This is a genomic window from Candidatus Pantoea edessiphila, from assembly GCF_002933315.1.
Classification (GTDB): domain Bacteria; phylum Pseudomonadota; class Gammaproteobacteria; order Enterobacterales; family Enterobacteriaceae; genus Pantoea_C.
Genome location: NZ_PDKT01000001.1, coordinates 115,343 through 230,685, shown reverse-complemented (window position 1 = coordinate 230,685; position 115,343 = coordinate 115,343). Strand labels below are relative to the sequence as shown.

Annotated in this window: 90 protein-coding genes, 2 tRNA genes and 2 pseudogenes (2 of these 94 running past the window's edge); 38 read left to right on the top strand and 56 right to left on the bottom strand. The window is 26.4% G+C overall.

Annotated features, from left to right (window positions below; genetic code table 11):
* Positions 1-487: the 5' portion of a trifunctional transcriptional regulator/proline dehydrogenase/L-glutamate gamma-semialdehyde dehydrogenase gene (putA, locus tag CRV12_RS01105; RefSeq protein WP_136130808.1), read on the bottom strand. 3,467 nt of this gene lie to the left of the window's left edge; only the first 487 of its 3,954 coding nucleotides appear in the window; the start codon lies at positions 485-487; its stop codon lies off the left edge, out of view.
* Between the two features lie 488 nt (positions 488-975).
* Here putA and putP point away from each other — a divergent pair, with 488 nt between their 5' ends.
* On the top strand, positions 976-2,460 hold the full coding sequence (gene putP, locus CRV12_RS01100) for a sodium/proline symporter PutP (RefSeq protein WP_136130807.1): 1,485 nt from the start codon (positions 976-978) through the stop codon (positions 2,458-2,460).
* Between the two features lie 76 nt (positions 2,461-2,536).
* Here putP and CRV12_RS01095 read toward each other — a convergent pair.
* The 5 genes from CRV12_RS01095 to cmoA all read right to left on the bottom strand — a co-directional run bounded on the left by CRV12_RS01095 (position 2,537) and on the right by cmoA (position 7,720).
* A tRNA-Ser gene (locus tag CRV12_RS01095) sits at positions 2,537-2,623 on the bottom strand.
* A gap of 149 nt (positions 2,624-2,772) precedes the next feature.
* The gene (gene argS, locus CRV12_RS01090) at positions 2,773-4,512 is read right to left on the bottom strand and encodes an arginine--tRNA ligase (RefSeq protein ID WP_136130806.1); all 1,740 of its coding nucleotides are present in this window, start codon (positions 4,510-4,512) and stop codon (positions 2,773-2,775) included.
* Positions 4,513-4,702: 190 nt separating this feature from the next.
* Positions 4,703-5,845, bottom strand: a complete 1,143-nt coding sequence (locus CRV12_RS01085) for a MalY/PatB family protein (RefSeq protein WP_136130805.1) — start codon at positions 5,843-5,845, stop codon at positions 4,703-4,705.
* A 181-nt stretch (positions 5,846-6,026) separates the two neighbouring features.
* Positions 6,027-6,995 (bottom strand): tRNA 5-methoxyuridine(34)/uridine 5-oxyacetic acid(34) synthase CmoB, encoded by a 969-nt coding sequence (cmoB, locus tag CRV12_RS01080; RefSeq protein WP_136130804.1) that lies wholly within the window; start codon positions 6,993-6,995, stop codon positions 6,027-6,029.
* Positions 6,992-7,720, bottom strand: coding sequence for a carboxy-S-adenosyl-L-methionine synthase CmoA (gene cmoA / locus CRV12_RS01075; RefSeq protein WP_136130803.1), 729 nt, complete (start codon positions 7,718-7,720; stop codon positions 6,992-6,994). The genes cmoB and cmoA overlap by 4 nt, the downstream gene beginning before the upstream one ends.
* Before the next feature lie 361 nt (positions 7,721-8,081).
* Here cmoA and aspS point away from each other — a divergent pair, with 361 nt between their 5' ends.
* From aspS to ruvB, 4 genes are all read left to right on the top strand, one after another.
* The gene (gene aspS / locus CRV12_RS01070) at positions 8,082-9,851 is read left to right on the top strand and encodes an aspartate--tRNA ligase (RefSeq protein ID WP_136130802.1); all 1,770 of its coding nucleotides are present in this window, start codon (positions 8,082-8,084) and stop codon (positions 9,849-9,851) included.
* 240 nt (positions 9,852-10,091) lie between these two features.
* Positions 10,092-10,556, top strand: coding sequence for a crossover junction endodeoxyribonuclease RuvC (gene ruvC, locus CRV12_RS01065; protein WP_136130801.1), 465 nt, complete (start codon positions 10,092-10,094; stop codon positions 10,554-10,556).
* A 110-nt stretch (positions 10,557-10,666) separates the two neighbouring features.
* Positions 10,667-11,281, top strand: coding sequence for a Holliday junction branch migration protein RuvA (gene ruvA / locus CRV12_RS01060; protein ID WP_136130800.1), 615 nt, complete (start codon positions 10,667-10,669; stop codon positions 11,279-11,281).
* 8 nt (positions 11,282-11,289) lie between these two features.
* Complete coding sequence (gene ruvB / locus CRV12_RS01055; RefSeq protein ID WP_136130799.1) at positions 11,290-12,300, top strand: Holliday junction branch migration DNA helicase RuvB; 1,011 nt, start codon at positions 11,290-11,292, stop codon at positions 12,298-12,300.
* 5 nt (positions 12,301-12,305) lie between these two features.
* On the opposite strand, the gene znuB is transcribed toward ruvB, so the two are convergent.
* The gene (gene znuB / locus CRV12_RS01050; RefSeq protein WP_136130798.1) at positions 12,306-13,088 is read right to left on the bottom strand and encodes a zinc ABC transporter permease subunit ZnuB; all 783 of its coding nucleotides are present in this window, start codon (positions 13,086-13,088) and stop codon (positions 12,306-12,308) included.
* Complete coding sequence (gene znuC / locus CRV12_RS01045) at positions 13,081-13,833, bottom strand: zinc ABC transporter ATP-binding protein ZnuC (protein ID WP_136130797.1); 753 nt, start codon at positions 13,831-13,833, stop codon at positions 13,081-13,083. Before znuC ends, znuB begins: the two co-directional genes overlap by 8 nt.
* A gap of 82 nt (positions 13,834-13,915) precedes the next feature.
* Between znuC and znuA the strand changes: the two genes are divergently transcribed.
* Entirely contained in the window at positions 13,916-14,860 is a 945-nt protein-coding gene (gene znuA, locus CRV12_RS01040) for a zinc ABC transporter substrate-binding protein ZnuA (protein ID WP_136130796.1), read from the top strand.
* 466 nt (positions 14,861-15,326) lie between these two features.
* Positions 15,327-15,695, top strand: a pseudogene (locus CRV12_RS03780) (peptidoglycan DD-metalloendopeptidase family protein); the annotation flags it as partial.
* Positions 15,696-15,817: 122 nt separating this feature from the next.
* Here CRV12_RS03780 and pyk read toward each other — a convergent pair.
* Positions 15,818-17,260 carry a pyruvate kinase gene (pyk, locus tag CRV12_RS01030; protein ID WP_136130794.1) on the bottom strand — a complete coding sequence of 481 codons (1,443 nt, stop codon included), beginning with the start codon at positions 17,258-17,260 and terminating at the stop codon, positions 15,818-15,820.
* 293 nt (positions 17,261-17,553) lie between these two features.
* Between pyk and CRV12_RS01025 the strand changes: the two genes are divergently transcribed.
* Positions 17,554-19,602, top strand: a complete 2,049-nt coding sequence (locus CRV12_RS01025) for a S9 family peptidase (protein WP_136130793.1) — start codon at positions 17,554-17,556, stop codon at positions 19,600-19,602.
* Positions 19,603-20,092: 490 nt separating this feature from the next.
* Positions 20,093-21,010 carry a protease HtpX gene (gene htpX, locus CRV12_RS01020; RefSeq protein WP_136130792.1) on the top strand — a complete coding sequence of 306 codons (918 nt, stop codon included), beginning with the start codon at positions 20,093-20,095 and terminating at the stop codon, positions 21,008-21,010.
* A 70-nt stretch (positions 21,011-21,080) separates the two neighbouring features.
* Here htpX and CRV12_RS01015 read toward each other — a convergent pair whose 3' ends face one another.
* The 3 genes from CRV12_RS01015 to manX are packed head-to-tail and all read right to left on the bottom strand — an operon-like array spanning position 21,081 to position 23,766.
* A complete protein-coding gene (locus CRV12_RS01015) occupies positions 21,081-21,926 on the bottom strand; it encodes a PTS mannose transporter subunit IID (RefSeq protein ID WP_136130791.1) in 846 nt (281 codons plus the stop codon).
* A 21-nt stretch (positions 21,927-21,947) separates the two neighbouring features.
* On the bottom strand, positions 21,948-22,754 hold the full coding sequence (locus CRV12_RS01010) for a PTS mannose/fructose/sorbose transporter subunit IIC (protein WP_136130790.1): 807 nt from the start codon (positions 22,752-22,754) through the stop codon (positions 21,948-21,950).
* 52 nt (positions 22,755-22,806) lie between these two features.
* On the bottom strand, positions 22,807-23,766 hold the full coding sequence (manX, locus tag CRV12_RS01005) for a PTS mannose transporter subunit IIAB (RefSeq protein ID WP_136130789.1): 960 nt from the start codon (positions 23,764-23,766) through the stop codon (positions 22,807-22,809).
* A 299-nt stretch (positions 23,767-24,065) separates the two neighbouring features.
* Here manX and CRV12_RS01000 point away from each other — a divergent pair, with 299 nt between their 5' ends.
* Together CRV12_RS01000 and tsaB are read left to right on the top strand one after the other, a co-directional pair.
* Positions 24,066-25,361: a TerC family protein gene (locus CRV12_RS01000; RefSeq protein ID WP_136130788.1), complete on the top strand. Its 1,296-nt coding sequence runs from the start codon at positions 24,066-24,068 to the stop codon at positions 25,359-25,361.
* Between the two features lie 153 nt (positions 25,362-25,514).
* Entirely contained in the window at positions 25,515-26,195 is a 681-nt protein-coding gene (gene tsaB, locus CRV12_RS00995; RefSeq protein ID WP_136130787.1) for a tRNA (adenosine(37)-N6)-threonylcarbamoyltransferase complex dimerization subunit type 1 TsaB, read from the top strand.
* Positions 26,196-26,259: 64 nt separating this feature from the next.
* On the opposite strand, the gene minE is transcribed toward tsaB, so the two are convergent.
* The 4 genes from minE to nhaB form a co-directional block, all read right to left on the bottom strand.
* Complete coding sequence (gene minE / locus CRV12_RS00990) at positions 26,260-26,526, bottom strand: cell division topological specificity factor MinE (protein WP_136130786.1); 267 nt, start codon at positions 26,524-26,526, stop codon at positions 26,260-26,262.
* A gap of 3 nt (positions 26,527-26,529) precedes the next feature.
* Entirely contained in the window at positions 26,530-27,342 is an 813-nt protein-coding gene (minD, locus tag CRV12_RS00985) for a septum site-determining protein MinD (protein WP_136130785.1), read from the bottom strand.
* Between the two features lie 13 nt (positions 27,343-27,355).
* Positions 27,356-28,057: a septum site-determining protein MinC gene (minC, locus tag CRV12_RS00980; RefSeq protein WP_136130784.1), complete on the bottom strand. Its 702-nt coding sequence runs from the start codon at positions 28,055-28,057 to the stop codon at positions 27,356-27,358.
* Between the two features lie 228 nt (positions 28,058-28,285).
* Positions 28,286-29,815 carry a sodium/proton antiporter NhaB gene (gene nhaB, locus CRV12_RS00975; RefSeq protein ID WP_136130783.1) on the bottom strand — a complete coding sequence of 510 codons (1,530 nt, stop codon included), beginning with the start codon at positions 29,813-29,815 and terminating at the stop codon, positions 28,286-28,288.
* 298 nt (positions 29,816-30,113) lie between these two features.
* On the opposite strand from nhaB, the gene alr reads away from it, so the two are divergent.
* Positions 30,114-31,184 (top strand): alanine racemase, encoded by a 1,071-nt coding sequence (gene alr, locus CRV12_RS00970; RefSeq protein WP_136130782.1) that lies wholly within the window; start codon positions 30,114-30,116, stop codon positions 31,182-31,184.
* 67 nt (positions 31,185-31,251) lie between these two features.
* Here the strand turns inward: alr and gap are convergent, their stop codons facing one another.
* From gap to CRV12_RS00915, 11 genes and pseudogenes are all read right to left on the bottom strand, one after another.
* Positions 31,252-32,253 (bottom strand): type I glyceraldehyde-3-phosphate dehydrogenase, encoded by a 1,002-nt coding sequence (gap, locus tag CRV12_RS00965; RefSeq protein ID WP_136130781.1) that lies wholly within the window; start codon positions 32,251-32,253, stop codon positions 31,252-31,254.
* Between the two features lie 289 nt (positions 32,254-32,542).
* Positions 32,543-34,408, bottom strand: a complete 1,866-nt coding sequence (gene sppA, locus CRV12_RS00960; RefSeq protein ID WP_136130780.1) for a signal peptide peptidase SppA — start codon at positions 34,406-34,408, stop codon at positions 32,543-32,545.
* Between the two features lie 205 nt (positions 34,409-34,613).
* Entirely contained in the window at positions 34,614-35,429 is an 816-nt protein-coding gene (gene xthA / locus CRV12_RS00955) for an exodeoxyribonuclease III (protein ID WP_136130779.1), read from the bottom strand.
* Positions 35,430-35,875: 446 nt separating this feature from the next.
* Positions 35,876-37,335: pseudogene (gene cls, locus CRV12_RS00950) on the bottom strand (cardiolipin synthase).
* Positions 37,336-37,835: 500 nt separating this feature from the next.
* Positions 37,836-38,582, bottom strand: coding sequence for a YciC family protein (locus tag CRV12_RS00945; protein ID WP_136130778.1), 747 nt, complete (start codon positions 38,580-38,582; stop codon positions 37,836-37,838).
* Positions 38,583-38,639: 57 nt separating this feature from the next.
* Positions 38,640-39,452: a tryptophan synthase subunit alpha gene (gene trpA / locus CRV12_RS00940; protein WP_136130777.1), complete on the bottom strand. Its 813-nt coding sequence runs from the start codon at positions 39,450-39,452 to the stop codon at positions 38,640-38,642.
* Positions 39,452-40,642 carry a tryptophan synthase subunit beta gene (gene trpB, locus CRV12_RS00935; RefSeq protein ID WP_136130776.1) on the bottom strand — a complete coding sequence of 397 codons (1,191 nt, stop codon included), beginning with the start codon at positions 40,640-40,642 and terminating at the stop codon, positions 39,452-39,454. Before trpB ends, trpA begins: the two co-directional genes overlap by 1 nt.
* 43 nt (positions 40,643-40,685) lie before the next feature.
* Positions 40,686-42,044 carry a bifunctional indole-3-glycerol-phosphate synthase TrpC/phosphoribosylanthranilate isomerase TrpF gene (trpCF, locus tag CRV12_RS00930; RefSeq protein WP_136130775.1) on the bottom strand — a complete coding sequence of 453 codons (1,359 nt, stop codon included), beginning with the start codon at positions 42,042-42,044 and terminating at the stop codon, positions 40,686-40,688.
* A gap of 2 nt (positions 42,045-42,046) precedes the next feature.
* Positions 42,047-43,045, bottom strand: coding sequence for an anthranilate phosphoribosyltransferase (gene trpD / locus CRV12_RS03890; RefSeq protein WP_136130774.1), 999 nt, complete (start codon positions 43,043-43,045; stop codon positions 42,047-42,049).
* A gap of 14 nt (positions 43,046-43,059) precedes the next feature.
* Entirely contained in the window at positions 43,060-43,641 is a 582-nt protein-coding gene (locus CRV12_RS03885) for a glutamine amidotransferase-related protein (RefSeq protein WP_136130773.1), read from the bottom strand.
* Positions 43,641-45,209, bottom strand: coding sequence for an anthranilate synthase component 1 (locus CRV12_RS00915; protein ID WP_136130772.1), 1,569 nt, complete (start codon positions 45,207-45,209; stop codon positions 43,641-43,643). The genes CRV12_RS03885 and CRV12_RS00915 overlap by 1 nt, the downstream gene beginning before the upstream one ends.
* Positions 45,210-46,139: 930 nt before the next feature.
* Between CRV12_RS00915 and sohB the strand changes: the two genes are divergently transcribed.
* The 4 genes from sohB (at position 46,140) to acnA (ending at position 54,430) form a co-directional block, all read left to right on the top strand.
* Positions 46,140-47,180: a protease SohB gene (gene sohB, locus CRV12_RS00910; RefSeq protein WP_136130771.1), complete on the top strand. Its 1,041-nt coding sequence runs from the start codon at positions 46,140-46,142 to the stop codon at positions 47,178-47,180.
* A 438-nt stretch (positions 47,181-47,618) separates the two neighbouring features.
* Positions 47,619-50,207, top strand: a complete 2,589-nt coding sequence (topA, locus tag CRV12_RS00905) for a type I DNA topoisomerase (RefSeq protein WP_136130770.1) — start codon at positions 47,619-47,621, stop codon at positions 50,205-50,207.
* Between the two features lie 219 nt (positions 50,208-50,426).
* Positions 50,427-51,401: an HTH-type transcriptional regulator CysB gene (cysB, locus tag CRV12_RS00900; protein WP_136130769.1), complete on the top strand. Its 975-nt coding sequence runs from the start codon at positions 50,427-50,429 to the stop codon at positions 51,399-51,401.
* 350 nt (positions 51,402-51,751) lie between these two features.
* Positions 51,752-54,430 (top strand): aconitate hydratase AcnA, encoded by a 2,679-nt coding sequence (gene acnA, locus CRV12_RS00895; RefSeq protein ID WP_136130768.1) that lies wholly within the window; start codon positions 51,752-51,754, stop codon positions 54,428-54,430.
* A 6-nt stretch (positions 54,431-54,436) separates the two neighbouring features.
* On the opposite strand, the gene ribA is transcribed toward acnA, so the two are convergent.
* Complete coding sequence (ribA, locus tag CRV12_RS00890; RefSeq protein ID WP_136130767.1) at positions 54,437-55,030, bottom strand: GTP cyclohydrolase II; 594 nt, start codon at positions 55,028-55,030, stop codon at positions 54,437-54,439.
* A gap of 210 nt (positions 55,031-55,240) precedes the next feature.
* Here ribA and CRV12_RS00885 point away from each other — a divergent pair, with 210 nt between their 5' ends.
* Complete coding sequence (locus tag CRV12_RS00885; protein ID WP_136130766.1) at positions 55,241-55,963, top strand: phosphatase PAP2 family protein; 723 nt, start codon at positions 55,241-55,243, stop codon at positions 55,961-55,963.
* Between the two features lie 282 nt (positions 55,964-56,245).
* Here the strand turns inward: CRV12_RS00885 and CRV12_RS00880 are convergent, their stop codons facing one another.
* From CRV12_RS00880 to CRV12_RS00870, 3 genes are all read right to left on the bottom strand, one after another.
* Positions 56,246-58,177, bottom strand: a complete 1,932-nt coding sequence (locus CRV12_RS00880; protein WP_136130765.1) for an exoribonuclease II — start codon at positions 58,175-58,177, stop codon at positions 56,246-56,248.
* A gap of 94 nt (positions 58,178-58,271) precedes the next feature.
* Positions 58,272-60,551, bottom strand: a complete 2,280-nt coding sequence (locus tag CRV12_RS00875) for an FdhF/YdeP family oxidoreductase (RefSeq protein WP_136130764.1) — start codon at positions 60,549-60,551, stop codon at positions 58,272-58,274.
* Positions 60,552-60,695: 144 nt separating this feature from the next.
* Positions 60,696-61,478, bottom strand: coding sequence for an SDR family oxidoreductase (locus tag CRV12_RS00870; protein WP_136130763.1), 783 nt, complete (start codon positions 61,476-61,478; stop codon positions 60,696-60,698).
* A gap of 724 nt (positions 61,479-62,202) precedes the next feature.
* Here CRV12_RS00870 and CRV12_RS00865 point away from each other — a divergent pair.
* Entirely contained in the window at positions 62,203-63,729 is a 1,527-nt protein-coding gene (locus tag CRV12_RS00865; RefSeq protein WP_136130762.1) for a Re/Si-specific NAD(P)(+) transhydrogenase subunit alpha, read from the top strand.
* Between the two features lie 3 nt (positions 63,730-63,732).
* Positions 63,733-65,124: a Re/Si-specific NAD(P)(+) transhydrogenase subunit beta gene (pntB, locus tag CRV12_RS00860; RefSeq protein WP_136130761.1), complete on the top strand. Its 1,392-nt coding sequence runs from the start codon at positions 63,733-63,735 to the stop codon at positions 65,122-65,124.
* Between the two features lie 101 nt (positions 65,125-65,225).
* Here pntB and fumC read toward each other — a convergent pair whose 3' ends face one another.
* Entirely contained in the window at positions 65,226-66,617 is a 1,392-nt protein-coding gene (gene fumC / locus CRV12_RS00855; RefSeq protein ID WP_136130760.1) for a class II fumarate hydratase, read from the bottom strand.
* 129 nt (positions 66,618-66,746) lie between these two features.
* On the opposite strand from fumC, the gene manA reads away from it, so the two are divergent.
* The 3 genes from manA to nth all read left to right on the top strand — a co-directional run bounded on the left by manA (position 66,747) and on the right by nth (position 69,086).
* The gene (gene manA, locus CRV12_RS00850) at positions 66,747-67,925 is read left to right on the top strand and encodes a mannose-6-phosphate isomerase, class I (protein ID WP_241973749.1); all 1,179 of its coding nucleotides are present in this window, start codon (positions 66,747-66,749) and stop codon (positions 67,923-67,925) included.
* A gap of 156 nt (positions 67,926-68,081) precedes the next feature.
* Complete coding sequence (locus CRV12_RS00845; protein ID WP_337250215.1) at positions 68,082-68,420, top strand: RnfABCDGE type electron transport complex subunit B; 339 nt, start codon at positions 68,082-68,084, stop codon at positions 68,418-68,420.
* Between the two features lie 33 nt (positions 68,421-68,453).
* Positions 68,454-69,086: an endonuclease III gene (gene nth / locus CRV12_RS00840; RefSeq protein WP_136130758.1), complete on the top strand. Its 633-nt coding sequence runs from the start codon at positions 68,454-68,456 to the stop codon at positions 69,084-69,086.
* A 40-nt stretch (positions 69,087-69,126) separates the two neighbouring features.
* On the opposite strand, the gene tyrS is transcribed toward nth, so the two are convergent.
* On the bottom strand, positions 69,127-70,401 hold the full coding sequence (gene tyrS / locus CRV12_RS00835) for a tyrosine--tRNA ligase (RefSeq protein ID WP_136130757.1): 1,275 nt from the start codon (positions 70,399-70,401) through the stop codon (positions 69,127-69,129).
* Between the two features lie 46 nt (positions 70,402-70,447).
* On the bottom strand, positions 70,448-71,104 hold the full coding sequence (gene pdxH, locus CRV12_RS00830; protein WP_136130756.1) for a pyridoxamine 5'-phosphate oxidase: 657 nt from the start codon (positions 71,102-71,104) through the stop codon (positions 70,448-70,450).
* A gap of 753 nt (positions 71,105-71,857) precedes the next feature.
* Between pdxH and rnt the strand changes: the two genes are divergently transcribed.
* On the top strand, positions 71,858-72,520 hold the full coding sequence (rnt, locus tag CRV12_RS00825; protein ID WP_136130755.1) for a ribonuclease T: 663 nt from the start codon (positions 71,858-71,860) through the stop codon (positions 72,518-72,520).
* A gap of 49 nt (positions 72,521-72,569) precedes the next feature.
* On the opposite strand, the gene grxD is transcribed toward rnt, so the two are convergent.
* Entirely contained in the window at positions 72,570-72,905 is a 336-nt protein-coding gene (grxD, locus tag CRV12_RS00820; RefSeq protein WP_136130754.1) for a Grx4 family monothiol glutaredoxin, read from the bottom strand.
* A gap of 349 nt (positions 72,906-73,254) precedes the next feature.
* The gene (locus tag CRV12_RS00815; RefSeq protein WP_136130753.1) at positions 73,255-73,875 is read right to left on the bottom strand and encodes a riboflavin synthase subunit alpha; all 621 of its coding nucleotides are present in this window, start codon (positions 73,873-73,875) and stop codon (positions 73,255-73,257) included.
* Between the two features lie 105 nt (positions 73,876-73,980).
* Between CRV12_RS00815 and CRV12_RS00810 the strand changes: the two genes are divergently transcribed.
* Positions 73,981-74,053 (top strand) — tRNA-Val (locus CRV12_RS00810).
* Positions 74,054-74,069: 16 nt separating this feature from the next.
* Here CRV12_RS00810 and sufE read toward each other — a convergent pair.
* The 14 genes from sufE to thrS form a co-directional block, all read right to left on the bottom strand.
* Positions 74,070-74,492 carry a cysteine desulfuration protein SufE gene (sufE, locus tag CRV12_RS00805; protein ID WP_136130752.1) on the bottom strand — a complete coding sequence of 141 codons (423 nt, stop codon included), beginning with the start codon at positions 74,490-74,492 and terminating at the stop codon, positions 74,070-74,072.
* A gap of 35 nt (positions 74,493-74,527) precedes the next feature.
* Positions 74,528-75,748 (bottom strand): cysteine desulfurase SufS, encoded by a 1,221-nt coding sequence (sufS, locus tag CRV12_RS00800; protein WP_241973759.1) that lies wholly within the window; start codon positions 75,746-75,748, stop codon positions 74,528-74,530.
* 1 nt (position 75,749) lies between these two features.
* Positions 75,750-77,027, bottom strand: coding sequence for a Fe-S cluster assembly protein SufD (sufD, locus tag CRV12_RS00795; protein WP_136130750.1), 1,278 nt, complete (start codon positions 77,025-77,027; stop codon positions 75,750-75,752).
* Entirely contained in the window at positions 77,005-77,748 is a 744-nt protein-coding gene (gene sufC, locus CRV12_RS00790) for a Fe-S cluster assembly ATPase SufC (protein WP_136130749.1), read from the bottom strand. Before sufC ends, sufD begins: the two co-directional genes overlap by 23 nt.
* Before the next feature lie 48 nt (positions 77,749-77,796).
* Positions 77,797-79,287: a Fe-S cluster assembly protein SufB gene (sufB, locus tag CRV12_RS00785; protein ID WP_136130748.1), complete on the bottom strand. Its 1,491-nt coding sequence runs from the start codon at positions 79,285-79,287 to the stop codon at positions 77,797-77,799.
* A gap of 8 nt (positions 79,288-79,295) precedes the next feature.
* The gene (gene sufA / locus CRV12_RS00780) at positions 79,296-79,673 is read right to left on the bottom strand and encodes a Fe-S cluster assembly scaffold SufA (protein WP_136130747.1); all 378 of its coding nucleotides are present in this window, start codon (positions 79,671-79,673) and stop codon (positions 79,296-79,298) included.
* A gap of 613 nt (positions 79,674-80,286) precedes the next feature.
* Positions 80,287-82,668: a phosphoenolpyruvate synthase gene (gene ppsA, locus CRV12_RS00775; RefSeq protein ID WP_136130746.1), complete on the bottom strand. Its 2,382-nt coding sequence runs from the start codon at positions 82,666-82,668 to the stop codon at positions 80,287-80,289.
* A gap of 429 nt (positions 82,669-83,097) precedes the next feature.
* Positions 83,098-83,400: an integration host factor subunit alpha gene (gene ihfA / locus CRV12_RS00770; protein ID WP_136130745.1), complete on the bottom strand. Its 303-nt coding sequence runs from the start codon at positions 83,398-83,400 to the stop codon at positions 83,098-83,100.
* Between the two features lie 4 nt (positions 83,401-83,404).
* The gene (gene pheT, locus CRV12_RS00765) at positions 83,405-85,792 is read right to left on the bottom strand and encodes a phenylalanine--tRNA ligase subunit beta (protein ID WP_136130744.1); all 2,388 of its coding nucleotides are present in this window, start codon (positions 85,790-85,792) and stop codon (positions 83,405-83,407) included.
* 14 nt (positions 85,793-85,806) lie between these two features.
* Positions 85,807-86,790 carry a phenylalanine--tRNA ligase subunit alpha gene (gene pheS / locus CRV12_RS00760; protein WP_136130743.1) on the bottom strand — a complete coding sequence of 328 codons (984 nt, stop codon included), beginning with the start codon at positions 86,788-86,790 and terminating at the stop codon, positions 85,807-85,809.
* Between the two features lie 263 nt (positions 86,791-87,053).
* Positions 87,054-87,410 carry a 50S ribosomal protein L20 gene (gene rplT / locus CRV12_RS00755; protein WP_136130742.1) on the bottom strand — a complete coding sequence of 119 codons (357 nt, stop codon included), beginning with the start codon at positions 87,408-87,410 and terminating at the stop codon, positions 87,054-87,056.
* A gap of 35 nt (positions 87,411-87,445) precedes the next feature.
* On the bottom strand, positions 87,446-87,643 hold the full coding sequence (gene rpmI, locus CRV12_RS00750) for a 50S ribosomal protein L35 (RefSeq protein ID WP_136130741.1): 198 nt from the start codon (positions 87,641-87,643) through the stop codon (positions 87,446-87,448).
* 52 nt (positions 87,644-87,695) lie between these two features.
* On the bottom strand, positions 87,696-88,244 hold the full coding sequence (gene infC, locus CRV12_RS00745; RefSeq protein WP_136130740.1) for a translation initiation factor IF-3: 549 nt from the start codon (positions 88,242-88,244) through the stop codon (positions 87,696-87,698).
* Positions 88,245-88,247: 3 nt separating this feature from the next.
* A complete protein-coding gene (gene thrS / locus CRV12_RS00740; protein WP_136130739.1) occupies positions 88,248-90,176 on the bottom strand; it encodes a threonine--tRNA ligase in 1,929 nt (642 codons plus the stop codon).
* 751 nt (positions 90,177-90,927) lie between these two features.
* Here thrS and hxpB point away from each other — a divergent pair.
* From hxpB to nadE, 3 genes are all read left to right on the top strand, one after another.
* On the top strand, positions 90,928-91,596 hold the full coding sequence (gene hxpB / locus CRV12_RS00735) for a hexitol phosphatase HxpB (protein WP_136130738.1): 669 nt from the start codon (positions 90,928-90,930) through the stop codon (positions 91,594-91,596).
* A gap of 250 nt (positions 91,597-91,846) precedes the next feature.
* Entirely contained in the window at positions 91,847-92,389 is a 543-nt protein-coding gene (locus tag CRV12_RS00730; protein ID WP_136130737.1) for a metal-dependent hydrolase, read from the top strand.
* Between the two features lie 163 nt (positions 92,390-92,552).
* On the top strand, positions 92,553-93,377 hold the full coding sequence (gene nadE, locus CRV12_RS00725; protein ID WP_136130736.1) for an ammonia-dependent NAD(+) synthetase: 825 nt from the start codon (positions 92,553-92,555) through the stop codon (positions 93,375-93,377).
* Between the two features lie 30 nt (positions 93,378-93,407).
* On the opposite strand, the gene CRV12_RS00720 is transcribed toward nadE, so the two are convergent.
* The 5 genes from CRV12_RS00720 to hemA form a co-directional block, all read right to left on the bottom strand.
* Positions 93,408-94,622 carry a bifunctional succinylornithine transaminase/acetylornithine transaminase gene (locus tag CRV12_RS00720; RefSeq protein ID WP_136130735.1) on the bottom strand — a complete coding sequence of 405 codons (1,215 nt, stop codon included), beginning with the start codon at positions 94,620-94,622 and terminating at the stop codon, positions 93,408-93,410.
* A gap of 402 nt (positions 94,623-95,024) precedes the next feature.
* Positions 95,025-95,828 carry an invasion regulator SirB1 gene (gene sirB1 / locus CRV12_RS00715; protein ID WP_277870465.1) on the bottom strand — a complete coding sequence of 268 codons (804 nt, stop codon included), beginning with the start codon at positions 95,826-95,828 and terminating at the stop codon, positions 95,025-95,027.
* Positions 95,829-96,012: 184 nt separating this feature from the next.
* Positions 96,013-96,846 carry a peptide chain release factor N(5)-glutamine methyltransferase gene (gene prmC, locus CRV12_RS00710; protein WP_136130734.1) on the bottom strand — a complete coding sequence of 278 codons (834 nt, stop codon included), beginning with the start codon at positions 96,844-96,846 and terminating at the stop codon, positions 96,013-96,015.
* Positions 96,843-97,928, bottom strand: a complete 1,086-nt coding sequence (prfA, locus tag CRV12_RS00705; protein ID WP_136130733.1) for a peptide chain release factor 1 — start codon at positions 97,926-97,928, stop codon at positions 96,843-96,845. The genes prmC and prfA overlap by 4 nt, the downstream gene beginning before the upstream one ends.
* Before the next feature lie 38 nt (positions 97,929-97,966).
* Positions 97,967-99,223, bottom strand: a complete 1,257-nt coding sequence (hemA, locus tag CRV12_RS00700; RefSeq protein WP_136130732.1) for a glutamyl-tRNA reductase — start codon at positions 99,221-99,223, stop codon at positions 97,967-97,969.
* A gap of 541 nt (positions 99,224-99,764) precedes the next feature.
* Between hemA and ispE the strand changes: the two genes are divergently transcribed.
* The 4 genes from ispE to ychF all read left to right on the top strand — a co-directional run bounded on the left by ispE (position 99,765) and on the right by ychF (position 103,500).
* Positions 99,765-100,631 (top strand): 4-(cytidine 5'-diphospho)-2-C-methyl-D-erythritol kinase, encoded by an 867-nt coding sequence (gene ispE / locus CRV12_RS00695; protein WP_136130731.1) that lies wholly within the window; start codon positions 99,765-99,767, stop codon positions 100,629-100,631.
* A 127-nt stretch (positions 100,632-100,758) separates the two neighbouring features.
* Positions 100,759-101,706, top strand: coding sequence for a ribose-phosphate pyrophosphokinase (locus CRV12_RS00690; protein WP_136130730.1), 948 nt, complete (start codon positions 100,759-100,761; stop codon positions 101,704-101,706).
* Positions 101,707-101,816: 110 nt separating this feature from the next.
* Positions 101,817-102,395, top strand: a complete 579-nt coding sequence (gene pth, locus CRV12_RS00685; RefSeq protein WP_136130729.1) for an aminoacyl-tRNA hydrolase — start codon at positions 101,817-101,819, stop codon at positions 102,393-102,395.
* Between the two features lie 25 nt (positions 102,396-102,420).
* Positions 102,421-103,500 carry a redox-regulated ATPase YchF gene (ychF, locus tag CRV12_RS00680; protein ID WP_136130728.1) on the top strand — a complete coding sequence of 360 codons (1,080 nt, stop codon included), beginning with the start codon at positions 102,421-102,423 and terminating at the stop codon, positions 103,498-103,500.
* 130 nt (positions 103,501-103,630) lie between these two features.
* On the opposite strand, the gene icd is transcribed toward ychF, so the two are convergent.
* On the bottom strand, positions 103,631-104,884 hold the full coding sequence (gene icd / locus CRV12_RS00675; RefSeq protein ID WP_136130727.1) for an NADP-dependent isocitrate dehydrogenase: 1,254 nt from the start codon (positions 104,882-104,884) through the stop codon (positions 103,631-103,633).
* 481 nt (positions 104,885-105,365) lie between these two features.
* Between icd and mnmA the strand changes: the two genes are divergently transcribed.
* The 7 genes from mnmA to mfd form a co-directional block, all read left to right on the top strand.
* Complete coding sequence (gene mnmA, locus CRV12_RS00670; RefSeq protein WP_136130726.1) at positions 105,366-106,469, top strand: tRNA 2-thiouridine(34) synthase MnmA; 1,104 nt, start codon at positions 105,366-105,368, stop codon at positions 106,467-106,469.
* Positions 106,470-106,588: 119 nt separating this feature from the next.
* The gene (purB, locus tag CRV12_RS00665; protein ID WP_136130725.1) at positions 106,589-107,962 is read left to right on the top strand and encodes an adenylosuccinate lyase; all 1,374 of its coding nucleotides are present in this window, start codon (positions 106,589-106,591) and stop codon (positions 107,960-107,962) included.
* 547 nt (positions 107,963-108,509) lie between these two features.
* Positions 108,510-109,622, top strand: coding sequence for a spermidine/putrescine ABC transporter ATP-binding protein PotA (gene potA, locus CRV12_RS00660; protein ID WP_136130724.1), 1,113 nt, complete (start codon positions 108,510-108,512; stop codon positions 109,620-109,622).
* Complete coding sequence (gene potB, locus CRV12_RS00655; RefSeq protein ID WP_136130723.1) at positions 109,606-110,451, top strand: spermidine/putrescine ABC transporter permease PotB; 846 nt, start codon at positions 109,606-109,608, stop codon at positions 110,449-110,451. Before potA ends, potB begins: the two co-directional genes overlap by 17 nt.
* A 14-nt stretch (positions 110,452-110,465) precedes the next feature.
* A complete protein-coding gene (gene potC / locus CRV12_RS00650; protein WP_136130722.1) occupies positions 110,466-111,233 on the top strand; it encodes a spermidine/putrescine ABC transporter permease PotC in 768 nt (255 codons plus the stop codon).
* A gap of 12 nt (positions 111,234-111,245) precedes the next feature.
* A complete protein-coding gene (potD, locus tag CRV12_RS00645; protein ID WP_136130721.1) occupies positions 111,246-112,292 on the top strand; it encodes a spermidine/putrescine ABC transporter substrate-binding protein PotD in 1,047 nt (348 codons plus the stop codon).
* Positions 112,293-112,635: 343 nt separating this feature from the next.
* Positions 112,636-115,343: the 5' portion of a transcription-repair coupling factor gene (mfd, locus tag CRV12_RS00640; RefSeq protein WP_136130720.1), read on the top strand. Its footprint extends 742 nt past the window's final position; only the first 2,708 of its 3,450 coding nucleotides appear in the window; its start codon is at positions 112,636-112,638; its stop codon lies beyond the right edge, outside the window.

Genomic DNA, 115,343 nt, shown 5'->3' with positions numbered 1-115,343 from the left:
AACACATCAAAGAAATACCTTCATAAGATGATAAAGGGAACTCTTGTAGTAAGCTTTGTACTATTCCAGAATATTTATTTATAGTTTGAGTGTTATTTCTTAATTTATTAGAAAGTATTAATGCCAAGTTGTAAATTTTTGTATTGATATTTTTATCAAATCTTGCTTGTTCTAATAAAGACGGTATCAGTTTTATTTCAGGACTAAACCATTTTGATGTGATAAGAGATCTAATTGAAGATCTCTGAAAAATGTGCTCTGATAATTCCAAAAAAGGTTGATATATTATTGTATTTGCATTTATTTCTTCATTAGTTTTTAAAATAATATCATTATTTAATTTATTTTCTTCTTCAATTTTATCTAAATAACTAAAAATAGCTTGTTTTATTAGCCAATGAGGTGTTTTATTAATGCTTTGTGCTGCGACTTTGATGCGCTTATGAATAGCATTATCTAGGCTTACACCCATTGTGGTTATACCCATGATTCTAATGCTCCTTAAGATTGTTTTAATTCTCCGTAATTTATAAAAATCATTGAACTTTGTTTTTTTATCTTTCTATTGATAAAATTTTTTATATTGTTATGTGTTATATTTTTTACTATCCTTTAAAATAAAACTTTTTATAAAAATACTAAAAAATATAGAAATTTAAATTATCTAATTGCAAATATTGTATTGAACATAAATTTAATTAAACTATCAAATACAATGGACAAGCATTTTATTCCTAGCAATTTATTTTATTCCTAGCAATTTAATAAAAATTAATTAGTGTATATGTTTAATATATCATATTATGGCATGATTTTCCGGCTAGATTTACACTTTAAGTAATTAAAATCTATCCTTTTGAAGATAAAAAATTATCTTTATTATCTCTTCCCTTAATTGCTTAAGCAAAAGCTGCTTAAACATAAATTATAAATAATTTTTTATGGAGAAATAAAATATCAAGTTGGAGAGTATATATGACTGTAAATGTACCAATGATAACTACCTTTGTGGTTTATATTGTCGGAATGTTGACAATAGGCTTGGTTGGTTATAATTCAACTAAAAATTTTGATGATTACATTTTAGGTGGACGAAGTTTAGGTAGTTTAGTAACTGCACTATCAGCTGGAGCATCAGATATGAGTGGGTGGTTATTAATGGGATTACCTGGAGCTATTTATGTTTCAGGCATTTCTGAAATTTGGATTGCTATTGGTTTAATAATTGGTGCTTGGTTTAATTGGAAGATAGTTGCTGGTCGCCTGCGTTTGCAAACTGAATATCATAGTAATGCATTAACATTACCAGATTTTTTTACTCATCGCTTTGAAGATAACAGCAAAATATTAAGAGTTATATCTGCTATTATTATTTTAATTTTTTTTACAATTTACTGTGCTTCTGGCATTGTAGCTGGTGCAAGATTATTTGAAAGTACTTTTAATATTGGATATGGTACTGCTTTAATGGCAGGTGCAATTACTACTATTATTTATACTTTAATAGGAGGATTTCTTGCAGTTAGCTGGACTGATACTGTACAAGCAAGCTTAATGATCTTTGCATTAATATTAACTCCAGTAGTAGTGATTATTGCATCAGGTGGAATATCTAATTCAATATCAATAATTGAAGCTAGAGGCTTATCAGATCTTAATATCACTAAAGATCTTAATTTTATTCAAATAATTTCTCTTTTAGGATGGGGTTTAGGTTATTTCGGACAACCACATATTTTAACACGTTTTATGGCATCCGAATCTCATCTTTCAATTGTTATGGCACGTAAAATTAGCATTGCATGGATGATATTATGTTTATTAGGTGCAATATTAGTTGGTTTTTTTGGTATTGCTTATTTTGAAAGTAATCCAGATAATTCAACTGGGGTTATTGAAAATAGTGAATGTGTATTCGTTGATTTAGCTCGTATGTTATTTAATCCATGGATTGGTGGTGTCCTGTTATCTGCAATTCTTGCTGCTATCATGTCAACACTAAGTTGTCAATTATTAGTATGTTCAAGTGCTTTAACTGAAGATTTGTATAAAAATTTCTTCCGTAAAAATGCCAATCAAAAAGAATTAATATGGGTTGGGCGTTTAATGGTATTATTAATCGCAATAATTGCAATTATTTTAGCATTAAACCCGAATAATCTTATACTGAATTTAGTAAGTTATGCATGGGCTGGTTTTGGTGCAGCATTTGGTCCAGTAGTTCTCTTTAGTGTATGTTGGAGACGCATGAATCGTAATGGTGCATTAGCAGGTATGCTAGTAGGTGCTATTACTGTATTGTTCTGGAAAAAATATGGTTTTATTGATATATACGAAATTATTCCTGGATTTTTATTTGCCAGTATATCGATTGTAATTTTTAGTTTTACAGGAAAGCAGCCTTCTAACGAAGTACTCAAACGTTTTGATTCAGCAATAGCCAAATTTCATACAAAATAATTTGTAAATAATTTATTGATATTTTTTACAGAGTCTGCTTTTTTCAAAAAAAAGCAGACTTTAAAAATTTATTTATCGGTGAGAGAGGGATTCGAACCCTCGATACGTATTTACGTATACACATTTTCCAGACGTGCTCCTTAAACCACTCGGACATCTCACCATTATTTGTTATGGTAGCATCATGTATTTATTAATATATATTACATAATCTATTTTATATAATATTTTATTAGACATGAACTATAATTTAGATATATTGAGAATATTGCTTGTAATCTATTGTTTGTAATTGATATATTTTAAAGATTATTACATGTTTTTTAATACCTTTATACCTAATATATTAAAACCTTGACTTAATACTCTAGAAGTTAAATAACATAATTGTAGACGACTATTTTTAATTGATATATTTTCTGCATTTAAAACAGAACAATTTTCATAAAAATTAGAGAATTTACTGGTTAATTGATATAGATAATTACAAATGATATGAGGAGTACCATTATTTGCAACTTGAGTAATTGCCTCTTCAAATTGTAATAAACACATGACTAATATTTCTTCTTGATAATTAGTAATTATTATTTTTGCATCTAAAAGATGCATATCAATTCCTGATTTGTGAAATATTGAAATTAAACGTGTATAGGCATATTGCATATAAGGAGCAGTATTACCTTCAAACGCTAACATTTGATCCCAATTGAAAATATAATCAGTAGTTCTATTTTTTGATAACTCTGAATACTTAATAGCACTAATGCCAATTGTTTCTGCTAAATTTTTAGCTTTATCTTGATTAATATTCGGATTTTTATTTTTTACTAATTTATATGCTCTTCTAAATGATTCATCCAATAATTCAGATAATTTTATAGTATCACCAGATCTTGTTTTAAATGGATTATTATTTTTATCTAAGATCATACCAAATGCATGATGTTCAAACACAACAGAGTTAGGAACATATCTTGCTTTTCTTACAATAGACCAAACTTGCAATAAATGTTGATTTTGACGTGAATCAGTATAGTATATAATGCGGTTTGCTTTTAATTTTTCATATCTATATTTAGCACAAGCAATATCAATAGTAGAATATAAGTATCCTCCATCTTTTTTTTGAATAATTACTCCCATTGATTTTCCTGTTTTATTTTTAAATTCATTTAAAAAAACAACAGTAGCACCTTGACTTTTTACTGCTAGACCTTTTGATATTAAATCATCAACAATTTCAGGTAACATATTTTTATATAAACTTTCGCCCATAATATCTTTATGCGTTAATGTTACATTTAAACGATCATATATTTTTTGATTTTGATTAATGCTTAGATTAACTATTTTTTTCCATATCATCAGACATTTTTGATCACCTTTTTGTAATTTTAAAACATATTTTCTTGTGATATCAGCAAAACTTGGATCTGTTTCATACATATATTTTGCTTGACGATAACATTCTTCTAGATCTTTTATTGATAAATTCATATCAATATGACTTATATTTTTTTTGCCTTCAATGAAAGCAATTAACATACCAAACTGTGTACCCCAATCTCCAATATGATTAGCACGAATAACATTATGACCAATAAATTCAAATGTATGTGCCATAGCATCACCTATAATTGTTGAACGTAGATGACCTACGTGCATTTCTTTAGCTATATTTGGTGAGGAATAATCTAAAATAATAGTTTGTGGTTTAATTGGAGTACAACCTAAATTTGGTAGTATCAACATATTTTTTGCTTGCTTTTCCATCCATCTTATATCAATAAATATATTAATAAAACCTATTCCTGCAATTTCTACTTTACTAGCTATATCTGTTATATCAAGATTTTGAATTATTTCTTTAGATAAAGATATTGGTGATTTTTTTAGTTTTTTAGCTAAAAATATAATACCATTTACTTGGTAATTACCAAATTGTAGTTTAGATGTTTGACGAACTTGGGGATTACAATCTGCTTTGGATATACCAGATAAGATCATGGCTTCAATAATTCTCTCTGAAATTAAAACTTTAATATTCAAATAATTCACCTTATTTTTAAATAAATTATTTACAGTTAAATATAATTAATAAAAAACTTTTCATATTATTTCAATAATTAAATTTTTAATTATAGTTAAACATTTAAAATGTACTGTTTTTTATTAATTAATGACAAAATTAAATGTATTAATATTAATTTCGTTATCAATTGTTTTTTTATATAATATATTAAAAATTTTTCAATGCATGTTTAAGTCTTTTTATAGCTTTTTCTAGAGTAATACGAGTACAGCCAAAATTAAATCTGACAAAATTTTTATTACCGAAATCGATTCCTGGTGAAAAACCCAATCCGTATTGTTCAAAATAAAATATTGGATCATCAATATCTAAATTGCTAGTATCTATCCAACCTAAGTATGTTGCTTCTGGTGATACCATTTTTAATTTTTTCATTGAATTTATTTCTGACACTAATATATCTCGGTTTTTACGTAAATAATTAATCAAACCCTGCAGCCATTGATTTCCTTCAAGCCATGCAGCTTTAGCAGCTACAAGAGCAATAATATTAACTTCTGGAACAATACCTTGTCTGGCATATATAAAATTTTTTCTTAATAAGTTGTTAGGAATAATTGCTACAGCAGCACCTAATCCAGCAATATTAAAAGATTTTGATGGAGACATAAATGTTATACTACGCTGGGCAGCATCATCACTTAAAGAAGCAAATGGAATATGTTTTATATTAGGCTCAAGAACTAAATCACAATGAATTTCATCTGAGCAAACTATTAAATTATTTTGTTGTGCAAAAATCAATATTTCACTTAGTTCACTATACTGATAAACAGTTCCTCCAGGATTTTGTGGATTACATAACATAAATAATTTTTCTTTATGTGTTATTTTATTTTTAGCAAAATCAAGATCTAATACCCAACGTTTATTTTGTAATATTAATGGTATATTTAATTGATTTCGATTAGCTAATTTTGCAGCATTAATAAATGGTGGATAAATTGGAATGGGTGTAATAACTTTTTCGTTTTTACAAGTAAAAACACGTACAGTTAAATTTAAACCACTTACTACGCCTGGTAAAACAACAACCCAATCAGGTTTTAATTTCCATTTAAATTTATTATTTACATAATCAACAAATGTTTCAATTAATACAGTTGGTTTGTTAGCATAACCAAAAATACCATGTGATACTCTATTTTTAATTGCGGATATAATACATTCAGGTGATTTAAAATCTGTATCAGCTACCCATAAAGGTATAATATCTTTATTTTCATATTTTTTCCATTTTATACTATCAGTATAACGACGTTCTATTTGCTGATCAAAATTAAATATCATGTTTTAGTTCCTACTATAGTTATAAATATATTTATTTTCCTGGTGTTTAAAATTTTTGTTTGATTTTGATATAAGTAACTTTATATATTGCAATCATAAAGTTAATAAAAAAAATATGTTATTGTTGTTAATCAATATCATTGTTACTACGGGTAAATTAAAAATACGTTCTTGGGAAAAATTAAGGTTTTGTTGCTATTAATATTGCACGTACTGGAGCTGGATATCCTTCAATTGTTTTTGTAAAATCATAAGGATCTAGAAATGTATTAAGAGATTTATTAGTCATCCATTTAGTACTGCGCTGTTCTTCACAAGTAGTAGTTGTGCAATTAACAATACGTATATTTATAAAATCAATCTGTTCTAACCAATTTTTTAATAAGATAGTTGTGGGAATAAAGTACGTATTTTTCATTTGTGCATACCTTTCTTTAGGTATTAATAATTTATTTGCATGATCATTAATGACTATTGTTTCTAAAATTAGTTCACCACCGCTCTTTAATTGATTTTTTAGTTGTAAAATATGCTTAATAGGAAAACGTCTATGATAAAGTACTCCCATTGAAAAAACTGTATCAAATGCCTTTAACGAAGGTAAATGTTCAATACTTAAGGGTAATACATGTAATTTACGGTTATTATTTAATAATTTGCGTATTGATTCAAATTGACATAAAAACAATTGTGTAGGATCTATGCCTATGATCAGATGAGTATCATGTGCAAGCATTCTCCACATGTAATATCCATTGCCACATCCAACATCTAAAATTATTTTATTTTTTAAAGAAGTAATATGTGGTAACAATCTTTCCCATTTCCAGTCTGAACGCCATTCGCTGTTGATATCTATTCCATATAGAGAATAAGGACCTTTACGCCACGGCACAAGATTATATAATAATTGTTTAATTCCTTGGCGTTGACTGTTACTCAAGTTTTTAGAATCTGCTGTAATACCAGAAATTAAATCTATTTTTTGTGGATTCAATAAAGGAAGGTGTTCTACTGATTTAAACCACTCATAAAAATTTCCATGTAATTTTTTATTTTGCCAATCATTAAGTTGTATCTTTAACAAAGATAACCAATGTGACAAAGGGCTTGATGCAATTTGTGTATAAAAATTTTCAAAATTTATCATTTTAATGCTATTAAAGAACAAAAATTAAAGCATTGAAACCAAACTTCTACATGAGAAAAACCAGCTTGTTTTAACCTGTTTTTATGAGTTTTTATACTATCAGTAAACATAACATTTTCTAACATTTTGTTTTTTTGATGAATTTGTAGAGTACTATAATCATTAGCAATTTTGAAATTATAATGCATATTTGATATTAATTCATTAATTTTATTATCTTTAAAATTTATTTTTTCTGATAAAATTAATATTCCACATGGATTCAATCCTTGCCAGATTTTTTTTATTAATTTCAAACGAGTTGATGGTTTAAGAAATTGTAGAGTAAAATTTAATACTACCATAGATGCATTTTCAATATTGACATCTAAAATATCAGCTTCCATGACAATTATAGTATTTTTAGATTTAATACTATCTATATGACTCTGACAATTTTTTATCATATCTGAAGATTTATCTACTGCAATAATAGTGCAATTAGATGCAATAATATTATAACAAACGGATAAGGTAACTGCTCCTAGAGAACAACCCAAATCATATATATTGCTATTAGATGTGACGAAACTTTTTGATAAAGTACCGATCATAGAAATGATGATAGAATATCCAGGTATTGAACGTTGGATCATATCAGGAAATACTTTTGCTATTTTTTCATCAAATACCCAGTCACCTATTTTTTCAATGGGTGTTGAATATAGAGTATCTCGATTGCTCATGTTTATAACCAAAAATTGATATTATTTATATTATTTTAATAACAATTAAAAATTACCTCAACAATGAAATGATCGCATTGAAAGATATGATTAATAACTAAATATACAACTTAAATATAAATATGTTTAAATTTCACTTCAATAATATTGAATAATATAAAAATACTAATTTACAAATATTTTAACCATATATTATATAGATTGATAAAATAATTTATGATATAAAAATTTAAAATATATTTATGATCATTATTTTTTAAATATTAAAAATTTTTGATAAAAATTAATGTTATTTTTAATATAAAGTTATTAAAAAATCATGATTTTAATGCTAATTTTAATCGAAGGATAAATATCTATTATGCGTACGATATATTGTGGCCAAATAAACTCAGTTCATATAGGTCAAGAAGTAACTATTTGTGGTTGGGTAAGTAGTTTTCGTAATTTTGGTAGTATGATTTTTATGGAAATGAGAGATCGTGAAGGTATCGTACAAGTTTTTTTTAATTGTCATACTGATAACAATACCTTTAAATTAGCTTCTAAAATAAGAAATGAATTTTGTATTCAAATTACAGGCATTGTGCAAGCACGTGAAGCAAAAAATATAAATCCTAAAATGGAAACAGGGAATATAGAAATTGTAGGTAATCTTTTAAAAGTTATTAATAGATCTGATCCGTTACCGTTAGATTTTAATAAAAACAGTAAAGAAGACACCTGCTTGAAATATAGATATTTAGATTTACGTCGTCCAGAGATAACTAAAAGATTAATATCTCGCTCTAAAATTACTAACTTCATTCGTTGTTTTATGCATAAAGAGGGATTTCTTGATATCGAAACTCCAGTTTTAACAAAAACAACTCCAGAAGGTGCTCGTGATTATGTAGTACCTAGTAGAATACATAAAGGTAAATTTTATTCTTTACCGCAATCTCCTCAATTGTTTAAACAACTTCTGATGATTGCTGGATTCGATAGATATTATCAGATAGTTAAATGTTTTCGAGATGAAGACTTACGATCTGATCGTCAACAAGAATTTACTCAAATTGATATTGAAGCTTCTTTTGTTAATGCATATCAAATACGTAATATTATGGAATGTTTAATTAGAAATCTTTGGATACATATAAAAGGGATTGATCTTGGTCCATTCCCACAGATAACTTTTAAAGAAGCCATACGAATTTATGGATCAGATAAACCTGATTTACGCAATCCAATGCAAATAATAGATATTGATGATCTATTCAATGATACGAATGTGGATTTATTCGAAATGAATTCACATAATTTTAAAAAACGCATTGCTGCATTACGTATACCGAATGGTGCAAAAATTAGTAGAAAAAAAATTAACGAATATAGTAATTTTATCAGTAATTATGGTGTTAAAAAACTAATTTGTATTAAAATAAATAGTTGTTCAAATGGCATTAAAGGTATTCAAGGTTCAATAGTAAAATTTTTTGATCAAAAAATAGCTGAAAATTTCATTAAAAGAACTAAAGCTCTTGATGGAGATTTAATAATAATTATTGCTGATAGTTTTAAAGTAACAACAGATGCGCTTGGTGCATTGCGTATTAAGTTGGGCCAAGATTTAAATATTTTTGATGATAATACCTTTGCTCCTCTTTGGGTTGTTGATTTTCCAATGTTTACTATGGATAAAAATGGATTTTTATCTGCAACACATCATCCATTTACTGCACCGCAAGTTACTTGTGAAGAACTAATAAATATTAATCCTACTGATGTAATAGCTAATGCATATGATATGGTAATTAATGGTTGTGAAATTGGAAGTGGTTCAGTTCGTATAGACAATATTAAAATGCAACAAACTGTATTTGATATACTTGGTATTTCAAAAAATGAACAAAAAAATAAGTTTGGTTTTTTACTAGAAGCATTGAAATTTGGTACACCACCTCATGCTGGTATTGCTTTTGGTTTAGATCGTTTAACAATGCTATTAACAGATACAAACAATATACGTGATGTTATTGCATTTCCAAAAACTACTTCTGCTTCTTGTTTAATGACAAATTCTCCTAGTGAAATAAATTCAAAATTTTTATTAGAATTAGGTCTTCAAATAATAAAAATTAATAATTAACATAAATAACATGATAATATATGCAATAATTTAATTGTTTTATATAATTAGGTGAATAAGATTCAGTGTTTAAAATCAATTTTTTAATTTATAAAATTGATTTATTGTGTTATTTTATCGTTATTAATTGTAATAATATATTATATATGTATCTTTTAGCTAATTATTATGATTAATAAAATTTATAAAAAATTAAACAATATTATTGTAACATCAATTTCTTAAAGTTAGAGATTTATGATGTCTATCATCTTAGGTATTGATCCAGGATCCCGTTGTACTGGTTATGGGCTTATTAGTAGAAACAATAGTAAAATTTATTATATAAATAGCGGTTATATTTTTACAAACACAACTGAATTATCTATTAGTTTAAAGTTAATTTATAATGGCTTAAGTAAAATTATTAAAGATTTTTCACCAGACTGTTTCGCTATTGAGCGGATTTTTATGTCTAAAAATGCACACTCAGCATTGAAACTGGGACATGCAAGAGGTGCAGCAATAGCTGCTGCTGTTAATATACCTATGTTTGAATATACAGCTAATCAGGTAAAAAAAACTGTCGTTGGTATTGGACATGCAAAAAAAAACCAAGTGCAATATATGGTTAAAATGTTATTAAAATTATCTGCAAATCCATCAGTTGATGCTTCTGATGCATTAGCAATTGCTATTACTCATCATTTTTTTAATAAACAGTAAAATATTTTTTAATAAAAATAAATAATTTTTTATATTTCAATAAAAATAAGCAATAAAAACCCAATATAAATAATATTTTATATTATCTAATTTTTAAGGAATTAATTTTAGTGATTGGTCAATTAACAGGCAATATTCTAGAAAAACATCCCCCTATGGTTTTACTTGAAGTTTATGGAGTAGGTTATGAAATTAACATGCCAATGACTTGTTTTTATAAACTACCTGAACTAAACAAAAAAACAACAATTTTTATTCATTTCATAGTAAGAAAAGATATTCAATTATTATTTGGATTTAATAGTAAACAAGAACGTATATTATTTCGGGAATTAATTAAAGTAACCGGAATCGGTCCCAAACTAGCTTTATCTATACTATCTAGTATGTCAGCTAAACAATTTATAATTTCTATAGAACAAGAAGAAATAAATACATTAATTAAATTACCTGGTGTAGGGAAAAAAACTGCCAGACATTTAATTATTGAAATGAAAGATGTTTTTAAAAAGATGTATAATGGTTTATGTGAAAATAATGCAGAATTTACTATTATAAATTCATCAATATCAAGTATTACTGATGTAGAAGCCGAGGCAATTGCAGCTTTAATCGCTTTAGGTTATAAATCTAAAGAAGCTCAAAAAATGATAATTGGATTAGATAAATCAAATGAAAAGAATTGTGAAAATTTAATTAAAATAGCATTGCGTAAGATTGTTTGAGGTAAATTATGATAGAACATGATAGTTTAATTGTTGATTCCTTTATAAATAAAAAAGAAAATGAAAATATTAATAGGAATATTCGTCCTAAATTACTTAAAGAATATATTGGTCAAGAACAAGTAAGTAATCAAATGAAAATTTTTATAAAGGCAGCAAAATTGCGTGGTCATGCTCTGGATCATTTATTAATTTTTGGTCCACCCGGTTTAGGAAAAACAACATTAGCAAATGTTATTGCGAATGAAATGAATACTAATTTATCAATTACTTCAGGACCAGCACTAGAAAAAGCTGGAGATTTAGCAGCTATGTTAACTAATCTTGAACCTCATGGTATTCTTTTTATTGATGAAATTCATCGTTTATCTTCAATTCTAGAAGAAATGTTATACCCTGCTATGGAAGATTATAGATTAGACATTATAATTGGCGAAGGTCCTGCAGCTCGTTCTATCAAACTTGAATTACCACCTTTTACTCTTATTGGAGCAACTACTCGTGCTGGATCTTTGACTTCACCTTTACATGACCGTTTCGGTATAATTCAACGTTTGGAATTTTACAATACAAAAGACCTACAAAATATTATTATTAGGAGTGCTAATTACTTAGGTTTAACTATTAGTGAAGAAAGTGCATTAGAAATAGCATGTCGTGCACGTGGTACTCCACGTATTGCAAACCGTTTATTGCGTCGCGTTAGAGATTTTGCTGATGTTTGTGCTAATGGTAATTTAAGTAAAGAAGTTTCAACTGAAGCTCTTAGAATGTTAGATATTGATAAAGAAGGTTTTGATTATATTGATCGTAAATTTCTTTTGATTCTCATAGACAAATTTATGGGTGGACCAGTAGGGTTGGATAATCTTGCATCAGCTATTGGTGAAAAACGTGAGATGATTGAAGATGTAATTGAACCATTTTTAATTTATAAAGGTTTTATTCAAAGAACACCTAGAGGTCGTATAGCAACAAGATATGCTTACAATCATTTCGATAAACATGATAATCATTAAAAATACTAATTCCTGTTGTATATTATACCAATTATAAACATAAAAGTTGAACATAATACTACAGAAGGAGCAGCCGGCGTATCATAATAAGCTGATATAATTAGACCACCAGTAACCGATATAATTCCTACTATAGTTGCTAAAATAGCCATTTGTTCTGGAGATTTAGAAAAATATCTTGCTGTAGAAGCTGGAATAATAAGTAATGAGGTAATAATTAAAGCTCCTACAAATTTTATTGATATGCTTATTAACACAGCTGTTAAAAACATCAAAATTAAACGGGTATGTTTAACATTTATACCGTCAATTATTGCAATTTCTTTATTTATCGATATTAGTAAAAAAGCACTCCATTTCCAAATTAATACTATTAAAACTATAATCGTAGTAATTATTATTATCCATAAGTCGTTAAAATTGATTGATAATAAATCTCCAAATAAATATGAGATTAAATCTAATCTAACGTTAGATATTAAACCAACAATTACTAAACCAAGTGAAAGTGCACTATGTGCTAAGATGCCCAAAAAAGTATCCATACTTAATTGCGGACGATTTTCAATAATTGTTAAACTTAAAGTTATACATATTATCAAAATAATTAAAGTGTAATGAGGATTGATATTAAATAATATACCCAGTGCAATACCAAGTATTGAAGAATGTGCTAAAGTATCACCAAAGCATGACAACTTATGCCAGACAACAAAACAACCTAAAGGACCAGCTGCTAATACTAATATAATACCACCTAACCAAGCTGGTAATAAAATATCAATCATAATAATCCTTGTTTTTTTTAATAATATCTTTGTGAAGAGAACAATAATTTCCATGATGACGATATATTGCTAATTGTTTTATATTTTTTAAACCAAACATAGATATAAATTCTGGATGTCTTGATACTGATTCTGAACTGCCAGAACAACAAATATGATGGTTAAGACAAACAACTTCGTCAGTTTTTGCCATTACTAAATGTAAATCATGAGAAACCATTAATACTCCACAATGTAATTCATGTCGCAATCTATCTATTAAATCATATATTGCAATTTGACCCTGTATATCCATACCTTGAGTAGGTTCATCTAACACTAATAATTGTGGTTGCTTAAGTATTGCTCTAGATATTAAAACTCTTTGCATTTCTCCTCCTGATAATTTTTGCAATGATGAATGTAATAAATAGCTAGCATGGACTCTTTTAAGAGCTGCTAAAATTTGATCATTGTTGCTACCAGGAGATAATTCCATAAATCTATTAACTGTAATAGGCAAAGTTTGATCAATATGCAATTTTTGTGGAACGTATCCAATTTTTAATCCTGAGATTCTATTGATCTTACCAGATGATGGTTTTAACAAACCTAATATTACATGCACTAAAGTGGATTTTCCAGCACCATTAGGACCTATTAATGTTAATATATGATTTGATTTTAGCGAAATACTAATATTATTTACTACAGATTGACTATCATATATTACCGATATGTTTTCAAGTGTCACTAGTGTATTCATGTTATTTTATATTAACTAAAATTTTTTAAATATAGTACAATAATAGAATTATATATCTTAAACATTTATAGAATGATTTACTATGTATCATAAGAAAAAAATTATTAATCTATTAATGACCTTAATTTTATCTAATTTATTTGCATTTTGTATAAATGCAAATATAGTTGTATCTATTAAACCTATTGGATTTATTGCATCAGCTATTTCTGATGGTATTATGCCAATTGATGTTATGGTTCCAGATGGTGCATCTGAACATAATTATATCTTACGTCTATCTGATGAAAAAAAATTAAAGAAAACAGATTTACTTATTTGGAGTGGATCTGAAATAGAACCTTTTATGGCTAAATCAGTATTAAATATCCCAGCGTATAAAACTCTTATACTTACAGAAATAGAAGGAGTAAAAAAATCTTTAATCAAAATTAACGGAGATTATTGTAAATCATATTCAAAAAATGAATGCAAGAAAAATCTTAACATACATTTAAATACTAAAAAATATAATATGCATATTTGGACTTCTCCTGATATAGCAAAAAATATAGCTGTTGGAATTCATAAAAAATTATTAGAATTAATGCCACAACAGAAAGAAAAACTTAATAAAAATTTAAAAGAATTTCAACAATTATTAAAAAATGTAGATAAAAAAATTATGATTCAGCTTGCACCAGTTAAATATAAAAGATATTTTGTTTTTCATGATGCTTATCTATATTTTGAAAAACATTATGGGTTATCTTCAATGGGATACTTTGTTATAAATCCTGAAATTCAACCTGGTGTAAAACATTTGTATAAAATAAGAAAACAAATTAAAGAAAGCAATGTTGTTTGTGTTTTTTCAGAACCTCAATTTAAACCTGCAGTTATTGATACAATAACAAGAGGTATAAAAATAAACAAGGGTGTTCTAGATCCATTAGGTAGTAATATTAAATTATCAAAAGATAGTTATTTAAAATTTCTTTTACAATTATCTAATCAGTATCAAGCGTGTTTAACACAAAAAATATAGGAATAAACACAAATATATGCAAAAGAAAATTACCCAATCTGTTGTCAATAAAATTGATCATTTATTATTTATAATATATGCTATAATTGGAATAATGTTTATTATTTTTTCAAAAATTAAAATAGACTATTTAAGCAATATATATAAAATATCAAATATTAATGATCAAACAAACTCAAAAAATCATTTAAGTACAACATCTAAATTGTGTAATAAAAATATTACGTGTTTTTTTATTAAAAAATTTTATATAGTTAAACTAATTGATAGTCTGAAAAGTCAAGATATTAATAAAAACTGTAATACATTAGGGTATTCAAGTAATATCATCAATGATGATGAGTTATTAATATCAGATTATCATATCCAAAATGTAGGCTATTCTTCTTTGAAGAAAAGTATTCAATCATATACAAACGATACTTCTATTTTATTAAATAGTTTTGTTAGTTTTTTAACAACCAAAAAAAGATTAAGAATATCTTCTAATTTTAGCTTAAATAGATTAAATCCAATCACTGGAAATATGAGTCCACATAGAGGTGTAGATCTTGCTTTGCCTATAGGAACTCCAATACTTGCAGTAAGTAAAGGTAAAGTTATTGTTGCCCAAAGAGGAAATCTTGCAGGTAATTATGTAGCTATTCTTCATAATCATGGATATATAACACGTTATATGCATATGAATAAAATTTTAGTTAAGTTAGGACAAAAAATAAAAAATGGTGATAAAATAGGTCTATCTGGTAATACTGGGCGTTCTACTGGTCCTCATTTACATTTTGAGCTTTGGATTAATAATCATGCAGTTGATCCATTAACAGTTTATCTTCCTATTAAGTCAATAAAATTAAGTTAATAAAAATAGGATAAATTTTCAATATATATGCTTTATTTAATGCATATAAACTTGAAATTATTGGATAATGCATTATTCAAGTTAAAATTATCTAAAATTTAACTAACACGTAAAATACGGTTCGTATTTGTTGCTCCTATAGTATCCATTACATCACCTTGTGTGATAATTACAATATCGCCTGAAACAAGATATTTTTTTTCTTTTAATAAATTTATAGCATCGTATGCAGCAGCTACTCCTTCATTACCACTACTAAAAAATACTGGTGTAACTCCACGATATAAAGCAGTTAAATTTAAAGTACTTTTATGCCGGGATAAAGCAAAAATTGGTAATCCAGATGTAATACGTGAAGTTATTAGAGGAGTACGACCAGATTCTGTCATAGTAATAATTGCTGTTACACCTTGTAAATGATTGGCTGCATACATAGCAGACATAGCAATTGCTTCTTCTATATTATCAAATTTTATATCTAATCTATGTTTTGATACATTGACACTAGGAACTTTTTCAGCTCCTAAGCATACTTTCGCCATTATAGAAACAGTTTCTTCAGGATAGTTACCAATTGCAGTTTCAGCTGAAAGCATTACAGCATCAGTACCATCAAGAACTGCATTAGCAACATCCATAACTTCTGCTCTAGTAGGCATAGGATTATTCACCATTGATTCCATCATTTGAGTTGCAGTAATAATGATTCGGTTTAATTGACGTGCACGTCTTATTAAAGTTTTTTGAATTCCCACTAATTCTGGATCACCAATTTCTACCCCTAAATCACCACGTGCAATCATTACTGCATCTGAAGCTAATATTATATCATCTATGTTTTTTTGAGTTGTCACTATTTCTGCTCTTTCAACTTTAGCAACTAGTTTAGCATTACATCCTATTTTACGTGCTAAATAGCGAGCATATTGTATATCTTGTCCACAACGTGGAAAAGAAACAGCTAAGTAATCTACATCAATTTTAGCAGCAGTTATAATATCTAATTTATCTTTTTTAGTTAAAGTTTCTGCTGATAACCCCCCATGTAATTTATTAATGCCTTTATTATTAGATAGATAACCTCCAATTAGTATTTCAGTAAATATTTTCATATTATCAACTTTAATTACTTTTAACTGAATTCTTCCATCATCTAGTAAGAGAATATCATCAGGAACTACATCATTAGGTAAAAGTTTATAATCTATGCCAACTTGTTTAGAATCTCCTTTTTCTACATTTAAATTAGCATCTAATAAAAAACTATCTCCTGTTTTTAGAAATACTTTATTTTCTTTAAATGTTGATATTCTAATTTTAGGTCCTTGTAAATCGCCTAAAATTGCTACTTGATATCCAAGTTTATCTGCGATTTTACGTACTTTTTCAGCTCGTAATTGATGATTTTGCGCATTACCGTGAGAAAAATTTAATCTCATTACGTTAGCTCCTGCTATAATAATTTTTTCTAAATTATTTTGATGATCAGTAGCTGGACCAAGTGTTACCACAATCTTAGTTCTTCTTAAACGTTTTAACATTAAAAATTTCCTTTATTTTAATAATTTATAATTAAAAAAAGATTTAATATTTTTTATATTATCATGTAGATTTTATATTAGGTATTATATAATATAAATATCTTTTTAAGATTTTTTGATGAATGCAAATTGTATAATTATTTATCATAAAATATGTATAAAAAATAATATGTAATATTTATATATTGAATGTAATTCATATAACTACTTATAATGATATTGTATTTAGATGGTTTGATTTGATATAATAAAATATGTTAGAAGTATTTTTTAATGTATAAAACTGGAAATATATGAAAGAACCTTTTGCTAAAAAAATACCACACAAAATATTTTTGCATGGTGAACAAATTGTTGATAATTATTACTGGTTAAGAGATAATAGACGTAATAATACACATGTAATCAAACACTTAAAAGATGAGAATAACTATACAAATGCTATTTTAACATCACAAAATGATTTAAAAAATCTAATATTAAAAGAAATTACAGATCATTTATCTTATTATGATTGTTCTATTCCTTATATTAAGGATAGTTATTGCTATCAAAGTAGATATGAAAACGGAAGTGAATATCCTAAATATTATCGTAAATTATTTATTGCAGAAGATGATAAATGGACTTTAATACTTGATACTAATAAACGTGCATTACACAGTAACTTTTATTCTATAGGTGCATTTGTTGTTAGTCCAAATAATTGTTTATTTGCTTTAGCTGAAGATTTGGTCTCTCGTTTTCAATATAATATTCAGTTCTTTAATATAAAAAATAATTTTTGGTATTCAGAAACATTGTTTAATACTTCTGCGAGTATAGTGTGGGATAAAAATTCAAAAATGATTTTTTACGTTAAAAATCATCCACAAACTCTAAGATCTTATCAAGTATGGTGCCATGAATTAGGTACGTTACAATCAAAAGACAAAAAAATATACGAAGAATTAGATGATTCATATTATTTAAACATATGTACAACAACATCAGAGAAATTTATATTAATCTTAATTAGTAATACTATTTCTACTGAAATCAGAATGATTGATATGGATTTAACTGATAAAACACCACAAATATTTTTAGCTAGACGTAATAATCATAAATATACTCTAGATCATTATAATAATAAATTTATTATTTGTTCTAACCGTGATAGAGATAATTTTAATCTCTATTATTCAAATAATATAGATGAACTTGGTTGGAAATCCTTAATAAGGATACATGAAGATGCAATTTTAGAAAATTTTCAATTATTTCATAATTGGATTGTCATAGAAGAAAAGCGCAACGGATTAACTAATTTACGTCAAATTAATTGGCAACAAAGTGTAGAAAAAAACATTCAAATAACATTTGATGACCCTATTTATAGGGTTTGGTTGGAATATAATTCTAATCCTTTGAATAATATATTACTTTATGGATATACTTCAATGACTACACCTAGTACTATATTTGAATTAAACATGGATACAGGTAAGAGTTGTATATTGAAACAAACTACCATAAAAAATTTTGATTCAAGTAATTATAAAAGCGAATACCGTCTCATTGATGTTAAAGATGGTACTAAAGTTCCAGTATCGTTTATATATAATCGAAAATATCCAAATCTGAATAAAAATCCAGCTATTATTTATGGTTATGGTGCATACGGCAATAACGTTGATCCATATTTTTGTATAGGTCGTTTAAGTTTTTTAGATAGAGGGTTTATTTATGTAATCGTGCATGTACGTGGGGGTGGAGAATTAGGTCAAAAATGGCATGATTCTGGAAGATTATTCAATAAAATGAATAGTTTTACAGATTTCATTGATGTTACTAATGCCCTAGTCAATTGCGGCATAGGTCATCCTAATAAATTATACGCAATAGGAGGTAGTGCTGGAGGATTATTGATAGGAACAGTAATAAATCTAGCACCTAAATTATTTAATGGAGTGGTAGCTCATGTACCATTTGTTGATGTTATAAACACTATGTTAGACAAATCTATTCCTCTTACTACTAGTGAATATGATGAGTGGGGTAATCCTGAAAATATTGATGCATACAATTATATGAAAAAATATAGTCCATATGATAATGTTGGACCTAAAAATTATCCTCATATCTTTGTAACTTCTGGTTTTTATGATTCTCAAGTACAATATTGGGAACCTGCAAAATGGGTAGCAAAATTAAGAGAACTGAAAACTAATAAAAATTTAGTATTATTATATACAGATATGAATTCTGGTCATTCGGGAAAAACGGGAAGATATAAACAATACGAAATAACAGCATTAGAAATAACTTTCATAATTTCACTAGAAAAAAATATTATCTGAAAATAAAGTGAATTTTTTATTTAATTAATTATTATGAAATAGAAAATAAGTTATTCATCTAAAATTTTTATTATAATATAACATCGTAATTTCAATTTCTTTATAATGTTATTTGCAATAATTTAATTATCTTTGAATTTTATATTATTATAAAATTTTATCTTATTATAAATTGATTACCATAATAACCGTATCTATATAAAGAATATATAACTCCTTTATTCTAATAGAAGATAAATATTATATAAAAGTATTTTTTATGTATTGATATTATTTATTTTAAGAAAAATATATATCATTTTTATATAAAGTAATTTCAAATTAAAAAACTATTGATATAAGCAAATATATTATATGTAATCTTACAGATTTACATTGTTTATTACTTATATTTAAAGACAATCATAGATTAGTACATAAGAATAAATTATACCTATATAATAATTTTCCGATTCATTTACTTTAAAACCAAGCAATAGGAAAAAACATTATGATGCGTGCTACTCTTTTAATAATTACCAACTTTTCAGTGATGATATTAATCGGATTCCTACTTATGTTTACAGGAATCTATCCACATAATGTTATAAAAATGATGGTTACTGCATGTGTTGTTGGTTTTGGTGGTGCTTTCACTTCACTTTTTTTATCAAAGTGGATTGCTATACGTTCTATTCATGCTAAAGTCATTGAAAGACCAAGTAATGAAATGGAATATTGGTTAATAAATGTAGTTAAATATCAGTCTTATAAAGTTGGTATTGAAATGCCAACAGTTGCTATTTATCCAGCATATGATATAAACGCATTTGCTACAGGCGCCAAAAGAAATGAATCTTTAGTAGCTATTTCAAGTGGTTTATTACATAACATGAATCGTAATGAAGTAGAAGCAGTATTAGCTCATGAAATATCACATATTGATAATGGTGATATGGTGACAATGACATTAATACAAGGTGTTTTAAATACTTTTGTTATATTCATTTCAAGTGCCGTATCTTTAGTGTTATCTAAAGTAATATCAAATATGCTTATGCCAAATATGGAAAATCATAGATACAACAACTATAGATATAATCAAATAAATGCTAAATTATACTCTAGTATTTCTGCAGCTTTAGGAACTTTATTCGGCACATTTGCTAGTCTAGTTACTATGTGGTTTTCAAGACGACGTGAATTTTATGCAGATATTGGTGCAGCTAAAATAGTTGGCGCGGATAAAATGATTTCAGCGTTAGAACGTTTAAAAAGCAGCTATGAACCACAAGAACCCAATAATTTAATAACACTTTGTATTCATGGTAAAAAAGATTTCTTTGTTGAATTATTTGCATCACATCCTCCATTAGAACAAAGAATTAACGCTTTACGAAGATATCATAATTCAATAAAAAAATTTTGAATAATAAGTTAATTAAATTATAGCACACCGAATATAATGATTGAAGGGAGCTTTAGCTCCCAAATTATTTCTATAAATCTAAAAATTTCATCCAATAACCAAAAATACCTATTATGAAAAAACCAGTGATAATCCATAACGGATTAATTTTTCGATTTAATAACCACATACAAAGAAAAGTAAGCAAAAGAGGTACTATTCCAGGCATTAATTGATCTAAAATTGATTGCACTGTAGTTATTCTGATTGTACCAGATTGATCAGTTATACGAGATAATACTACAGGAATGTTAACATGTGTCCATTTATTAACTAAGGCTCCCATAACAAATAAACCAAGTATTGAAGCTCCTTCTGTTAGTTTTTGTAAAAAACCACTACCCATGTCTGTAACAATATCCATTCCTTTTTTATATCCGTATACTACACCATAATAACGTATAGCTATACGTGTTATATTAAATAATATAAAAAACAATAAAGGCCCTAATAAACTACCATTCATCGCTATTCCAGCACCTAATGCTGCTAATATTGGACGAACAGTTCCCCAAAAAATTGGATCTCCTACACCAGCTAATGGTCCCATGAGTCCTATTTTTATACTATTAACTGTACCATCATCAATTTTTTTACCGTTTGCACGTTGTTCTTCTATAGCTGCTGTAACTCCTAATATAGGAGCAGACATAAAAGGATGTGTATTAAAAAATTCTAGTTGTCTTTTTATTGCCTGCTTACGGTCATTATTATTTTCTGGATATAAACGACGAATTACTGGCAGTATAGAAAAACAAAAACCAAGTGCTTGCATGCGCTCAAAATTCCAAGAACCTTGAAATAAATTTGATCTGATAAATACAGCACGTAAGTCGCTAATAGTTATTTTTTTTTGTGTTTTTATGTTACCTGTCATATTTCAATTCTCATATATTATTTAATCAAGTTCATTATCACAGTAGTTATTAGCTAAGTTATTATTTTTAGATAAATTGTCTATATTATTATATTTAGGGCTCAATTGTATATATAGCATTGCCATAATTATACCAATTATACCTAATGCTATTAAATTGAAATTTGCAAAAGCAGCAATAACAAAACCAAGATAGAAAAATGGCATTAAATAACCAGTACGCATCATATTAATAACCATTGCATAACCTACTACTACTATTATACCACCTGCAATATTTAGACCATTAGTTATCACTTTTGGGATTGAATTAAAGAAATCATGAACAATGCTTATATTAACTGAGAGAGCGATAATTAATGATGGAATTGCAACACGAATTCCTTGCAACAATAAAGCTAAAATATGAACCCATGAAACGATATTTAAGTTACCTTTTTCTGCTGCTTTATCAGCTGCATGTTGAAATGCTACAGTAATAGTTCTAATTATAATAGTAAGAACTTGCCCTGCTGCTGCAAGAGGAATAGCAAGTGCTATAGCAGCTCCTTTACTTTGTCCACCAGAAATCACTAAAATAGTTGAAATTATAGAGGCAAGAGCAGCATCAGGTGCAATAGCAGCACCTATGTTCATCCAACCTAGGGCAATCATCTCTAGAGTACCTCCTAAAATGATTCCCGTTTTCATGTCACCTAATACAGCCCCAATTAAAGTACAAGCAACTATTGGTCTATGAAACTGAAATTCATCAAGAACTGATCCAATGCCAGCAATACATGAAACTATAAATACTAATGCAATTTGCAGTAAAGTCATTTGTGTCATATTCTTATTCTCATTATGATGACAGAATTAGATAATAAATTTGTAAATAATATTAAATATTATTTATATTGCTAATTAAATCCATCATTTTTACTTTAGAATCATTTGAAATTTTTCTCACTTCTAATTCAATATTAAGTTCATTTAATTTTTTAAAGGCGATGATATCTATCTTATCTATTGATACTGCTTTACTTACTTGGATTTTTCCTTGTTTAAAAGCCATTCCACCAATATTAACAGTTGTAATATGTACACCTTTTTCAACTATGCGAAGCACATCAGTTGGATTAGTAAATAATAACATGACATTATCATTACGATATATTGGATTGTTCCATACACGTATCATTTTATCAATATCTACAACATGAGCTGTAATACCAGGTGGAGTAGATTGTTTTAATAAAATCTTACGAACATTATCTTTAGATATATCGTCATTAACAACAATTATACGTTGTATATTATATTCTTTTATCCATCTAGTAGTTATTTGACCATGAATAAGACGATCATCAATACGAGCAAAAATTATTTTCATATTTTTATCTAATTCAGTTTTACTATCATCAACAATTACGTTGTTAGATGTATTTAATTGAATTTGATTTATTTGTTTTTGAAATGTTTTTATACTTTCTTTACCGGTTTTAACTGCAATTGTAATTAGTTCATTAAAGTTAATATTTTCTTCTCTCTTCATCAAAATTTCTATTAATATAGGAATGTTAACTCCGGATATTATATCATAATTTGTTTTTTCAAAAATTACCTTGCTGGCAGCATTAAAAGGACTTCCACCCCATATATCAATTAAAAATAACACTCCCTCTGAAGTATTGAGTGTTTTTAGTCTATTATAATATTTTTCTATAAGAATTTCTGTATTTTCTCCTGTAGTAAATTCAACACATTCAATATTTTCTTGCTTTCCTAATATCATTTCTGCTGTTTTGAGTAATTGTTTTGCAGCAGAACCATGTGTACTTATTATAATTGCAATAGTCACTGTTTACCTCTTACTTGACTAACGAAATATCTAATTTGCATGTAAATTCACAATAATATTAAATAATAATCTTAATATTCAAAATAGTAAATTATGTAATAGTTATGATATATTTTTGGTATATAATTTAAATATTATGTTTGTAATTAATTATGAACGTATTTATAAATTTAATTAACCTATATATTTTAAATTAATAATATTTTTTGTATATTATTCAATAATAATAATTTTATTTTAAATTTATATATATAATTATCTCAATAATTATATTTTAATTTATTTATTAAAAGTTGATAATGAATATCATTCTTAATCCATCAATTTGGATAGGCTTACTAACTCTTATAGTAATAGAAATTGTTCTTGGAATTGATAATTTAATTTTTGTTACAATATTAACTAATAATTTACCAATTAAACAACGTGATAAAGCACGAGTGATTGGTTTATCTTTAGCATTAATAATGCGTTTGTGTTTGATTGTAATAATTTCTTGGCTTAAAACGTTAAATAAATTTTTATGGAAATTAAATAGTTTCAATTTTTCTGAAAGAAATATCATTTTATTGATAGGAGGAATATTTTTAATTTATAAAGCTACAATTGAACTACATAAAAAAATAAAAAATAATCCAAAAGATATTTTAAATAGTAAAAAATATAGTAATTTTTGGTTGATTGTTGTACAAATTGTAATTTTAGATGTGGTTTTTTCTTTTGATGCAATAATTACTGCAGCAGGTATGATGAATGATGTCTTCCTAATGATTATTGCTGTTATAATTGCAGTAATTGTGATGTTTTTAGCATCAAAACCACTAATAAATTTTATTAATTCACATCCTAATACAGGTATATTATGTCTATCTTTTTTATTAATAATTGGATTATCATTAGTAGCAGAAAGTTTTAATTTTTACATTCATAAAAGTTATTTATACTCTATAATTATTTTTTCAATTTTTATTGAAATATTAAATCAAATCGCAAATAGTAACTCAATAAGTAAAAAATATTTATTAAATCAGGATAAATCTGAAATTATATTGCAATTAATGAATATAAAAAACAACTTAAGATGTAATAGTTACAATCATAATTGTATATTCTCTAAAAAAATAAAGACAAAGATTGTTAATAGAGAAATATATACTATATATAACATATTGATGTTATATTCACAGTCAATTAAAAACATTATGACCCCAAGAGACAAAATTTCCTGGATTGATGTTAATGAACCTATTGATATTATTCAAAATAAATTAATACAAACTAATTATAGTTTATTTCCTATTTGTCATAAACAGCTAGATAAAATAATTGGAGTAATAAGGGCAAAGGATTTATTAATTAAATTGAAATATAAAACAAATCTTGCTAGTTTTGCTTGTCATCAACCTATAACTTTCGCATTAGAAGGCATGAATTTATTTCAACTAATAGACATTATACATAATTCAAAAAATGATTTTGTAATTGTTGTAAATGATTTTGGTGTGATACAGGGGATAGTTACATCATTTGATATTTTGAAAACTATTTCAAATCCATTTTCCATTATAAATAAAATCAATAAAGATTTTTATTAACTGAAGATATGTGTTTAATGTTTAAATTTAAACTAGAATATATTATTATTGAATGAGTATCAAATATGTTTATTTTTTAATATTAATTATTTCATCTGAAAAATATATCAAATATTAGTGTATGTTATTGACAATAAACATCAAGGTAATTTAATGTCTATAAAAATTTTAGCTATTAGTACTGTTGTTGAAGCATGTTCAGTAGCATTATTAAATAAGGGAACAATTCATACTCGTTTTGAACGTACAAATCAAAAAAATTCTAATTATGTACTTCTATTAATAAATGATTTATTGCAAGTTACTAATTGTGAAATAAGTGATATTGATGTTATTGCTTTTTGTATTGGGCCAGGAAACTTTACTGGTATTCGCATAGGTATAAATGTAGCACAGGGCTTAGCAATAGGTAGAAATTTAAAAATGATTGGTATTTCTACATTAAAAACTTTAGCTCAAGGAGCAATTAAAAACAATCGTACTGTTCGTCGTGTATTAACAGCTATAGATGCGCGTATGGGTGAAATTTATTGGGCTGAATACGAACTTAATAATAACGATATTTGGTTTTTGAGAGACTTAGAGACTATTTTGTCACCTAATTCTGCTATAGAACGTATGCATACATTAAACGGTGAATGGATAACTGCTGGTAACGGTTGGAAAATTTATCCTAATCTTTATAAAGGACATCAATTGTCTTTGAATCCTTTGATCAATATATTACCTCTTGCAGAGGATATGATATCCCTTGCTAGAATTGATCTAAAAAATGGTAATTTTACTAAATTAGAACATATTAAACCTGTTTACTTAAGAGATAAAATTACATAAAAAGTAAATTTTATTTGTTATGATATTAATGTATTAAACTTAACAAATATAATTAGAGTATTTATTAAGTTTTTTTATTTTTCGATATAATTACGTTAATTTCCAATTTAGATATATTATCATCTACTTTATTGTACGTAATAATTACTTTTTTGGGATTTAATGGAATATATCTGTAAATAATTGCTACAATATCTTTCTTAAGACATTGAATATATTTAATTTTATTAAAATCATTTTTCTTTTTTTCTGATAAAATAATTTGTAACCTTTGTTTAGCAAGTAAAGCAGTATGTTTTTTTTTAGATAAAAATAAATTAATTAGAGACATATTTTATCCTTTAAATAAGCGTTTAAAAAATCCTTTTTTTTCTTCTTCGATAAACCGAAACGGAACTGGTTCACCAAGTAATCTCTTTACTGTATCTGTATATGCTTGTCCAGCACTAGAGATATTATCTAAAATAATTGGTTCACCTTTATTCGAAGCACGTAACACAGACTGATCTTCTGGAATAACACCTATTAAAGGAATACGTAAAATTTCTATTACATCTTCCACACTTAACATATCCCCATTACTAACACGATTAGGACTATAACGTGTTAATAATAAATGTTCTTTAATTGGTTCCTGATTGTTGATAGCACGTTTTGATTTTGAAGATATTATTCCAAGAATACGATCCGAATCACGTACTGATGAAATTTCTGGATTAGTAGTAATGATTGCCTCATCTGCAAAATAAATAGACATCAAAGCACCAGTTTCAATACCTGCTGGTGAATCACATACAATAAAATCGAATTTCATATTATGTAACTCATTTAATATTTTTTCTACACCTAATAAAGTTAGTGATTCTTTATCACGTGTTTGTGAAGCAGGTAAAATATATAGTAAATCTGTATGCTTATCTCTAATTAAAGCTTGATTTAAATTAACATCACCTTGAATAACGTTTATAAAATCATAAATAACTCTCCTTTCACATCCCATAGCTAAATCAAGATTGCGTAATCCAATATCAAAATCTATAACTACTGTTTTTTTCCCGTTACTTGCTAAACCGGTAGCTATAGATGCACTTGATGTGGTCTTGCCTACACCTCCTTTTCCTGATGTAACTACAATAATATTTGACATAAATAGAAAGAACCTAATTAAGTTTTTGAATAGTCAATACACCTTGTTTAAGGTATATACATGTTGATTTACAATAAAATTCTTGTGGTATTTGATCCATTACCCAATATTTTCCTGCAATTGAAATTAACTCTGCTGCTAAATTACTACAGAAAATTTGACAATTATTATCTCCGTTTGCACCTGCTAAACCACGACCTCGCATAATACCATAAATATGAATATTACCATCTGCTATCACTTCAGCTCCAGCACTAACATTGCCTATTATGACTAAGTCTGCTTTGTTGGAGTAAATTTGTTGACCAGATCTAACTGTTAGATTAATAATACGAGTTTTATTATACAATTGTTTATTAACAGAAGAATATTGAAATTTACTTTCTATTTCATTGTTTTTATTTTGTTTTTCTACTTTTTTAAGTATAGGTAAACCAATATCATTTAGTATTTTTTTAAATGAAACTGCTTTACAATCAATAACGCCTACAATGCAAAGACCAGCAGCTAATATAGCTTTCTTCATTATTGCCCAATTAACTTCATGATTTAGATCATCAATATTTATTAATACAGGTATATCTTTTGAAAAACAAGAAATTTGTTTAAGTTTACTTTTAATTGCTTGAAATACTATCTTGGGATCATGACTGTAAAGATATAGCACAGATAAATTAAAGCTACTAATTTTAAATTTTATTGGTTGTTGCGACATTTATAAATAACTCGTTTTTTTATTTATTTTAATACTTAAGTATTTCTTAAAAAATCAAGAACTATAAATATATAACATTAATCTGTTATTTTATCAAATCATTACTATAATGTTACAATAAATTTTAATTAAAAAACTTTTTAAATCTCTCATAGAAATTAGTATAATTATTACATAAATATTAATATATAAAATGAAAATTTATATCTATTATATTGATCAAACACTTTAAAAATCATGAGATGAAACCCAACCTATTTTAAGTAGATATTGAGTATATTTAACAAGTAAAGAATTAATACAACAATAACCAACTAGTGATAAAATTATAGTAAACGGCAAAGCCATCCATGTCATGCGTTTATAAGATAAATTAATTAATGGTGATAATCTTGATGTTAATAAAAATACAAAAGCAGCCTGTCCATTAGGTGTAGCAATTGAAGGAATATTCGTTCCTACATTAGTAACAATAGCTAATAACTCAAATTGACTATTACTAATATTACCATTTTTAAAAGCATTTTTAATTTCATTAATATATACTGAAGCTATAAAAACATTGTCTGCAACAGAAGAAAACAAACCATTAAATATATAAAACAATTTCAATTGAATATTGAAATCAAAATGCAAAACAAAATTGATTATAGGTATGAGTAATTTTTGATCTTCTATAACAGCTATTATAGAACAAAACACCACTAATAAAGATGCAAAAGGTAAAATATCAGTAAATGCTTTACTAATATTTTGTTCATCTATTATACCTAACAAAGATGCAGATATAATTATCACTGATAATCCTATTAACCCTGCTTCACTAAACTGAAATATTAATGCAATTAATAACCAAATAACAACTATTCCTTGAATGATTAATTTAATATTATTTTCATCAGTATTTTGTTTAAAACTTTTTTTATATATTTCATTTAATAACTCATGCACTGCATTTGGCAATACAGCACCATATCCAAATAATTTGAATTTCTCTACTATAAAAATCATAAACATACCAGATATCATTACTGAAATAGAAATTGGTAACATACGCAGAAAGAATTCAATAAAACTCCAATTAACAGCATGTGCAATAATTAAATTTTGTGGTTGTGCAACCATAGTAATTATACCACCTAAAGTAGTACCAATTCCTGCATGCATGACTAAACTTCTTAAAAATGCACAAAATTGTTCTAAATTTTCTTCTCTATTATCAATTAATTTATTTTTATCATCATCTTTATAAAGAACCTGTTTACATGTATCATGAAAACTAATAAAAACTGTTATTACAATAGCTAAAACAGTAATTGCATCAATAAAAGCTGACAATAGACTAGATGTAAGACAAAATATTAATGCTAATTTTATTTTTGAATTAATGTTTAAAATCAATTTAGTAAAACAGAATAATAATAATTGCTTTATAAAAAAAATTCCAGACACCATAAAAATTAATAATAATAATACTTCAATATTATGATATAATTCAATTTTTACTTTCTCTGCGTTAGACATGCCAATAATGATAGCTTCTAGAGATAATAATCCACCTGGTAACAAGGGATAACATTTTGATGCCATACTTAAAGTGAAAACAAATTCTATTATTAAAAACCAACCAGCAGTAAATGAATTAAAGAAATATAATATAGGATTTATAATTAGAAAGATTACTATTAACAATTTATACCAATTGGGTGATGTACCTAAGAAATTTTTTTTTAAAATGTTAATGTAACTGATACACATGCTATTTAAAATACCTCAACAAATAAATTATTTTAACTATCTTTTAAATAAAATTTTATGTAAAAAAGATTATTTTATTACTCAATAATAAATCAATGCAGATATTTTTTATTTAAATTAATTAAAAATATTAATAATATAGAAATAAAAACATTTTTATGCTATAGAGAAAGAATTTATAATTTTATTATATTAAAATTATAAAATAATTTATTAATAATAATATTTATTTTATAATATGACTGAGTATAAAAATATATAATATAACTTTAATTTTTGAATGAAAATAAATCGCATTATGTCACGCCCAATTATAGCTACTATAAACCAAAAATCATTAAAACATAATTTATCAATAGTTCGTAGTTTAGTACCAAAATCAAAAATTTGGTCAGTAATAAAAGCTAATGCATATGGTCATGGAATTAATAACATTTGGAGTTTATCAGATACCGATGGCTTTGCATTGCTAAGTATAGAGGAAGCAATAATATTACGTGAACATGGTTGGGATAAACCAATTTTATTACTAGAAGGTTTCTTTCACTTAAAAGATTTATATCTTATTGATCGTTATCATTTGACAACTGTTATACATAGTCAATGGCAAATAAAAGCATTAGAAAACGTTTTATTACTAAATCCAATAAATATTTACTTAAAAGTAAATAGCGGTATGAATAGATTAGGTTTTAATCAAAAGTTATTTCATACAATACGGAAAAAATTAATTTCTCTGAATAATGTGCATGAAACAACATTAATGATGCATTGTGGTGATGCAGATAATCAAAATACAATTATTCAATCTTTTAGGCTAACTCAAAGATTAATTACAGGATTAAATTGTCCATGTTCTATATCAAATTCAGCTTGTGTTTTATGGCATCCTGAAGTAAACCACGATTGGGTCCGTGTAGGTATTTTGTTATATGGAGCATCACCTAGTGGAAATTGGTTGGATATAGCAAATATTAATTTAAAACCAGTAATGACATTATCAAGCAAGATTATTGGCATTCAGCATTTAAAAAAAGGGGATAGTATAGGTTATGGCTATAATTATCAGGCTAAAAAATCACAACGTATTGGAGTAGTTGCTTGTGGTTATGCTGATGGCTATCCAAGACATGCACCAACTGGTACGCCTGTATTGGTAGACGATAAAATAACACAATTAGTAGGTGTTGTGTCAATGGATATGATTACAGTAGATTTAACAGATTGTCCAAAAGCAACAATTGGATCTAATGTAGAATTGTGGGGTAACACAATAAAAATAGATCAAGTAGCACAAGTATCTGGTACTATAGGGTATGAATTAATGTGTTCTCTTGCATCCCGTGTCCCTGTAAACATTATTTGTTAAATAATTATTTTTTCAATAAATACAAATAACCCAATTAATTTAGAGTGATTTGTATTTATTGTTAATTTTAATTGTTATTTGCAACCAATGTAATTAAATCAAGTACTTTATTTGAATATCCAATCTCATTATCGTACCAAGATACTAATTTTACAAAATTTTTATTTAAAGCTATACCAGCTTTTACATCAAATATCGAAGTTAAATGATTTCCATTGAAATCACTAGAAACAACATCATCTTCAATATATCCTATTATATCTTTCATATTGTTTTCTGAAGCATGTTTAATTACTTGACATATCTCGTTATAAGAAGTACTCGTAGCTAATCTAGTAGTTAAATCAATAACAGATACATTTGAAGTTGGGATTCGAAAAGACATACCAGTTAATTTACCTTCCAGTTCTGGTAAAACTTTACCAACTGCTTTTGCAGCACCTGTTGAAGATGGAATAATATTTTGAAAAACGCTTCTACCACCGCGCCAATCTTTTTTAGAAGGACTATCAACAGTTTTTTGAGCTGCAGTAGATGCATGAATAGTAGTCATTAAACCTTCAATAATACCGAAATGATCATTAATAATTTTTGCTAACGGAGCTAAACAATTAGTGGTACAAGATGCATTAGAAACTATATCTTGTCCTCTATATTTTTCAAAATTAACACCGCGTACAAACATTGGAATATTATCTTTAGATGGTGCAGTTAAAACAACTTTTTTTGCCCCTGCAATTATATGTTTATATGCATTTTCTTTATTTAAAAATATACCAGTAGCTTCAGCTACAACATCAACTCCTATTTCGCTCCATTTTAAATTAATAGGATTATTTTCTGAAGTTACAATAATTTTTTGATCATTCACTACTAATAAATTTTCTTTAACATCAATTGTACCATTAAATCGACCATGAGTAGAGTCGTATTTTAACATATAAGCCATATAATTAATATCTATTAAATCATTGATAGCAACAATTTTAATATCAGAACGATATTGAGCAGCACGTAATATCATTCTTCCTATTCGTCCAAAACCATTAATACTTACTCTAGTTATCATATTTTTAATAAGTTTTATTTAGTGAACTAATATATTTCTGTAAAGTTACAAAAATTGTTCTTGTAGTCAAAGAAAATAAATGAATTAATTGTATTAATTAATTCTATTGAATATTATTAATAACTATCAATAGAATGAATTAATATTTTCATTTACATTAAAATTACATTTAACTTAGCGAAAAACTAATCTAACTGAACTATATTTTTAAATAATTAGTTATTAATAAAAACTATAAAATAGTAGCTCAGTTATTTTAAATCAAAGATGTTCACAATTAAATAGCAATTTATTGCTTTACTGTGTTACAAACTAAACACAAAGCATACCTATGTTGAGGATCATTAAGATCATCTAAAATACTAGTTTGATTATTTATATTAAATATAGTATCAACCAGTGGTAAAGAAAGCCAATTACTTAATAAATCAAATAATATATTTTTAGAAGCATTACGTAACATTAATGAAATTAATTTTGAATTATCTTGGTACCAAATTAACTTTGGTTTAGTAATTTTTGCTAAATCTTGCGCTTTTTTGACTGCATCATCGAAATCACCTAAAGCATCTACTAAACCATTTTTTTTTGCATCACTACCAATCCATACACGACCTTGTGCAATATCATCAATTTGTTTATAAGTTTTTTTACGAGATTTTGCTACTAAATTAACAAACTTATCATAACCATTAGTCACATTAATTTGCATAATTTGTTGAATTTCTATTGGTAATCTTTGTGTATTAAAAACTTTAGCTAAAGGAGATGAATGAACACCATCAGCATGTATACCAATGGTATCCAAACTATTTTCAACAGTATTAATTATACCAAAAATCCCAATAGATCCAGTTAGAGTACTTGGATGCGCTATTATGTAATCAGCAGGAGTAGAAATCCAATAACCACCGGATGCTGCAATACTACCCATAGAGACAACTATAGGTTTTTTGTCATGATGTAATGCCAATAATTCTTGACGAATTGCTTCTGAAGCTATTACGCTTCCTCCAGGACTATTTATATATAAAACAACAGCTTTAATGTTAGGATCTAATCTTGCATGTTTTATATGTTGAACGATATTATTACCAACAACGTTATTTGAACGAATTTTATTATATATAATAGGTCCATTAACCATAATAACTGCAATATTTGCTTTTTTATTTTTTCTATTCATTTTAGCTATATAAGTATAAATATTTGTATTATTATACTCGTTAGTTTTGGTATTTAAACCAAATATTTTTGCTAATTGCTTTCCTGTTGATGAAGAAGATGCAACAAAATCAACTAATTTGTTATTTAATGAATATTTTGCAGTATCTCCGTTTAAAACTTTTAATTCTTCAATAATCTTTGAAGCTCCTGGAAATATCTGTTGTATATTAACATTTCTATTATAAGAAACTTTATACAGATAATTATCCCAAAGCTTGTTAATCCAACGGTTATCAATTTCACGTATTTTATTGGACATTCTATCTAATAAAAAAGGTTCAACAGCTGATTTATACATTCCTACTCTAAAGACATACGAATTTATTTTGAGTTTTTTCAACAATTTATTGTAGTATAATTGATTAGTTGCAAAACCTCTTAAATCTACTGACCCTGCATGAGATAAATAAATTTTATTAGCAAAACTAGCAAGGTAATATTGTGATTGGTTATAACTATTTCCTATTGCATAAATAGGTTTACCGCTAGCACGAAATTCGCCTAATGTTTTTCCAATATATTGTAATGAAACTTGATCTGTTCCTAAAAAATCATGTAAATCTAATACAATACCTGTAATATTTTTATCATATTTAGCTTGACGAATTGCTTCAACGATATCAAACAGTAAATTTTGACGTATACTATATTTTTTATGGATTTTACCTAGTATTTGTTCCTCAATAATTTTATTCATGTAGCTATTATCAGGTATTTTATCAACTATAACACCTCTTATATTTAATTTTAATGCTCCTTTATTAATTGGGATAATAGTAATATGATGATTTACTGATTTAAACAAAAATTCGCCAATAAAAATAAATATAACTATTACTAAAAAGTTGAGTATAAATGTTCTAATGAAGTTTAATGTAAACCATATATATCTAAATATATTGGCAATTGTGCAAAACATTTCCCTCATAAATATCTCCATGAAAAATAAAACTATAAATCATTTTAATTATTTAATAATTAACGGAAATGATAACTAGTTTTTTGTAAAAACAATCATTTATCTAAAATTTATTTACAATATTTATAAAACAAATAATTTTGTGTGAAATATTTTTATCTAATATTTCAAATAAGTTAACTTTTAATAATTATTAAATAATATATAATAACTGCTATTTATTAAAAAATTGAAATTTTGACCAAATAGGTGCATGATCCGAAGGTTTATTCATATTTCTTATATTATAATCAATTCCTGTTTCTACACAGTAAGATGCTAATTCTTTAGTTGCTAGTAATAAATCAATACGTAATCCACGATTTTCACTAAAACCTTTTGAACGGTAATCAAACCAAGAAAAGCAATTATTTACTTTTGGATTTTGTTGTCGCCAAAGATCTATTAAACCTAAATTAAACAAATTATTAATCCATTCACGTTCTTCTGGGAGAAATGCACATTTACCAATTTGTAACCATCTTTTTTTGTTTTTTTCACCTATCCCAATATCAAGATCAGTGCTTGTAATATTAATATCACCCATAATCAAAATAAATTTGCTAATTGTTAATTGTTTCATCAAATATTTTTTAATATCAGAGAAAAATTTTTTCTTAGCTGGAAATTTTGTAGGATGATTACGATTTTCACCTTGTGGGAAATATCCATTTACTATAGTGATAATACCAATAGGAGTAGGAATTTCTATTGTTATTAATCTGCGTTCATCATTTAAATTATCAGTAGGCAATCCTCTACGAACTGCAATTGGATTTATTTTTGTTAATATTGCAACTCCATAATATCTTTTTTGACCGTAAAAAAATATCTTATATCCTAAAATAGTCAAATCTTTAATTGGAAACATATTATCATCTACTTTTGTTTCTTGTAAACCTATTACATCAGGTTGATGAGATTTTATTATTTCTTTAATCTGATGTATCCTAGATCTTAATCCATTAACATTAAATGATATAAATTTCATAATATTCTTTAAGTTAGTAATTTAAATTAATATATTTAGTTTAGAGAAAACTCTTTTAAGAACGATACTACTGATATAATCAAATTTCAATATATTAGTATACTTCTCTTATATTTAATGTAAATTTATTCAATTAAAAGTTGACAGTAAATATTTTTGTCATCATTATATGAATGATAATTTATTATTTAATATATTATTAAAAATATTATGATTTTTTTGAAATTTAATATTTAATAAGTAAGAATTATATTAATCTGTGTTTTACTAAATATTACTATTGACATATTCACTATAATAAATTAATTGCAGTTAAAATAAAGTTATTAATAAGTAAAATTAAGAAGGAAAAATTTATAAAACACATATAAAAATTAAATTATATCTTAAATAAGTAACATGAATGTAATATTATTATTTAATTAATAATTAGGTAAGTCTTTCTTTTATAATAAAGGACTAAATAAATAAAATATCATTTCTAGAAATTTTTTCCAAAACGCACGTTTTGACCAAGTTTTTTTATCGACTAAACTTGAACTAGCGATATAACTTTGTTGAATATCAGCTAAATTATTACCAAAATTAAGATCATCTATAATTAAAGTTATTTCAAAATTGAGCCATATACTCCGCATATCTAAATTAAAAGTACCTAATAAAGTTAGTTGTCCATCTACTAATATACTTTTAGTGTGTAATAAACCCCCTTCAAATTGATAAATATTTACACCTGCTTCTAGTAATTCACTAAAAAATGCACGACTTGCCCAACTAACTAATGTAGAATCATTGTTTAGTGGAATAACAATATCAACATTTACACCTCTTAATGCTGCAGTACATAATGCATGCAGTAAATCCTCACTAGGAACAAAATAAGGTGTAGTCATAATTAAATTTTCGTGTGCCGAATATATAGCTGTTAAAAGTGATTGGTGCATAATATCTTTAGGAACACTAGGACCAGATGCAACTATTTGAGCAACACAGGAGTTTTTTTCATGTATATTATTTATATGTTTATTTTCATAAATAGGTAAAATACGATTTCCTGTTTCTATTTCCCAATCACAATTGAAAATAATGCTGATAAATATAGAAATAGGTCCTTCTATACGTACCATTAAATCTATCCATTGGCCAATACCAATATTTTGTTTAAAAAAACAAGGATCTACTAAATTCATACTGCCAGTATAAGCAGTATAGTTATCTATTAATACTAATTTACGATGTTGACGTAAATCAATTCGACGTAAAAAAAATTGTAATACACTTATCTTTAGTGCTTCTATTACTTCAATACCAGCATTACGCATTTTTTTTACCCAGTTACTACGAAAGAATGATATACTTCCAGCAGAATCTAATAATAATCGACACTTTACTCCACGATAAGCTGCTTTTATTAAAGATTCAGCAACTTCATCAGCTAATCCACCTGGATGCCATATATAAAATATCATTTCTATATTATGACGCGCAATTTTGATATCATTAATTAAAGATTTTATGATATCATTTGGATCAGATATTAATTTTAATTTATTACCTTTAATTCCAGGAACGCCTTGTCTATTATTGCAAAGTTGAAATAATGAATGTGCAACAGTACTATGCTCTGTTGTAAAAATTTCTTGTCTTTTTTTAAGTTGTTTAAGAAAGTTATTAGTATGTATCCATGTAGAACGCATTCTTTTAATTCTATTTTTTTCAAGATATAATTCACCAAAGGATAGATAGGTAACTATACCTACTATAGGGATACCATATATAACCAATAACCAAACTATTGATGAATTAACAGCTCGACGTTTCATCAGTATTCTTAAAGTAACATTAGCTATTAATAACCAATAAATGAAAAGAAAAAAAAATCTATAAGCTTATAAAAGCTAATCATTAATTTAATATCCTATTTAGTGCTTTAATGTATAATTATTAATTAAAAAATATTTATCACAATATTATTAAATTAAGAAATTAATTATTGGATAATTGCTTTAAAAAGAAGTAAAAGTATATTATTTAAAATAAAAAATAGATTAATCATCCTTTGTTTATAAAACTTAGCATTTGTTCTTTTTGATAAAATAAGCATTTGATAAATATAGCAATAGGTTATTACTTTTTTAAGTAAATAAGTCAACAATTATTTTGTTGAAAAAAATTATATTAATTAAGTATTATATATTATCATTTTAAGTAAAATAATCTTATTTTAAAAAGATTACTACAAAATATTACTAATGTTAAGTATTTTATTTTAAATATAATAATAAATTATCCAAAATATCACACTTCATTCACAAATAAAAATATTAAAATTATTATTTTTTTGATGAATTTACTGAAAATATAATAGATATTTGCTCAATCTAAAAATTACTTAATTTAATAATATTAAAATTGTTTATTTAATAATATATAGAACCTATATAAATAAACTATCATAAAAGTGATAATTAAATTTTTTACAACAATAAATAAAAATAACATTAAATTTTCTGAAAACATTGACATAAAAGAAAAAAATATTATACAAATTATTTTGCTTAATAAGCATAAAGTAATTACAGGAGCGATTATATTTATATTTTTTAATACTATATTAATACTATTGTTTATTGATTCAAAAATTCCTATTTTATCGTTTACCAATATTATTGGAGACATTGATAATAAAGCAGTTAACAAAATTCCTGGGAAAATTAACATCATAAACCCAATTTGTGTTATTATATTTATTAGCAAAATTAAAACTATAAGGTTAGGCAGAAATGAAATGAGTTCATTCATGGCACCTGATAGGCTCACTTGTTTTTTCTTAGAAACAGCAGGAATTAAATAAAGAACACCTCCTAATAAGAAGGTATTACCAACTAATTCACAAAAATTAACTAGTATAAAATTACGCAGTAATTTATATTTTTGTTCTGATGATATATTGTTGATCATTTTAAATGAAGAATAATCTTGAATATTGTTTCGTTCGGATATTATTAACTGTTCAGTGTTATTGTTTATTAGACAGTGTATCAAAATACTATCAGCAGCAGCAGCTAATAAAGCAATTAATATCAACGTTATCAATTGATGTTGAAAAAAATTCCTACTGTCACGGTATAAAGAATTTGCCGTGATTTGCATATTAACTCCTTATAATATTCAAAAAATTAATCATTAAACATATAAATTTTATTTATTTTAAGTGATATTAAGGCTAGCAGATTTAAAATTATTAGACATAATTTTCAATTTATTAAGCATTAAATCAGTTTGTCTAAAATAATTTTCGATAATTTTTACAATGGCGGAACCAATAATTATACCATCAACTCCACTTGAAATAATTTTACTAACTTGATTAACATTAGAAATACCAAAACCTTGCATTAATGGAGGTGAATTATATAAACGGAACTTATTTATTAAAAGTCGAGATGTCAAATTTGCAGGTTTTTCAATACCAGTTACACCTGTACGAGATAATAGATAAACATATCCATAACTATTAGATGATATATCACGTAATAACTTATCTCCAGGATTTGGAGGACAAATAAATATTGGATTTATGTTATATTTTAATGCTATTTGACTAAATGGCTTGGATTCTTCTATTGGTACATCAGCAATTAAAACTGAATCGATATCTAATTTAGAGCAATGAATATAAAAATTTTCAATTCCATTGGAAAAAATAAGGTTAGCATAAATTAATAATCCAATAGGTAATTCATGATATTTATGACGTATATTAGAAATTATTTCAAAACATTTTGAAACATTAATTCCTGAATTAAATGCACGTAAATTAGCATTTTGAATAATTGGACCATCCGCTATTGGGTCAGAAAAAGGAATACCTAATTCTAGGCCATCTGCTCCGCCTTCAACTAAAGCATCTATAATTTTCAATGATAATGTTGGCGATGGATCTCCCAAAACAATAAAAGGAAAAAATGCACCTTCTTTTTTGTTTTTTAACTTACTAAAAAGCTTTTTATAACGTTTCATCATATCTCCTTATGAAATTTGAGAAAATCGTTAACAATAGAAAGATCTTTATCACCTCGACCAGAGATATTTACCACTACAAGCTGTTTCTTTTGTGGATTTAAATTTATAATTTTTAAAGCATAAGCTAAAGCATGTGAAGATTCCAATGCCGGAATAATTCCTTCTAAAATACACAATTTTTTAAATGCTATTATGGCTTCCTTATCTGTAATTGACACGTAATTAGCGCGTCCTATACTATTTAAATGTGCATGTTGAGGACCAACTGAAGGGAAATCTAAACCAGCAGAAATGGAATAAGATTGTTTGATTTGACCATCATCTGTTTGTAACATAGGTGATTTCATTCCGAAATATATGCCTGTACTACCATGTTGAATTGGAGCACCATGTTGACCTGATTCAATACCATATCCTGCAGGTTCAACACCAATTAATTCTACTTTTTGATCTTGAATAAAATCAGCAAACATACCTATTGCATTAGATCCACCACCCACACAAGCAATAACTATATCTGGTAAACGACCTTCTTGTTTCAATATTTGTTCTTTAGTTTCTTTACCTATCATTCGTTGAAATTCACGTACTATAGTTGGAAAAGGATGAGGTCCCGCAGCTGTACCAAGTATATAATGTGTATTTTGATATGTATCAGACCATTCGCGTAATGCTTCATTACAAGCATCTTTCAAAGTTCCAGCTCCAATATTAACTGGAATTACTTTAGCACCCATAAGACGCATACGTAATACATTAGTTGATTGTCGATCTATATCTTTAGCTCCCATGTAAATATTACATTTCATATTTAATAACGCACATGTAATCGCTACAGCTACGCCGTGTTGACCAGCACCAGTTTCAGCAATGATTTTATTTTTCCCCATTTTTTTAGCTAATAAACCTTGCCCTAAAACTTGGTTTGTCTTATGAGCACCACCATGTAATAAATCCTCACGTTTCAAATATAAATTAGTTTTTGTACCTTTTGTTAAATTTTTACACAGTGTTAATGGAGTAGGACGACCTGCATAATTCTTTAATAATTCATTAAAAGTAAATTGGAATGTACTATCACTCTGTGTAGCAATAAATGCTTCTTCAAGTTGTAAAAGAGCTGGCATTAATATTTGCGGTACATACATGCCACCAAATTCACCAAAATAAGGATCTAATAAAGTCATGTTTTATTCCCTTTATTAAGGAATGTTATGGTTAACTATTTTTTTAATAATCACGAATTATTTTAAATACAGATTGAATTTTATTTAGATCTTTAATACCAGGAGCACTTTCAATTCCTGAATTAAAGTCAAGTCCAAAACAACCTATTTTAGAAGCTATCATACAATTATTTACATTTAATCCACCAGCTAATATTACATTGTCAAGCACTTGATTGTTAAGCAAATCCCAATTAAAACTTTGTCCTGAACCTCCTTGCTTATTATCGAATATGTAACAATCGATTTTTGATAAATTACGTTCTGGAAGCTTATCGTATACACTTAAAGTTTTCCAAATTTGTACATGAGGAGGTAATTCATTACGTAGTTTATTGATAAAATCTTGATTTTCATTTCCATTTAACTGAATAACTGATAGACCAAGTTTAAATGTACTTGTTACAATTTCACTAATATCAGTATTTCTGTATACACCCACATATTGAAGAGGTGTATTAGCTACTATTCTTTTGGCTTGTATCATATTTATTTTACGCGGAGATCCTTCAACAAAAATTAATCCCCCAAAAATGGCACCTGAATTATATGCTGCATATGCATCTTCAGAACGAGACAGACCACATACCTTATTATTCCCTAGCAGCATGCGACGAATTGCAATTTCAAGGTTATCTTCTTCCATTAATTTAGAACCAATTAAAAATCCATTAACTAAATGGCTTAACTTTCTAATATCAGAATAATTATTAATTCCAGATTCACTAATGACTATTTCACCTTGTGGAATATATGAAATTAACTGATTTGTACGTTCTAAATCAACTGAAAAATCTTGAAAGTTACGATTGTTAATACCTATAACTTTTGCTTTAAGGGAAATTGCACGATCAATTTCTTGTTTATTACTAACTTCCGTTAATACTCCCATATTTAGTTCATTAGCAATTGATACAAATTGACAATATTGTTTATCATCTAAAATAGATAACATTAATAAAATAGCATCAGCATAGTAATTACGTGCTAGATAAATTTGATAAGGATCGATGACAAAATCTTTACAAAGAACTGGTTGTTTAATAGCAGAACTAACTATTGAGAGGAAAGAAAAATCTCCTTGAAAATATTTTTCATCAGTTAAAACAGAAACTACGGATGCATAATGCCTATAAACACTAGCTATTTTTAAAGGATTAAAACCTTTTCTAATCAATCCTTTTGATGGTGATGCTTTTTTACACTCAAGAATAAATTTGGTATTTGGTCCTCTTAGTGCATCATAGAAATTACGATTTGAAGGTTTAATCTTTTTTTGAAAACTAATAAGCGGTTGCTTCTTTTTGCGTTTTTCAATCCAAACTGTTTTATCCTGAATAATTTTATTGAAAATACCTTGCATATTTATCCTCTTGATGACAGATCTAATAAAAGTTTATATACTTTTCCACTCCGAATAATGTTAAGTGCATATTGTGCATTATCATTTAAATTTTCATTACCAAAAATCTTAAGAAGCATAGCTACATTAACAGCAACAGTTTCTTCATGTGATTTTTGACCATTACCTTTAAGTAATTCTATAAAAATATTGCGATTATCTTCTGGAGTGTTTACAGTTAATAATTTTTTTGAATGAAAATCAAATCCGAAATCTTCAGCTTTTAAGCTATATAATGTAATTTTACCATTGTGTAGTTCAGCAATATGATTTACATCATGTAAAACTACTTCATCCATACCACCTCCATGAACTACTATTGCACGCTGATAATCCATTAATTTTAATATATTAGCAATTGGCAATAAAAGTTTTGGACTATATACACCGATAACAGACAAAGGTGGACGTGCTGGATTAACTAATGGTCCTAATATATTAAACATAGTACTAGTTTTTAATTGCTGACGAACCTGTATTGCATGACAAAATCCAGTATGATATTTTGGCGCAAATAGAAAACAAATATTTAAATCATCTAACATCTTACGTGCTTTATTTGATGAAATATTTAAATTTATTCCTAATGATGTTAACATTTCAGACGAACCAAAATTACTAGATGTACCTTTACTACCATGTTTAACTATTTTTAAACCGCAAGATGCTGCTACAATAGCACTAGCTGTAGAAATATTTATACTTCTACTTAAATCTCCACCTGTTCCAACTATATCTGCAAATATATATTCTGGACGAGGAAATGGTTTTATATTATCTAATAAAGCATTTAATGCACCAAAAATTTCTTCTTGAGTTTCCCCACGTATTTTCATTGCAATTAAAGCACTTGCTAACTGTGATTGATTAAGTTGACCATGAATGATAGCTTCAAATAACTTATAAGTTTCTAGCTCGGTAAGAATCCTTGCATGATAAAGTTTATCTAAAATAGCATTCATATTTATCTCCACTTTTATTTTATCAATGCCCAATTTAATGTTTGTTTAATTAAACGTGCCCCCTGCATAGTTAATATAGATTCAGGATGAAATTGAAATCCACATACTCTATCTGTATTATTTCTTACTGCCATGACCATATTTTTATATTTAGCGTTTATAGTGAGACATGATGGTATATTAATACCTACTAAGGAATGATAACGTGCAACTGACATTGGATTCATGAGATCTTGAAACATATCCTTTCCATCGTGATCTATCAAAGAACTTTTTCCATGTAATATTTCTCCTGATTGACAAACATTACCTCCATAAAATTCTATAATAGCTTGATGACCAAGGCAAATACCTATAATTGGAATATATCCACAAAATTCTTTAATTATTTCTAACATACAACCAGCATATTTAGGTGATCCAGGTCCAGCTGATAAAACAAGAATAGGATGTTTCATGTTATGAATTTGATCTATTAATATATTAACATGGACATTATTTCTATAAATACATACCTTATGGTTAAAAATTCTTAATTGATCAACAAAGTTATACGTAAAAGAATCGATATTATCAATCAGTAAGATATTAGCCATTAAAATATTTCCTCACAGTGATGTGCAGTTGCAATAGCACGTAATACTGCTCTAGCCTTATTAAGGCTTTCATCTGCTTCTTCTTGTGGGTTAGAATCCAAAACTATACCAGCTCCAGCTTGTACTGTAGCGATTCCATTTTCAACATAAGCAGAACGAATAACAATACATGTATCTAAATCACCTTGTGAATTTAAATATCCTACTGAACCACCATAGCTACCACGTCTAGTACCTTCTGCAGCTGCTATTAATTGCATAGCACGTACTTTAGGTGCGCCAGTAAGAGTGCCCATATTCATACAAGCTCGATATGCATGTAATGCATCTAAATCTGATTTCAGTGTTCCTATAATTCGAGAGACTAAATGCATTACATAAGAATAACGATCAACTTTAGTTAAATCAGCTATATAACGAGTGCCTGGTATGCAAACTCGAGCTAAATCACTACGTGCTAAATCAACCAACATTAGATGCTCTGAAAGTTCTTTGTGGTTTGTACGCATTTCAAGTTCAATACGACTATCAAGATCTAAATCTAAAGAATTATCACTATGACGTCCTCTAGGACGTGTTCCTGCTATTGGATATATTTCTATTTGACGTGAATTGGCACTATATTTTAGTGAACTTTCCGGAGATGCACCAAATAATGAAAAATCTCTATCTTGCATGAAAAACATATATGGACTTAAGTTGTCATTTTTTAGTATATTATATGCAGCTAACGGAGAAGGACATGGCAAATAAAAACGACGAGATGGTACTACTTGAAATATTTCCCCTGAACGTATCGATTTTTGCATTTGATTTATTGTATTACAATATTCTTTATCACTTTGATTCATTTTAAGTTGCATATTTTTAATTTTTTTTATGGGTAATTTAGAAAATGTTTGTAACATTTTGCTTTGCAATTTTTTAATCCTAATATGTAATCGTCGTGATTCTTCTACAGATTTACAAAATATACTGCCTTGTAAACAAGAATTTTTTTTTCTATGATCTATTTTTAATAAAATTTCAGATAGATAAAAACAATAATCAGGACAATTTTGTTCATTTTTGATCTTGGGTAAAGTCTCAAAATTTTCAACTAAATCATATGCAAATAAACCACCAAGTAAAAATGCTTCTTTTTTATCTGAAGGTATTTTTATTAATTGTAAAATTAATCTTAGTGGATCAAGTATCGATGGGTTTTTTAAACGATTATCTTCATCTTGTTTAATATTATGAATAACTGGGAATTTTAATTTACGTTTATTTAATGCAACTACCTCATTATGTATATTATTAGGTAACACATTATCTAATAGTGATAACAGTATTTGGCCATTTTTTGATAAAGCATGTATAAAAACATAGCTGCCTAATGCAGTAATACGTAATGCACTATCTATAATTAATAAGCTTTTTAGATTTTGTTTGCTTTTTATATTTGCGGATTCAAGCAACAGAGTTGCTGGTCGTGTGCCACATAATTGATGAAATAGTACTCCAGGATTTTCATGATAAGGTGCATCAACACTAATTAATTTTACTAAAAGTTTGTCATTTGACATAATAATTTTCTCTAAATTACATGATACTTTTATCTAAAAAATATATTTAAAATTAGTGGTTTTAAACAAAAATTATTCATATTCCTTAATAATAAGATACTTAATTATAAATAAAATTAAAAACAATATACTATATTTGGTAGCTATAACTTCAACATGATTTTAATTTAATAAGTTAGTTAAAAAATAATATTTTATTAGGTATTAATTTATTTATTTATATTTATTATATTATTAATATATTTTTATATTATTGATATTAACTTTAATTCAAATAATATATAATAATATCAATTTGATATAGCATTTAAAGTTTTTTTGTGTATTTATTTATTATTTTATATTTAGCATTAAATACAGAACAATTAATATAAAATTATAATCTTATAGTAATTTGATGTATATCATTGCTATAATTGTTAAATATTTTATTCTATATATAAAATAATTTTAAAAATAAATATATTCATCTTAATGATAAATTACAGTTTATTTTTTATAAACATTTACATTGATAATAATGTATTCATAACATATTTTGGTACTAATTGAAAAAAATTGATTAATATATAATACTTGCAAATAACATTCAATTTTAAGCATATTATCTTTAATTTATTATTAAAATATATTGATAATATTTTAATAATAAAAATATTATCAATATATTATATATTTTATTATATAATTGTCATAAAATTTAAGTAATCATTAGTATGACAATTTAATTATACATGTGATATTTATTAAAAAAAAATATAAAAACAAAGGGTAATGGAAAAAAAATAGAAAAACATATGCTACTGTTTTCAGTAGTAAAATAGTTGATTAAAAAAGGAAAATATTTTTCATAAATAATTACATTGTTTACTGTACAAAAAAATAAACTAGATTTTTATACTTAATTTCTCTATTTTATAGGTTATAATAATGAATTTTTTGTTAAATTATGGACTTTTCTTAATAAAATTTACGACAGTAATACTTATCATTTCTATATTTTTGTTGGTTTTCATGAGCGGGTCTTTAAAGAAAAAAAATCAAAATGGACAACTTCATATAACAAATTTAAACGAAGATTATCAGCAGATACAAACAGATTTAAGACTTGCTAAAATTCCACTGCAAGCAAGAAAAAATTGGTTAAAAAATGATAAAAAAGAAAAAAAGAGAAAATTAAAAATTGAAAAAACAGCTATAAAAAACGGTGAACTGAAAACACTTAAACCTACCATGTATGTAATTGATTTTAAAGGCAGTATAGATGCAAAAGAGGTAGAATCTTTAAGAAAAGAAATATCTGCAATATTGTCTGTCAATCAAGATGGTGATGAAATTTTAATTCGTTTAGAGAGTTGTGGTGGAGTAGTTAATGGTTATGGTTTAGCTGCTGCTCAAATACAGCGTATGAGAGATTGTGGATTGCGTATTACTGTAGCTGTAGATAAGGTTGCAGCTAGTGGTGGATATATGATGGCTTGCGTAGCTAATTATATATTAGCAGCACCATTTTCTATTCTTGGTTCTGTAGGTGTAGTAGCACAGATTCCTAATTTCAACCGTTTATTAAAAAATAATAATATTGATATAGAGATGCATACTGCAGGACAGTATAAACGTACTTTAACAATATTAGGAGAAAATACAGAGGACGGTAGAAAAAAATTTAAAGAAGAGCTTAATAAAACACATAAGCTATTTAAAAATTTCGTTCATAAAATGCGTCCTAATGTAAATATTGATAGTATATCAACTGGAGAATATTGGTATGGTAATAATGCATTAGATTTAGGTTTGATTGATGAAATTGGTACCAGCGATGATTTTATAATTAAGAGCATGAATAACTTTAATGTAATAAGAATAAATTACATAAAAAAACGTAATAAAATATTTGATTGTTTAGTAGATGGTATAAATAAATTAGTAAATTCTTTTTTAATAGGACTATTAACGAATATTAAAAAATAAATCTACAAAATCAGTATTGATAATAGCTATTTTGTTATTAAAGTTATTAATCAACGGTTAATTTAATAAATATATTATTTTTTTAGTAATAAAATATAGATTAATTTATCTAATTAAATTAACATAAAAATATGTTTGCATTATTTTTAAAAAGATAAATATGCATTTTTATTATATATTAATGATAAATGTAATTAAATTTTTGTCAAAATAAATTAAATAATAATAGTAGAAATTTTAATTGTAAATTAAAATACATCATGTAAAATAAAAAATTTTTTCCAATGTTTTATATTAAAGATATTTTATAAATGAATATTAACAATAATAATTTTATATTTTTTTGATTTTTATGCATAGACGTAATCTTAAAAAAATACTTTTTTAAAGAATCACGTTTTCAAATAATAAGAATTTTTTTTAGGTATTTAAGTAAATATGGGTAAAACACTTGTCATTGTTGAGTCACCATCAAAAGCTAAAACAATTAACAAATATCTTAGTAATGACTATATAGTAAAATCTAGTATTGGCCATATTAGAGATTTACCAAAAAGTAATCATACTAGTTTCAAAAATAACAAGGTTCTTTTAAGTGGAAAAAAATATAAAAAAAATAAATTAGATAAACAAGCATCTATTATAAATAGTATGGGTATTAATCCTTACAGTGGTTGGCAAGCTAATTATCAGATTATTCCTGGCAAAGAAAAAATTGTTGCAGAATTAAAAAAATTAGCTGCAAAAGTTGACCGTATTTATCTTGCTACTGATCTTGATCGCGAAGGTGAAGCTATTGCATGGCATTTACGAGAAGTTATTGGTGGAAGCGATAATCGATTCAGTCGTATAATATTTAATGAAATTACACAAAATAAAATTTTAGAGGCTTTTCAAAATCCCATTAAATTAAATATTAATAAAGTCAACGCTCAGCAAGCACGCCGTTTTATGGACCGTATTGTAGGTTATATGCTTTCTCCATTGTTATGGAAAAAAATTGCTCGTGGTTTATCTGCTGGAAGAGTTCAATCTGTAACTGTACAACTATTAGTAGAACGAGAACGTAAAATTAAGAAATTTATTCCTAAGGAATATTGGAAACTAAAAGCTGATTTTAAAACTTTAAATCACGAAAAAATTCAGATGAATATTACTCATTTTGATGAAGATATTTTTTATCTTGCTAATAAAGGGGATATCTCCCATAATATTGAGATATTGGAAAAGCTTATTTATAAAATTACTAATTATGAGAAAAAAGTAATAAATTTTACTCCTCCTGCTCCTTATATTACTTCAACATTACAGCAAGCAGCCAATGTACATTTAGGTTATAGTGTAAAGAAAACTATGTTGGTTGCACAACGTTTATATGAAGCTGGTTATATTACTTATATGCGTACCGATTCTACTAATATAAATCAGAAAGCTTTAGAAGATGTTAGAAATTATATAAAAAAAGAATTTGGTGAAAAATACATTCCAAAATGTGCCATTATATATAATAATAAAAAGAACTCTCAAGAAGCTCATGAAGCAATTAGACCATCAAATATTGAATTACTTTCAGAAAGTTTAGAAAAAATGGAATCAGATGCAATAAAGTTGTATCAATTAATATGGAATCAATTTATTGCTTGTCAAATGGTATCGGCGCAATATGAATCAATAACTTTAATAGCGAAAGCAGGTAAATATACATTAAAATCTAAAGGTAGAGTATTAAATTTTGATGGTTGGACAAAATTAATACCTAATAAAATATATGAATATATGCTACCTGATTGCAAGGTAAATGATACTATATATCTTGAGAAGCTAATTCCAAGCCAGCATTTTACTAAACCTTTATCACGTTTCAATGAAGCATCTTTGGTAAAAGAGTTAGAAAAACTTGGTATAGGTCGTCCATCAACTTATGCTACAATAATATCTACTATTCAAGAACGTGGTTATGTACGTATTGATAATCATCGTTTTTATGTTGAAAAGATAGGAGAGATTGTTTCTGATTCTTTACAAAAAAATTTTGATGAATTGATGAGTTATAATTTTACTGCTCATATGGAAAATATTCTTGATCAAATTGCTAACAACCAAGCAGAATGGAAAAAAGTGCTAGATATATTTTTCAATAATTTTATTAATCGTCTTAGTATAGCTGAAAAATCGCCAGAAGAAGGAGGTATGCAATTAAATAATATGTTATTAATTTCAATTCATTGTTCAGTATGTGGTCGTAAAATGGGTATTCGTACGGGCAGTACTGGAGTATTTTTAGGATGTTCTGGATATTCTTTATCATTAAAAGATCGTTGCAAACAAACTATTAATTTAATATTAGAAAATGAAATAATTAATATATTAAAAGAAGAGTATAATGAAACTAATGTTCTTATTGCATGTAAGCGATGTGATAAATGTAATACAGCTATGGATAGTTATATTACTATTGATAGTAAATATAAAATATGCATATGTGGTAACAATCCAAAATGTGATGTATATTCAATAGAAGAGGGTCAATTTTATAATCAAGAAAACAATAAATTAATTATAGATTGTGATAAATGTAGTTCAAGGATGAATTTTAAAATAGGACGTTTTGGTAAATATATGAGTTGTAGTAATTGTAAAAATATTAGAAAAATCTTAAAAAATGGAAACATAGCTCCACCAAACGAAGATCCAATTCCATTCCCGGAATTACTTTGTGAGAAATCAAATGATTATTTTGTATTACGTAATAGTGTCACTGGAGTATTTTTTTCAGCAAGTACTTTTCCTAAATCTCGTGAGACTAGAGCACCTTTAGTAGAAGAATTAAAACGTTTTAGCGAACGGTTGCCTAAAAATTTAAAATATCTTGCTGAAGGACCATCTACTGATGCAGAAGGCAACAAAACCATGATACGATATAATCATAATACAAAAAAACAATATATAGTTTCTAAGAAAAAAGGTAAAGTAACTAATTGGATTGCTTTCTATACTAATGGAAAATGGCAAAAAACTAAAAATTAATTGCTTCAGTACCAAAAATAATTATTAACTCCATTTTATATTAATTAATGTAAAGGTATGTTGTGTGTTTACACCATACATAATACATTAATATTAATATTATTTCTAATAAATTGATTGTAGCATTATTTCTAATAAATGTTATTTTTTCTAATTTATATCAGGCAATAATATGTCAATCAGGAATGTGGTTCTATATATTACTGGGATAAACTAACTATGAAATTACAGCAGCTCCGCTATATCGTCGAGGTAGTTAATCATAACCTTAATGTTTCTTCGACTGCAGAAGGACTCTATACTTCACAACCTGGTATTAGTAAGCAAGTGCGGATGCTGGAAGATGAATTAGGGGTACAAATTTTTGCACGTAGTGGAAAACATTTAACTAAAGTTACTTTTGCAGGAGAAGAGATTATACGTATTGCTCGTGAAATATTATCTAAAGTTGATGCAATCAAATCAGTTGCTGGAGAATATACGTGGCCAGATAAAGGATCTTTATATATAGCTACTACACATACTCAGGCGCGTTATGCTTTACCTATGGTAATTAAAAGTTTTATTGAACGCTATCCATTTGTATCATTACATATGCACCAAGGTTCACCAACACAGATTGTAGAAGCGGTATCTAAAGGAACAGCTGATTTTGCTATTGCTACTGAAGCATTACATTTATATGAAGATTTGGTGATGCTGCCTTGTTATCATTGGAATAGAGCTATCATTGTAACTGCAAATCATCCTTTAGCAGAAAAAAAAGAAATCACTGTTAATGAATTAGCTGAATTTCCGCTAGTAACTTACACGTTTGGTTTTACTGGACGTTCAGAATTAGATATTGCATTTAAACGTATAGGATTAGTACCGCGTATTATTTTTACCGCTACTGATGCTGATGTTATTAAAACATATGTTAGATTAGGTTTAGGAGTAGGTGTTATTGCAAGTATGGCTATTGATCCAATATCCGATTCAGATTTAATAAGAATAGAAGCTTCTAAGATTTTTACAAATAGTACTACAAAAATAGGTTTTCGTCGTAGTACTTTTTTAAGAAGTTACATGTACGATTTTATACAACGTTTTGCTCCTCATTTAACTAGGGATGTAGTTGATAACGCGGTATCCTTACGTTCTAATGATGATATAGAAATGATGTTAAAAGAAAAAATTTTACCATTTAAATAGTATAAATTTCGTTTAACTATTTTTAATAAATTATTTTTTACTATAAAATAATAAATTAGTTTACAGCAATTATTTCTAATAACCATTATTTACAACTAGCTTTTTGTATAAAAAGCTAGTTGTATGTCTTATTATTAATGATATTGTATAATGTTATATTAAAATAGTATTAATTAATTTTTATTATTTTTTATAATATAAATAATTGTTTTTTATAAAATTTAAATTTATCATGAATAATAATAGTACATAATTTTTCTTGGTTCTTAATTAGCCTGATTTTAGGTTAGCTTAATATAAATCTTATAATATTAATATTATAAAAAATTATAAGCCTCAAGGAGTACTTCATGTCATTAACTTTAAGAGAAAATAGTCAAGAAATAATATCTATAAGGGGGAAAAAATATAATATTTTTAGTCTATCTTTTATTTCAGAAAATTTTGGTAATATTGATAAACTTCCTAAATCTTTAAAAATAATTTTAGAGAATGTATTGCGAGGACAAGATAACAAGTACAATACAGTAAAAGACATTCAAGCATTGATCGATTGGCAAAAACATGCGCATATTGAACATGAAATTTATTATCGTCCAGTTAGAATACTTATGCAAGATTTTACTGGAGTACCAGCTATTGTTGATTTAGCAACAATGCGCGAAGCCGTTAAAAAATTAGGAGGCAATGTAAAAAAAATCAATCCATCTATTCCCGTCGATTTAGTAATAGATCATTCAATTACAGTAGATTATTTTGGTACTAAAAATGCTTTAAGAAAAAATACTCAATTAGAAATAGATCGCAATTATGAACGTTATAAATTCTTACGTTGGGGTCAAAAAACTTTTAATAATTTTCGTGTGGTACCTCCAGGTACTGGTATTTGTCATCAAGTTAACCTTGAATATTTAGGTAAAACTATTTGGTATGAAACAATAAATCATAAAAATTTTGCATGGCCAGATACAGTAATAGGAACTGACTCCCATACTACTATGATTAATGCTCTTGGAATATTAGGATGGGGCATGGGCGGAATTGAAGCTGAAGCAGCAATGTTAGGTCAACCGATATCAATGCTCATTCCAGATGTAATTGGATTTAAACTTATTGGAAAACTTAAATCTGGAATTAATGCAACTGATTTAGTACTAACTATAACACAAATGCTTAGACATTATGGAGTAGTAAATAAGTTTGTTGAATTTTATGGAGATGGTTTATCAAACTTATCTTTAGCAGATCGTAGTACAATATCAAATATGGCACCTGAATATGGAGCTACATGTGGTTTCTTTCCAATTGATAAAGTTACTCTTGATTATTTAAAATTAACTGGGCGTGATAAAGAACATATCTCATTAATAGAAACATATACAAAAAAACAAGGAATGTGGCGAAAAGATGGAGATGAACCTATTTTTAGCAGTACATTAAGTCTTGATATGAATGGAGTTAAATCAAGTATAGCTGGTCCAAAACGACCACAAGACCGCATTTTAATAAATGATATTCCTTCGATATTTTATGAAAATCGAAATACCAATAATTTATCTAATAAATATTGCAAAAATATAGAATATAAAGATAGTGTAACTGGATTAAAACATTTTTTATCAAATGGTTCAGTAGTTATCAGTTCTATTACTTCTTGCACTAATACTTCTAATCCTAATGTATTAATAGCAGCTGGCTTATTAGCAAAAAAAGCAGTTAAATTTGGATTAAAACAAAAACCTTGGGTGAAAACTTCTTTATCACCAGGATCAAAAGTTGTATCAAATTATTTAGATAAATTAAATCTTTTATATTATCTTGAACAATTGGGTTTTAATATAGTAGGTTATGGATGTATGACATGTATAGGCAATTCAGGACCATTAAATAAAGAAATTGAGTTGGCTATATTAAAAAATAATTTAAATGTTAGTGCAGTGTTATCTGGCAATAGAAATTTTGAAGGAAGAATTCATCCATTGGTTAAAGCTAATTGGCTAGCATCACCTCCTTTAGTAGTAGCTTACTCAATAGCTGGAAATATAAAAATAAATTTATATAATGATCCTATCGGCAATGATAATTATGGTAATAATATTTTCTTAAAAGATATTTGGCCATCTATGGAAGAAATTACTAATGCAACACACAAGATAAAAAGTGAAATGTTTTGCAAGGAATATAAAAAAGTATTTATTGGTAACAAAGAATGGAAAAATATCAAAGTAAATGAAAATGTTACTTATGAATGGAATGCAAATTCCACATATATACGTCCATCTCCATTTTTTGAAAAAATGAAAATACTACCGGAACAAATAAATAATATCAGAAATGCAAGAATATTAGCAATGTTTGGTGATTCTATTACTACTGATCATATATCTCCAGCTGGTAATATTAATAAAAATAGTCCTGCAGGCTGTTATCTTATTGATAATGGAGTTGAAGTACAAAATTTCAATTCTTATGGTTCACGTCGAGGTAATTATGAGGTAATGGTAAGAGGAACTTTTTCTAATATTAGAATTAAAAATGAAATTTTACCAAATATAGAAGGTGGATATACTAAATATTTTCCTAGTGGTGAGCAATTAACAATTTATGATGCAGCAATGAAGTATAAAAAAGAGAATATTCCTTTAATATTAATTGCAGGTAAAGAATATGGATCAGGATCAAGTCGTGATTGGGCAGCAAAAGGACCTTACTTACAAGGTATAAGAGTAGTAATTTCTGAATCTTTTGAAAGAATTCATCGCTCTAATTTAATTGGAATGGGTATTCTACCTTTAGTATTTACCGAAGGTTGTAATAGAAATACTTTAAAAATAAATGGATCAGAATTAATTGATATTATAAATTTATCTAAATTAAAACCTAAATGTATAGTAAAAGTAATAATAAATAGACAAAATCAAGAAAAAGAAGTATTTAATACATACTGCTGCATAGATACTAATAAAGAACTAAAATATTATTATCACGGAGGAATTTTAAATTATACTATACGTAAAATGATGGATTAATGTATGTTAAGATTTTGGTAGTAAATGTCCCATTTTTTCTGCTTTTGTATTAAGATAACATGCATTTTTAGGATTTCTACCAACAACCAACGGTACTCGTTCAATAATATTAATTCCAGATTTTTTCAATATTTCTACTTTTCTAGGGTTGTTGGTTAGCAATCTTACTTTATTAATATCTAGTAGTTTAAACATATCTGCACAAAGTGTAAAATCTCTTTCGTCTGCATTAAAACCTAAATTATAATTAGCTTCTACAGTATCACAACCTTTATCCTGTAATTCATAGGCAAGAATTTTATTTAGTAAACCAATATTTCTACCTTCTTGACGATGATATAACAAAACACCCATGTTTTCTTCAACGATTGCCTTTAATGCTGCTGTTAATTGAAAACCACAATCACAACGAACACTAAAAAATGCATCTCCGGTTAAACATTCTGAATGTATCCTAGCCAATATTGGATTTTTATTGTTAATATTACCAAATACTAATGCAATATGATTATTACCTGTTCTTAACTCTTCGAAACCCACTATAATAAAATCTCCCCATATTGTTGGTAATTTAGCTTGTGCTGTTCGTTTAAGTTGCATTTTATTCTCCAAAATATTTAGAAATATAATATTGGTATAATAATTTACCTATTATTTTAATTAATGACAATTTCCTAATTTCGATAGGATACATTAGTTTAGTATTAATTTCATTTTATTAATTGATTTATTATTAATATAATCTTTATTAAATTAAAATTTTTAATTATTCAAAAACTTATTTTATTATTCCAATTAAAAGGAAAAAAGGTGTTTAAAATTTTACGCCATACTACTCTAGGAATGTTATTATTATCAATAATGCCATTAACATTTTGGTTATCAGAATGGCATTGGAATCCTTGTAAAAATGATATAAATTTACTGTGGTTATTTATAATCATGCAAACTGTAAATAGTCCATGGGTCATTTTAACTAATGTATTACTAAGTATTTTGATGTTTAAGTGCTTACCGTCTAAAGCAAATGTTTTATTAATATTAATTTTCATAATTAATATTACCATTGTTGCTGGTCAACAGATTAAATCTTTTATAAAATATAACACCAAAGAACCTCGTCCTTATGTAATATGGTTAGAAAGTAATTATGGAATAAATAGTCAAAAATTTTATCAATTAAAGATTGAAGAACGTAGAAAAAAAATAGTGGATTTAAATATTTCTAATAAAACCGTACCTATTTGGCTTAAACAACACTGGATACATGAAACCGATTTCTCTTTTCCATCAGGACATACTATTTTTGTCAGTTCTTGGGCATTACTAGTAATGTATTTTTTATGGCCTTACAGATATTATAAAACAATTTTAATTGTATTGATTTGGGCATATATTATTATGGCAAGTCGACTATTATTCGGTATGCATTGGGTACAAGATCTAGTAGTAGCAAATATATTATCCTGGATTTTAGTTAATTTAATGATTTATTCGATAAATTATTTAATACTGATAAATAGAAAACAATAAATCAATTTAATTGATTATCTTTATTTAAAAAAAAAGATTAAAAACAAGAAAATTTACATTATTTTGATTAATAAAAATAATTTTTAAAAAGAGATAAATACACTTTGTTAATTCTAATTTTATAAGTTTTAATAATTCAAATTAAGTATTCTAAATATATAATTAAGTTAACATAAATAACCTTTTTTAAAGGTTATACAAAGAAATATTTATGCTAAATGTTTACGGTAATTACCAACTAGATTGGTAGATCGAATATAATGATCATTATATTCGATCATTTTAAATGATTGGACGTGCTACTATAACACGTGTATCTAAGCATACTTTATCAATCATTACATTTATAACATCAGTAACACGGTATAAAATTTTACCTTTAACTTTTAAAGTTCCATGTTCTTGATTGCATATGAGTTCATCACGTACCATATGAATAAAAGAGTAAGGAATAAACGCTATAGCTCCATTATCTAAAAGCTTTACTCTCATACCCTTACGTGATAGATAAATAATTTCAGTGATAAATTTATGATTAGTATCAGCAAATTTTGAAAGATAAGAAGCATATAACCAATCCCCAATATCCTTTTCTGCCATACGATTTAATCGTTTACGTTCACTAATTTTTATAATTAATGTACTATCAGGACATGCAACTTTATTTCCAAGAATAATTGCTTTTAATAATCTATGATTTACCATATCACTAAATTTACGCATAGGCGAAGTCCAAGTTGCATAATTTTCAATACCCAAACCAAAATGAGGTCCTGGTTTAGTACTAATTTCAGCAAATGATTGGAAGCGTCTTAATCTATGATTTAGAAATTGTGTAGGCTGATTGTCTAATTGACGACGCAATGATCGAAAACCTTCTAAAGTAGCAATAGTCTTAGCATCAACTACAATTCCATGTGTTGCTAAAACTGCAACAGCTTGTTCAATATTAGCCAAATCAAAACCTGAATGTACATTATAAATACCAAAACCTAACTTTTCACATAAAATCTTACCTGCACATATATTAGCAACAATCATAGATTCTTCAACAATATGGTTAGCAATACGACGTTTTTCAGAAATAATTTCTAATATCTCACCTCTATTACCAATTAAAAATTTATAATCTGGACGATCTTGAAATATTAGTGCATAATTTTTTCTCCACTTAATACGTATTAAACATAAACGGTATAATAAACGAATTTGATTAGCAATGTTTATGTTCATTGGCTGCCATGTACCAATATTTTCTAACCAATCAGAAACTTCATTGTAAGCTAATTTAGCTTTAGATTTTATCCATGCAGAAAAGAAATTAATATCTAATAATTTACCTTCATTTGTTATGATAACACTACAAGCAAGTACAGGACGTCTAATATGAGGACGTAAAGAACAGATATCATCAGAAAGTTGACGTGGTAACATAGGTATATTAAATCCTGGTAAGTAATTAGTAAATCCACGTTGAGCAGCAACAATATCTAATTGACTACCTTCAGGAACATAAGAAGTAGGATCAGCAATAGCAACAGTAAGCTTTAAATTACCGTTAGGTAGTTCTTGTACATAAAGTGCATCATCCATATCTTCAGTAGTAATATTATCAATTGTAATAAAATCTAGATCTGCTAAATCCTTACGTTTTAAGTTTTCGTTAATCATTTCACCTAAATCAATATTTGGTGCTTCACGTTCAAGATTATGACGTGATAAAGTAACCCACCATGGAGCATATTGATCGTTAGCTTTGACTATAAAATCAATGATTTCTGCACAAAAATTTCTGTTATCTCTTAATGGATGTGAACACATTTTAGCTACTGCCCAATCACCATCTTGAAAGACATATTTCACATTATTTATGTTATTACAAGGAATTACTTCATTTAAAAAAGGATTGTCTGGAATTATTGAAATAAAATTGTTTTTTTTGTATATACGCCCTACAAATCGATTTAAAAATGGTTCAATTAATTTTTTTGGATTTGCGAATTCCCGCTCTTTATAATTGCATATAGTTGCGATTATTCTATCACCATGCATTACTTTTTTCATTTGAACAGGAGAAATAAAATAGCTTTTTTGCTGATTAATTTCTAAAAAACCAAATCCTCTTTCTTTACGTTTGACAATACCTTCAACAAAATTATTTTGTATTTTTAATTTCTTCTTAAGTTGTATAAGTAATGGATTATTTTGGAACATAGTATTTATTATTATAAATAATAGGTAAATTTAATTAAACATATAAAGATATTTTTTATAAAAATTATTTTATATATACCTTTATATTATAAGACTATTCAGATAATTTCAATCTCACTGGAACTGATTTAGAAGTTGGCGTATAACTATAGTCACCAAAACTATCCATTGGTATCAATACGTTGGTTTCCGGATAATAAGCTGCTAAATTTCCAATAGGAATATTATATGCTACTAATTTAAATTTTTTGATAGAACGTATTATGCCATCATTCCATATCGTTTCTATATCTACATATTGTCCTTCTTTAAATCCTAATGTATTTATATCATTGATATTAATAAATAATATATTTCTTTGTCCATATATACCACGGTAACGATCATCAAAACCATAAATAGTAGTATTATATTGATCATGTGCACGTAATGTTTGTAAAGTAAATTGAACCTCTAAATCTAGATTTGCAAATAATGTTTTAGGCAAAACAGCACTACTAAACTGTGCTTTTTTTGATAAGGTATTAAAAATATGTTTTGATGCTTTATTTTTTAAATAAAAACCTTTAAAAACACTAGATTTATTAGTTAATTCAGTAAAACCTGGAATCACTTCAGAAATTTGTTTGCGAATTAAATTATAATCATTTGCTAAATCATTCCATTTTATTTTATCATCACCTAATACTTGATAAGCAAGTTCAGATATGATAGCAATTTCTGAACGTTGTTTTTTGGATAAAGGTTTACATTTACCTTGTGAACTATGCACCATACTAAATGTATCCTCTACTGTAATAAATTGATTTCCATTAATGGTTTTATCTATTTCGGTACGACCAATTGTTGGTAATATTAAGGATTCTTTTCCAGGTACTAGATGACTACGATTTAATTTAGTACTAATATGTACTGTCAATCCACAACGTGAGAAAGCTTGTTTGGCATATATAGAATCAGGTGCAGCTGCAACTAGATTACCGCCTAATGAAATAAACACTCTAATTTTACCTTTTATCATTGCATTTAAAGCTTCAATAGTATTATGACCCTTTGATTGTGGAGGTTTAAATTTAAAATATTTTTCTAATGCATTAAGAAAAATAATATCTGGTTTTTCATTAATACCCATAGTACGATTACCTTGGACATTACTGTGACCTCGTACTGGACATAACCCTGCTCCCTTTCTTCCTATTTGGCCAAATAATAATTGTAAATTAATAATTTCTCTAACTGTATTAACAGAATGTTTATGCTGAGTTATTCCCATGCCCCAAGTACAAATGATTTTTTTTGCATTATAATAGATAGATGCAGCTTCACAAATTTGCTCTTTTGTTAAACCAGACTGTAATAATATTTGATCCCAATTAGTATTATCTATTACTTTGAAATAATCATTAACACCATAAGTTTTATTTTTAATAAAATCAATATCAAAAATACCTCCTTTTTTAAAAATCTTTGTTGACCGATGTTGTTCTAATAAACATTTGACGATACCACGTACTACAGCCATATCACCACCTAGATTTGGTTGATAATATGCAGAATTTATAATTCTATGTAGAGGAGTAATAACTTCAATAGGTTTTCTTGGATCAGAAAAACGTTCTAAGCCACGTTCCCTTAACGTATTAAAAACAACTATCTTTGCACCTTTATCAAATGCACGACGTAAACTATGTAACATTCTTGGATGATTGCTGCCTGGATTCTGTCCAAAAACAAAAATAGCTTCTGAATTATCGAAATCATTTAAATTAACTGTACCTTTAACTACTCCAATACTCAAATTTAGTCCTATACCACTAGCTTCATGACACATATTTGAACAATCAGGAAAATTATTTGTGCCTAGCATACGGCCAAATAATTGATAAATCCAAGCTGCTTCATTGCTAGTCCGTCCTGAAGTATACAGTTCTATTTGATCTGGATGATCCATTGCATTAATGTGTTTTGAAATTAATTGAAAAGCATTTTTCCAACTAATATACTCATAATGATCATTTTGAGAATTGTAGTAAAGCGGCTCAATTAAACGACCTTGATATTCTAAGAAATGATCACTTTGATTACATAAAAATTTTACACTATTTTTAGAAAAAAATGTTCTATCAATAGCTTTATTTGTAATTTCCCAGGCAACTGCTTTTGCACCATTTTCACAAAAATCAAAAGTGCTTTTATTATCTTTTCCCCAAGCACACCCTGGACAATCAAATCCATTATTTTTGTTGATGTTTAGTAAACTACGTATACTTTTAAATCCAGCATGACTGTCAAAAACAAAACGAGCAGTAGATTTTATTGAATCCCATCCACCTGCAGCTGAACTATAAGGTTTAATTTTTTTTTTAAATTTCATAGTTATAATATTGAATCAATTATATGTAATTATTAAAGATTATAGATTGAATCTAAAAAAATTAAATAAAAAATAATAATCACATTTAATTCAAATTTGCATAAAAATGCAAGATAGAATTAATATTTTTATATTATTAAAATATCATAATAGTTCATTTATAGTTGCAATATTAAAACCACCATCAACATATATAGTTTGTCCTGTAATACCACTTGCTAAATCTGAACATAAAAAAGCAGCTGAATTACCTATTTCTTCAATCGTTACTGTACGACGAAGAGGAGTAATTCTTTTATAACATTCTAACATTTTACGAAAGTTTTTTATGCCAGATGCAGCTAAAGTACGAACAGGACCAGCAGAAATAGCATTAACCCTTATTCCTTTATGACCAATTGAATTTGCGATATAACGAACATTTGCCTCTAACGAAGCTTTTGCTAATCCCATTACGTTGTAATTAGGTATTGCTCTTTCAGATCCTAAATAAGATAAAGTTAATAATGCTGAATTTGGATTTAACATTGTTTTGCATTCTTTTACCATAGAAACAAAACTATAACTACTAATTTTATGTGTAATCTTAAATCCTTTATATGTAACAGTATCTACATAATCTCCATTTAATTCATTTTTTGGAGCAAATCCAATAGAATGAACTAAACCATCAAATTTATTCCATATTTTAGACAATGTAACAAATAATAATTGAATATTATTATTGTGAGATACATCACATGGCAAAACAATATCCGAGTTAAAATGTTTAGCTAGGTTTTCAACACGATTTTTTAATTTATTATTTTGATAAGTAAAAGCTAATTCTGCTTTTTGTTTATGCATAGCTTGCGCAATACCGTAGGCAATAGATAATTTATTAGCAATACCAGTAATCAAAATACGTTTGCCACTAAGAAAACTCATAAATTAATCCTTGATTAATTAAATTAATATTTAATGTTCTTATGATATTTATTTGCTTAAATTTTTATATCTTTAAAAATTTAAATGATATGAAAACTTAATCATATAATTTTAGCTATCTTTTATATTAGATATAGTTTTACCTAAATAGTAAAATTAAAAAAATTTAATAGAAAAATAATTAATAAATTAATTAATACTGATAAATTCACTTGTTTTATTAAAAAATATATTTATCCGTTCAACAAAATAAATATTTAAGTAAACATACAAAATGAAATTTTATGTATAATATAAATTATTTAGAAATATAAATTTCAATTAAAGTAATATGATAATTATAATAAATTATAAATATTTAAGTTTAGTAAAAATTTAATTATTACTATAATGCTAGTCTCAATGTTTCTGATTATTCAATTAAAAAAATACATTTAATTATTATTATATTTTAGTGTACTTAATAGTATCAAAAGTATTGAAATATTATATTAATTTACATTCACATAATTCATAGTCACATATTATTATCATTCTATCTTATACTATTCATTAGTAAATATATGCTATATTCATTAATAAAATTATTCAGTACTTAATTGATACATTTTTTGTTTAATTGACAATATTTATCTTATATAAGTTGTTCATCATTACTTTAAAATAGATTTTTTTTAAAAAATTTACTTTTTAAAATTTAAATATATTTCAAAAAGGAATATGTATGTTAATCGGGATACCTAAAGAAAAATTACTAAATGAGTCCCGTGTAGCTGCTACACCAAAGACTGTTAAACAATTAATAAATTTAGGTTTTAGTATCAATATTGAAAATAATGCAGGCAAAAATGCCAATTTTAATAATCAAGAATATATCAATGCAGGAGCTAAAATTACTAACAGTCAAGAAATTTGGACAGTAGATGTTATCTTAAAAATTAATGCACCTGATGATCAAGAAATATCTATGCTAAAAAAAGGAATTATATTAATATGTTTTATTTGGCCTTCTCAAAATAAATCCCTCATTACAAAATTAGCACAAAAAGAAATAACAGTACTTGCTATGGATGCTGTACCTCGTATTTCTCGTGCACAGTCTTTAGATGCACTTAGCTCAATGGCAAATATAGCTGGTTATCGTGCTATAATTGAAGCTGCTTATGAATTTGATAGATTTTTTGGTGGACAAATTACTGCAGCAGGTAAAGTATTACCTGCTAAAGTATTGGTAATTGGTGCAGGTGTAGCTGGCTTAGCGGCTATAAGTGCAGCAAAAAATATGGGTGCTATAGTAAGAGCATTTGATACTCGTCCAGAAGTTAAGGAACAAATACAAAGTTTAGGTGCTGAATTTCTTGAATTAAATTTTGGAGAAAATATCAGTTCTGCTGATGGATATGCTTCAGTAATGTCTAAAGAGTTTATAGAAGCAGAAATGAAATTATTTCATTCTCAAATAAAAGAAGTTGATATCGTAGTAACTACTGCTTTAATTCCAGGTAAAAAAGCACCAAAACTTATTACAAAAGAAATGGTGTTGAATATGAAACAAGGTAGTATAATTGTTGATTTAGCAATACAGTCAGGTGGAAATTGCTCATTAACTATTGCTAATCAAGTGATAAAAACAGATAATGACGTAAAGATTATTGGATATAGTGACCTGACTAGTCGTTTATCAAGTCAATCTTCTCAATTATATGCTACTAATATATTTAATTTAATAAAACTAATATGTAGAGATAAAACAGGTAAAATTGATTTAAACTTTAATGATATAATAGTTCGCAATATTACAATTATTGATAACGGTAAAATAATTTGGCCCGCTCCTCCTATTCAAATTTCTGCTATACCAAAAACAAATGTTGATAACTATCAACAGAAGCAACAAATAAAAACGAGAGATAATCGTTATAAATACGTTTTGACTGTATTATTATCTATGTTATTTATTTATTTAGCTAATAATGCTTCACCGGATCTTTTATCTCATTTTACTATATTTACCCTTTCTTGTATCGTAGGTTATTACATAGTTTGGGATGTTAACCATGCTTTACATACTCCATTAATGTCTGTTACTAATGCTATTTCAGGTATTATTATCATTGGATCAATATTACAAATAGGATGCAATAGCATAATTAATTGTATTTCTTTTTTCGCTATATTAATTTCTAGCGTTAACATATTCGGTGGATTTAATGTGACTCATCGGATGCTAAAAATGTTTCGTAAGGGGTGAATTATGTATAGTGGCTTAGTAACTGCAGCATACATCATTTCTGCAATACTTTTTATTTTTAGTTTAAAGGGTCTTTCAAAACACGAAACTTCCAAACAAGGAAATTTTTTTGGAATTATTGGCATGACTATTGCATTGATTGCAACTGTTTTAATTCAACAAATTATCCATAATACTATCTTAATTTTTATATCTATGGCTATAGGTGGATTAATCGGAATTTTTTTGTCAAAAAAAATTGAAATGACTAAAATGCCAGAATTAATTGCAATTTTGCACAGTTTCGTTGGTTTAGCAGCAGTATTAGTAGGTATCAATAGTTATATGAATTATTCATTTAATTCACTAATTAAAGAAAACAACGTTCATTTAATTGAAATTTTTATTGGTATATTTATTGGTGCTATGACTTTTACCGGTTCCTTAGTAGCATTCGGTAAATTATCTGGAAAAATTCGCTCTCAACCTTTAGTATTACCGCATCATCATAAATTAAATTGTCTGGTATTAGGAATATCTTGTATACTTTTGTTATTATTTATTAACACTAATATTATTAACGTTCAAATTTTCTCATTAATTATAATGACTGCGATAGCATTTTTATTTGGGGGAAACTTAGTATTGTCTATTAGTGGTACTGATATGCCAGTTATAGTTTCTATGTTAAATTCTTATTCTGGCTGGGCTTCAGCTGCTGCAGGATTTATGTTAGGTAATGATCTTTTAATTATTACTGGTTCTTTAGTAGGTTCATCAGGAGCTATTCTTTCTTATATCATGTGTAAAGCAATGAATCGCTCATTGGTGAATGTAATTTCGGGAGGATTACATACTATTAAAACTGATCTTGAAAAAGAAGTTATAAACAGTAAATACCATGAAATTTCAATAGAAGAACTAGTAGATGTTTTAAAAAATTCTACTTCTGTAGTTATCACACCGGGATATGGTATGGCAGTGGCACAAGCTCAACACTCAATAGCAAAAATAACTCAAAAATTACAACAATACGGTATTAAAGTTCTTTTTGGTATTCATCCAGTTGCTGGTCGTTTACCCGGACATATGAATGTTTTGCTTGCAGAAGCACGGGTTCCATATGATATAGTATTGGAAATGGATGAAATTAATGATGATTTTGAAAATACTGATACAGTTTTAGTAATCGGAGCTAATGATACTGTAAATCCATCTGCACAGGATGATCCTAATAGTCCAATTTATGGAATGCCTGTACTAGAAGTATGGAAAGCTCAAAATGTAATAGTTTTCAAAAGATCTATGAATTTAGGTTATGCTGGTATTAATAATCCATTATTTTTTAAAGATAATACATATATGTTATTTGGTGATGCAAAAACCACTACTGAATCCATCTTAAAATTAATATAACTCTAATTTTAAATTTTTAATATGTTATAAAAATTAATTAACTTATGTGCTTATGCTAAAAAAATTTAATAAAATATTATTAGTTTTATATTTAGTATTAATTAAATTTTGCCGATCATTTTATCTGGTTTTACTAAATTATCAAATTCTTCTTCTGTAAGATAACCTAATTCTACTGCGGACATTTTAAGTGTTAAACCTTCTTTATATGCTTTTTTAGCAATTTTTGCTGCTTTATCATATCCAATATGAGTATTAAGTACAGTAACTAGCATTAACGATTCATTTAAAAGTTTGTTAATACGTTCATGCACAGGTTTAATACCTATCGCACAGTAACGATTAAAACTATCAATTCCGTCTGTAATAAGACGAATTGATTGAAGAAAATTATATATTATCATTGGACGAAATACATTCAATTCAAAATTACCCAATGAACCACCTATATTAATAGCAACATCATTACCCATTATTTGACAACAAATCATAGTTATTGCTTCACATTGAGTTGGATTAACTTTTCCTGGCATTATTGAACTTCCCGGCTCATTTTCTGGTATAGTTATTTCACCAATACCACAACGTGGTCCTGATGATAACCATCTTATATCATTAGCAATTTTCATTAATGATACAGCTAGATTTTTTAATGTACCGTGTGAATTTACTATTGCATTAGTACTGCTTAAAGCTTCAAATTTATTTGGTGCACTAATAAATGGTTGTTTAGTTAAATTAGCAATAATTTTAGTAACATTAACTGCATACTCTGGATGAGTATTTAAACCAGTACCAACTGCTGTACCACCTAAAGCAAGTTCACATAAATAAGGGATACTTTGTTCTATGTATGTTAAATTGTTTGCAATCATAGTAACCCAACCAGAAATTTCTTGTCCTAAAGTTAAAGGTATTGCATCTTGTAAATGAGTTCTACCAATTTTTACTATTTTTTTAAATGATTCAGATTTTTCATGTAAAATATTTTTTAGCGTAATTATATTTGGAATCATATGTTCATTAATAGCAATTACTGATGCAATATGCATTGCACTCGGGAAAACATCGTTTGAACTTTGACCTTTATTAACATCATCATTAGGATGTACTAAACGTGATACACCTCTATTGCCTCCAAGAATTTCACTAGCTCTATTAGCTAACACTTCATTCATATTCATATTAGTTTGAGTACCAGAACCAGTTTGCCAAATAACTAACGGAAATTCTTCATTGTGTTTCCCATCCATTACTTCATCAGCTGCTTTAATAATTGATTCTGCAATATTTTTATCTAACAATCCTAAATCATAATTTACTTGTGCAGCAGCACGTTTTACTAAAGCTAATGCATAAATAAATATAACAGGTATTTTTTCTATGGAAATATTAAAATGCTCTAATGAGCGCTGAGTTTGAGCACCCCATAATCTATTATGCGGTACATTTACAGATCCCATTGAGTCTTTTTCTATACGGATTGGTATCACTTATCAATCTCCTAATGAATGTAATATATTTAATAAATTAATATGTTTAATATTTATAATTTTTAATACTTTTTATTTATTTCATATCCTACAATAATATATTATACAAAAAAAATACTTTATTAACATATGATATTAAAATTAAAAAATTCATTAAAAAATTATGAATGGGGTAGTAGGACTTTTTTAAGTAATGCTTATAATATTCATAACCCTCAAAATTTACCTATGGCCGAATTATGGATAGGTATTAACCTTCAGAATCCTTCAAAAGTATATTACAATAATAAAATATCTTTACTTAGTGATGTTCTCAAGAAAGATCCTTATAAATTACTAGGCAATGCAGTAGCAAAATATTTTGGTGCATTGCCTTTTTTATTTAAAATATTATGTATTGAACATCCTTTGTCAATTCAAGTGCATCCAAATAAAATTTTAGCTAAAAAAGGTTTTATAAGGGAAAATATAAAATTAATTCCACTAGATAGTTACAAGCGTAATTATAAAGACAATAATTATAAACCTGAATTAATTTATGCAATGCGTCCTTTTCATGCATTAATTGGTTTTAGAAATTTTTCTGAAATAACTTCATTATTAAATAAAATTATTAATATACATCCTTGTATTAGTTATTTTCAAAGAAATCCAAATAGAGATAATTTATTAAAACTATTAAAATTCCTTTTATTTTTGAAAGGTAAAGAAAAGTTATTAACATTAAATTTATTAAAATCTTGTATTAAATCTTTAACAATTGAACCTTGGAAGACAATTAATGATATAATAATGTATTATCCACAAGATAATGGTTTATTTTTATTTTTATTTCTTAATAATTTTTTTTTAAAAACTGGTGAAGCTGTATTTATACCACCTGGAACACCTCATTCTTATTTAAAAGGTATAGCGGTAGAAGTTTGTGCCAATTCCGATAATGTTATACGTGCAGGTTTGACATCAAAATATGTAGATATATTGGATTTTTTAATAAATATAAAATTTGAAGAAAGTTCTTTAGAAAATTTTTTGATAAGACCAAAAAAATTAAAAAATGAATTACAATTTACAGTTACAGTTAATGATTTTATTTTTGCTATTCATAATTTAAAAGATGAATATCATATTATAAATCAAAATAGCATGGCTATATTGTTTTGTATTGAGGGTAATTTTAGTATTATTAATAACAAAATACACATTACAATGAAATCAGGTGAATCTTATTTTATTTCTGCTGATGAAATGCCAATTACTATTAAAGGAAATGGTTGTTTAGCTCGTGTATTTAATAAGTTTGATTAATAATAAAAATTTAAATCATAATATCAAATTTAATATAATAAAACACCAACTGTATTAGTTTAAATAAAATATTGTAAAAAATTTATATTTTTAATTTGAATCTATATTTATTCTTATAAAAAGAGAAATAATTATTAATTTAATAAAACAGGTAAAATAAATATAATGAAAATAAAAAAAACAACAGATAATGAATTCAATAATATTAATCAACAGAAAACTAAAATCATTCTAAAAAAAACGGCATGGATTGAAGAAAAACAATGCATAGGTTGTAATAAATGTGCTAAGATATGCCCAATTAAAGCAATAATAGGTACTACTCGTGTTGTGCATACAGTAATGAGTGATTTCTGCACTGCATGTAATCTATGTATTGAATCATGTCCTGTTAATTGTATTAAAATCCTTTCTATAAAAATCACAGTGAATTGTACAAAAAGAAACACGAAAAATATTTTCACTAGATTAGATTATATATATAACCATCTATGAATATATCATACTAAAAGGTAGTTAAATTTATTCATGAAACAAATAGTACGTATAGAAATACTTAATCGCTTTGAAAAAAAAAATCCTTATCCTATTACTGAACTTAATTTTTGTTCACCATTTGAACTATTAATATCAACGTTGCTATCTACTCAATCTACTGATGTTATTGTTAATAAAGCTACAAAAAAACTTTATAACAAGGCGAATGATCCTAGAAAATTTTTAGATCTGGGTTTAAATGGTATCAAAAATTATATTAAACCTATTGGTTTATATAATATAAAGGCACTTAATATAATTAAAATTTGTCATATTTTATTAAATAAATACAAAGGAAAAATACCAAATAATAGAATAGAACTAGAAAAATTACCAGGCATTGGTCATAAAACTGCATCCATAATATTGAATACTATTTTTGATCAACCTGAAATTGCAGTAGATACTCATGTTTTTCGCGTATGCAATCGCACTGGTTTTGCACCTGGTAAATATGTTCAACATGTATCAAATAAATTATCAAAGGTAGTACCAATAATTTTTAAAAAACACTGTCATATGTGGATGGTATTACATGGACGTTATATATGTAAAGCTCGAAATCCAAAATGTAATGAGTGCAATATTAAAGATTTATGTAGATATTATGCAATAAAAAATTAATAATGTTTTGTGTTTTATTACTAATTCTAAAATTATTACTTTATAACCAATTAATTAGACAATGGTTTTTCTTTCCACGACAAATTAATGTATATTTATTAAATAATTTATCAGATTTATTAAATATGTAATAGGGATTAGATTGTTTTTTACCATTTATATTTATGGCATAAGAACTAATCATCGTTTTAGCTTGGCTACGTGATGCTGCTAATTTTGCCTTAACTAAGGCTGCTTGTAAATCTTCTAATTCACTAAGAATAATATTAGGAATGCCATCAAAAGCAAGTTGTTTAAAATCAGATTCAGTCATATCAATTATATTGCTAGAAAACAAACTTTGAGTAATTCGTTTTGCACTGATCATACCATTTTTTCCATGAACTAAATTAGTAATTTCTTCTGCTAATATATATTTAGCACTAGGTATTTTACTTATATTTTTATCCTCATATTCCATTCTATTAATTTTAGTAGTGCTAATAGATGTAAAATATTTTAAAAAACGGTAAATATCAGTATCCGCAGTATTAATCCAAAATTGATAAAATTTATATGGACTAGTTTTTTCAGAATCCAACCATATAGTTTCTTTTTCAGTCTTACCAAACTTAGTACCATCAGATTTTGTAATTAAAGGAACAGTTAAACCAAAAACTTGATTTTTATTTAGCTTACGTGTTAAATTAATACCAGATGTAATATTTCCCCATTGATCGGAACCTCCTATTTGTAATGAAACATTATGTAATTTGTTTAAATAAGCAAAATCATAACTTTGTAATAAATTATAAGAAAATTCAGTAAAAGATATACCTTGATCATTACGTTTTATACGTTGTTTTATAGCTTCTTTATTGATCATTTGATTCACAGAAAAATGTTTACCTATTTCTCTTAAAAAAGTTAATACATTAATTTTTTTAAACCAGTCAATATTATTAATAATCAAAGCACTGTTAAATCCACAGTCAAAATTTAAGAATCTTGTAAGTTGTCCTTTTATCTTTTTGATCCATTTTTTTATAATATCATTATCATTAAGTTTACGTTCAGTTGCTTTGAAACTGGGATCACCGATCAAGCCAGTAGCACCTCCAACCAATAAAATTGGTTTATGTCCTAGATTTTGAAAATGTCTTAAACATATTAAAGGTACAAGATGACCTAAATGTAAACTTTCAGCAGTAGGGTCAAATCCGCAATAAACTGATATAGGACCTTCTTGTATTTTTTTTATTATAATATCTTCATTTGTTAATTGACATATCAAGTCTCTATTATGCAAATAACTTATAATGTTGTTTGTACTCATTTACATATCCTAACTAATTAATAGTTTTTAGTAGTAAAAATATTATTTACGGTGCAAGCCGATTTATTTTCCATATATTATCTTCTAATTGGTATAAAAATCTGTCATGTAATCTATGTTTACCACCTTGCCAAAATTCCATTGTATTAATTTTTACTCTAAAACCGCCCCAAAAACTAGGTAACGGAACTTCACAATTCTTAAATTTATTTTTTATCTGTAAAAAATTTTTTTCAAGCACTTTACGAGATGAAATTAATGAAGATTGTTTAGATGCCCACGTACTTATTTGACTATAACGAGGACGTGCACGAAAATATTTTATTGTTTCTATAAATGATAATTGTTCTACCTTACCTAATACCATCAACTGACGATCAAGTAAAGCCCATAGAAAATGTAATGAAATATTTGGGTTATTATTTAAGTGCATCACTTTCCTACTACTAAGATTAGTATAAAAGACTAAACCTTCTATGTCATAATGTTTTAACAATACACTACGTTGATAAGGTTGACCATTTTTGTCTACTGTTGCTATTGTCATTGATGTTGGATCTGGTAAACAAGCATCACAAGCTTGTATCAACCAATTTTCAAATAAAATTAAAGGATTATTTGGTAAATCCTTACGATGTAATTTTCCTTTTATATATTCTCTACGTATATTGGCAATTTCAGTCGATTGTTTAAAATCATTCATAATTATTACTCATACTTGATTAATTTTACTAAGATATTGTTAATAAAGAAGGCAATTATTTTTTTCATAAAAAATGAAACATTTGCTAATAATAAAAGATTTATTTTCGTAATCAATAAAAAATTTTCTATTTTTTAAAAAATAGATATTTAGTTTTTATACTGAAAATAATAAATTATTTGTCACTTTATAAAAATTGAATTTTTAATAAATAATCCAATATACTTTAATTACCTCAATCAAAAACATTTAAATACATCCAATATTATTTTCACTATTTAATTTAGTTAATTGATAAAATTATATTTATTAAATTATATAATAATTATAAATATGTTTAAATAAATCAAAATCTTGATATTTTGAAATATAAATAATAGAATATATAGATCCTAGTGTTTTTATAAAATTAGTTATTAAAAATAAATATTGTATATTTATCAGCTGTAATAAGTAATTACATAAATGTATTATTTTAATTTTAAAAAACTTGCAATAAATAATAAAGATTAATAAAAAATATTATTTATTATAAATAAAACATATAAAAAATAAAATTTAATTTCATAACTAAATAAAAAATAAATAATTTTATATTATTCTTTATAAAAAATATTTAATGTTTTTATAAAAATTACAAACAACGATATATATTTAATGAGATAGAAAAATTAATTATCTTGAAATTCAATAAAATAATGATCAATTAAATTTATTTTTGCTTTATATTTTGTATTTCCATAATGAGATATTATGTCTGAACTAAATTATTTAAATGATATTAATCAACGATTTCGTGGTTTTTACCCTGTTGTAATTGATGTAGAAACTGCTGGTTTTAATGAACAAACTGATGCCCTATTAGAAATAGCTGCAACTACTTTACAAATGGATACAGATGGATGGATGCATTTAAATGAAACAAAACATTTTCATATTAAACCATTTAAGGGTGCATTATTAAATCCTGATTCACTTGCATTTACAGGTATTGATCCGACAAATCCATTGCGTAGTGCTGTAAGTGAATATGAGGCACTTAATTCAATTTTTGATATGGTGCGTAAGGGAATAAAAAACACTGGTTGTAACTGTGCTATTATGGTAGCACATAACGCAACTTTTGATTTTAAATTCATGATGGCAGCTGTTGAACGCAGTAATTTAAAACATAGCCCGTTTCATCCTTTTGCTACATTCGATACTGCTACGTTAAGTGGATTAATACTAGGTCAAACAGTACTAGCAAAAGCATGTAAGACTGCTGGAATAAATTTTGATAATATTCAAGCACATTCTGCACTATATGACACAGAACAAACTGCAGTATTATTTTGTGAATTAGTAAATCGTTGGAAAAGACTGGGTGGTTGGCCACCAACGTCAGTTGATAATGTAGAAAATATATCTAATTAAAACAAATAATTGAAAGCCAACAATTGTCGTATTTGCTTATATTAATATTTTAAGTATTAGTTTTGTCTTTTTTGATTGCTTGTTTAAGCATAGGTTGTAGCTCATTACATTTAAACATTTCAATGATAATATCACAACCACCTATTAATTCACCATTAATCCATAACTGAGGAAAAGTAGGCCAATTTGAATATTTAGGTAATTCCAAACGAATATCAGGATTTTTTAGAATATCTACGTAAGCAAAACGTTCTCCACAAGCTGATAAAAACTTTACTGCCTGAGCAGAAAAACCACAACTTGGTTGATTAGGTGAACCTTTCATATATAGTAAAATTGGATTTTCTGAAATTTGTTTTTTAATTTTTTCTACAGTGTTAATCATAATTACATTCCTTATTTATAATAAGATAGTACTTAATATCTTATATGCCCATATGAATATATTGAACTATAAAAATTTTTATAAATTAATTTTTTATTAAATTAATAATGCATAAATAATTAAATTTTAGTTATATCATTGTTTTTAATAGATTAATATCTATTTGAATATTTTTTAATAAATAATATATATGAAACTAGTTTAAAATTAATTAATAATAATCAATTTAATTTATGAATTTGTAATAAGTTTTTATTATAAATATTAGTTATATTTTATTATTTAAATAGGCAGATCTAAAATTAATTTATAAAAAAGTAGAAACAATGTTTAAAAAATCTTTATTGATTCAACAAAGATTTTTGTATGAAAGCATTAAATTTTCAACAGTATCTACTATTCCTTGAGTATATGAATCTATTTCAATATTAGCATAATAACCTAATTTCTTATTACCAATAGTGGTCCGTTTTAATGTCTCTGGAACAAGAAAAACACAAAAAATCTTTTCAGAAATATTTCCTACTGTTAAACTAATACCATCTATTCCTATAAATCCTTTACGAAAAATATATTTCATTGTATTACTATCTTTAACTTTAAAATATAAAGTATAATTACTATTTGATTTAATTATTTCACAAATTTCGGCAGTAGTAATGACATGGCCAGACATTAAATGACCTCCTATTTCGTGATTTATTTTTACCGCCCGCTCAATATTTACCATGTCTCCCATACATAAATAATTTAAATTGCTAACTTCCAATGTTTCTTTAATTAAATAAAAACTAACACAAAAATTATCAATATTATTGACGGTTAGACAACAGCCATTAATCATTACAGACGATCCTAAATTTAAGTCAAGTATTAATTCTTTAGGAAGTTTTATAGTATATTTATAAGGTATATTTTTTTTTTCTACATATACTATTTCTGCTATGCCTTGCACTATACCAGTAAACATGTTATTTTTACCTTATTACAAAATGATTAATACTATTATAAAAAATTTAATATTTGATTATATTCAAATTTTTATATCAATTATAATTATAAAAAAAATAATATTGCGTTCTTAGCTCAGATGGTAGAGTACCACCTTGACATGGTGGAGGTCAATGGTTCAAATCCATTAGAACGCATCATAAAAATGAATACTTAGGTATTTTTAGATAAGATTTTTATACTACGATGAATAGATTTAATTACGGCTTCTATTCCTTGTGAACGCGTTGGTGTTATATGTTGTGTTAATGATAATTGATTAAACCAATACTTTATATCTAAAATTATAATATCTGACATAGACAAATTTTGATACAGAATAAATATTATAGCAATCAATCCTTTAACTATAACAGAGTTACTATCTCCTTCAAAAACAACAGTACTATCTGGATTCGGAGTTATCTTAATCCAAACTTGGCTTTGACAGCCAGCAATCATATTTTTAGAATGACGTAAGTCACTAGATATAATTGGAATTTTTTCTCCAAGTTCAATAATATAAAGATATTTTTCTTCCCAACTAGAACACTGATTAAAGTTAAAAATTAATTTATTTTTGTTAGGTAAAGTCACTTTTAACAACTCCAATTAAGTTTATATTATTATACTTAATTATTTAATAAACGATTAATATGTTTCAAACTAGATACTAAACGATCTATTTCTTTTTTATTATTATAAAATGCAAATGAAGCTCTACACATTGCTGTTACATTGTAATAACGCATTAATGGAATTGCACAATGATGACCTGTACGAATAGCTATACCATATTGATCTAAAAAACTACCAACATCAAAAGCATGATGTTTACCTAAATTAAATGAAATAATACCAGTACTATTTGTAGGACTGTACAACTTAATATCTGGTATTAAAGATAATTGCTTATGTGCATAATCCACTAAAGTAGATTCGTACTTATTAATATTATCTAATCCTAAATTCTTTATATAATGTAAAGCAGCACCTAATCCAACGATTCCAGTGATATTAGGAGTACCTGCTTCAAAACGCCATGGAAGAGTATTCCAGGTAGTGCCAGTAGGCAATATTACATCATTAATCATTGAACCTCCACCTTCCCATGGAGGCATTGTAGTTAATATATTTTTACGACCATATAAGATACCAATGCCAGTTGGTCCATATATTTTATGACCAGAAAAAACATAAAAATCACATCCTATATCCTGAACGTCAATTGGATGATGCATTACAGCTTGAGCACCATCTACAACTGTTATCATACCTGATGATTTAACATATGCAATGATTTCTTTTATTGGATTTACAATACCAAGAACATTAGAAACATGAGTGATTGCTAATAATTTTGTTTTTTTATCAATTAGATTTCCAAGCATATTTAAAGATAAGTTACCATTTTCACCTAAACGTAAGACACGAATCTCTATTCCTATACGTTTAGCGATTATTTGCCATGGTACTATATTGGCATGATGTTCCATTTCAGTGATAATTATGTTATCATTGATACTAAGGTTATTGAGACCCCAACTATTAGCTATTAAATTTATTCCTTCTGTCGTTCCTTTAACAAAGATAATTTCTTCTTGAGAAGCAGCATTTATAAAACTTGCAACTTGACTACGGACACTTTCCATATGACTAGTTGCTTTTGAACTTAGTGTATGAATACCTCTATGAACAGCTCCATAATCATTTTTATAAAAAATATTTTCGGCATTAATTACAGATAATGGACGCTGAGAACTAGCGGCGTTATCAAAATATACCAAAGGATAACCGTTGATTTTACGTTTTAAAATAGGAAAATCATTTCTAATAAATTCTAGATTCAAAATGTCACATATCTCCTTTAAATATACGTTTATCTATATGATTTAAAATTTCTTTAATTATTAAATCGTTTTCTAAAATTTCAATTAATTCCATAGAAAATGCATTTATTAATATTGCTTTTGCATCGTTTTCTTTAATACCTCTAGATCTTAAATAAAAAATTTGTTCATCATCAATGCATCCAATAGTTACTCCATGGCTACATTTTACATCATCTGCATAAATTTGTAGTTGCGGTTTAGTATTCACTTCAGCTTTATCAGATAATAATAAATTCTTATTGATCATATGGCCATCAGTTTTAATTGCATTTGAAGAAACTTTAATATGGCCATTAAAAACTGCACGACTGTTTTCTAATACGATATTTTTATGTATTTGACGACTTATACAATGACTGTTATTATGCTCTAAATAAGTACGTATATCTATTAATTCTTGGCCTTTTGGTAAGGATAAACTATTAATTACTACTTGAGACTTTTCACCATTGAGTTTTACACTAGTATTATGTCGACCCATATTTGTACCTATTATAAAAGTATTACTGATTATATTTGAATTAAAACCAATAATCATATCATTATGTGAAAAATGATAACTTTTATTATTTTCAAATCCCAATTTAGTATGTTTTAAATTTACATTGTTATCTATTTTAAAAGTTAAACGTGAACCAGTAAAATGTGCAGTTGAATTTAAAGTGACAAAGTGCTCTATAACTTCAGCTTTAGTATTATTTTCTAAAATAAAATGGTGACGATAATTAACTGTATTAAGACCAGATTTATAACCATCAGTTATATGTAGTAAGTAAATAGGTATTAAAATTTCAGTATTACTTGATAAACGAATGACAGTAATTTCTTCTTTTAGACTTTCAGTTAAATGTAAAAATATTTCAGGTTGAATTGGTTCAGGTAAATTTATATTTTCAGATGCAGTTATGTTTTTAACTTCAAATAGTTTATTGTCATAAAAACTTAATGATGATGCAAAGTATCCATTAATAAAAACTAACCTAAAAGCATTTTTAATTATTGATAATTGATTGATTGTATTTATAGTTAATTCTTTTCTTTTTGGTGAAATAAATTGTTGTGATAAAAGTACATTTAATGGAGTATATTTCCAATTTTCGTTTTTGCTATCTGGGAAACCAGTTTTAACTAACTGATCCCAATGTTTTTTAGATTGACTTGAACGACAAATGCCATTTAACTTAAATAATTGATACCACTGTTGCAAGGTGACACCATTACTTTTCGGTAAGCCAGCCATAACCATGTTCCTCTAACTGTCTAACCAATGAAAAATCACCAGATTTTACTATACTACCTTTGTATAAAACATGTACTATATCTGGCTTGATATAATCAAGAATACGTTGATAATGTGTAATAATAATAAAAGAGCGTGTTTTATTTCTTAAATTATTTACGCCATTTGATATAATTTTTAGTGCATCAATATCTAAACCAGAATCAGTTTCATCTAAAATACATAATTCTGGTTCTAATAAAGACATTTGCAAAATATCATTCCGCTTTTTCTCCCCTCCAGAAAAGCCTACATTTACATTACGTTCGAGCAAACCTATTGGCATATTTAGAATATTGATTTTTTCTTTAATAAGATTTTGAAATTCAAAACGATCTAATTCTTTTTGATGTCTGTATTTACGAATTTCATTAACTGCAGTTTGTAAAAAAAATCGATTGCTAACTCCAGGAATTTCAACTGGATATTGAAAAGCCATAAAAATTCCTTCGCCAGCTCTTTCTTCTGGTGCTAATTTTAATAAATCTTTGTTTTTAAAATTTATTTCTCCATGAATAATTTTGTATTCCCCACGTCCAGTTATAGTAGAGGATAGAGTACTTTTTCCTGAACCATTAGGACCCATAATGGCATGAATTTCTCCTGGTTGTATTGTTAGATTTAATTTATTTAAAATAATTTTATTATCAATACTGACATCTAATTCTTTTATGTTTAACATAATATTATTTATTCCTTTCCATCATTCAATGGAAATTAATGCAAAATATTAACCAACACTATGTTCAAGACTAATAGATAGCAATTTTTGAGCTTCTACAGCAAATTCTAATGGTAATTTAGAAAATACATCTTTACAAAAACCGTTAACTATCATTAAAATAGCATCTTCTGTACTTATACCACGTTGTAAAAAATAGAACATTTGATCCTCACCGATACGTGAGGTTGTGGCTTCATGTTCTAATTGTGCTGTACTTGTACAATTTTCTATATATGGAAACGTATGTGAACTACAATCACAACCAATTAACATAGAATCACATTGTGTAAAATTTCGTGCATTTTTTGCATTAGGTAATATTTTAACTAATCCTCGATATGTATTTTTGCTATTACCAGCAGATATTCCTTTTGATATAATAGTAGATTTAGTATTCCTTCCAATATGAATCATTTTGGTACCACTATCAGCCTGTTGATATCCAGTAGTTAATGCGACTGAATAAAATTTACCTACTGAATTATCTCCCTTCAAAATGCAACTTGGATATTTCCAAGTAATAGCAGAACCAGTTTCGGATTGTGTCCAAGACATTTTACTGTTGTTTCCTTTGCATAGTGCCCTTTTAGTAACAAAATTTAGAATGCCACCTTTTCCCTGATGACCAGGAAACCAATTTTGTACAGTAGAATATTTTACTTCAGCATTTTTATGAATGATTACTTCTACTACAGCTGCATGTAATTGATGAGTACTATTTATAGGAGCTGAACATCCTTCTATATAACTTACATAACTATCCTCTTCTGCTATTAATATGGTTCTTTCAAATTGTCCAGTTTTTTCTGCATTAATACGAAAATAAGTAGATAATTCCATAGGACAATGCACACCTTTCGGAACATAAACAAATGTACCGTCTGATGCTACGGCAGAATTTAAAGATGCATAAAAATTATCATTTATTGGTACTACACTTCCAAGATATTTCTTTACTAAATCTGGATATTGTTGAATTGCATCATTAAAAGAACAAAAAATAATCCCATATTTAGATAATGCATTCTTATATGTTGTTACAACCGAAACAGAATCAAAAATAGCATCAATTGCAACTTCACTACCTTCATGTAATGGAATGCCTAATTTATTAAAAGTATTTTCTACTTCTTTGGTCAAATAATTAAAATGATTTTTTGTTTTTAAAGAATTATTATTAATTTCTGTTGAATAGGCACTATTACAACTATTACATGAAGGTGTAGAGTAATAAATATAATCTTGATAGTTAATTTTATCGTAGTTTCCCTTTAACCAATGTGGTTCTTCCATCTTCAACCAAATATTGAAGGCTTTAAGACGAAAATCTAACATCCAGGTTGGTTCATTCCTTCTATTTGAAATTTCACGTATAATATCTTCATTAATACCTTGAGCAATTGTTTCGGTTTTTAATTTGGTGAAAAAACCTTCTTTATAATTTATACTATCTTCTTGAAATACAATATTTTCAGATGATCTCATATTTTGTGACATTTTTGTAGTTACTCTATGCTGAAACTTTCACCACACCCACAAGAGTGCTGAGCTTTAGGGTTATTAAATTTAAAATTATGATTTAATCCTTCACTAATGTAATCTATTTCAGTACCATCAATAAAAGGCATTGCTTGAAGAGATACAAATAAAGTAACATACTGAAATGAAAACTTCAGATCTTTATTTGATGGATTTTGTATTAAATTCATAACATATCTAAAACCTGCACAACCAGATTTTTTTATACCTAACCATAATCCCTTTATTTTAGGATTTTTATTAATTAAAAAAAGTATTTGTTTTTCTGCAGATTCAGTTAATGTAAATCCCTTCCATATGAAATCACTATTTGCAATATGATCAGTACCTGTTGCTGTATCCATATTTACATATTCTCCATATTTTAATTTCATATTTGTTAAAATGGAATATTTTATATATGCAGTTATATTTTAATAATTTATTGTGTCCATATATTTTTTAATTAAATTATTTAATAAATTTAAATTATAATTTATTAAATAATTTATAATTCGTTTATTAATAACTTTTGCTGTTTATAGTAAAATAAATTTAATGTTTTATTTCGAATATTTACATTAGTATGAGTATATCATGATAATGAATTAGATATTAATAAAATTATTAATATATTATTTATAAATTTTCGATAAAAATTATCTAAAATAATTCATATTTGTAATTTAAAATACTTAACTATTTATGATTTTATTTTAGACAAATTAAATTATACCGTAACCGAATTGGTATTAATTTTAACATTTATTTCAATTTTTAAGTTTTTATGTGAATTTAATTTATCAAAATATTTATGTGAAGTTTTGAATTTTTATTGATATTTATGAAGAGCTAACAGAAATTTTCATACAATGTGGATATTACAATGAAAAACCATAAATCCATATATAGAATCTTATTAATAATAATTAATTGATTATAAATGACAATAACAGATTGATCAAGCTTTATCAATTACTATAAATTATTTAATTCTGCGATTTTTAACCAAGATTCTACGATATTATCTGGATTTAAAGATAAACTATCTACTCCTTGTTTTATTAACCAAACTGCAAGATTAGGATTATCAGAAATTCCTTGACCGCAAATACCAACATACTTATGTTGTTTCTTAGCTGCCTGAATTGCTATAGACATTAAAATTTTCAAGGATTCATCAAACTCATTAAATGAAGAAGCAACCATATTAGAATCACGATCTATACCTAAAGTTAATTGGGTCATATCATTAGAACCAATTGAAAATCCGTCAAAATATTGTAAAAATTTTTCTGCTAATAAAGCATTAGATGGTATTTCACACATCATAAGTATTTTCAGACCATTATCACCACGATTTAATCCTTGATTACTTAATTCTTTAATGATATTTTCTGCTTCTTTGACAGTCCTTACAAAAGGAACCATTATTTCTATATTAGTTAATCCTATTTGATTACGTGCTCTTTTAATAGCTTCACATTCAAGATTAAAACAATCTTGAAAATACTTATCTATATATCTTATTGCTCCGCGAAAACCTATCATAGGATTTTCTTCTTTAGTTTCATAATATGTTCCTCCAATCAAATTGGCATATTCATTAGTTTTAAAATCAGAAAAACGTATAATTACCTTTTTAGGGAAAAAAGCAGCAGCTAATGTTGCAATACCTTCAGTTAAACGTGAAATATAAAACTCTACAGGATTTTTAAATCCTTTAATAATTTTTAAAATTTTATCTTTTACTTCTGGTATTTGTTTGTTAAACTCTAATGCTGCTTTTGGATGTATACCTATCATACTACTTATGATAAATTCTAAACGAGCAAGACCAACTCCTTCATTGGGTAATGATGCAAAATTAAATGCTTGATCTGGATTACCAATATTCATCATAATATTCAATGGTAATTTAGGCATATTATTAACTTTTAAACTATTTATAGTAAATTTCAGTAAATTTTTATATACATATCCAGTATCACCTTCAGCACAAGATACTGTTACCTCAGGAAAATTTTTAAGGATATCAGTTGCATTTCCACATCCAACTACTGCTGGAATGCCTAATTCGCGTGCAATAATTGCAGCATGGCAGGTACGACCCCCACGATTAGTAACTATTGCAGAAACTTTTTTCATAATTGGTTCCCAATCTGGACCTGTTAAATCAGTTACTAAAACATCTCCTTCATCAATAAGATTTATTTTATTATAATCAAAAATAATTTTAACTTGACCCGATCCAATCCTATTTCCTATAGCACGACCTTTAACTAATATTTCTCCTTTTTTTTCTAAAGTATAATGTTTTATTACATTAGTTTTTGTAAAAACAGTTTCTGGACGTGCTTGTAAGATAAATAATTTACCAGTTATTCCATCTTTTCCCCATTCAATGTCCATGGGGCGTTTGTAATAATTTTCAATTAAAATAGCTTGTCTTGCTAATGTTTGAATATCTTGATCATTTAAACAAAATTGGTCTCTTTCCGATTGTAGCACTGATTCAATACTCACTTGAGTATTATTTTTATCATAATCGGAATAAATCATTTTGACTTTTTTAGATCCAATAATACGACGAATTATTGATGTTCTATTAGATAGCAATGCAGGTTTATAAACATAAAATTCATCTGGATTTACAGCACCTTGTACAATCATTTCTCCTAAACCTAATGAAGCTGTAATAAAAACTACTTTATCAAACCCTGATTCAGTATCAATAGTAAACATTACACCAGAACATGCTTTATCAGAACGAATCATACGTTGTATACCTACTGATAAAGATATATCATGATGATGATATCCTCTATGAATACGATACGAAATTGCTCTTACACTAAATAATGATGCATATACTTTTTTAATAGCAAGTAAAACTGAATCAATTGTTCTCATATTTAAATATGTTGATTGCAAACCAGCAAAAGATGATTCTGGAAGATCTTCAGCAGTTGCTGAAGATCTTATAGCAAAAGATGCAGTGATATCATCATTGAATATAATCTTATAAGCCTTGCAAATTTCTATTTCTAGTTGTGTTGGTAATGGTTTACTTAAAATCCACTGTTTAATTTGTTTGCTGACTTTATGTAAGTTATTAATTTCATTTAAATTAGTTTTGTCTAAAAGATTATAAATATCATGATTCATTCCATCTTGATTAAGAAATTGATTAAATGCATAAGATGTAGTTACATATCCATTAGGAACATTAATACCAAAAGTCGATAGTTTGTTGATCATTTCACCTATAGAAGCATTTTTACCTCCAACTAATTTAATATCATCAATACTTATTTGATGGTACCAAAGTATTAGTGGTTGACCTGTTTTGCTATACATTTAACTTGTCCTTTTATCAAAAAAATTAAAATGCTTCAATTGTTTTCCTTATTTTATATAATCATTTATATTAATGAAATTAAGTTCTTAGATAATAGTTTTAATAAATCAATTAACTTTTATAATTAAAATTTACAATTGTGATTAAAATATGATTAACTATATTATTATTTAATAAATATTATCTATCTTTAAATAATATTTAAATTAAAAATATAAAATGTCTAGATTATACATAATTTTTATATATTATATTTAGAATGTTATTTTTTACAAAATTACTAACTTAAAGATAAAAACTAAAATATAAAATTAAAAAATAATGTTATTAAAAATAAATTAATTTTAATTTAAATTAAAATATAAAAATTGACAAATCAATATTTAAACAGAAAAGCCTTGATTTGGGCTTTTCTGTAAATATAAAATTCAATTATTTTTTTTAAAAATTGCGTTTTCAATTCTATTTTTTAATTTTTGTCCTGGACGAAACGTAACTACACGTCTAGCACTAATTGGAACATCTTCTCCGGTTTTAGGATTCCTACCTGGACGTTGGTTTTTATTACGTAGATCAAAATTACCAAATCCAGAAAGTTTAACTTTTTCTCCATATTCTAAAGTACAACGAATTTCTTCAAAAAAAATTTCTACTAGTTCTTTTGAATCACGTTTACTTAAACTCAGTTTTTCAAATAGGTATTCTGACATTTCAGCTTTTGTAAGCGCCATAGGGTTAATTCCTCAAGGTTACTTGGAATTTTTCTTTCAATGCCATAATATACTTATTTACTATTATAGCAATCTCTTCTTCTTTAAGTGTCCGTTTAGTATCTTGTAAAATTAAGCTCATTGTTAAACTTTTATAACCTTTAGAAATACCTTTGCCACGGTACACATCTAATAAGTTTATCCCAACTAACTGATTTATGCCAATTTTTTTACATAAAGCAATAATATCTTCTGCAGGAATAATTTCATCTACTATAATAGAAATATCCCTACGATTTATTGGAAAACGCGAAATTTCTTGTACCTTAAAAACAGGTTTATAACTTGTTAGTTCATTCCAGAACAATTCAAAAACTAGAGTTTCATTTTTGATTTTTAATTTATTTTGTATATTTGGATGTATTGCACCTATAAATCCAATTTTTTTGTCACATAAATAAATTGCTGCACTTTTCCCTGGATGAAGGGCTAAATTTACTTCAGGATGAAAACTTATATTTTTTATATTATTAGATAATTCAAATAAGGATTCCAAATCTCCTTTTAAATCATAGAAATCTATTAATTGTGGTTTAAAATCCCAGTGTTCTTCAGATATATTACCGCTTAATATACCTGCTATCATAAATTTTTGACCAACTCCTAACTTGAATTTCTTATTTGGTATAAAGCAATATCCACTTTCAAATAAACGTATTTTATTTTGTTGGTAATTTTGATTATAAATTAGTATATTAATTAATCCAGTCCATAATGATAGGCGCATAACTGACATATCTTGAGATATAGGATTTATAATAGGAACAGCATTCTGATTTGGATGTAATAATTTTTGTAATTTAGGATCAACAAAACTATAGGTAATTACTTCTTGATATCCCTTATCAACTAAGAAATTTTTTATACGTTTTAATAATAAATTAGTATCTAGCTGTTCTGTTATTACTAATTGCGTTGTAGCAGGTATATTAGGAATATTTTCATAACCGAAAATACGTATTATTTCTTCAATTAAATCTTCTTCAAGAAGAATATCAAAACGCCAACTTGGTACTGTTACTATCCATTTACCATTTTTTTTATATATACAAAAACCAAGTCTTGTTAATATATCACTAACATTAGTATCAGTAATTGTAAAACCAACTAAACGATCTAATTTTTTACGATTTAAATCAATTATTATATTAGATGGTAATGATTTATAGTTTGTATAATCTGTAATCGGACCAGCTTTCCCATTACAAATATCTATAATTAATTTAGTTGCATACTCAATTGCTTTATATTGTAGTTTATAGTCAACACCACGTTCATATCTATGTGATGCTTCACTATTTAAATTATAAAAACGTACATTATTAATAATAGATAAAGGATTAAAATAAGCAGATCCTAACAGAATATTTTTAGTTTGGTTACTTATATTTGCATAAAAACCTTCACAAATACCAGCTAATGATAAAATCTTATTTTTATCAGCGATAACTAATATTTTAGGATTTAATTTAATTTTTTTATTATCAATTAAAGTTAATACTTCACCTTCTCTTGCCATACGAACAACGATATATCCATCAATATGATCAAGATCAAATGTTTGTATAGGCTGACCAATTTCCATTAAAATATAGTTGTTAATATCTGTCAATATATTTACTGAGGCAATACCACAACGTCTCAGTTTTTCTTTTATCCAAAGTGGTGTAGTAACTTTGATATCAATATCTTTAATGATTCTAGTTAAATAAATTGGACATGAATTTACCTCATTTATATAAATTGATAAAATATCATTTATCGTTGCCGGAATTGGTTTATTTATAAATTGTTTTAATGATAAACAATTTAATGCCGCAATATCACGAGCTATACCAATAATACTGAAACAATCAGCACGATTTGGAGTAATATTTACTTCAATAATATTGTCATGAATATTCAAAAAATTGTAAGCATTTTTACCAATAGGCATATTAGACGGTAATTCAATAAGGTCATCTATATTCGAGATTCCTAATGTGGAAAAAGAGCAGATAATACCTTCGGATACATTTCCATGAACATTTATTTCCTTAACTTTTTTATCTCCAGGTAAAATAGCTCCTATAGGTGCTACAGCAACTTTTAATCCTACACGGCAGTTAATTGAATTACAGATGATATTTAGTACATTACCATTTCCTATATTAACTTTAGTCAATTTAAGTTTATCAGCATTTGAATGTGTTTTACATTCAATGATTATACCTGTTACTATGTCATTAAATGAATTAATAACTGAAGAAATATTTTCAACTTCTAAACCTAACATAGTAATTTGTTTACATAGTGTATTACTATCAAGAGTTAAATCAACCCACTCACGTAGCCATAATTCACTGAATTTCATTTAATATCCTAAAACTATTTAAATTGTCTAAGAAAACGTAAATCATTTTCAAAAAATGAGCGAAGATCTTTTATTCCATAACGTAATACAGCTAAACGTTCTACTCCTATTCCAAATGCAAATCCAGAATATATATCTGAGTTAATACCCATATTAATCAATATCTTTGGATGAACAAGCCCACAACCTAATACTTCTACCCATTGATTATTTTTATTCATTATATCAAATTCAGCCGATGGTTCTGTAAATGGAAAATAAGATGGACGAAAACGAATTTGTATTTTTTTCCCAAAAAAATTATATAAAAAATCATAAATAGTTTTTTTTAAGTTGGTAAAGCTTATATCTTTTTCAATCATCAAACCTTCTACTTGATGAAACATTGGTGTATGAGATTGATCATAATCATTTCTATATACACGACCTAAAGAAATAATGCGAATTGGCGGTTTCTGTTTTTTCATTGTACGAATTTGTACTCCTGAAGTTTGAGTACGTAATAAAGCAAATTCATTTAACCAAAAAGTATCTTGATTAGTACGTGATGGATGATGCTCTGGAATATTAAGTGCATCGAAATTATAATATTTATCTTCAATTTCAAAACCATTAACTACTGTAAAACCTAATGAGCTAAAACACAATTCAATACGATCCATCGTAATAGTAATAGGATGTAAACCGCCTTGTTTGATTCGACGACCAGGGAGAGATATATCTATTTGTTCTTGTGATAAACGTAAATTTAATAAAATATACTCTAGTTTACTTTTATGAGCCTTTATATATGATATTATTTGTTTCTTAGCATGATTAAGCTTTGCACCTTCTTGTGCACGTTCTTTTTCTGGCATATCATATAATTCATTTATTAGTTGTTTTATAGATCCTTTTTTTCCAAGATATTTAATACGAATTAATTCAAGCTCATTAATATCTTTAGAATTATCTATATTTAACATGGCTTCAGCTATCAAATATGATAGTTTAGACATTTTTTTCTCTTTAATTTTATTATACTAGTCATATGTATCAACATTAATATTAGCAATATTGTTATGATTATTAAAAAATAAAAAACCTCCCTCCTAAACATAATAATGTGGAGGTTTTTTAAAAATTGTGTTATTTATTTCTTATCGCAATCTATAAATACAACTAATAAATAACAATAAATAACGTAATCAATTGTAATAAATTGGATAATAATATAACCTAAGTTAATAATAGAAAAGATTATCTTCTAAGTATTTCAATATCACGTCGCAATTATATTAGTTTGTTCTACTAATTTAGAAAAAGCTATTTTATCTAGTACAGCAACATCAGATAGAATTTTACGATCAATTTTAATATCTGCTTTTTTAAAAGCATTAATTAACCTACTATAAGATACACCATTTTGTCTAGCAGCTGCATTAATACGTGAAATCCATAATTGACGAAATTGACGTTTACGCTGTTTACGATCACGATATGCATACTGACCAGCTCTTATAACAGCTTGAAAAGCAGTGCGGTAAGTACGTGACCTCGCACCGTAATAACCTTTAGCTTGTTTCAAAATTTTTTTATGACGCGAATGAGCAATTACACTATGTTTAACCCGAGCCATGTAAGCTCTCCTTTTATGTCGTTATAAAATTAATGTTACAAGTATGGTAAGCATGCATTAATTAAATTTAAATCTCCTTTAGAGACCATACTTTTAGTACGAAGATGACGTTTATGTTTAGTAGATTTTTTAGTTAAAATGTGACGTAAATTAGCATGTTTATGCTTAAATCCACCTTGTGCAGTTTTTTTAAATCTTTTAGCTACACTACGTATTGTTTTAATTTTTAACATTTTTTAACAATGTCCATTTTTTTGTTAACATTAATATACATTTTTTATAGCTTTATTTTTTTCTAGGAGCAAGCACCATAATGATTTGACGGCCTTCAATTTTCATAGGAAAAGATTCAATTATGGCTAATTCTAAATCTTCACATAGATCTTTCCTTATTCGATTTAAAATTTCCATTCCAATCTGTTGATGAGCCATTTCACGACCACGAAAACGAAGAGTAACCTTTGTTTTATTCCCATCTTCTAAAAAACGAATTAAATTTCGACGTTTAATTTGATAATCACCTTCATCTGTTCCAGGACGGAATTTTATTTCTTTAATATGGACTATTTTCTGCTTTTTTTTCTGTTCCTTGGAAGATTTATTTTTTTCATAAATAAACTTACCATAATTCATAATACGACAAACCGGAGGTTCCGCATTAGGACTGATTTCAACTAAATCAGCCCCCGATTCCTCAGCTTTTTTCAAAGCTTCGTGTATACTAACAATACCGATCTGTTCACCATCAAATCCTGTTAAACGTACTTCAGATGCATTAATTTCATAATTAATACGATCTGAACGAGTCAACTGTGTTTTTTTTGCGCCTTTAATACTTTATTCCTCCAAATGTTGAACACTTCTAGTATGAATTTCTTGCTTCAATTTTTGGATAAAAACATTAATGTCCATTAACCCAATATCTCTACCATAACGTGTACGAATTGATATTTTATTATTTTTTATTTCATCATCTCCATATATTAATATATAAGGAATGCGATGTAATGTATGTTCACGAATTTTAAATCCTAATTTTTTATCTCTTAAATCTGATATAACACGAAATCCTTTATTGCATAACTTAGCAGTTAATTTTTTAACATGTTCTACTTGTTTATCAGTAATACCAGTTACGACTACCTGTATAGGCGATAACCAAACTGGAAGAAATCCTTCATATTCTTCAACTAGTATTCCTATAAAACGCTCTAATGAACCTAAAATAGCACGATGAATAATTACTGGAAAACAACGGTTATTATTTTTATCTATATATGTTGAATTAAGACGCTTAGGAAGAGAAAAATCTAATTGAACTGTTCCACATTGCCAAGCTCTATCTAGACAATCAAACAAGGTGAATTCAATTTTAGGTCCATAAAATGCACCTTCGCCTTTTTGAAATTGAAATTTGATATTGTTTTCTTCTAAAACTGATTCTAAACTTTGTTCAGCATAATCCCATATTTGATTTGTGCCAATGCGCTGTTTTGGACGTGTAGCAAGATGTACAGCTATTTTTTTAAAACCGAATATATGATATATATCATATATCATTTTTATACATTCATTAATCTCTATTTTTAGTTGTTCTTCTGTACAAAAAATATGAGCATCATCTTGAGTAAAGTTACAAACACGCATTAAACCATGTAAGGAACCTGATGGTTCATTGCGATGACAGCTACCAAATTCTGCCATGCGAATTGGTAAATCCCGATAAGATTTTACTCCTTGATTGAAAATTTGTAAATGTCCTGGACAATTCATTGGTTTGATGCAATATTCAAGATTTTCAGAACGAATAGTAAACATAAATTCTTGATAGTTTTCCCAATGTCCAGTTTTCTCCCATATCTTACGTTCCATGATCAATGGAGTTATAACTTCTTGATATTTATATTCTTTTAATTTATCAGAAATAAATGTTTTTAATTCGTTAAAAATAATCCATCCATTATGATGCCAAAAGATCATGCCGGGTGCTTCTTGTTGAATGTGATATAAATCAAGTTGTTTAGCTATTTTACGATGATCACGTTTAGTTGTTTCTTCTAATTTTTGAATATAACACGATAATTGTTTTTCATCTGCCCAGGAAGTACCAGAAATTCTTTGTAGCATTTTATTATTTTTATTACCTTTCCAATAAGCTCCTGAAACTTTTTGTAATTTAAAATAACGGCAAAAACCTATATTGGGTACTTGCGGACCGTCACATATATCTATGTATTCTTTATGAATGTATACATCAATGTTTTCTTTTTTATGTATCTTTTCGTCAAGAATCATTATTTTGTATGGTTCTTTTTGTTTTAAAAACCAATCGCGAATTTCTTGGTATGTAAGTTTTTTATGAAATATTTTATATCCAGAATTTACCAGTTTATTCATATATTGTTGTAAAAGTTCTACATCTTCATGGTTTAAACTGTGATTAACTTCAATATCATAATAAAATTCATTACCAACAACCTGGCCAGTTGCTATTTTAGAATTAGGCCATAATTGTTTAATTGCATAACCCATTAATTGTACACATGATTTACGTATAATTTCTAAACCAATCTCATCATTTATAGTAATAATATCAACTAATGCATCATGATTTACAAGATAAACAGAATCAACTAATTTATTGTCTACTTTACCAGCTATACAGTATTTTGCTAAATCTTTATTGATGCTGTAAGCAATATCAAAAATACTAATTGTATAATCATAATAACGTTTGTTACCATCAGAAAAAGTGATTAAAGGCATTTTATATCCTTGATATTATAGCTATGTAAGTCTATAAACATTTAATAACAATTAAAAACTGAATATTATAAAAAATTCATTTAATTAAAAACATCTTTTTTTAAACATTAAAAATTTTAGTTTCTTAAATGAACATAACTTTAACATGATTTTGATATCTGCTACTTTTTGAATTTATCTCAAACCTTAATATCATTCTTTTTAAATAAAACAAATAATAACAATACATTTAAATAGTTTTAATTTTATATTAATTACTCTTGCATATAATTAATATAATGGTAAAAATAATACAACACGAGAGATACTATAAAATTAAATAAAAATTTATACTAAAATAATCTTATATATCCTTAAAATATATTCACTTTTTTCAAAGTGTAATGAACATTAGACACAAACAACGACATTGTATAATAATTCATATTTAATATTTAAGGTTAGCATTAAATTGAATAAAAATGTTTAATTATATCAAACTAAAATATTATCCTAAATACTGTGTCATTGTTGAATTTTAATATATAACTAATAGTTTTAATTAAATAACTTGCCAATAGTAGTATTGTAAAATAAATTAACAATTTTATCAAATCCTATAAAACATATTAGATAAAATTAATTTATTTGACCTATAAGCAGGATTTAGATATTAAAATACACTATAATTTATATTTTTCTAAAAATGTAAAAAATAAATGTTTATTATTAACAATTATGATTTAAGCTAAATATTACAATGGAATATCATATGCATACTAATAGAAACATTTTAGCAACTTTTTTCGATATGGACGGAATTATTATAGATTCTGAACCGTTATGGATACAAGCTCGTAATGAAATAATTTCTCAATTAAATGTAAAATTGCCTTATCATTCCATGCTACCTGATACAACTGGATTACGAGTAGATCAGACAATATGTATGTGGTATCATCTTTTACCCAAAAACAAACCAAGTGAGAAAGAAATTATAGAAAGTATTATAATACGGGTAATGACATTAATAGAAGAAAAAAAACCATTGCTACCTGGAGTTAAATTTGCATTAAAATTATGTAAAGAATATAATTTTAAGATTGGACTAGTTTCTGCTTCGCCTTTATTTATGTTAAAAAAAATATTGGAACTATTCGATTTAAATAGTTATTTTGATTTAATCATATCCGCTGAATATTTACCTTATAGTAAACCCCATCCTCAAATTTATTTAGATGCAGCGTCTAAAGTAAAAGTTGATCCTAAAAAATGTGTTGCTATAGAGGATTCTATTCATGGAATGATTGCTACTAAAGCTGCTCTTATGCGTTCAATTGTAATTCCTCCAATTGAATTTAATAATGATCCAAGATGGTGCTTAGCAAATATAAAACTTGATAATCTTACAAAACTAACTTTTTTGCATTTAAATGGTTAATAAATAATTTTAAGAATACCAACAAAATTAATAATTCATTATTTAGTAACAGTTATAATTGATTAAGATGCATTCTATTGATGTATATTTAATTTTGTAATTAAATATAATAAAAATTATAGTAATTTATTTTTAATAAATCACATATTAAATGGTTATTTTTCTTGTAAATAGTATTATTTTTTAATGTTATCTAAATATCAAATATTTCTTTATTTGTAAATAATTTTTAAAATTCAAATAATCACGTATGACAACACATGGTCACATTATATTTGCTATAGCTAGTGCTATTTTTGCTAAACGTTTCGAAATTACTTCAGTAATGACGCAAGCAGATTGGTGGCATATTATTCCAGCTGCCTTAACTACTTGTCTTATTCCGGATATTGATCATCCTAATTCATTAATTGGGCAAAGATTTAGTTGGATTTCACAAATTATATCTTTAATTTTTGGACATAGAGGTTTTACACACAGTTTATTAGCATTGGTAATTTTATGGTTGTTTAATATGATAATTTTTAAAAAATATATAATATTACCAGATGATATACTTCAAGGGATGTTAATTGGTTATTGCAGTCATATAGTTGCTGACATAATGACTCCAGCTGGAGTAGTTTTATTATGGCCATATCGTAAACGTTTTCGTCTACCTATGATTAATAGCAGAAAAAACAAAAAACTCGAAAAAAAAATATGCATTAGTTTAGTAGGTTTTTTAATTTTATTTCCAATATACTTACCATTAATTAAATATATTTCATTATTGATAATAAAAATCATTTAATGATATTTAGACATTTATTTTAATATATTTAATTATCACGTCATATTTTACTTAAAAAACAAATTTTATCAGTTGATATTATTCAACATGATTTATTTAATAAAATATAAATTTTGTTATATATTAATAGATAACAAAAAAAATTGTTATAGGAATAAATTTAATGTCATTACAAAATGAAATCATAGAAAATTTAGGAGTTAAAGCAAAAATTAATATAAAGCAGGAAATTCGTAGAAGTATCGATTTTATGAAAAAATACTTAATTTTTCATAAAGAAATAAAAGTATTAGTACTTGGAATTAGTGGTGGGCAAGATTCAACTCTTGCTGGAAAATTATGCCAATTGGCGATATCAGAGTTAAGAAAAGATACAAATAATAATGACTATGTTTTTATAGCTGTAAGACTACCATATGGTATACAAAGTGATGAGCAAGATTGCCAAGATGCTTTAGATTTTATACAACCTGACAGATACATAATAGTAAATATTAAAAATGCAGTCTTAGCTAGCGAACAATCTCTTAAAGATGCTGGTATTATTTTATCTGATTTTGTAAGAGGAAATGAAAAAGCAAGAGAACGTATGAAAGTTCAATATAGTATAGCTGCAATAAATCAGGGAATTGTTGTAGGTACTGATCATGCAGCAGAAGCAATTACTGGTTTTTTTACGAAGTATGGTGATGGTGCTACAGATATTAATCCTTTATTTCGTTTAAATAAACGCCAAATTAAAAAATTATTAATAAATATGGGTTGCCCAAAACATCTCTATTTTAAAAAACCAACAGCTGATTTAGAAGATGATAGACCATCTCAAGAAGATGAATCTGTTTTAGGAATAAGTTATGATATCATAGATGATTATCTTGAAGGAAAATATTTACAAAGAAAATATACCAATATTATAGAATCACTTTATTTAAAAACTAAACATAAACGTCACCTACCTATCAATGTATTTGATGATTTTTGGAAATAATCACTTAGATTTAATAAAGTGAAGAATAGTTTATTTAATTTTGATAAATGATTCACAAGCTTTAGCAAATCTTTGCATACCAATATTTATTTCTTGTTCGCTTATATTTAAGGCTGGTGTAAATCGTATAACATTAGATCCAGCTATTAATACCATTACACCATGTTCCGCAGATAACTTGTTTATATAATCAGCTTTATTAATGAAACTCGCGTTTAAAACCGCACCAATCATCAATCCCAATCCTCTTATTTCTTTAAATATATTTAAATTTTTATTGATTTCATTTAAATGAGTTACAATCCATATATGACGTTGAGATACTCCTTCCATAATTTTATCTTTTTTAATTAACTCTAATACCTTTCCTGCTACTGCACCTGCTAGAGGATTTCCACCATATGTAGTACCATGAGAGCCAACATTCATCATTATTGCCAAATCTTGTTTGGTTAATACAGCTCCAATAGGGAAACCACCTCCAAGTGCTTTAGCACTTGTTAAAATATCTGGTATTACCCCATAGTACATGTAAGCATATAACCATCCAGTACGGCCAATTCCGCTTTGTACTTCATCAAAAATTAATAAAGCATCATATTTATCACATAATTCTCTTAATTTACTTAAAAAAGATATATCAGCTGGGATTACTCCTCCTTCTCCTTGGATTGGTTCAATAATCACTGCACAAGTATTTTCATTTATTAATTTAGCAACAGATTTAATATCATTAAATGAGGCGTGTTGAATTTCTTTAGGAAGTGGTTCAAAATATTTTGAATAATCGGATTTTCCTCCTGCTTTAACTGTGAAGAAAGTACGTCCATGAAAGGCATTATTAAATGCTAATATATTTATTTTATTTTTACCAAATCGATCTTTAGCTACTTTACGTGCTAATTTCATTGCAGTTTCGTTTGCTTCTGCACCAGAATTACAAAAGAAAACTTTATCTGCAAAAGTAGAATTTGTTAATTCTTTTGCTAAACGTAAAATGGGCTCATTAGTATAACCATTACCAATATGCCATAAACTAGATGCTTGTTTTTCTAAGGTTTTTTTTAATAATGGATGTGCATGTCCTAATACATTAACAGCTATTCCACCAGTAAAATCTATATAATCTTTACCACTTTGATCCCAAACAATTGAACCTTTAGCATAAACAGGTATGAATTTAGCAGGATTATAAACTGGTATCATCCATTTATCAAAATCTTGACGTAATATTTTTAATGACATGGCTTGTTATCCTATAAATCTAATCATACATTTAAATATAATAATACATGGTTATCATACAACCACTGAAAAAATATATTTAAAAAAAATAAATAAAACAAATTTGTATCTAATGAATATAATATTAAATGATTATAATATATAACTAATATATTAAAATTGAAGTAGGGTATTTATTCAAGAAGTATATTTGTCAAAAATAACACTAATATTTGTATTTCACAATAAAATAAATATAGAATAAAAAAGTATTATCAATAAAATAATTTGAATATACAAACTTAATATTACAAGTTATTGTTAATCATATTTAATCAATAATGAATAATTTTTACATATAATATTTGATTTTATAAAAGAACCAGTATAAATAGTGTTTTTTATAATTTTATGTTTAAAACATTAATGTATAGTTATTTTTTTTTGTTTAATTATATTTATTTGAAATTTTATCATTTCACTTACCAAGTCTTCTGGACAATTCTCAACAAAATAAGTTAAATCATTAATTGCGACATGCTCACAATCTAATTGAGCATAAATTAAACCACGATCTCTAATTTCGTAAGGATCATTAGGGTTTATAAGTAATAATATCCTGTTTACATTAAGAGCTAATTCCATTTTTTTTTCTTCCATCAAAGCTACTTTTAATGTTGTAAGCATTTTATATATCACACTAATAGTTGTAGCTTCATCAAGATCATCTTCATGCAATTTAGCATTTGAATCTATATTTCCTTTTAACCATGCTTCTAAAATAGATGTATTAAGTGTTTCGCCATTAAACGGATCAATTAACCAATCATAATCTTTGACTAAGCCTACACGTAAAATTAATTGTGTAGGGAAAATAATTGGCATTAAAGTTAATTTTAATTCGTTTGCTATATGAATTAAAATTATACTTAAAGATATAGCAGTTCCCTCCCTTGTTTTTAAAACTTGATCTAACCACAATACATCAGATAAGTTATAAGTACCACTAGCACCTCTAAACTTCCATTCTTGATAAAAAAGTTCAAATAATTTTTTTATCTTTAAATTAGAGTTTTTTTCTGCTCCAATATAATCTTGTGCTTTATTGACTAATAAAGATAATTGATTTTGTACAAAAGATAATGGAAAATCAGAGCGAATATCAACCATAGCATCAATAACTGCTTCACATAACATCATTTGACTAAAATCTAATTTTTTAAACAAAGTTTATAGTTCCTATATATATAAAGTTTTTAATTAAATATTTTATTAATAATAAATGAGATGTCGTAAGTATATAAAAAAGTAGCCTGAGTAATAATTTTAATATTTAATTATTATATCCATATATAAAATTATGGATTAAATTGATTTTAAAAATATAACTTGTTATTAATAAATAACAATTTTATGTTGGTGCCTTACCCAAAGTAACACGAGGATTTCCTCCATAATCTTTAATAGTGCTAATTTTTCTATATCCGTATTGTTGCATAATATTACGAACTGCTTTACCCTGTTTCCAACCATGTTCTAATAAAAGCCAACCATCATATGTTAACCAATGAAATGAGTTTTTAATTATTGCTTTTAAATCAGAAAGACCATTTTCATCAGAAACTAATGCACTAGTAGGTTCAAATCGCACATCACCTAATTTAAGATATGGACTATTAACCTCAATATAAGGAGGATTACTTACAATTAAATCAAATTTATTTTGTGGTATATTATTAAACCAATAGCTTAAAAAAAATGTAGCATTGGAAATATTAAGATTTACAGCATTATATTGAGCATTTTTAACTACTGTAGAAATACAATCAATACCAAAAACTTTACATTGTGGACGTTCACTAGCAATTGATAATGCAATTGCTCCTGTTCCCGTACCTAGATCTAATATTTTCAAAGATGGTTTTGATAGATAATTTAATGATTGTTCTACTATTATTTCTGTATCATATCTTGGAATCATTGTATCACATATAACTTTTAAAGTTAGGGACCAAAATTCACATTGTCCTATCACATACGCTAATGGTTCTCCATTAAAACGTCTTATCAATAATTCATCTAAAAATATTAATTTGTCATCATTAATTATAATCTCATCAAAAGCATACAACCAAGCAATGGATTTTCCCATTGCAAAACTTAGTATTGTTTGTGCATCCAATTTCGGGCTATCACTATGATGTAAAGTGATTATTGCTTTCTGTAACCAATTACGAATATTCATGAACTTTTTTCTGATATTGAAGATAATTGTTCAGTTTTGTATTCTTGAATAATAGGATTAATTAAAGATGCTAACTTTCCATCTAGAATTTCATCTAAGCGATAAATTGTTAAATTAATTCGATGATCAGTAACTCTTCCTTGTGGAAAATTATAAGTTCTGATACGATCAGAACGATCTCCTGTACCTAAAAGGTTACGACGCATATTAGCTTCTGCAGCATGACGTTGAGCTTTTTGTATAGCTTCAATACGAGATGCAAGTACAGTTAAAGCTCTAGCTTTATTTTTATGTTGAGAACGTTCATGTTGACATTCAACTGTAATACCAGTTGGTAAATGAGTAATACGAACTGCTGAATCAGTTGTATTAACATGTTGACCGCCTGCACCAGAGGATCGAAAACTATCGATTTTAAGATCATTGTTATTAATTTTTAATATTGATTCCTTTGTTGTTTCAGGAATTACTGCAACAGTGCATGTTGATGTATGAATACGTCCTTGAGATTCAGTATGAGGAATTCGTTGTACACGATGACCACCGGATTCAAATTTTAGTTTACCATAAGCATTTTTACTATTAACACGAATAATTATCTCTTTATACCCACCATATTCGCTGTCATTAGCATTTATAATTTGCACATCCCAATTACATATTTCAGCATAGCGAATATACATACGAGATAAATCTCCAGCAAAAATTGCTGCTTCATCTCCTCCAGTAGCAGCACGTATTTCTATGAAACAATTACGTTCATCATCAGGATCTTGTGGTAGTAATAGTAATTGTAGTTTATGTTCTAATATTTTAATTTTCGTATATGCTTCTTGTAACTCAATTTGTGCTATTTCTTGTAATTCAAAATCTTTAGATAGGCTTTTTAAGTTTTCAATATTTTTATGAATTTTTTGCCATTCTTTAAAAGAATCAGTAATAGTGGTTAACTTAGAGTATTCACGTGATAAATCACCAAAAAGTTTTTTATTTATACATACATTTAAATCAATCAAAAGATTTTCTAATTCCTTTTGGCGATGCTGAATTCCTTCAAGTTTAGTAAAAATAGAGTTTTTCATTGATTATAATTTCCGCAAAGCTTTTTCATAAAATTAATTTAGTTTAACCCTAAGCTATCACATAAAATTTTTAAATATTCATTATCACCATTACTAGCTGCTTGTTGAAGAGATTTTGTAGGTGCATGAATTAGACGATTTGTTAATTTATATATTAGTTCTTGCATCACTTTTTGAGGATCAGCACCTTGTTGTAATGCTTGTAATGCTCTTTTTTCCATTTCAATACGAATATCTTCAGCTTGTGCACGATATTTACGGACACTATGAACTGCTTTTTGTGATTGTAACCAGAACATAAATTTATTACTTTCTTGATCTACTATATTTTCAGCTTGCACTAATACAATTTTTCTTAGTGTTAAATTGGAATCTATAATTTCTTTTAGATCATCTAATCGATAAAGATGAGCATTTGGTAAGTTATTTACTTCTAATTCAACATTGTATGGAACTGAAATATCAACTAAAAATACCGGCTTATTGCCCCTTATTCTTAATGCATTTTCTATCATATTTTTAGTTATCAGTGGTAATTGACTAGAAGTTGAAGATATGATAATGTCCGCTCTATGTAAATGTTTATTTAGATCAACTTGGTTAATTACTTCAGCATTTACTTCTGCTGCTAATTTTTCAGCATTTGAACGAGTACGATTGGCAATAATCATTTTTTTTACTTTATATTTACGTAAGTGTTGTGCTACTAAGTTAATAGTTTTACCTGCTCCTAATAACAATACTATCATCTTTGATAAAGAAATACACATCTTGCAAGCTAAAGCACAGGCAGCAAATGCTATAGAAATAGCATTAGATCCTATATCAGTTTCAGATCGGATACGTTTTACTGCATGAAATACTTTTTGAAACATTTGATTAATTTCGCTATTTACGTAACTGTATTTTTGTGAAATCGCGAAAGCCTGTTTAACTTGACCAAATATCTGTGACTCACCTATTATCATTGAATCTAATCCACTAGCTACACGAATTAAATGACTTATTGCTTCTTTATTTTCATAATAATAGATACTATTATATACATATTTCTTATTTAATTTATGATAATCACAAATCCAATTTATCAGGTATTCTTGTAAATTAATTTGATTTTTTACACTAATATATATTTCTATTCTATTACACGTTGAAAGTAATACTGCACTTTGTATCATTGGTTGAGATAATAGGCTATTAAGTGCCTGATGTATTATTTCTGGCCCAAATGATAAACGGTCACGAAGGTTAGTAGGAGCAGTTTTGTGATTTACTCCAAGAACAAGCAATGTCATCAGTAATTTAAGGTTTCAAGTTAGGATATTCTATATTTAAAAATTATTATCAGTAGATATTTTATAATATAGTAACGATGAAAAACATATAAGATTATAATAATAATTTAAGTAAAATGTGCACATTTTAATCCGTGAATTAGTTTTTTCATATATCAAAAAGAATTTTTTTGTAATTTTTACATAACTTTCAAGACATTTTATAGATAGTATATGTTAATAAAAGTTATTATTCATGTTTATAAGTTTTACTTATAATAACTCAGATATTATAGTTTAATTATCAACATTATTACATTTAAGCAATTTAAAAAATGCAAAATGATTTGCAATATATTGATAAAATATTAATGAATAAATTAAAAAACTTCATTTTATTAATATAAATGAACTCATAACAAAAATCAAAAAATAGAGCAAATGAATTCTCTTCATTAAAATATATAATAATTATTCTTAAAAAACTAAAAATCTTTATTTATTTTTTATATACAATTTAATAATTAAAATAATCGATTTTTTAAAAACAATGGTAAGTTCCATGATAGATATTTGGCCATCTCCTGCAAAATTGAATCTTTTTTTATACATAAATAATCGTAGATCAGATGGTTATCATAATGTGCAAACTATTTTTCAGTTTCTTGACTACGGTGATTTACTGCAAATAAAAATAAATAATAGTGGTAATATTGAATTAACTACACAATTCAATGATATACCTAAAGAAAATAATTTAATTATAAAAGCTGCAAATCTATTAAAAAAAACAGCAAAAAATATATTACCTTTAAATGCAGGTGCAATTATTCATATAAATAAAAAATTGCCTATAGGTAGTGGATTAGGTGGAGGATCATCTAATGCCGCTACAATTTTGGTAGCACTAAATTACCTATGGAAAATTAGATTGACAATAAACGAACTTGCAAAACTCTCTTTACAATTAGGTGCTGATATACCAATATTTATCTATGGATTAGCATCTTTTGCTCAAGGAAAAGGTGAAAAAATTATACCTATTAATTTTAAAGAAAAATGGTATCTTATCACTTATCCCAATATAAAAATTAGTACTAAAGAGGTATTTAATTATTCAAATTTAACTAGAAATACAAAACATCGTAGTTTACATACACTATTAAATTTGCCTTTTACCAATGATTGTGAAAATATAGTTAGAAGTAATTTTAATAAAGTTGATGAAATTATTAATTTGCTTATGAAATATGCACCTACTAGATTAACTGGTACAGGATCTTGTGTTTTTTCTGAATTTGATAACAAAAAAAATGCTTATGATACACTTAATTTACTTCCTAAATATGCTACTGGATTTATAGCCAAAGGGATCAATATATCCCCTCTTCGTCAAGTACTTCTCATGAACAATTTATTAAGGAATTAACCAAAAAATAGTTATGTTATAAAATACTTTAATTATTAATTAAAGTATCCGATAAAAATAAGGTGATGTTAATTATTTAAATTCAATCAATAAAAAATCATCATTAAATAATGATAAGGATTATGTAATGTCGGACATGAAATTGTTTACTGGCAATGCTACTCCAGCATTAGCAAATCTTATTGCTAATCGTTTATACAGTAAATTAGGGAATATTGCTGTTAACAGATTCAGTGATGGTGAAATCAGTGTTCAAATAAATGAAAATGTACGTGGTGGTGATATTTTTATTGTTCAATCCACATGTGCACCAACTAATGATAATTTAATGGAACTATTTGTAATGGTAGATGCACTTCGCAGAGCTTCTGCTAGCCGCATTACTGCTGTTATTCCTTATTTTGGTTATGCTCGTCAAGATAGACGTGTCCGTTCCGCTAGGGTTCCTATTACTGCTAAATTAATAGCAGATTTTCTTTCTAATGTTGGAGTTGATCGTGTTCTTACCGTTGATTTACATGCAGAACAAATACAAGGTTTTTTTGATGTTCCAGTTGATAATGTATTCGGAAGTCCAATTTTATTGGATGATATGCTACATGCTAGATTAATAAATCCAATTGTTGTTTCTCCTGATATTGGTGGAGTGGTACGTGCTCGTGCTATCGCTAAATTACTAAATGATACAGATATGGCAATTATTGATAAACGCCGTCCTAACTACAATGTTGCTCAGGTAATGCATGTTATTGGAGATGTTTCTGACCGAGATTGTGTTTTAATTGATGATATGATTGACACAGGTGGTACATTATGTAAAGCAGCAGAGGCTTTAAAAGAACGTGGAGCGAAACGAGTTTTTGCTTATGCTACACATCCTATATTTTCTGGACTTGCAGCAAAAAATATACGTAATTCACTCATTGATAAAGTAATAGTATGCGATACAATTCCTTTATCTGAAGAAATAAAATCTTTAAAAAATGTTCGTTTGCTTACGTTATCTGGGATGTTAGCTGAAGCAATTCGACGTATAAACAATAATGAATCTATATCCGCAATGTTTGAACATTAATATATTAGTATTGAATATTTTTAGACATAAATGTTAATTTCTATTACAATATTTATTCGAAATATATTAATTAATATATAAAAAGTACTAAAAATGGTATAATATTACTTATGAGTAAGATTAGATTAATAGTTGGTCTTTTAAATCCAGGGAAACCATATAATTTTACAAGACATAATGTTGGTGCTTGGTATATAAATTCATTAATAGAAAAATATCATCTTTGTATAAAAAAAGATTATAGATTTTTTGGGAATACATCAAAATTATATATTGATAACCATAAATTATATTTATTAATGCCTAATACTTTTATGAATTTAAGTGGTACGGCAGTGAGAATGATGGCAAATTTTTATAAGATTTTACCAGAAGAAATTTTAATTGCACATGATGAACTTAATTTTCCTCCTGGTATAGCAAAATTTAAATATGGTGGCAGTCATGGTGGACATAATGGTTTAAAAGATATTATTAATAAATTTAATGTAAATTTTTATAGATTGAGAATTGGAATTGGTCATCCTGGTAATCAAAACAAAGTTAATCAATTTGTACTTAGTGAACCACCACATAATGAAAAAAAGCTTATTAATCATGCTATTAATCAAGCAGTAATTTGTACGGAACTATGGCTGACTACTGGTTATATTAAAGCAATTAATCGCCTTAATTCATTTAGAATTTAATATCGTAAAAAAGGAAAATCAGAATTTGGGATTTAAATGTGGTATTATAGGATTACCTAATGTAGGAAAATCCACTATCTTTAATGCAATTACTCGCGCGAATATAAAAACAGCAAATTTTCCCTTTTGTACAATTAAACCTAATATTGGTATAGTTTCAGTGCCAGATAGAAGAATGATTCTTCTAGAAACACTTCTTAAACCAAAAAATATGGTATATACAACTATAGAATTTATTGATATAGCTGGATTAATTAAAGGTGCTTCTAAAGGTGAAGGATTAGGAAATTTATTCCTAAATAATATTAGGACAGCTGAAGCTATTTGTCATGTAGTTCGTTGTTTTACAGATGAAAATATTATTCATGTTGAAGAAAAAATTAATCCAATAGAAGATGTTAGTATTGTTAATAATGAATTAATTTTAGCTGATTTAAGTATGTGTGATAATGTTATCAAACGTTTAAAAAAGAATACAAGCAGCACTAACAAAAATGTTACTAATGAAATCAGCATATTAGATAAGTGTCTAGTACACCTTTTAAACTCAAATATGTTAAGTACATTATATTTAACTGAAGAAGAAAAAAATTTAATTAGTTATTTAAATTTTTTAACATTGAAGCCAACCATATATATTGCAAATATTAAAGAAAAAAATTTAACAAATAATTATTATTTACATGAACTATATGAAATAGCTACAAAAGAAGGTTTAAAAGTAATTACCATATGCGCTTTAGATGAATTTAATAATAAATTAGATAATTATCATAATATGAATCTATTATCAGAAGAAAAATATTGTTTAAGTAGAGTGATTGAAGCTAGTTATTCATTACTAAACTTGCATACTTATTTTACTGCTAGCACAAAAGAAGTACATGCATGGACGGTACCTGTTGGAACTACGGCACCACAAGCAGCAGGTAAAATTCATAGTGATTTTAAAAAAGGTTTTATTTGTGCGCAAACAATATCCTTTGATGATTATATACTATACAAAGGAGAGCAAGGAGCAAAGTATGCGGGAAAAATGCGTTCAGAAGGTAAAAATTATATTATTAAGGACGGAGATATTATAAAATTTTTATTTAATGTTTAGTAAGTAAAATATATTGAAAATCAATCTATGTTATCTCTTTAAGTACAATTTTTAATTTTAATATTAAGTAATATTTTAAATAAAAAAATAAATAACAACAGATAATTAATTTTTTGTCTTAAAAATTCAACTACATATTTTCAATAATAGCATCACCAAATTCAGAACATCTTAAAAGAGTAGCATCATGCATTAGTCGTTGTAAATCATAAGTTACAGTTTTTTTATTTATTACTTTACATATCCCTTTAATAATAAAATCTGCAGCTTCTGACCATTTTAAGTAACGAAGCATCATTTCACCGGATAAAATAAGAGAACTCGGATTTACTGTATCATATCCTGCATATTTTGGTGCAGTACCGTGTGTAGGTTCGAATATTATACAATTATTTCCAATATTTGCTCCAGGTGACATTCCAATGCCTCCTACCTGTGCTGCAATAGCATCAGAAATATAATCCCCATTCAAATTCATGCAAGCAATTACATCAAATTCAGTTGGTTGTAATAATATTTGTTGCAAGAATGCATCAGCAAGTATTTCTTTAATAATTATAGTATTACCTGTTTTAGGATTCTGCATTTTAATCAATTGATTATGATCTATCAATTCAACATTAAATTGTTTCGCTAAAAATTCATATGCCCAATTTTTAAATGCTCCCTCAGTAAATTTCATAATATTTCCCTTATGAACTAAGGTAAGTGAATTACGATTATTATCAATAGTATATTTGATTGCTGAATTTATTAGACGCTGTGTACCTTCTTTTGAACATAACTTAATACCTATACCACATTCTTTAGAGAAACGAATTTTTTCTTTTACTTTCATTTCGTTTATTAAAAAATTTATTATTTTGTTAGCTTCAGTTGAATTAGCCTTCCATTCAATTCCAGTATATATATCTTCAGAATTTTCACGAAAAATCACTACATCAACATTTTCTGGATATTTAACTGGACTAGGAGTATTTTTAAAATAACGTATTGGACGTAAACAAACGTATAAATCAAGTTGTTGACGTAAGGCTACATTTAAAGAACTAATACCTTTAGCTATTGGTGTTGTAAGCGGTCCTTTAATAGCTACAGAATAATTTTTAATTATATTTAAAGTTTCTATTGGCAAATAAATATCTTTTCCGTAGATTTTAGTAGATTTTTCACCACAATAAATTTCCATCCAATAAATTTTTCTTGCATTTCCATAAGCTTTTTTTACAGCTTCATTTACTACCTTTATCATTACAGGTGTTATATCAATACCAATACCATCTCCTTCAATATATGGAATAATTGGGTTATTTGGACAAATTAATTTTCCATTACTTAAAACAATTCCTTTACCTTCCTTGGGAATTAGTACTTTAGATTTCATTTTAATTTTCCATGTTTAATGAATTAAATTATTAAGATATTAATTAATAAGCAATACAAATTATTAATATAATTTTTGATATTATAGCATTAAACATAATTTATTATGTTTTTAAAATTAATCATAATTTTATTTCATAAAAATTTAATGCAAATAAATTTTCTAAGAAATTAGATTTATTGATACTTTAACAAAGTATTTTATGTGAAATAATAGATAAAAATTAAGTACTAAAATGATCTTCTAATGTTATTATAAGAAAATTATTATTGTTTTTATTCACAGTGAGTTATTATTTAAATATTTTTGCATTTAGTATACAATATATACAATATGATATTTTTAAAATTAAAATTTTACATAATAAATTATAATATGTGAAATTATATAATAATTTTAAAATGATTTTATTAATATATTTCAAATATACTGAAAAAAATTAATTTATTTGGATTTTTAATATTTTTTAAATAAACAGAATATGTTTACAATCAAACAAAAAAAAGTAGTTATTGGAATGTCTGGAGGTGTTGATTCATCTGTTTCAGCTTGGTTATTAAAAAAACAAAACTATCATGTTGAAGGATTGTTTATGAAAAACTGGGAAGAAGATGATGGAGATGGATGTAATGTCACAGATGATTTAAAAGACGCACAATCAGTTTGCGATAAGATTGGTATTTATTTACATAAAGTTAATTTTTCTATTGAGTACTGGAATGATGTTTTTGAGCCCTGTCTTGAGGGGTATAGAATGGGTTATACACCTAATCCTGATATTATTTGTAATAAAGAAATAAAGTTTAAATTGTTTCTGAAATTTGCTATTGAAGAACTTAATGCTGATTTTATTTCCACTGGTCATTATGTTCGCAATCAATATTATTCAAACAATAATTGCTTATTACGTGCTGTGGATATTAAAAAAGATCAAAGTTATTTTCTTTATACACTCAATCAATATCAACTTAAAAAAAGTATTTTTCCTTTAGGGAATATAAAAAAAACACAAGTACGGCATCTTGCAAAAGAACTCAATTTTATTAATGCTATGAAAAAAGATTCTACTGGTATTTGTTTTATAGGTAAAAAAAACTTTGCTGAATTTTTAAAAAAATATTTACCATGCTGTAAAGGAGATATAGTAACTATTGATGGTGAAATAATAGGTCAACATCAAGGAGTAATATATTATACTCTAGGGCAACGTAAAGGTTTAGGAATTGGTGGTTTGCCAAAAACAAATAATTATCCATGGTACGTAATTGATAAAGAAATTAAAAATAATCGTTTAATAGTTGCTCAGGGTAAAAGTAACCTAAATTTAGCTTCTGTTGGTCTGATTGCACAAAACTTACATTGGATTGATGAAAAGTTGATCAAAAACATCTCAAGATGTACTGTAAAGACCAGATATCAACAAAAAGATATTTCGTGCAAAATAATTCCATATCTTGATAATTGTATAAAAGTAATATTTAATAAACCTATTATTGCTGTAACACCAGGTCAATCTGTTGTTTTTTATCTTGACCAAATTTGTTTAGGTGGCGGCATTATTAAAAAAAGATTACCACTAATATAATATATTATTTAATACTGTATACAACAGTTAATTGATATGTTATATATTTTTAATATTCAAATAATACTAATTATTTGGTTTATGAAACTGAAAAATATATTAATTTAGGAATTAAAAAAATGGAATCATCTATTTTAACAAATATATCACCAATAGATGGTCGCTATAGAAATATAGTAAATGAATTACGCAATGTTTTTAGTGAATATGCTTTCTTTAAATATCGTATAAAAATTGAAATTAATTGGTTACAAAAACTTTCTGATACTAAAGAAATTAAGGAAATTCCTGTTTTTTGTAAAAAAACAAAAGATTTTCTCAATGCAATAATTGATAATTTTAATGAAAATGATGCTAATCGTATAAAATATATTGAAAAAAATACTAATCATGATATAAAAGCATTAGAATATTTTATAAAAGAAAAAATAATAACTATTTCTAATTTAAAAAAAATTTCTGAATTCGTTCATTTTGCTTGTACATCTGAAGATATTAATAATTTGTCTTATGCATTAATGTTAAAAACAGCTCTTTACGATATAATTATACCGTGTTGGGATCAATTAATTAATGCGATAAAAACTTTAGCAAAAAAATACAAAGATATACCATTATTATCAAGAACACATGGACAACCTGCTACTCCTTCTACTATTGGTAAAGAAATGGCAAATACTGTATTTCGTATGCAGCGTCAATTACAACAATTAAAAAAAATAGAAATTTTAGGTAAAATAAATGGTGCAGTAGGAAATTACAATGCTCATATTGTTGCATATCCAAATGTTAATTGGATTGAATTAAGCAAAGAATTTGTAACATCTTTAGGAATAAAATGGAACCCGTATACTACACAAATTGAACCACATGATTATATATCAGAATTATTTGATTGTATTACGCGTTTCAATAATATCTTAATTGATTTTAATCGTGATATTTGGAGTTATATCTCTTTAAATTATTTCAAACAAAAAATCATTAATCATGAAGAGATAGGTTCTTCGACTATGCCTCATAAAATAAATCCTATTGATTTAGAAAATTCTGAAGGCAATCTTGGTATAGCTAATGCAATGATGAGACATTTATCAAGTAAATTACTCATATCTAGATGGCAACGAGATCTTACTGATTCTACCGTATTACGTAACATAGGAGTTAGTATAAGCTATTCAGTTATAGCATATAAATCAGCATTAAAAGGCATTGATAAATTAGAAATAAATAAAAAGTGTATAATTAATGATTTAAATAATAATTGGGCTATTTTAGCTGAACCCATCCAAACGATAATGCGCCGTTATGGTATTAACAAACCTTACGAAAAATTAAAAGATATAACATATGGTAATAATATTGATTCATTAACTATATATAATTTTATAGACACACTTAATATCCCAAAAAAAGAGAAAGAACGTTTAAAAAAATTAACACCTTGCAATTACCTTGGGTATGCTATTAAATTAGTTGATAATTTAGATTAAAATAATGATTTGTACAAGATATTGTTATGTTTTCAATAAATATAATAATCAAAATCTCAAACTAATTTAATAATTATTAAAAAATCATGTCTTTTTTAATTTATTGATCTTCATATTTATTTTTATAAAAATAAATACAAATATAATTATTAATTATAATGTAATTGAATTATTTTAATTAATATTATTTTCACAAAAATTATTTTTTTTAAAAAACAACTAATGATTTACCTATTTTTATACTCTTTCATTGCTAATTTAATTACTTTAATTACATAATAATAGATGATTAATTATTATTATCATTAATATTTTTTAATATTTATTAAATGAATTAACTTACTGCAAAATTAGTAAAAAAACAATATAAATTTAATTGAATTTATCTAACTATACTAATTATAGTATTTATTGTAAGAATAACTTTAAATATCAAGATAAGACAATAATAGTTTGTTGTTTTTTTTATTTTTGCTTGTTTATATCATTAATTATTTTTAAATAGTTGATTTATTACTTTATTAATTTTAAATAGAATGAGACTAAAATGACAAAAGAAAATATAAAAGAGTCGTTGGTTATACTATCTGATATTAGTAAATCTTTTGATAATAAATTAATTATTGATAATTTTAATTTAACGATTTATAACGGTGAATTTATTACCATTCTAGGTCCTTCTGGTTGCGGAAAAACTACTATATTACGTTTAATTGCTGGTTTAGAAAAAGCTAATAAAGGCTATATTTTACTTAATAACAATAATATTACTAATACATCTGCTGAAGAACGTAATATTAATACAGTATTTCAAAGTTATGCACTCTTTCCACATATGTCTGTATTTGAAAATGTTGCTTTTGGTTTACGTATGCAAAAAACTCCTTCATATGAAATTATTACACGTGTTAAAGATGCTTTAACCATGGTACAACTAGAGCATTTTGGCAAACGTCATCCACATCAACTTTCTGGCGGACAGCAACAACGTGTAGCTATTGCTAGAGCTGTGATCAATCGTCCAAAGGTATTACTTTTAGATGAACCTTTATCAGCTTTAGATTATAAATTACGTAAACAAATGCAAAATGAACTTAAAGCAATGCAGCGTAAACTTGGTATTACTTTTATTTTTGTTACTCATGATCAAGAAGAAGCGCTTGTAATGTCTGATCGTATTGTGGTAATGCGTAATGGCAAGATTGAACAAGACGGTACACCACGAGAAATATATGAAAAACCAAAAAATTTATTTGTAGCACGATTTATCGGAGAAATTAATGTATTTGATACAAAAGTGATTAAAAGCGATAAAAATTCTTATGTACGTGCACTAGTCGAAGGTTGTGAATGTGATATTTACTGTCCATTCCCTGTTAAAACAGGTGATAGGTTACATGTTATGTTGCGTCCAGAAGATTTACGTGTTAAAGAAGCACATAACAATACTGTAGATGGGTTAATTGGTTATGTAAGAGAGTTAAATTACAAGGGTATGACACTAGAGTCAACTATAGAACTAGAAAACGGTAAGTTAATTACTGTAAGTGAGTTTTTTAATGAAGATGATCCAGATGTTGATCATTTTTTAGATCAAAAAATGGTTGTTAATTGGGTAAAGAGTTGGGAGGTAGTTTTACCATATGAAATTGATGATTAATAAACTTCAAAAAATAGTCATATCGTTAATAGTTGGATGGTTGATTGTATTTATATTTTTACCAAATTTAATGATCTTTATAACTAGTTTTTTAATGCGTGATGATAATCATTTAATTAGTTTTCAATTTACATTTGAAAATTATATACGATTATTAGATCCTTTATATATAAAGGTATTATTACATTCTTTAAATATAGCAGTTATAGCTACTATATTTTGCTTGTTGTTAGGATATCCATTTGCATGGTATTTAACTAAATTACCATTACATCTGAAACCAATAATGCTATTTTTACTAATTGTACCGTTTTGGACTAACTCTTTAGTACGAATTTATTGCTTAAAAATTTTTTTAAGCACTAGGGGATGGCTAAACAATTTTCTAATGTGGTTTGGTCTAATTAATAGACCTTTTCATATTATATATAAACCTGAAGCTGTAATATTAGGATTAGTATATATTTTATTACCATTTATGGTATTACCTATATATTCCAATTTAGAAAAATTAGATAAAACTTGTTTAGAAGCTGCTTATGATTTAGGTGCAAATAAAATACAAACTTTTTTTTATATTGTATTACCGTTGAGTATGCCTGGAATAGTTGCTGGATGTTTATTGGTAGTAATTCCTGCTATGGGTATGTTTTATGTATCAGATTTAATGGGAGGCGCAAAAAATTTGCTTATTGGAAATATAATAAGGAATCAATTTCTTAACATTAGAGATTGGCCATTTGGAGCCTGTATAAGTGTAGTAGTAACATTTTTAATGTGGATAATGTTATTAATTTATTGGCGTACTATGCGTTTATTAAAGCACTAAGGTGAGCAGTTAAAATGATGGTACATTACTTACGTGGTATTTTTATGACTATTATTTACACTTGGCTCTATATTCCTATCTTAATTTTAATTACTAATTCATTTAACATATCTAAATTTGGTATACATTGGCAAGGTTTTAGTACACATTGGTATAAAACATTAATGCATAACGATAGTTTAATTCAAGCTGCTCAAAATTCATTAATTATAGGAATATGTTCTGCTAGCATAGCGACTATTATAGGTTCTTTAACAGCTTTAGCCATTTATCGTTATCATTTTTGCGGTAAACAATTTATTAATGGAATGTTATTTACTGTAATGATGTCACCAGATATTGTTATGGCAATTTCCTTATTAGTATTGTTTATGCTATTAGGTATACCTCTTGGTTTTTGGTCATTATTAATTTCTCACATCACTTTTTGTCTTCCTTTTGTAGTAGTTACTATTTATTCATGGTTAAAAAATTTTGATATTCGTATATTTGAAGCTGCAAAAGATCTAGGTGCTAATGAAATTATTATTTTAAAAAAAGTAATATTACCATTAGCTATACCAGCAGTATCTGCAGGATGGTTACTTAGTTTTACTTTATCTATGGATGACGTTATAGTATCATCTTTTGTTACTAGTCCTAATTTCGAAATTTTACCATTAAAAATTTATTCAATGGTTAAAGTTGGAATTTCACCAGAAGTAAATGCAATCACAGTAATTTTAGTATTAATATCTTTATTATTAATAGCTATTAGCCATTTAAGACTTCTTAAAAAATAGGAGATAATAATATTGGGTTGTTTTATTAAATTATTTATTGCTTTAATAATCTTTGTTTGTAATATTGTATATGCAGAAATACGAAGTAGTAATGTTTTATATTTTTATAACTGGACAGAATATGTTCCATCAGGATTATTAGAACAGTTTAGTAAAGAAACAGGTATTAAAGTTATTTATTCAACTTATGAATCTAATGAAATTATGTATTCCAAACTAAAAACTTGGAAAAGTGGATCCTATGATCTAATAGTTCCTTCAAGCTATTTTGTAGCCAAAATGCGCAAAGAAAATATGTTGCAAAAAATTGATAAAGTTGCATTAACTAATTTTAACAATCTAGATACTAACTTATTAAATAAACCATTTGATCCTAATAATGATTATTCTATTCCGTATATATGGGGTGCTACTATCATTGGAGTGAATTCTTCTGAAATTGATCCTAAAACCATTACTAGTTGGTCTGATTTATGGAAACCGAAATATAAAAATAAATTGCTATTAATTGATGATGCTCGTGAAGTATTTCAAATAGCATTACGTAAACTAGGAATTTCAGGTAACACTACAAATATGAAACAAATTAAATCTGCATATATAGAATTAAAGAAGCTCATGCCAAATGTATTAGCATTTAATTCTGACAATCCTGGCAATCCTTATATGGAAGGAGATATATCATTAGGAATGGTTTGGAATGGTTCTGCATATATAGTACGTCAAGCTGGTGCTCCATTACAAACAATTTGGCCTAAAGAGGGAGGTATTTTTTGGATGGATAATCTTGCAATTCCAATAAATGCAAAAAATAAAGAAGGTGCTTTAAAGCTAATTAATTTTTTACTTCGACCAGAAATTGCTGCTAAGGTAGCTATAGCTATTGGATATCCGACTGCAAATAGGGAAGCAAAAAAATTTTTACCAACAAAAATAACTAGAGATAAATTACTATATCCATCCGTAGACCTTATAAAAAAAGGCGAATGGCAAAATGATGTAGGAAATGCTAGCAGAGAATACGAAACTTTGTTTCAAAAACTCAAAGCAGATAATTAAACATAATCAATAAAAAATAATTTTTACTATATTTCTGCTTAAAAATTTATGTAGTTTTTATTTTTTTATTATTAAAAATAGTAAACATGGTATATATAATTGGGAACCAAACTTAAATTTATTTTAATACTGTTTTTATAATAAAAAATTAAAAAGACATAATTTTAATCTAGAAATATAAATACATTATATAACTTTATCAAGTTATATTAAATATAGCTTGTAGTTTTAAACTATACTTTTCAAGTAAAAATATTTTACAATTCTAGATTATATAATATATAAAAATTATTATTAAATAATCAAATATACTAAATTAAAAATTAGAAGATTTCGGATTGTTATGTCTAAAAAAAATTACCAGTTTATACCTAAAAAAGCAGGTGATATTTATTATTTTGGTCAATTAGTTGGTGGTTCATATGCAATAGAATATGCTAATATTATTGAAAAACATTTTGGTTTTGTATTAATAGTTACCGAAGACACAAAAATTGCTTTTAAAATATTTGATGAAATAAGTCAGTTTAGTAAACATCCAATTTATTATTTTCCTGATTGGGAAACAGTTCCTTATAGTAAGTCATCACCCAGTCAAAAAGTAATATCAGATAGAATTTCAACACTTTATAAATTACCTAAGTTAAAACATGGTATATTAATTGTATCAATAACAACACTGATGCAACGTATTTGTCCAAGTTATTCTTTATTTAAGAATACCTTATTAATAAAGCAAGGAAAAAAATTATCTGATTGTTACTTAAAAGAAAAATTGGAGCAATTTGGTTACAAATATGTTAATCAAATAATTGAACAAGGTGAATTTAATTTTAAAAACGATAGCTTTATTAATTTATTTCCTATAGGTCACAATCAACTATATAGAATTGATTTAATTGATAATTATGTAAATAATATATGCAAGATAAGTTTTAATCAACAAAAAATTATCGATAAAGTATCAGAAATTAATCTGTTTCCTAAACATGAATTACCTATTAATAAAAATTCTTTAAAACTTTTTTGTAAAAATTGGGAAAAATTTTTTAATACTCCTCTAGAGAAGAATTATATATATACTAATATTAGTAGAGGCATTATACCTTCTGGTATTGAATATTGGTACCCATTGTTTTTTGATCAACCTTTGTCTACTTTATTTAATTATCTTTCAAATAATACTATAATTATTCACCACAGCAATTTACAAGAAAGTGCTTTAAATTTTTGGAATAAAATACATAGACACTATGACAATAGTGCTATCTTTAATAAATACTTATTACATCCAAACTATTTATGGATAAATCCTAATTATTTATTAAATCAATTCAATAAATTGCCTCAAATAAAAATAACTAATACAACATTACCTAAAAAAGAAAATAATATTAACTTAGGTTATAAATCACTACCTTCATTAATATTAACTGAAAAAGGAGATAAGAAAATATCACTGGAACGTTTAGATCAATTTATTAAAAAATTTAATGGTTATATAACATTTTGTGTTAAGGATAAAATCAATCAAAAGAAAATTCAAAAATTACTAACATATATAAAATTAAATCCATCTTTTATCAAAGATTATAATTTATTATTTAATAATAAATTTACCTTAATAATCAGTAAAATTAGTAATGGTTTTATAGATATTAGTAATAATAGGGCTTTTATCTGCGAAAGAGATATATTAAATAATGATAATTTTAATATTTATGATAATGATAAAATACAATGGAAGACATTAAACATAGCTAAATCTTTTTTTAAAACTGAAAAGATAAATTATGGTCAACCTGTAGTCCATTTAGAACATGGCATAGGTCTTTATATGGGTTTAACAACTATTGAAACTAATGGTATTAATTCTGAATATTTGATTCTGATTTATGCTAATGATACTAAGCTTTATGTACCAGTAACATCTCTTCATTTAATTAACTGCTACACAGGTCATTCTAGTGATAATGTAACACTTCATAAATTAGGTAGTGATAATTGGTTGCGCTCAAGAAAAAAAGCTATTGAAAAAATTCATGATGTTGCTGCAGAACTTTTGGATATTTATTGTAATAGAAAATTAAATATTGGTTATTGTTTTAAATATAATAAACAAAGATATAAATCATTTTGTAATGATTTTCCATTTAATATTACTTTAGATCAACAAAAAGCTATAAATGATATATTAGGAGATATGTGTCAACCTATAGCAATGGATAGACTAATATGTGGCGATGCAGGTTTTGGTAAAACTGAAGTAGCAATGCACTCTGCATTTATCGCTATTGAAAATAACAAACAAGTTTCCATTCTTGTGCCAACTACTATTTTAGCACAACAACATTATGAAAATTTTAAAAATAGATTTAGTTCTTGGTCAATTAAGATTGAGATACTATCTGATTTTAAAAATTTTAAAGATCAAGAACAAATTTTAGAAAAAATAAAAAAAGGTGAGTTAGATATTGTAATAGGTACTCATAAATTATTAAATAAAAATATCAAATGGAAAAATTTAGGATTGCTAATTATTGATGAAGAACATCGATTTGGAGTATTTCAAAAAGAACAAATTAAAGCAAGATACAACAATATTGATATAGTAACATTAACAGCAACACCAATACCACGTACATTATATATGGCAATTACGGGTATACGAGATATTTCTATTATTACTACTCCACCTGATCATCGTTTGCCTGTTAAAGTTTTTATAACTGAATTTAATTACTCAATAATACGTGAAGTAATTTTACGTGAGATTTCTAGAGGTGGTCAGGTATATTATTTACATAATAAAATTAGTGATATTGAAAAGATAGCAAATTATATAAATCAATTAGTACCAGAAGCTAATGTAGCTATTGCTCATGGACAAATGCATGAATATGATCTAAAAAAAGTAATGAAAAATTTTTATTATGGACATTTCAATATACTAGTATGTACCACTATAATTGAAAGTGGTATTGATATTCCTAATGCTAATACAATTATTATTGAACAAGCTGACCATTTTGGTTTGGCTCAACTATACCA

What these genes read in the sequence shown, in the direction of transcription:
- putP (WP_136130807.1), top strand. Translation starts at nt 976, where the DNA reads ATGACTGTAAATGTACCAATGATAACTACCTTTGTGGTTTATATTGTC.
- CRV12_RS01085 (WP_136130805.1), bottom strand. Translation starts at nt 5,845, where the DNA reads ATGATATTTAATTTTGATCAGCAAATAGAACGTCGTTATACTGATAGT.
- cmoB (WP_136130804.1), bottom strand. Translation starts at nt 6,995, where the DNA reads ATGATAAATTTTGAAAATTTTTATACACAAATTGCATCAAGCCCTTTG.
- cmoA (WP_136130803.1), bottom strand. Translation starts at nt 7,720, where the DNA reads ATGAGCAATCGAGATACTCTATATTCAACACCCATTGAAAAAATAGGT.
- aspS (WP_136130802.1), top strand. Translation starts at nt 8,082, where the DNA reads ATGCGTACGATATATTGTGGCCAAATAAACTCAGTTCATATAGGTCAA.
- ruvC (WP_136130801.1), top strand. Translation starts at nt 10,092, where the DNA reads ATGTCTATCATCTTAGGTATTGATCCAGGATCCCGTTGTACTGGTTAT.
- ruvB (WP_136130799.1), top strand. Translation starts at nt 11,290, where the DNA reads ATGATAGAACATGATAGTTTAATTGTTGATTCCTTTATAAATAAAAAA.
- znuB (WP_136130798.1), bottom strand. Translation starts at nt 13,088, where the DNA reads ATGATTGATATTTTATTACCAGCTTGGTTAGGTGGTATTATATTAGTA.
- znuC (WP_136130797.1), bottom strand. Translation starts at nt 13,833, where the DNA reads ATGAATACACTAGTGACACTTGAAAACATATCGGTAATATATGATAGT.
- znuA (WP_136130796.1), top strand. Translation starts at nt 13,916, where the DNA reads ATGTATCATAAGAAAAAAATTATTAATCTATTAATGACCTTAATTTTA.
- pyk (WP_136130794.1), bottom strand. Translation starts at nt 17,260, where the DNA reads ATGTTAAAACGTTTAAGAAGAACTAAGATTGTGGTAACACTTGGTCCA.
- CRV12_RS01025 (WP_136130793.1), top strand. Translation starts at nt 17,554, where the DNA reads ATGAAAGAACCTTTTGCTAAAAAAATACCACACAAAATATTTTTGCAT.
- htpX (WP_136130792.1), top strand. Translation starts at nt 20,093, where the DNA reads ATGATGCGTGCTACTCTTTTAATAATTACCAACTTTTCAGTGATGATA.
- CRV12_RS01015 (WP_136130791.1), bottom strand. Translation starts at nt 21,926, where the DNA reads ATGACAGGTAACATAAAAACACAAAAAAAAATAACTATTAGCGACTTA.
- CRV12_RS01010 (WP_136130790.1), bottom strand. Translation starts at nt 22,754, where the DNA reads ATGACACAAATGACTTTACTGCAAATTGCATTAGTATTTATAGTTTCA.
- CRV12_RS01000 (WP_136130788.1), top strand. Translation starts at nt 24,066, where the DNA reads ATGAATATCATTCTTAATCCATCAATTTGGATAGGCTTACTAACTCTT.
- tsaB (WP_136130787.1), top strand. Translation starts at nt 25,515, where the DNA reads ATGTCTATAAAAATTTTAGCTATTAGTACTGTTGTTGAAGCATGTTCA.
- minE (WP_136130786.1), bottom strand. Translation starts at nt 26,526, where the DNA reads ATGTCTCTAATTAATTTATTTTTATCTAAAAAAAAACATACTGCTTTA.
- minD (WP_136130785.1), bottom strand. Translation starts at nt 27,342, where the DNA reads ATGTCAAATATTATTGTAGTTACATCAGGAAAAGGAGGTGTAGGCAAG.
- minC (WP_136130784.1), bottom strand. Translation starts at nt 28,057, where the DNA reads ATGTCGCAACAACCAATAAAATTTAAAATTAGTAGCTTTAATTTATCT.
- nhaB (WP_136130783.1), bottom strand. Translation starts at nt 29,815, where the DNA reads ATGTGTATCAGTTACATTAACATTTTAAAAAAAAATTTCTTAGGTACA.
- alr (WP_136130782.1), top strand. Translation starts at nt 30,114, where the DNA reads ATGTCACGCCCAATTATAGCTACTATAAACCAAAAATCATTAAAACAT.
- gap (WP_136130781.1), bottom strand. Translation starts at nt 32,253, where the DNA reads ATGATAACTAGAGTAAGTATTAATGGTTTTGGACGAATAGGAAGAATG.
- sppA (WP_136130780.1), bottom strand. Translation starts at nt 34,408, where the DNA reads ATGAGGGAAATGTTTTGCACAATTGCCAATATATTTAGATATATATGG.
- xthA (WP_136130779.1), bottom strand. Translation starts at nt 35,429, where the DNA reads ATGAAATTTATATCATTTAATGTTAATGGATTAAGATCTAGGATACAT.
- CRV12_RS00945 (WP_136130778.1), bottom strand. Translation starts at nt 38,582, where the DNA reads ATGCAAATCACGGCAAATTCTTTATACCGTGACAGTAGGAATTTTTTT.
- trpA (WP_136130777.1), bottom strand. Translation starts at nt 39,452, where the DNA reads ATGAAACGTTATAAAAAGCTTTTTAGTAAGTTAAAAAACAAAAAAGAA.
- trpB (WP_136130776.1), bottom strand. Translation starts at nt 40,642, where the DNA reads ATGACTTTATTAGATCCTTATTTTGGTGAATTTGGTGGCATGTATGTA.
- trpCF (WP_136130775.1), bottom strand. Translation starts at nt 42,044, where the DNA reads ATGCAAGGTATTTTCAATAAAATTATTCAGGATAAAACAGTTTGGATT.
- trpD (WP_136130774.1), bottom strand. Translation starts at nt 43,045, where the DNA reads ATGAATGCTATTTTAGATAAACTTTATCATGCAAGGATTCTTACCGAG.
- CRV12_RS03885 (WP_136130773.1), bottom strand. Translation starts at nt 43,641, where the DNA reads ATGGCTAATATCTTACTGATTGATAATATCGATTCTTTTACGTATAAC.
- CRV12_RS00915 (WP_136130772.1), bottom strand. Translation starts at nt 45,209, where the DNA reads ATGTCAAATGACAAACTTTTAGTAAAATTAATTAGTGTTGATGCACCT.
- sohB (WP_136130771.1), top strand. Translation starts at nt 46,140, where the DNA reads ATGAATTTTTTGTTAAATTATGGACTTTTCTTAATAAAATTTACGACA.
- topA (WP_136130770.1), top strand. Translation starts at nt 47,619, where the DNA reads ATGGGTAAAACACTTGTCATTGTTGAGTCACCATCAAAAGCTAAAACA.
- cysB (WP_136130769.1), top strand. Translation starts at nt 50,427, where the DNA reads ATGAAATTACAGCAGCTCCGCTATATCGTCGAGGTAGTTAATCATAAC.
- acnA (WP_136130768.1), top strand. Translation starts at nt 51,752, where the DNA reads ATGTCATTAACTTTAAGAGAAAATAGTCAAGAAATAATATCTATAAGG.
- ribA (WP_136130767.1), bottom strand. Translation starts at nt 55,030, where the DNA reads ATGCAACTTAAACGAACAGCACAAGCTAAATTACCAACAATATGGGGA.
- CRV12_RS00880 (WP_136130765.1), bottom strand. Translation starts at nt 58,177, where the DNA reads ATGTTCCAAAATAATCCATTACTTATACAACTTAAGAAGAAATTAAAA.
- CRV12_RS00875 (WP_136130764.1), bottom strand. Translation starts at nt 60,551, where the DNA reads ATGAAATTTAAAAAAAAAATTAAACCTTATAGTTCAGCTGCAGGTGGA.
- CRV12_RS00870 (WP_136130763.1), bottom strand. Translation starts at nt 61,478, where the DNA reads ATGAGTTTTCTTAGTGGCAAACGTATTTTGATTACTGGTATTGCTAAT.
- CRV12_RS00865 (WP_136130762.1), top strand. Translation starts at nt 62,203, where the DNA reads ATGTTAATCGGGATACCTAAAGAAAAATTACTAAATGAGTCCCGTGTA.
- pntB (WP_136130761.1), top strand. Translation starts at nt 63,733, where the DNA reads ATGTATAGTGGCTTAGTAACTGCAGCATACATCATTTCTGCAATACTT.
- manA (WP_241973749.1), top strand. Translation starts at nt 66,747, where the DNA reads ATGATATTAAAATTAAAAAATTCATTAAAAAATTATGAATGGGGTAGT.
- nth (WP_136130758.1), top strand. Translation starts at nt 68,454, where the DNA reads ATGAAACAAATAGTACGTATAGAAATACTTAATCGCTTTGAAAAAAAA.
- tyrS (WP_136130757.1), bottom strand. Translation starts at nt 70,401, where the DNA reads ATGAGTACAAACAACATTATAAGTTATTTGCATAATAGAGACTTGATA.
- pdxH (WP_136130756.1), bottom strand. Translation starts at nt 71,104, where the DNA reads ATGAATGATTTTAAACAATCGACTGAAATTGCCAATATACGTAGAGAA.
- rnt (WP_136130755.1), top strand. Translation starts at nt 71,858, where the DNA reads ATGTCTGAACTAAATTATTTAAATGATATTAATCAACGATTTCGTGGT.
- grxD (WP_136130754.1), bottom strand. Translation starts at nt 72,905, where the DNA reads ATGATTAACACTGTAGAAAAAATTAAAAAACAAATTTCAGAAAATCCA.
- CRV12_RS00815 (WP_136130753.1), bottom strand. Translation starts at nt 73,875, where the DNA reads ATGTTTACTGGTATAGTGCAAGGCATAGCAGAAATAGTATATGTAGAA.
- sufD (WP_136130750.1), bottom strand. Translation starts at nt 77,027, where the DNA reads ATGGCTGGCTTACCGAAAAGTAATGGTGTCACCTTGCAACAGTGGTAT.
- sufC (WP_136130749.1), bottom strand. Translation starts at nt 77,748, where the DNA reads ATGTTAAACATAAAAGAATTAGATGTCAGTATTGATAATAAAATTATT.
- sufB (WP_136130748.1), bottom strand. Translation starts at nt 79,287, where the DNA reads ATGTCACAAAATATGAGATCATCTGAAAATATTGTATTTCAAGAAGAT.
- sufA (WP_136130747.1), bottom strand. Translation starts at nt 79,673, where the DNA reads ATGGATACAGCAACAGGTACTGATCATATTGCAAATAGTGATTTCATA.
- ppsA (WP_136130746.1), bottom strand. Translation starts at nt 82,668, where the DNA reads ATGTATAGCAAAACAGGTCAACCACTAATACTTTGGTACCATCAAATA.
- ihfA (WP_136130745.1), bottom strand. Translation starts at nt 83,400, where the DNA reads ATGGCGCTTACAAAAGCTGAAATGTCAGAATACCTATTTGAAAAACTG.
- pheT (WP_136130744.1), bottom strand. Translation starts at nt 85,792, where the DNA reads ATGAAATTCAGTGAATTATGGCTACGTGAGTGGGTTGATTTAACTCTT.
- pheS (WP_136130743.1), bottom strand. Translation starts at nt 86,790, where the DNA reads ATGTCTAAACTATCATATTTGATAGCTGAAGCCATGTTAAATATAGAT.
- rplT (WP_136130742.1), bottom strand. Translation starts at nt 87,410, where the DNA reads ATGGCTCGGGTTAAACATAGTGTAATTGCTCATTCGCGTCATAAAAAA.
- rpmI (WP_136130741.1), bottom strand. Translation starts at nt 87,643, where the DNA reads ATGTTAAAAATTAAAACAATACGTAGTGTAGCTAAAAGATTTAAAAAA.
- thrS (WP_136130739.1), bottom strand. Translation starts at nt 90,176, where the DNA reads ATGCCTTTAATCACTTTTTCTGATGGTAACAAACGTTATTATGATTAT.
- hxpB (WP_136130738.1), top strand. Translation starts at nt 90,928, where the DNA reads ATGCATACTAATAGAAACATTTTAGCAACTTTTTTCGATATGGACGGA.
- CRV12_RS00730 (WP_136130737.1), top strand. Translation starts at nt 91,847, where the DNA reads ATGACAACACATGGTCACATTATATTTGCTATAGCTAGTGCTATTTTT.
- nadE (WP_136130736.1), top strand. Translation starts at nt 92,553, where the DNA reads ATGTCATTACAAAATGAAATCATAGAAAATTTAGGAGTTAAAGCAAAA.
- CRV12_RS00720 (WP_136130735.1), bottom strand. Translation starts at nt 94,622, where the DNA reads ATGTCATTAAAAATATTACGTCAAGATTTTGATAAATGGATGATACCA.
- prmC (WP_136130734.1), bottom strand. Translation starts at nt 96,846, where the DNA reads ATGAATATTCGTAATTGGTTACAGAAAGCAATAATCACTTTACATCAT.
- prfA (WP_136130733.1), bottom strand. Translation starts at nt 97,928, where the DNA reads ATGAAAAACTCTATTTTTACTAAACTTGAAGGAATTCAGCATCGCCAA.
- hemA (WP_136130732.1), bottom strand. Translation starts at nt 99,223, where the DNA reads ATGACATTGCTTGTTCTTGGAGTAAATCACAAAACTGCTCCTACTAAC.
- ispE (WP_136130731.1), top strand. Translation starts at nt 99,765, where the DNA reads ATGATAGATATTTGGCCATCTCCTGCAAAATTGAATCTTTTTTTATAC.
- CRV12_RS00690 (WP_136130730.1), top strand. Translation starts at nt 100,759, where the DNA reads ATGTCGGACATGAAATTGTTTACTGGCAATGCTACTCCAGCATTAGCA.
- pth (WP_136130729.1), top strand. Translation starts at nt 101,817, where the DNA reads ATGAGTAAGATTAGATTAATAGTTGGTCTTTTAAATCCAGGGAAACCA.
- icd (WP_136130727.1), bottom strand. Translation starts at nt 104,884, where the DNA reads ATGAAATCTAAAGTACTAATTCCCAAGGAAGGTAAAGGAATTGTTTTA.
- mnmA (WP_136130726.1), top strand. Translation starts at nt 105,366, where the DNA reads ATGTTTACAATCAAACAAAAAAAAGTAGTTATTGGAATGTCTGGAGGT.
- purB (WP_136130725.1), top strand. Translation starts at nt 106,589, where the DNA reads ATGGAATCATCTATTTTAACAAATATATCACCAATAGATGGTCGCTAT.
- potA (WP_136130724.1), top strand. Translation starts at nt 108,510, where the DNA reads ATGACAAAAGAAAATATAAAAGAGTCGTTGGTTATACTATCTGATATT.
- potB (WP_136130723.1), top strand. Translation starts at nt 109,606, where the DNA reads ATGAAATTGATGATTAATAAACTTCAAAAAATAGTCATATCGTTAATA.
- potC (WP_136130722.1), top strand. Translation starts at nt 110,466, where the DNA reads ATGATGGTACATTACTTACGTGGTATTTTTATGACTATTATTTACACT.